Below are 112943 nucleotides of genomic sequence, written 5' to 3' on the forward strand. Positions count from 1 at the left end.
CGACACTCGGGCCCACGGCCTGCCCGGCATCAGCCACCGAAAGCGAAACGGCCCACCGACTCCGTCGGCGGACCGTCAAGAAAGATCGAGGCTAGCGGAGAAGCCCGCGCCGCACGAGCTCCGAGCGCTCGCGCAGGCACCGGTGGGCTACGGCGATGCCGATGGCTGCAGCGACAGCGAGCAGGGCGAGGAGAGCTCGCTTCTTGGGGTCCGGGACGCGTGGAGGCCGCCGGGGGGTCGCCGTGTCCTGGGTGAGGTCCCCGCTGATCCGCTGCCAGACGCGTTCCGGGGGCGCCGTCGGCAGGTCCACGAGGTGCGCGGTGCGGGCCGCCGTGACCACGCGGGTCAGCGTGCGGAGCTCGTCGCGGCAGCGGTCGCACCGTTCGACGTGGCGCAGGGCCTCGGCGTCGGCATCGGTCGGGGTGGCGTTGCGCAGCGCCAGTTCCACCAGGTGCGCGGACTCCACGTGGGTCACTTCGCCCTCCCGTTCCCCGCTGGGCGGGACTCGACGGGCTCCGCCGTGACGACGAGGTTGGACACGTAGCCGCCTCGCTCGGGGACGTACGGAGGCGCACAGGTGATGAGGGTGAGGACGGGGGCGCCGCTCCGGCGGAACGCCGAGGGCGGCAGGTCGTCCTTGGGCACGGTGACCCGTGAGACGACCCGGTAGTGCACCGGCCCGCCCTCCGCCCGGCGCACCTCGACGAGGTCCCCGCGCCGCACGTCGTACAGCGCCAGGAACTCACCCAGGTCACCGGATTCGGAGTCGACGTGCCCCACGAGCACGGCCGAGCCCCGGTCGCTGCCCGGCGCGGGGCCGTGGCGGTACCACCCGGCCACGGACGGGTCGTCCGGGACGGCCATGTCCCCCCGGCCCGTCACGCCCACCGGACCGACCTCGGCGTCGAGGCCGGTCCGGTGGGCGAGCACGCGCCGGGGCGGTGGATCCTGCGCCGTGCCGGGCGCTGCCTCCAGGGCCGCCGCGTTCCCGCGTTCGGGCGGCGCTGCCGCCACGTCGGGCGCCGCCACGTCGGGCGAGGGCGCGGTCGGCTGCGACGGTACGGCCGGCTGCGACGGCGCGGCCGGCACCGACGGCGCGGCCGGCTGCGACGGTACGGCCGTCTGCGCGGGCGTGGCCGGCTGCGACGGCGTGGCCGGAAGACCGAGGGCGGCTGCCAGAGCGGCAGCCGCCATCATCGGTCCTGTCAGCCGTCGCCTGCCCTCAGCCACGCCGGCGGGCGACCCGGCGGGCCGTCAGCGGGCCCGCCACCGCGACCGCTCCGGCCCCGGCGGCCCAGGCCGGCCCCAGGTCGGAGGAGTTCGGCGCGACGGCGGCACCGCTGCCGCTCGCGGGGACGCCCTTGGGCGAGGACGCCATGCCGCTGAACGTCTGGGTCGCCAGGGCAAGGTTCTTGTCCTCGGCGCTGCCCCAGGCGTAGACGACGCTGGCGGTACCTTCGCCCAGTTCCAGATCGGCCGGGCCTATGGCCACGGTGTCCGTACCGGCGAGCACCACATCCGCGTTGATCGTGCCCGCGTCGACCTCGGCGCTGTCCTCCTTCGGGTTGGTCAGGTCGCTGAACACCGGCTGTCCGCCGGCCCGGACGTCGACGGCCGGTGCTGCCGCGACATGGCGGACCGTCAGCCGGGACTTTCCGGCGTCGACCTGGGAGACGTCGTCGGTGAAGGCCGTCAGCTCGGGATCGCCGCCGGCGGAGAGGTGGGCGGCGACCGTGGCGTTCGCGCCCTCCGGCACCTCGATCTTCTTCTCCAGGGCGGGAGTTCCGCCGGGCCCCTGGCCCGCTTCGAAGATCTGGATGTCGTAACTCCCCGCGTCGAGGGACAGCGGGTCCGTCACGGTGCCGGGCTTGAAGTCGCCGATCAGTTCGTCGCCGTTGGCGTACACGTCCACGGTCATACCGGGGATGCCGTGGAAGACGGACACCATGGCCTTGTCCTGCTGCTGGGCGGCCAGAGCGGGCGCGGAGACGCCGAGGGCCAGGGCGCAGGCACCGGTCGAGGCGGCGATGGCGAGGCGGGTGCGTGAAATCATGGGGATCATCCCTTCGAACGGAGGCTCCGTACGGTGCGGAGTCTCGGTCCTGTTTCCGGGGTGGGGGCCGCCGCGGATGCGTACGAACGGCCCTGGAGGCCAGCGCCGTGGACCGGGGGCTGCTCGATCGCCTGGCGGAGCCGGTGCAGGCCGCGGCGGGCGTGGCTCTTGACGGTGCCCAGGGGCAGGCCGGTCCGCTCCGCGATCTGGGCCTGGGTCAGGTCCTCGTAGAAGGCCATGCACAGCACCTCCCGTTGGTGGCGCGGCAGCTGTGCCAGGGCGTCGATGAGCAGGACCCGGTCCAGGACGCGGTCCGGTGCCGCCTCGTCGGGCCCGGTGGCGTCCGCGGCGCGGCCGGCCGAGTCGATGAGCGTCAGACGCCTCGTCCTGGCCGCCAGCGCGTCGACGATCTTGCGGCGTGTGATGCCGACCAGCCAGGCGCCGAGCGGGCCCCGTTCGGGGCGGAAACCGGCCCGGCCGTGCCAGGCGCCGAGGAAGACCTGCTGGGTCACGTCCTCCGCCTCGTAGGTGTCGCCGAGCAGTCGGGTGGCCATGGTGTGGACGAGCGAGCCCCATCGCCGGTAGATCGCGGCGAACGCCTCCTCGTCGGCGGCGACGAGGCCACGGGCCAGTTCCTCCTCGTACCGGGTCTCCTCCGCGGGTACGGCGGGGGCGGTCGGTCGCGTGTTCGTGATCATGGCCTGGTTCCTCCTGCAAGTGCGTCGTGCGGGGACGGAAGGCCGTCTGCCGAACCGCACCGGTCGCGCTGTGCACAAGCCGCGACCATGGGCTCGAAGCCAGTGTTCGGCGCACAAACGACGCATCTCAACATGCGTCGTTTGTGCGTCGTACAGTCGGAGGTATGGGTGTACACGAACGGGACAGCCAGGACCGCGGACGGGAGAACGCGCCGGTCGGTGTCGGACTGACCACCGGGGAGGTGGCCCGGCGGCTGGGGGTCGCGCCCACCACGGTCCGCACCTGGGACCGGCGCTACGGCCTCGGGCCCGCCGCGCACACGGGGGGCCGGCACCGGCGGTGGACCCCTGTGGACGTGGCCCGGCTGGAGCGGATGTGCGCCCTGACGGCGACCGGGATACCGCCCGCCGAGGCGGCGCGCACGGTGCTCGGCGAAGCGACGCAGGAGCCGGCCCCGGCCGCCCCGGTAACCCCGGCACCCCCGGAGGCGCCGGGGGAGGAGACCCCGGCCCGGAGGGACGAGGGAGTGGCGCCGCGACCGTCCGCCCGCGCCCGCAGCCGGGCGGGCAGCGGACTGCGCCTCGGTGATGTGCGTCAGGAGTGCAAGGGCATCGCCCGTGCCGCGCTGCGCCTCGACGCCTCCGCACTCGACGAGCTGCTGGAGAGCGCGATCGCCGAGCACGGGCTGGTCGCCGCCTGGACCGAGGTGATCATGCCGACCCTCCAGGCGGTCGGCCGCAAGTGGGAGAGCTCCGGCGAGAAGTACGTCGAGGTCGAGCACTTCCTGTCCTGGCACGTCTCCGGCGCGCTGCGGCGTGGCGCCCCGCCCACGGCCGCCGACCGCCCGGGCGCGACCGTCGTGCTCGCCTGCGTGCCGGGGGAGAACCACACGCTGCCCCTGGAGGTGCTGGCCGCCGCGCTGGCCGAACACGGTCTGCCGGTGCGCATGTTCGGCGGGGCCCTGCCCGTGGAGTCCCTCGTCACGGCCGTCCGCCGGACCGGGCCGGCGGCGGTGGCGCTGTGGGCGCAGTCCCGGACGACCGCCAGCCGCCCGCTGGCCCAGCACGTGGCCGCGATGGAGTGGGGCGTGCGGGGCGCCCGCCGCAAGCCGGTCGTCCTGACGATCGGGCCCGGCTGGACCGGCCGGACCGTCACCGGCCTGCCGCGTCCCACGGGGCTGGCCGAGGCCGTCGCGGTTCTGGAGAGGGTCGTGTCGCGCTAGGGGGCTTCTGGTGTGCCGCCACGCCCCAGCCGTGGCCGCAGCGGTGAGCCGGGCGCTCGCGGTAGGTCCGGACAGCACCCCCGGGGGGCTGCTGCATCCGAACACGGGCACCCGCCAGAAGCGGTGTACGGACCGAACAGAACGGACACGGCGCAGTCGACCGGATGGCCGGGAGCGGAGTGCGGAGATGAGCGGCGCGTGGTGGGCCCGGTGAGCCGGGGGCCTGACGGCACGTCGGACGTGGTGATCGTCGGGGGCGGTGCCGCCGGCCTCAGCCTCGCGTACCGGCTGGTCGAGACCGGAGCCGTGACCGTGACCGTGGTGGAACCACCTGACGGTCCCGCGCGCCCGGCGGAGCGGACCTGGTGCTACTGGGACCAGGGCGACGGCGACTTCGGCGAAGCGGTCACCGCCACCTGGCCCCTGCTGCGGGTGCACGGCCCCGACGGCGGCCCGCTCACCGTCGATCCGGCCCCCTCGCGCTACCGCATGGTGCGCTCCGCGGCCTTCGAACGACTCGTGCACGCCCGTCTGGCGCGCGCGCCCGGCGGACGGCTGCTGCGCGCCACGGCCGATACGGCGCGCGACGTCCCCGGAGGCGCGGAGGTCCGCTGCACGGCACCCGGCGGCCGGACCCTGACACTGCGCTCCCGCTACGTGTTCGACTCCCGGCCCCTGCGCGCCCTCCCTCCGGCCCGGACGCAGCTGCTCCAGCACTTCCGCGGCTGGTTCGTGCGCACCCGCGGCGACCGCTTCGACCCGGCGGTCGCCGACCTCATGGACTTCCGGGTGCCCCAGCCGCGGCACGGGCTCGCCTTCGGCTACGTCCTGCCGCTCGCCCCGGACCGGGCGCTCGTCGAGTACACGGAGTTCTCCCGGGCGCCGCTGACCACCGAGGCCTACGAGGTGGCGCTCGGCCACTACGCCCGCGAGGTGCTGCGCCTGGGCGAGTTCAGCGTGGAGAGCGCCGAGCAGGGCGTCATCCCCATGACCGACGCCCGCTTCCCCCGGCGGGCCGGGGCGGCCGTCTTCCGCATCGGGACGGCGGGCGGCGCGACCCGCCCCGCCACCGGCTACACCTTCGCGGCGGTACAGCGGCACAGCCGGGCCATCGCCGCCGCCCTGCACGACGGCCGGGCCGCCGTGCCCGCACCGCACGGGAGGCGGGCCCTCGCCATGGACGCGGTGCTGCTGCGGGCCCTGGACACCGGGCGGATCGACGGCCCCGCGTTCTTCACCGGCCTGTTCCGCCGGACGCCGGCGCAGCGCCTGCTGCGCTTCCTCGACGGCGCCACCTCGCTCCGGGAGGAGTGGGGCATCGGACTGCGCACCCCGGTGGGCCCGATGCTCCGCACCGCGCTCGAAGTGCCCTTCCTCCCCCGCCGCACCCACCCCGTCCCAGGAACCGGAGAGAACCACCGATGACCCTGCTGCGCGACCACGACCTGGCACGCGCCTTCGACCACGCGTCCGGCACCTACGACCGCCTCACCGGCCTCAACCCGGGATACCGCGCCGACCTGCTGCGCTCGGCCCGTCGGCTGAAGCTCCCCGGGGACGGGGCCGGCCTGCACCTGCTCGATCTCGGCTGCGGCACCGGCGCCTCCACCCGGGCCCTGCTGCGGGCCGCTCCCCGGGCGCGGATCACCGCGGTGGACGCCTCGGCGGGCATGCTGCGCCGGGCGCTGGCCAAGCCGTGGCCCGACGGCGTGCGCTTCCTGCACCTGAGCGCCGAGGAACTCGACGCGGCCGGCGAAGACGGCGTCGAGGGGCCCTTCGACGCCGTCTTCGCCGCCTACCTGTTCCGCAACGTCTCCGACCCGGACAGCGTCCTCGCCACGGTGCGCCGGCTGCTGCGGCCGGGCGGGAGGCTCGCCGTCCACGAGTACAGCCTCGGTGGCTCGCCCGCGCACCGGGCGCTGTGGACGGCGGTGTGCCAGGGGGTGATCATCCCCGCGGGCACGCTCACCGGAGACCGGGCCCTGTACCGGCACCTGTGGCACAGCGTCCTCGACTTCGACACCGCTTGCGACTTCACCGGGCGGCTGACGCGCGCCGGATTCACGGGCGCGCGCGCCCTGCCCCTCGCCGGATGGCAGACCGGCATCACCCACACGTTCGTCGCCGCGGCCGGGGAGACCCCCCGATGAGCGCCCCTCCGGTCGCCCGCCGCGGCCGGGACCGCAAGGCCGAGGTCCTGATGCCCGTACCCGGCCGGGACCGGTTCGCGCGCGGGGACGAGCCGTCCGTCGCCGTGGTGGGTGGTGGGATCGCCGGTCTCGCCGCCGCCACCGGACTGGCCGAACGCGGCGTCGGAGTGACGCTCTACGAACGGGAGGAAGCCCTGGGCGGCCGGCTCGCCGGTCACCGCACCCGGCTGGCCGACGGCTCCGAGGTGACCATGAGCCGCGGCTTCCACGCCTTCTTCCGCCAGTACTACAACCTGCGCGGCCTGCTGCGGCGCACCGACCCCGCCCTGGCCCGCCTCACCCCGCTGCCCGACTACCCCCTGCGGCACAGCGGCGGGCTGACCGACAGCTTCGCCCGCGTCCCGCGCACTCCGCCCCTCAGCGCTCTCGGCTTCGTCGCCCTCAGCCCCACCTTCGGCCTGCGCGACCTCGCCGCCCTGGACGCCCGGGCGGCGCTGCCGCTGATGGACGTGCGCGTGCCCGAGGTGTACGCACGCTTCGACCGGATCGGCGCGACCGCCTTCCTCGAAAGCGTCCGCTTCCCCGAGGCCGCGCACCACCTGGCGTTCGAGGTGTTCTCCCGCAGCTTCTTCGCCGACCCGCGCGAACTGTCCGCCGCCGAGCTGATGCTGATGTTCCACATCTACTTCCTCGGCTCCGCGGAGGGGCTGCTCTTCGACGTGCCCGACGAGCCCTTCCCACAGGCCCTGTGGGAGCCGCTCGCCGACCACCTCCAGCGCCTCGGCGCGGCCGTCCGCACCGGCACCCCCGTCCACGGCGTGGAGCCCGGCCCCGCAGGGGGAGCCGAGGTGCGCACCGGCACCGGCACCGACCGGCACGACGCGGTGGTGCTCGCCCTCGACACCGCGGGACTGCGCCAGGTCGTCGCCGGCTCGCCCCGCCTCGGCACCGCCCCCTGGCGCGCGGACATCGCCGCCCTGCGCACCGCCCCGCCGTTCCTCGTCTCGCGGCTCTGGCTCGACCGGCCGGTCCGCGCCGACCGCCCCGGCTTCCTCGGCACCAGCGGCTACGACGGCCTCGACAACATCAGCGTCCTGGAACGCTACGAGGGCGAGGCCGCCCGCTGGGCCGCGCGGCACGGGGGTTCCGTGGTCGAACTGCACGCCTACGCCGTCGACCCCGGCGCGGACCGGGAGACCGTGCAGGGCGAGCTGCTCGGGCAGTTGCGGCGGGTGTACCCGGAGACGCGTCATGCGCGTGTCGTGGACGCCCGGCACGAGTGGCGCTCGGACTGCCCGCTCTTTCCGGTCGGCACCCACCACCGGCGCCCCACCGTACGGACCCCGCATCCGTGGCTGACGCTGGCCGGCGACGGACTCCGCTGCGACCTGCCCGTGGCCCTGATGGAACGGGCCGCCACCACCGGCTTCCTGGCCTCCAACGCCCTGCTCGCCGGATGGGGCGTCCGCGGCCAGGTGCTGTGGACCGTGCCACGGGCGGGCCGCTCCCCGCTGCTGCGGGCACTCGGCGCGCTCGCGAAACTGCCCGCGCGCCGGTGACGCCCGGCCGCCGGGCGGGCCCGGGGAGACCCGCGTCCGGCGGGCGGGCCTAGGACGTCCCAGTCGTCGGACGGATCCGGGGCGACCTCCGGCCGTCGGAAGGACGCGGGGCGACCCCGGGCCGTCGGGCGGATCTGGGGCGACCCTGGGCTGTCGGAAGGACGCGGGGCGGCCTCCGGCCGTCGGAAGGACGCGGGGCGACCTCCGGCCGTCGGGCGGATCCGGGTCGCCCCCGGGCCGTCGGGCGGATCTGGGGCGACCCCGGGCTGTCGGAAGGACGCGGGGCGACCCCGGGCCGTCGGGTGGATCCGGGTCGCCCCCGGGCCGCCGGAAGGACCCGGGTCGCCCCCCGGCCGCCGGACAGACCCAGCACGGCCCCGGCCGCCGGACGGCCAGGGGCGACCCGTACAGGCGACCCGTACAGGCGACCCGCACAGGGGCCCCTCACAGGCCCGTCCGGAGGGGTCGCCTCACCCCGGGAACCGCCCCGTGCTGCGCAGTTCCCAGCGCCTCTCGGCGTAGGCGAGGTCGTCGCGCCACAGGCGCCCGGCCGTGCCCCGCATCAGGGGGCGCAGCACGGGGGCGGCGGCCCGGGCCAGGGCGAAGCCGCGCCGGTCCGAAGCGGCGACGACCGCCTCGATCACGGCCGTCCGCGGCCGGTCCGCGTCAGCCGCGGTCAGCGGCGTGGCATGGGTCTCCACCACGGATGTGGCGCCCTCGCCGCCGGTGATGCGCATGACGACGGTGCGCGGCTCCGGCGCGGTGAACTCGGCCCGTACGGGCACCACCAGACGGCCCGCCACCCGGAAGGAGACGTCGACCACGAAGGCGTCGCCCTCGTCGCTGATCTCGCAGATCTCACCGACCTCGCCGCCCAGTGGTTCCCTCACGACCGTCAGATCGACGAAGGAGTACGGGTGGAACCAGGACCCGTGCCACGGGTCGAGCCGGTTGGCGACCACGTCCTGCGGCTCGCACCGCCCGGCCGCCGTGAACACCGCGTCCACCCCGGTGCCCGGCGCGGGACGGGCCGGAACCACGGGCCGCTCCGACGGCTCCTCACCCCCGACGGCGTCCAGCCGCACCCACACCAGCACCCCGTCGTCGTGGACGGGGTACGGCTGCCAGCCGGCGAACGCGGCACCGTCCAGGGCCAGTCCGTGCCAGTGGCACATCAGCGTGCCGCACGCCACCCGGCCGTCCCGCAGCGGAGCACCGAGGTGCGGACAGACGCCGTGGCCCGCCCGCAGCTCGCCCGAGTCCGAGCGCCACAGCACCACCTCGACGCCGCCGACGGTCCTGCCGTAGGGGCGGCCGGGGCGCACGTCCCGGGAGGCGCCGACCACGAACCAGTTGCCGGAGGGCCGGGCGGAGGCCCGTTCGAGCGTGTCGGCGATCAGCGCCGGGCGGGCCGCGCGCCAGGTCGGCGTCTGCTCCGCCCAGCCGGGGCCGCGGCGTCGCCGCAGCGGTGAGGTCCAGCGTGCCTTGTCCGCTCGGTCAGTCACGACCCGGTCCTTTCCGTTGCAGCGCGGCGTGCTGCGCCACGGGCCCCGCGTGCCACCGCGCGCGGGCCAGCTTCCAGACACCGGCCGCGGCGGTGGCCGCCCGCCGCCGTCGGGACACCACCGCCCGGCGGTGCAGCACGGTGTAGTCGTGCCGCGCGATCGCGTCGAGGATGCCGCCGTACAGAGTGAACGCGGTGCGGATGCACGGGCGTACCCGCGGGTCGAGCATCGCGATGCCCGGTTCCGCCGTCCGGTACACGTCCCTGGTCAGGGCCTCGGCCGCGACGAGCGCCGCCCGGACGCGCGGGTCGCACCTGCCGCTTCGCCGGCTCCACTCCAGCAGCGGCCGGTCCACGCCGTGGGCGGCGAGCAGGTCCGCCGGCAGGTAGACGCGGCCACGGTCCAGGTCCTCGCCCACGTCCCGCAGGAAGTTGGTCAGCTGGAACGCCATCCCGAGGGCCGCCGCGTGCGGTGCCGCCTCCTCGCGTGGGACGACCGTGCCGAGCACGGGCAGCATCTGCAGGCCGATCACCGCGGCCGAGCCGTGCATGTAGGCCCGCAGATCGGCGTAGGTCGGGTAGTCCGTGACGGTCAGGTCGGCGCGCATCGACGCGAGGAAGTCGGAGAACAGGGCCGCCTCGATGCCGTAGCGGTCGGCGGTGTCGGCCACGGCCCGCACCACCGGCTCGCTGCCGCCGCCGTTGCGCAGCCCGTGCGCGAGATCGCCCTCCAGCCGCTTCAGCAGCAGGTCCCGCTCGTCGGGGGTCAGGCGCCGGTCCAGGTCGTCGACGATGTCGTCGGCCCAGCGGGCGAAGCCGTACAGCGCGTGCACCGCGGAACGGCGCTCCAGCGGCAGCAGGCGCGTGGCCAGGAAGTAGGTCCGGCCGTGCCGGGCGTTGAGCTGCCGGCACCGGCCGTAGGCGCTGCGCAGACCGGGGTCGGTGATACCGGCGGCGTCCAGTTCACGACGGGTCATGGGCACCTGCTCCGGTCGGGGCGGACGGGCGGTGTTCGGGGGACCGGCCCGCCCGGGTCACCCGGGTGCGGCCCCCGGTGACGCGGGCGGCGGCGAGTTTCCCGCTGATGAGCACGGTCGGCACGCCGACACCGGGTGTGGTCCCGCAGCCGGCGAGCACCACGTTGTCCAGCCCGCGTACGAGGTTGCGCGGCCGGAAGGGCCCGGTCTGGGCGAAGGTGTGGGAGACGGAGAAGGGACTGCCCGCAGCGTGGCCATGGGCCGTCCAGTCGAGCGGGGTCACCAGCAGTTCCTTCTCGACGCTGGCCGCGAACCCGTCCAGGCCGCGGCGTTCCAGCTCGGCGACCAGGCTGTCGCGGTACCGCGGGCCCAGGTCCCGCCAGGCGGCGGCGGAGGGGCCGACGGAGGTGTTGGGGCAGGGCGCCAGAACGTAGTGGAGGTGGCGGCCCGGCGGCGCCAGCGAGGCGTCGTGCGTGGTCGGACGGGTGATCAGCAGCGACGGGTCGCTCATCAGCGTTCCCGAGCGGGTCAGTTCGTCGAAGGTGCGCTCCCACGCGGCGCCGAAGGACAGCGTGTGGTGGGCGAGATGGGGCCAGGTGCGGTCGGTCCCCGCGTGCAGGACCACCGCGGACGGCGAGTGCCGCAGCGGCACCGGGCGCCGGGGCGCCCGGCCCAGCAGCCGGTGTGCGGCGGGCAGTTCGCAGGTCAGCACCACCGCGTCGCAGGGGATGCGCTCGCCCGAGGCGAGCCGGACGGCCCGTACCCGGCCCGCGGAGCGTTCCAGCGCGCTCACCTCGGCCGACCACCGCAGCTCGGCACCGGCACCGGCCGCCACGTCCGCCATCGCGCGGGGCAGCGCGTGCATGCCGCCCTTCGGGAACCAGACACCGGCCACCGTGTCCATGTAGGCGATCACCGCGTAGGCCGCCAGCGCCCGGGCCGGTGCCACCCCGGCGTACAGGGCCTGGAAGGAGAAGACCCGGCGCAGGCGGGCGTCGGAGAGGAAACGGCCGATCCGGCCGTCGAGACGCCCGAAGCCGCCGAGCGCCGCAAGCCGGGCCAGATCCGGGTGCGCCAGCTGGAACGGCGAGTCGAAGTTGGTGTCGATGAAACGGCGCATCTGCGCCCGGTACAGCCGCTCCAGCCACTCCCGCAGCCCGCGGTAGCCCGCCGCGTCCGCCGGTCCGGCGAAGCGCCGCACCTCCGCCTCCATGGCGTCGGCGTCGGTGTGCACGTCGAGCGAGGTCCCGTCCGCGAAGCCGGCCCGGTAGGCGGGGTGCAGGGGCATCAGCTCGACGTGCCGGCCGAGGCTCTCACCGACGGCGGCGAACGCCTCGTCGGCCAGGTGCGGCATCGTCAGCACGGTCGGCCCGGTGTCCACCAGATACTCGCCGAGCCGTGCCCGCCCGGCTCTCCCGCCCGGGCCGGCGTCCCGTTCGACGAGCGTCACCCGGCGGCCGGCGCCCAGCAGATGCAGGGCGCACGCCAGCCCGGACAGGCCGGCGCCCACCACGACGACGTGATCCGTCGGTCCCGTCACCGTCCTCATACGAGCTCCTCCGCGTGGCGTGGGGCGAGGCCCGAGGCCCGTTCGACCAGGGCGGCGAACTCCCGCCGCACGCCCGTGGCGGCGCCGGTCGCCTCGAAATGCCGCAGACCGGAGGCCGCCAGGTCCGCGATCCTCGCCTCCACCTCGGCCCGGGCGCCCGTCCGCTCCAGCGCCGCCCGCATCCGGTCGACGGTGTGCCCCGGCCTGGTCTCCGCGTCCGGGGCGAGCGCGGCGGCGGCGTCCCGGTCGCCGGTGGCCTCCGCGAGCCGGACGGCGGCGGCGAGGAGGGGGGTGAGCTTGCGCGTACGCAGATCCTCGTCGGCCGGTTTGCCGGTCTGCTCCGGGTCGCCGAAGGCCCCGAGGAGGTCGTCGCGCAGCTGGAAGGCCAGCCCGGCGCACCGGCCCGCGGCCCGCAGCGCGCCCAGGGTGCGGGCGTCCGCGCCGGCCAGCGCCGCGCCCAGCGCCAGGGGCCGCGCGACCGTGTACCGGGCGCTCTTCAGGACGGCGATGGTCTGTGCCTCCTCGGCGCCGGACGAGCCGCTCGCCTGCGCGCGCAGGTCGCGGTACTGCCCGGCGACCATTTCGGTGCGCATGGCCCGCCACTCCTCGTGCAGGCGCGGGCCGTGCGGCGAGGCGAGAGCCGTCTCCGTCAGCAGGTCGTCCGCCCACGCCAGCGCCAGGTCGCCCGCGAGCACGGCGGCCGACGTCCCGAACGTCCCGGCGGACCCGCCCGCCGGTCCGGCCGGGTGTTCCCGGGCGAATTCCACGTGCAGGGCGGGGGCGCCCCGGCGCAGCGGTGAACCGTCCATCACGTCGTCGTGGATGAGGGCACAGGCCTGGAGCAGTTCGAGGGCCGCTCCCGTGCGCAGGACCGCGCCCGCGTCGCCCGAGCCGCCCGCGGCCCGCCAGCCGCACCACACGAACGCCGTACGCAGCCGCTTGCCGCCCCGCCGGACGAACGCGGCGACGCGATCGGCCGTCTCGCGGGCGAACACCGCGTCGGTGGCGCGGGCGTGCCGCAGCCGGTCCTCCAGCACCCGTTCGAGGACCGCCTCCATGGCGCGTGTGGCCCCGGGAGCGGTGAGCGGGGCGGGGTTCGTCTCCGCCGGTCCGGCCACCGTCGGCCGCGGTCCAAGCATGCCCAACCCCTTCTCGCTTCCCGTCGTTCGCATCTGAGTGCTTCCGCCGGGAGTGGTGTTCCGGATGTGTCGGGTGCCCAACTCTCAGCCGTGGCCACGGGCCTGCCGGAAGCGGGCCGGGCCTTCGCCGAGGTCGATGAGCGGCGCCGGACAGCGCTGCCGGGGTTCGTCCGCCGGCAGCCGCCAGGGCTCGTGCACCGCGGCGCCGCCGACGTCCGCCGGTTCGGGCACCCGACGGCGTACGTACGTGCCGTCCGGGTCGTAGCGCCTGCCCTGGAGGACGGGGTTGAGGACGCGGTGGGGACGGGTGCCGGTGCCGGCGACCCGGGCGACCGGCCCCGTGCGCACGACCAGCCGTCCGCCGCGCCGGCGCAGCGACGCGTCCAGGCCGGCGAGGAAGGCGGCGCGGTCGGTCACGTCCGACCCGGTGGCGTCGCGGACGAACGGGGGCACGGCCTCGTCCGCCGGGTTCAGCGCGGCGCGCAGGGGCGGATGGTCGTGCAGGCGCAGGTCCGAGGTGAACAGGACGACCGCGACGGTCATGGTGTCACTCCTCGTGCGGTGGTGCGGGTTGCGTGCGGTGCTCCCGGGCACTTCGCCGCTCGTGGGCCCGACGGATGCGTGAGGCGCTGCGGCGCCGGCCGGTGCCCTCGGACGCGGCCCGCGCGATGTTGCGCGCCATGCCGCCGAACACGACGGAGTGGAACGGGGCGACGCTCCACCAGTAGGCGTGGCCCAGCAGCCCCCGCGGATGGAACAGGGCCCGCTGCCGGTAGCGGGTGTGGCCCCGCTCGTCGGTCTCGGCGTACATCTCCAGCCAGGCGAGCCCGGGCAGCCGCATCTCGGCGCGCAGCCGCAGCAGATGCCCGGGTTCGATCTCCTCGACCCGCCAGAAGTCCAGCGAGTCGCCGACCCTCAGCCGCTCGGTGTCCCGCCGTCCGCGGCGCAGTCCGACCCCGCCCGCGAACCGGTCCAGCCGGCCTCGTACGGCCCAGGCCAGAGGGGAGGAGTACCAGCCGTTGTCGCCGCCGATGCCCTCGACGACCCGCCACAGCGCCGCCCGGGACGCCTCGACCGGCCGCTGCCGCTCGTCCTGGTAGAGGCTGCCGCCCGCCCAGTCCGGGTCCGTGGGCAGCGGGTCACTGGGCGCCCCGGGCACCGAGGCCGAGGACCAGCGCGTGGAGACCTGCGCCTCGCGCACCCGGCGCAGCGCCAGGGCCAGAGCCTCGTCGAACGGCAGCGGCCGGCCCGGGCCGTCCGGCACGTACCGGGCGATGTCGTGTTCGCGGCAGACGACCTCGTGCCGCAGCGACTCGGTCAGCGGCCGGGCGAGGGAGGCGGGCACGGGGGTGACGAGTCCCACCCAGTGGCTGGACAGCCGCGGGGTGAGGACCGGGACCGGCACGATGAACCGCCGCGGCAGTCCGGCGACGGCGGCGTAGCGCAGCATCATGTCCCGGTAGGTGAGGATGTCCGGCCCGCCGATGTCGAAGGCCCGGTCGACGTCGTCCGGCATGGTGGCCGCCCCGACGAGGTAGCGCAGCACGTCCCGCACCCCGATGGGCTGGGTGCGGGTGTGCACCCAGCTCGGGGTGACCATGACGGGCAGCCGTTCGGTGAGGTAGCGCAGCATCTCGAACGACGCCGAGCCCGAGCCGATGACGACGGCGGCCCGCAGCACGGTCGCGGGCACGGGCGAGTCGAGGAAGATCTTCCCCACCTCGGCCCGGGACCGCAGATGCGGGGAGAGCGACGCTTCGGGGACGTCGCGCGGCGTGAGCCCGCCCAGGTAGACGATCCGGCGTACGCCTGCGGCCCGGGCCTGCTCGGCGAAGATCCGGGCGGCGACGCGGTCGGTGTCCTCGAACCGGGAGCCGGAGCCGAGGGCGTGCACCAGGTAGTAGGCGACGTCGACCCCGCGCATCGCCGAGGCGAGCGACTCCGGGTCGGTGACATCCCCCCGGGCCGTCTCGGCGTGCGCCGCCCAGGGGTGGTCGCGGAGTTTGCCGGGGGAGCGGGCCAGACACCGGACGCGGTGGCCCTCCTGCAGCAGTTCCGGCACCAGGCGCCCCCCGATGTAGCCGGACGCCCCGGTGACGAGGCAGTGCAGCCGCCGCCCGTCCGTCGCCATGGTCGTGCCTCCGTCCTCCGGAACCGTCACCGTGCCGCCGGAGCGCGGCCGGTCCCGACGCGAACCTTTCCCGCCCGGGGCGCTCGGCGGATGCACGACACGGGAGACGCCGACGGTTCAGCCGGAGGGAGTACCGTCGCCGGACCCCGCCGGACCCCGCCGGACCCCGCCGGACCCCGCCGGACCCCGCCGGACCCCGCCGGACCCCGCCGGACCCCGCCGGCCTGTCGTGGGCGAGGGCGCTCGGCCACCATGCCCGGGGTCCGATGCCGATCATCGGCGCGGGCAACGGCAGCGAGCGCACCACGGGCCTGTCCAGGGGCGCCCCGAAGGCGACGATGAGCGCGATCCGCACCAGGAAGCCAGCGGGATCACCATCAGTGCCGCGAACGTCGCGGCGAGCACCACACCCGCCGAGGTGATCACACGCCGGTGGTGGTGAGTCCGCACAACACCACCCGCCGGTTGCCATGCACGAGCGCCTCTCCCGGACCCGGGACATCAGGAAGATGGTGTAGTCGACACCGAGTGCCGCCAGGAAACGGTCTCCTCGGCCGCGTCGCTGTCCGCGGCTGCCTTCAGGGTGGCGTGGATGCGCACCCGCCCGCCCGGGGCCTGTACCTGGCCGCCGAGCGCGGCTGTGTCGACGCCGTCGTCGCGCCGCGCGAGCCGTCCGGAGGCGGAGACGGCGCCGGCGGAGGGCACGCCCGCGGTGGCCCCCCGCGGGGCAGCTCGATCTCACGTCCGGCGCCCCGGCGGAGGCCAGGCCCGCGGTGGCCCGCGCGGGGCACCGCCATCTCACGTCCGGCGCTGTGACGGCGTACCTCGACCGGCTGGAGCGGGGGCCGGGCACATCCGCCGGGTCCGGGACGCCGGAGACCGCCGCGTGGTGCACCTGCAGTACGCCGACGTGGCCAGGGGCCTGGCCCGGGACTGCTTCCGCCCTCTGGCGCGGAGCACCGACGCGGCCCGGGGCCGCTTCAGCCCCGGGGAACTGGAGTTGGTCGGCCGGTTCCTCAGCGAGATGAACCCCGAACTGGCCCTGCCGCGCCGGATCCCGGCTGAGGATCCGTCACGTGCCGGTCGGGACGGGACCGGGCTCGCGCGAGCCCGGCCCCCGCGCTCGGGTCGCTCAGGTCAGAACTGGAGCGCCCAGGCGTCGATCCGCCCGGTGTCGAAGCGGGCGTTGTCGCTCACCCGCAGCTTCCACGTGCCGTTCGCGGCCTCCGAGGAGGCGTTCACGGTGTACGTGGTGTCGATGTTGTCCGCACTGCCGCCGGTGCCGTACGACTTCAGCGTGTACGCCGTGCCGTCGGGGGCGATCAGCTGGACCTGGAGGTCACCGATGTAGGTGTGGACGATGTGCACCTCGACGGCCAGGGCCGAGGGGGCGTTGCCGGAGACGCCGGAGACCGTCACCGGTGACTCGACGGTGGCGTTGTCGGCGATGGTCTGGTCAGCGGTGTTCTCGAAGCGCGGGCCGGGCGGGGTGGTCGTACCGCCGCCGACGTTGAGGAGCCGGTTGGGCGAGCCGCTGCCGGGGCTGGTGACGACTCCGGTGGTCGCGGCGGAGGTCAGCGCGGCGGAGACCTGCGCCGGCGTGGCCGTGGGGTTGTCGGCCAGGTGGAGGGCGGCGGCGCCGGCGACGTGCGGGCTCGCCATCGACGTGCCGGAGATGGTGTTGGTCGCCGAGTCGCTCGTGCGCCAGGCCGAGGTGATGGACGAGCCCGGCGCGAACAGGTCCAGGACGGTGCCGTAGTTGGAGTAGCTCGCCTTCGCGTCGCTCGATGTCGTCGCGCCGACCGTGACGGCCTCGGTGACGCGGGCCGGGGACCGGGTGGAGGCGTTGGTGGACTCGTTGCCGGCCGCGACCACGAAGGAGACGCCGGAGGTGATGGCGTTGCGGACGGCCGTGTCGATGGCCGTGTCGCCGGGGCCGCCGAGGGACATGTTGGCGACGGCGGGCTTGGCCGCGTTCCGGGCGACCCAGTCGATGCCGGCGACGACCTGGGCGGTGGTGCCCTGGCCGGAGTTGTTCAGCACCCGGACGCCGACGACCTTGGCCTTCTTGGCGACGCCGTAGGCGCTTCCGGCGACCGTGCCGGCGACGTGCGTGCCGTGGCCGTGGCCGTCCTGGGCGGTGTTGTCGTTGTCGACGGCGTCGTAGCCGTAGGAGGCGCGACCGCCGAAGTCGCCGTGTGTGATGCGGACGCCGGTGTCGATGACGTACGCGGTGACGCCCTCACCCGCCGAGTCCGGGTAGGTGTACGAGCTGTTCAGCGGCAGGCTCTTCTGGTCGATGCGGTCCAGGCCCCAGGATGGCGGGCTGGGCTGCGTCCCGGTGATGGAGAACGTCCGGTTCTGCACGACGGAGGCGACGGCCGGGTCGGCGGCGAGACGTTTCGCCTCGGACTCGGACGCCTCGACCTCGTAGCCGTTCAGGGCCTTGGTGTACGTCCGCTCGATGTCGGCGCCGTACTTGCGCGCGAGCGCGCGGCCTTCGGTGGAAGCGGCCTTCTCGGTCTTCAGGGTGACGACGTAGCTGCCGGCGACGGCGTTCGCGGCGCCCGCGTACTGGATGCGCCCTTCGGCCGCGACCGGGGCCGCGCCGGCGGGAAGGGCGGAGACGAGGCTCGCGACGAGCGCCGCGGTGGCCGTCGCGCCGAGCGCGGCCAGTCTTCGCCGGGAGGATCTGTGGGGAGTACGCATCACTGCCATCTGAGGGGTCCTCCTCAATCGGTGGTGCGCTGTGGGGTGTGGTGCACGCCCGTCGGTCGCCGCCGATGAGGCCAGTGGGTCATGACCATGTCAAGCCAGCGGCTACTCCTGTGCGTCAGCGAAAGATTGAGGCCTCCACAGGAATTGCACAAGGGCCCTGCACGGACCGGCATAAACCGTGTGACGACCAGTCAGCAACGGAGACGCTCCGCGGCAGGCGGCAGGCGGCAGGCGGCAGGCGGCAGGCGGCAGGCGGCAGGCGGCAGGCGGGGCGTCGCCCGTGAGCGGGCTGTCGGCTGGGTGGGGACCGGGCTGTGTTGCGCGGCCCGCTCCACGAGGGCAGCCGGGCGGCAGAGCCGCCGTCGGTGGCAATCCGGGCGGTCGGTCTGATGGTGACGGAGCGTCGCTGCTCCCTGCTCCGCGGCCAGCCGACAAGCCGGCCAGCCGGAAGGCAGAGGCGGAGCCCCCCGTCAGCGGCACCTGGCCGGTCGCCCGGATCGTGACGGTCGTGGGCTTTGGCGCCACACCGGTCCCCGCCGGAGGCAGCCGGCCCCGGTAGGCCGGACGGGCGGCGCCCGGCCGGGCGCCCCAGCGTGTCAGCCTGCGGAGGACTGCTTCAGTACCTCCGCAGGCAGTGCGCCGCCCGCACCGATCACCTCGATGCCGAGCAGCCGCCCCGACGCGTCCACGTCGAGGAACACCTCCGCGTCCGCCCCGACCCCGTCGACGGGGATCTGCCGGACGGCGGCGCCGTCCGCGATGTGCGCGACAAGGGAGACATACGCGGTGTCGTTCTCGCGGTCGTACTCGATGTGCATGCTTCGCCTCTCGGGAACGGGCTCAGTTGCGGCCGACGGACACGACGTTGCCGGCCTTGTTGATCACGACCCAGATCTTGCCGGTGGTGTACTTCCACGTCCCCGGCGACTTGCCCTTGGTCTTCTTGCCGGTCTTCACCGTACGCGCGACCATCTCCTGGCTGATGCCGCGCTGGGCCATGCGCTGGGCCGCGTGCTTGGAGATGCTCTTGACGCCCTGGGAGAGCAGCAGCCGCCCGGCGACGATCGCGATCGGGATGAACCACGCCGGGTCCGCCACCACCGGGAAGGCTGTGCCCGGCCCCGGCCGCACGGTCTGCACGAGGGCGCCGCCCTCGACGCGGTACTCGGTCGGCACGGCCTCGCCGCGCGCGTCCTTCGCCCACGGCGCGTCGAACGTGCCGAGGTACTCCTCGCCGCGGGTGACCAGGACGGAACCGTCCTCAAGGGTCTCGGTGGCCGCGTCCGCCGGCAGGCCGAGCGGGAACCGGAACTCGGTCGGGGCGTCCGCGTCCTTGAGCGTGATCAGGGCGCGCACACCGTCCCGGTTGGGCTGCACGGCCAGGTCGACGTCCTCGCCCGCGCCCGGGTAGACGACCGTGCCGCTGGCGCTGGTCGTGGCCTGCGCGTCGGCGCTGCCTGGCAGGGTCAGGCGCAGCACGTCGGAGCCGTAGGCGAACTCCACGGCGCCGTCGGCGGTGGCCGGCGCGGTGATGCGGGCGGCGGATGCCTCGGTGCCGACCTCCGCGCGGGTGGCTCCGCCGGCGACGGGCGTGCCGGGTACGAGGTCGGACGTCCCGGTGACGCGCTCGACCGTCTCGGCCGCCTGGACGGCCAGGGACGGGCGGGAACCGTCGTCGCCGGTCCCGGCGTGCGCCCCCGCGGCGGTCAGCAGCACCGCTCCGGCGGTGCAGCACGCCACCAGGATGCGGGCGTGGGTGCGTCGGCGTCGGGCGGGGCGGTCCTGAGTGTGGTGCATGTACGTCCTTGCATGGTGCTGACGGCCCGTTCGACGGGCCCGTGATGATCGGCGTCCCGACGGATCGTGGCAGCGCGGCACCGGCCGGCGGCATCCGCCCGGGGGCGGGAACCGACCCCGCCGACCGGCGGGGTCAGGGCCGCCGTGTGGCAGGTGGCACACGGCGCCGGTGCAACGCCGGACGGGGGAGAGCCGTCGTAACGAGCGGTGATCGCGCTGCGTGGGGGGACGGAAGTGATACGAGTCGCGGTGGTGGACGACGAGCCACTGGTACGCACCGGACTACGCGTGATCCTCGGTTCGGCGCAGGACATCACCGTCGTCGCCGACTGCGCAGGCGTGGGCGCGGTGGAGGCCGTGCGTGACGGGCGGGTGGACGTCCTGCTGCTCGACATCCGGATGCCGGTCGTGGACGGCCCGGCCGTGCTGCGGCAGGTCGCCGCCCTCCCGCGGCCCCCGGCGGTGGCGATGCTGACCACCTTCGACGCCCGTGAGCACGTGGACGAGGCGCTGCGACTGGGGGCCGCCGGATTCCTGATGAAGAACACCGCGCCGGAGCAACTGGTCGACGCCGTACGGGTACTGGCAGCAGGCCGTCGGGTGCTGGCACCCGAGGCGGTGGGGCAGGTGATCGACGGTTACCTGCTCTCCGGTCGTGACGAGGACGCCGTACGGCGGGTGCGGGCGCTCACCGACCGCGAGCGGCAGGTGCTCGCCCTGGTGGGAGCCGGGCTCAGCAACCGGGCCATCGCGGGCCGGCTGCACCTGGCGCACGGCACGGTCAAGGACCATGTGAGCGCCGTGCTGGCGAAGCTGGGCGGGCTCAACCGGGTGCAGGCGGCGGTGGTCGCGGACCGCGCGAACCTGGTCGGCACCGGACCGGGGCGGCGATGAGCGGGGTGCCGGTGCCCGGGGCGCCTTCAGCCGGAGAACGGGACGGCGGTCCCCCGGCCCCCGGTGCCGTACGGCGCATCGCCTCCGGGGCACTTCCGGTGCTGGTCGCCCTGGTCGACGGACTGGTGGTCAACGGCCTCACCTCCGGGCACGGGACGTGGCTGGCGCTGGTCGCCGCCGGCGCGCTTCTGCTGCGGCGCCGGGCCCCCGAGGCGGCCGTGCTCGCCGGCCTGCCGGGGCTGTACCTCGGGCACATCGCCTTCGCCCCGCTGATCGCGCTCTACTGCGTCGCCGTCCGCCGCGGGCACGTCCTCGTCGGCGTGGCGGGCGCGGCGGCGGTCGCGGTGGCGTGGTTCCTGCCCCACCCGGCGGCCGGCGTCTCCTCCCTCGCCCTCGACCGGGAGACCGCGCTGCTGGCCCTGGACTGCTGCGGGGTGGCGGCGGGCGTAGTCGTCCTCGGCCGGTCGGTCCGGTCGCGCCAGGAGCGCCTGCGGGCGGCCACGGCCCGGCGGGCCTGGGAGAACCAGGTCCTGACCGAGCGGGTGCTGGCCACCGAACGCAACCGGCTGGCCCGGGAGATGCACGACGTCGTCGCCCACAAGGTGAGCCTGATCAGCCTCCAGGCCGGTGCGCTTCAGGTGGGCCGGCCCGGGGACGCGGACGTGCGGGCGACGGCCCGCACGATCCACGAACTGTCGGCCCAGACCCTCACCGAACTGCGCCACCTCGTGGGGGTGTTGCGCACGGCGGGAGACCCCGGCGCGCAGGGCGCCCCGGGGGCCGGACTCGCCGGCCTCACGGACCTGGTCCGCGACAGCGGCCTCACGGTGGACCTCGACGTGTCGATCCCCCCGGTCCCGGTGCCCGAGGCGGTCGAACGCGCCGCGTACCGCACGGTGCAGGAGGCGCTGACCAACATCCGCAAGCACGCCCCGGGTGCGCGGGCGCGGGTACGGGTGCGCTGCGCGGCCGGTCTGCACGTGGAGGTGCACAACACCGCCCCCGGCCCCGTCGCCGCCCGGCCGCCCCTCCCCGGCGGCGGTCACGGCCTGGTGGGCCTGCGCGAACGGGCCCACCTGCTGGGCGGCGACTTCCACGCGGCCCCGTCGCCCGACGGCGGCTTCATGGTGAAGGCGGTCTTCCCGGTGGGGTGGACGGGCACGCGTCAGTCCGCCGACGTGTCCGGTACGTGACCGCCCCTGTCCTGCGTAAACGGCGTGGGGTCGGTGACCCACCCGGCCGCGAGAACCAGCCCGCTCTCACGGTGGACCGTCAGGAACCCGAAGGGACGGTCGAAACAGGCCATCGCCCGGGTCGTCTCGTACGGCGGCTCCTGTGACGAACGGCCGCGGTAGATCGCGGCGAACGCCGTCACCGCCGCCGCCCTGAAACCCTCGGCGCTGAACGTGGCCGTCATGGTCTGCCGCGCGCGTTCCAGGACGAGTGGCGTCCGGCTCACGCCGGGAAAGGGAACGGCGCCCGGGGAGTCGCGGGCGGCCGTGGTCAGGCCGAAGAGGTCGCGCGAGGCCAGCAGGTCGTGCTCGGTCCGCAGGGTGAACTCCACGGTGAACAGCGACAGCGACGGCGGTTCGGGAGTGTGGGTGCGCCGCTTGACGACGTGCAGCCCCGGGCCGGGCCCGCCCTCCGGCAGCCGGCTTCCCGGCACCGCGTCCAGTGCGCCGGACAGCAGGCCCGTCCCCGCGCCCAGCACCTCGCCCGGCCTCATCCGCTCCGTGCCCAGCAGCAGATGGACGTCGACCCCCGTCACGCCGCGCACGACCACCCGCGTGACGGCACCCGCTGCGGTCCGGGCCACGGCGACGCCGTCGAGGTCCGGAACCTCCCGCACGAGCCCCGCCCGGTCGTGGCGGCCGTGCCAGCCGCCGAAGTGCCCCTCGAACGGCACCTCCCAGTCCGCCCCCAGAACCAGCGCACTCGCCATCACCAGGGACGTCTCCGGCACGAGCTCCACCCGCACCCGCTCGATCACCCCGCCGGTCCGCTCGGCGGCCCACGCGTCCAGCTCCCGCCCGTCCGCCGCCGCGTCCCCCGTGAGCACCCCGTGCGCCCCCACCGGCAGCCCTGCCGCCCACTCCTCGCGCAGCGCCACGAACCGTGCGGTCCACAACCCCGCGGCGGACGACAGGCCGTCGATCCCGGTCAGCATCGCCAGAAACTCCCGCGCCGCCGCACCCGCCTGACCGGCCGGCAGGCCCAGCGCCTCCTCCAACTCCTCGCGGGCGGCGCCCGCCGCCCCGTCCGCGAGGAGCGCCAGCAGCGGCCAGACGCCCGCCGCCGAGAACACCGTGCCCGCGCGGACCTCCGACGCCCAGCGGGCCGTCAACCGGTTCGCCGCCCGTACCGCCGTGTCCGTCGACCGCATTCCGCCCCCGTCACCCCGCCGCCCACGATGCGCCCAGCCGTACGACGGACCCGCCCACCGCCTCGGCCGAGGCAGCACCGTACCCGTGGCATCACCGTTCCAGAAGACTGAGCGGGGGTGAGCCCTGGTGCCGCCAGGACTCAACGCCGCCCACCGGGCCTGGGCGGCCCCGGTCCCCGACGTGCTCGGCGAGCAGATCGGGGCGCGACAAGGCGTACGGCTTCGCGGACGGACCGGCGACCGTCACGGCGTGCAAGGGCCCTCGAACCTGCGGCGGCCGCGCCCGTCCCGGGCGAGGGCGAGAGCCGCGAATGCGTAGCGCAGGTGTGACGGCGGCCATAGCGGGGAGAAACCGCCTGCGTAAAGCCCTCGGGGCCACCATGTCATCACATCGAGTGATTCTCTGGCCTTTGCTTGCACCGCGGAACGTACGGTTGCGACGCTGTTGCTGTCTGTACAACCTGATGGGAGCGGCCAGTGACATTCGGTGAGCAGCCGGCGTACCTGCGCGTCGCGGGTGATCTCCGCCAGAAGATCGTCGACGGTCAGCTGCCACCGCACACCCGCCTTCCCTCCCAGGCCAGAATCCGCCAGGAGTACGGGGTCTCGGACACCGTCGCCCTGGAGGCCCGCAAGGTGCTCATGGCGGAAGGCCTGGTCGAGGGCCGCTCCGGCTCGGGGACGTATGTGCGTGAGCGGCCCGTGCCCCGGCGCATCTCCCGCTCCGGCTACCGCCCGACGGGCGGGGCCACCCCGTTCCGCCAGGAGCAGGCCGACGGCGAGGGCCGCGGCACCTGGGAGTCCAGCAGCGAGCAGTCCGAGGTGAGCGTCGCGGTCGCCGAGCGGCTGGACATCGAGCCGGGTGAGCGGGTCATGTGCACGCGGTACCTCTACCGCGAGGGCGGTGAGGCGATGATGCTCTCCACGTCCTGGGAGCCCCTCGCCGTGACGGGGCGGACGCCCGTGATGCTGCCGGAGGAGGGACCGGTCGGCGGCATGGGCGTCGTCGAGCGCATGCGCGCCATCGACGTGATCGTGGACAACGTCACGGAGGAGGTCGGCGCCCGGCCCGGCCTCGCCGAGGAACTGCTCGTCCTGGGTGGCGTTCCAGGGCATGTGGTCCTGGTCGTCCAGCGCACCTTCTACGCCTCCGGCCGCCCGGTCGAGACGGCCGACGTGGTCATCCCGGCCGACCGGTACCGGGTCGCCTACCACCTTCCGGTCAAGTAGCCGGCGCTCACATCCGCCCCGCGGTGCGCTCCTCACGCGCCCCGCTCACACCGCCGCCGTGCGGACCGTCGCAGGGCGGGCCGGTGCCTGCCCGGGGGCCCGTCGTCATGTGCGCAGGTCGACGGGCCTGTATGCGGTATGCCCCCGGTGGGGCGTGCCGAGGTGCACGGACGGCGCGTTCATCGCTGCGCGCCCCCTGGGTTCTGGCCGGTTGCGTACCTCTTTGTGAAAAGCCGTATTCGCTCCGTGAAGGTTAGGCGTAGGGTCGGGCATATGCGTATTGCGGTTTCCTTAGCGGGTGGGGCACGGCACAGGCCGCGGGCGGGAAGTGGAGGGGCGCGATGAACGACAGCACGATCACTCTGCCCTGGCTCGTGATACGAGAAGACGACAGCGGCAACCGCTACCGAGTGGGCCGGTACGCGACCCGGGCCGAGGCCCAGAAGATCGCGGACAGCCTCGACGGCCGCGGCCACAAGCAGCTGTACTGGGTCGAGCGGCTCGGTCAGAACGGGTCGGCCGTCGCGCACGACTGACCACCACCGGGGTACCGCCCGGGCAGGCCCCCGGAGATCGGCGCTCCCGTAGGCTCCCCGCATGAGTGAGCGGATCGTCGTAGGGGCCGCGCTGGTCGACGCCGGGCGGCTGCTGGCCGCCCGGCGCAGCGCGCCCGCCGAGCTGGCCGGGCGTTGGGAGCTGCCCGGCGGCAAGGTCGAGCCCGGGGAGACGGCCGACGCGGCGCTCGTCCGCGAGCTGCGCGAGGAACTCGGCGTCGACGCCGAGATCGACGGCCGCGTCCCGGGGGAGTGGCCCCTCAGGGCGCCCTACGTCCTGCAGGTGTGGACCGCCCGGCTGCGACCCGGCTCCGCACCCCCCGAGCCCCTGCAGGACCACGACGAACTGCGCTGGCTCGGCCCCGGCGAGATCTGGGACGTGCACTGGCTCGATCAGGACGTCCCGGCCGTACGGCGGACGCTCGCGCACCTGGAAGCCGTTGAGGGTCTCATCTCCGGCCCGAGCGGGCGGGAAGAGCCCGGCGCCTGAAGCCGGACGAGGGCGCGCGGCCCCGTCGCGCGTCAGGGGAGCGCCCTCTACGCCTTTCGTGCCACTGTGCGCCGCCCCGCGCGGTACTCCGCCCTGGATATCGGGTATGTGCCCATCAACCCCATGATTTCGGACATGGGTAGGGCTCCTGCCTGGGGAGTGATCGGCGTGATCGACACCGAAGGTGGCTGCGCCGAGTGGGCTTTTCCCGCCGAGCCGGGCGTGGTGCGCACCGCCCGCCGGGCCGTGCGCGGCCAACTCCGCGACTGGGGCCTCGACAGCCTCGCGGACCTCGCGGCACTACTGGTCAGCGAGTTGGTCACCAACGCCCTCCGGCACGCCACGGGCCCCATCGGGGTCCGCCTGGTCCGGCCCTCGGGCCTGGGTACCGTCCTCCTGGTCGAGGTCTCCGACCCGCTGCCGGACCCGCCCCGCGAGCGGGCCGCCCGGCTCGAGGACGAAAGCGGCCGCGGACTGCACCTGGTGGCCTCCTCCTCCCGCCGGTGGGGCACCCGGCCCGGCGTCTCGGGCAAGACGGTGTGGTTCGAACTCGCGGTGCCGGAGTGAAAATCCGGTGTACGTACGTCTTACCGCTGTAGAGCGATTGGTTCAGGCCAGTGGCGGTTGCCGACGGACGGGATTCGACGACGTGTCCCCTGGTTAGAAGACTGGAAGTGTTGTCACGGTCCGGACCGAAAACCATCGGGACCGTGCTGTGATCGTGAACACCGTGTTGTGCGGCACCGTAGTGCTGGATACTGCGGGCAGCCGCCCCCGGTGACCGGTGCCGGACGCGGTGAGCTGGAGGGGACGGTTCGCGTGAGCGAGATACCAGCGAGGGCCACGGAGTCCGAGGACCCGTCGGACGGCGCGAGGGCGAGGGCCGCCGACGGCCTGGCCTCCGCGGTGGGAGGTGCGCTCGCGGCCGACGGGGTCCCGCAGGGGGACGCCATGTGGCAGAGCAGTCCCCCCGGCTCCATCTACGACTACATCAAGGTCGCGTCCTTCTCCATCGGCCCCGACGGGCTGGTCGAGCAGTGGAGCCTGCGCGCCGAGCACCTCTTCGGCATCCCCGCCGACCGCGCCGTCGGCATGGACCCCATCGAGGCGTTCATCGACCCGCGCCACCGCGAGCGCGGCATGCGCAAGATGGCCGAGATCCTCGACGGCCGCGAGTGGACCGGCGTGGTGCCCTTCCGGATGCCGAGGGGCTTCGAGGGGGAGTGCGGCAACGAGGGCCTCGCCGAGGTGTACGTCATGCCGACGCGCACCGAGGAGGGCGACAAGGCGGCCGTCTGCATCGTCGTCGACGTGCGCACGCTGCGCAGCATCGAGACCGACCTCGCCGCCTCGCAGGCTATTTTCAGTCAATCCCCGTTCGGTTTCCTGCTGATCGACCCCGACCTGCGGGTCCGCCGCGTCAACCAGCGGTTCGCGTCGATCTTCGGCGGTGACGTCGACGACCACCGCGGCAAGGGCGTCCACGACTACCTCCAGCGCGGCGAGGCCGAGCGGGTCGCGGCCACGCTGCGCCGGGTGCTGGAAACCGGCAGCTCCATCACCGACATGCACGTCACGGGCTTCGTGCCGGGCTCCGACGAGCGCCGCCACTGGTCCGTCAACCTCTACCGCGTGCACAGCGGTTCGGGCCGCCCCATCGGGATCGCCTGGCTCGGCATCGACATCACCGCCCGGCGCGCCGCCGCCCGCGAGGCCGCCGCCGCCCGGCGCAACCTCGCCCTGCTGAACGAGGCGGGCGCCCGTATCGGCAACTCCCTCGACCTGGAGACCACGGCCCGCCAACTCCTCGACGTCGTCGTCCCCGGCTTCTGCGACCTGGCCACGGTCGACCTCTACCAGGGCCTGCTGGCCGGCGACGAGACCCCGCCCGGGCTCGCCGACGGCAGTGCCGAGCTGCGCCGGGTGGCCTTCGCCAGCGCCGTCTCCGACGCGCCCTTCGCCGGCACCGGCGTGCCCGTCGCGGTGGGCGCCGTCCACCACTACCCGTTCAACTCGCCCTGCGCGGACGCCCTGCGCACGGCCCGCCCGCAGACCGTCCCGGGCGAGGACGGCGGGCTGGTGCAGTCCACGATCGCCGTGCCGATGGTCGCCCACGACACCGTCGTCGGGCTCGTGCAGTTCGCCCGGACGAAGGGCAGCGAGCCGTTCGGCGACCGGGACCGCGACCTGGCCGTGGAACTGGCCGCGAGGGCCGCCGTCTGCATCGACAACGCCCGCCTCTACCGCCGCGAGCACGAACGGGCGTTGATACTGCAACGGTCCCTGCTCCCGCCCGGCGACCCGGAGGCCTCCGGCCTCGACATCGCCTGCCGCTACCTGCCCGGCAACGTCAACACCGGCCGGCCCAGCGAGGTCGGCGGCGACTGGTTCGACGTCATCGAACTGCCCGGGCACCGCACCGCGCTGGTCGTCGGCGACGTCATGGGCCGCGGGCTGCGCGCCGCCGTCGCCATGGGCGAACTCCGCACGGCGGTCCGCACCCTGGCCCAGCTCGACCTGGAACCGGCCGAGGTCCTCGCCCAGTTGGACGAGATCGCCCGTGGCCTCGGTGCCCCCGGAGGCCCCTCCCAGGCCTTCGGCACGGGGGGAGGTGTGCAGCAGGCGACCCGGGCGGCCCGCCGCCCCCGCGAGGCGGACCTGTCGGAGGTGTACCTCGCCACCTGCGTCTACGCCGTCTACGACTCCGTCACCCGGCGCTGCACCTTCGCCAACGCCGGCCATCTGCCGCCCGTGCTGGTCGAGCCGGGCGAGGCGGCGCTGATGCTCGACGTGCCGCCCGGCCTGCCGCTCGGCGTCGGCGGGGAGCCCTTCGAGGAGGTCGAGGTCGAGCTGCCCGAAGGCGCCCTGCTCGCGCTCTACACGGATGGACTGGTCGAAAGCCGCGACCACCCCCTGGACGAAGGCCTGCAGGCATTCGTCAGAACGCTCTCCGACCCGAGCCAGCCGCTGGAGGACGTCTGCGACCACGTCCTCAACACCCTCGACACCCATCACGGCGAGGACGACATCGCGCTGCTGATGGCACGTGTACAGGGACTGCCCACGGACTCCGTCGGCGACTGGACCCTGCCCCGCGAGCCGCGCAGCGTGGGCCGGGCGCGCGAATACGCCCGTGCCCAGCTGCTCGCCTGGGACATGGAACCCCTGGTCGACACCACGGAACTGCTGGTCAGCGAGCTGGTCACCAACGCCCTGCGCTACGGCGAGGGCGACATCCGCCTGCGCCTGCTGCTCGACCGCACCCTGGTCTGCGAGGTCTGGGACTCCGGCCTGGTCCAGCCCCGCCGGCGCCGCGCCCGCGACACCGACGAGGGTGGCCGCGGCCTCCAGCTCGTCGGACTCCTCAGCGCCGCGTGGGGCTCCCGACGCACGCCCCGGGGCAAGACGGTGTGGTTCGAACTGCCCCTGCCCGGAGGCGACACGAGCCTGACGGATCCGGCGGAGGCCCTGCTGAGCCTGTTCTGACAGCAACCGAACGTCCGTACTGATCGTCATCCCCGGCAACACCATCCGCATCACCGGGGAGACGGCATGGACAGCACGGAAGGCACCACCACGACCGAGGCGCCCGCCGAAGGCACCACGCAGGACGCCCCCGCACCCGAGGGAGAGGGAAGACGGCGCCGACGCCTGCTCAGACGCACGGCACTCGCCGTGGTCCTGGTCCTGCTGGTGCCGCTCCTGGCCGTTCTGACAGCCCTGCGCATCAACTACACGGGCGACCCGGCCGACGGCACCCGCACCCGCGACCGCGACGCCCTCTGGCTCGGGCACGCCTGGGTCGACGGCCGCAAGAAGGACGCCGACGTCACCGCCCTGGCCCGCCGCCTGCGGGACACCGGCATCCGCGACCTGTACGTCCACTCGGGTCCACTGGAGCACGACGGCACCCTCCCGAAGTCGGTCTATCCGAGGGCCCGCTGGTTCATCGACGCCGTGCACGAGAAACTGCCCGGCGTCCGCGTCCAGGCCTTCCTCGGTGACGTCCTGGCGACCGAAGGCCCCGACGGCATGCGGCTCGACGACCCGGACACCCGCGCCGCGGTCGTCCGCTCCGCCCGCCAGGTCCTGGACACCGGCTACGAGGGCGTTCACCTCGACCTGGAACCCATGCCGTCCGGCAACCGCGACTTCCTCACCCTCCTCGACTCCCTGCGCCGCGAGACGCGCTCCCGGGACGCCCAGCTCTCCGTCGCCGCCCACCAGATCGACCCGCTCCCAGCCCTGCACACCGTGTTCGGCCTCTTCACCGACCACCCCAAGTGGTGGTCGCAGGAGTTCTTCGGCCAGGTCGCCCGCCGCGTCGACCAGATCGCCGTGATGTCGTACGACACCGCGCAGCCACTGGAGGGCACCTACGGCGGCTACGTGGCCCAGCAGACCTCCCTGGCCCTGGAGGTCACCCCGCCCTCCACCGACCTGCTGATGGGCCTGCCCTTCTACTACGAGAGCAACTTCGACCACTGGGGCCACGCCGAGACCGTGCCCGCGGCGGTCCGGGGCGTCCGCCTCGGCCTGTCCCGCACGGACGCTGACCGGGCCCGTTTCGGCGTCGCGCTGTACATCGATTTCGCCGCCACCGAGGCGGACTGGCGCGCCTACGAGGAAGACTGGGTGCGGTGACCCCCATCCGACGCCCCCTCACCACCACCGACCTGGCCCCCCTCGCCCGCGCCGCCCTCGGCCCGGGCCGCACCCTCACCGGCGTGGAACGCCTGCGCGGCGGCACCAAGAAGGGCGTCTACCGGCTGATCCTCGACGACGACTCCACCGCCGTCGCCTACGTCTGGTCCGCCGACGAGGACTACTGGGACCAGCCGGACCCCGACCCCCGGGACGTCTTCTCCCACGGCACGGGCGTCGGCCTGTTCACGGCGGCCCACGACCGCCTGGCCGCAGCCGGCGTCCGCACACCCCGCCTCCGCTCGCAGCCGGCGTCCGCACACCCCGCCTCCGCTTCGCCGACTCCACGCACACGCACCTGCCCGCGGACGCGGCCGTCGTGGAGGACCTGACCGGCGGCAGCCTGGAGGACGCCCTGGCCCGCGACCCCGAAGGGGCTCCGCAGGCCATGGAGCGGATGGCGGAGCTGCTCGCCACCCTGCACGCCCGGACCGGGCCCCGATTCGGGAAGGCCGCCGTCATCGACGGCGGCGGCTCCTCCCATGGCGTCTCGTGCGAGCAGCGTGTCACCGAGGGCGCGCTGCGCTGCATCGCCGAAGCCGCCGCCCGCGACCCGCGCATGGCCGCCGCACGCCGGGGGCTGGAGGAGGAGGTCCTCGCCCTGGCCGCCGAGGTCCGGCCCCGCGACCGCCACACCCTCGTCCACGGCGAACTCGGGGCGGACCACGTCCTGCTCACGCCCGGCGGGCAGCCCGCGCTCATCGACATCGAAGGCCTGATGTACTTCGACGTGGAGCACGAGCACGTCTTCCTCCGGCTCCGCTTCGGCCCCCACTACGACGCCCTGCGCGCCCCCGACCTCGACGAGGCGCGCCTGCGCCTGTACCGGCTGTCGATGCACATCGGCCTCGTCTCGGGTCCGCTGACCCTCGTCGAGGGCGACTTCCCGGACCCGGGACGCATGCGGGAGATCGCGGAGCACAACCTCCACCAGGCGCTCAGCCTGCTGAAGAGCGCCTCCTGATCTTCGAGCCCAGCCACACCAGCGGGTCGTACTTGCGGTCCACCGCCCGCTCCTTCAATGGGATCAGCGCGTTGTCCGTGATCTTGATGCCTTCGGGGCAGACCTCGGTGCAGCACTTGGTGATGTTGCAGTAGCCGAGGCCGTGTTCGTCCTGGGCGGTGGTCTTGCGGTCCAGGCCCGACTCCGCCGCCGCGTCCAGCGGGTGCATGTCCAGCTCCGCCACGCGCATCAGGAATCGGGGCCCGGCGAACGCCTGCTTGTTCTCCTCGTGGTCGCGGACCACATGACAGGTGTCCTGGCACAGGAAGCACTCGATGCACTTGCGGAACTCCTGCGAGCGGTCCACGTCCTCCTGCATCATCCGGTACTCGCCCGGAGCGACACCGGCCGGCGGCACGAAGGCCGGGACCTCCCTGGCCTTGGTGTAGTTGAAGCCGACGTCGGTGACCAGGTCGCGGACGACCGGGAACGCCCGCAGGGGCGTCACCGTGATCGTCTCGTCCCGGTCGAAGACCGACATGCGCGTCATGCACAACAGCCGCGGCCGGCCGTTGATCTCCGCCGAGCAGGAACCGCACTTGCCCGCCTTGCAGTTCCAGCGCACGGCGAGGTCGGGCGTCCGGGTGGCCTGGAGGCGGTGGATGATGTCGAGCACCACCTCACCCTCGTTGACCTCGACCTCGAAGTCCTCCAGGCCGCCGCCGCTCGCGTCCCCGCGCCACACCTTGAAGTGGGCCGTATAGCCGCTCATTCGTAGAGCTCCTCTTCGGCGAGGTACTTGACCAGCTCCTCCTTGTCGAACAGGGCGAGCAGGTCGGCACGGACGGGTTCGGTGGTCTCACGGGTGAGGGCGATCTGGCCGCGGGCCGGATCCGTCGCCGCCAGGCCGCCCGTCGGGTCGGTGAGCGCGCACAGCAGATTGATCCGCCGCCAGGCGCGGTCCATCCCCGGATGGTCCTCACGTGTGTGGCCGCCGCGCGACTCGGTGCGCTCCAGCGCGGCCCGGGCCACGCACTCGCTGACCAGCAGCATGTTCCTGAGGTCCAGGGCCAGGTGCCAGCCCGGGTTGAACTGCCGGTGTCCCTCGACCCCGGCCCGGCGCGCCCGGCCCCGCAGCTCGGCCAGCTTCTGGAGGGCCTGCTCCATCTCCGGCTCCCGGCGGATGATGCCGACCAGGTCGTTCATCGTCTGCTGGAGTTCCTGGTGCAGGGTGTACGGGTTCTCCGGTGGGCCGCCCGCCGGTTCCTCGGTCTCCGCCTCGGCCGAGAAGGGCCGCAGTGCCTCGGCGGCGGCCGCGTCGATCTGGACGTCGTCCACGGCGGGCCGCGCCCCGGACAGCCCCGCCGCGTACTCGGCCGCGTGCCGGCCCGCCCGGCGGCCGAACACCAGCAGATCGGACAGGGAGTTGCCGCCGAGCCGGTTGGAGCCGTGCATGCCGCCGGCCACCTCACCGGCCGCGTACAGCCCGGGCACCCCGCGCGCCGCCGCCGTGTCGGACTCGACCGCGACCCCGCCCATCACGTAGTGGCAGGTGGGCCCGACCTCCATCGCCTCCGCGGTGATGTCGACGTCCGCCAGCTCCTTGAACTGGTGGTACATCGACGGCAGCCGGCGCCTGATGACCTCGGCGGGCATCCGTGTCGACACGTCGAGGAACACGCCCCCGTGCGGCGAGCCGCGTCCCTCCTTCACCTCGGAGTTGATCGCCCGCGCGACCTCGTCGCGGGGGAGCAGCTCGGGCGGGCGCCGGTTGTGGTCCGGGTCGTCGTACCAGCGGTCGCCCTCCTCCTCCGTCTCGGCGTACTTGTCCTTGAAGACGTCCGGGATGTAGTCGAACATGAACCGCTTGCCGTCGGAGTTGCGCAGCACCCCGCCGTCGCCGCGCACCGACTCGGTGACGAGGATGCCCTTCACCGACGGCGGCCAGACCATGCCGGTCGGGTGGAACTGCACGAACTCCATGTTCAGCAGGGGTGCGCCGGCGAGGAGCGCCAGCGCGTGGCCGTCGCCGGTGTACTCCCACGAGTTCGACGTCACCTTGAAGGACTTGCCGATGCCGCCCGTGGCGATGACGACAGCCGGTGCCTCCAGCACGAAGAAGCGGCCGGACTCGCGCTCGTAGCCGAAGACGCCGGAGACGCGCCCGTCCTCCTTCAGGACGCGGGTGACCGTGCACTCCTGGAAGACCTTCAGCCGGGACTCGTAGTCGCCGGTCTCCTCGAAGTCCTCCTGCTGGAGGGAGACGATCTTCTGCTGGAGGGTGCGGATCAGCTCCAGGCCCGTGCGGTCGCCGACGTGGGCGAGGCGCGGGTACTCGTGGCCGCCGAAGTTACGCTGGGAGATCTTGCCGTCCCGGGTGCGGTCGAACAGCGCCCCCCAGGTCTCCAGCTCCCACACCCGCTGCGGCGCCTCCTGGGCGTGCAGCTCGGCCATCCGCCACTGGTTGAGGAACTTGCCGCCGCGCATGGTGTCGCGGAAGTGCACCTGCCAGTTGTCACCGCTGTTGACGTTGGCCATCGCCGCGGCGATGCCGCCCTCGGCCATCACCGTGTGCGCCTTGCCGAACAGCGACTTGCAGATCACGGCCGTACGGGCGCCCCGCTCGCGGGCCTCGATGGCGGCGCGCAGCCCGGCACCGCCCGCGCCCACCACCACGACGTCCCACTCCTGCCGGTCGACCACGGACATCAGAACGCACCCCTCATCAGAAGAACCGCGGATCGTCGAAGGCACCCGACGCGACCAGGTAGACGTAGAAGTCGGCGAGCGCCACGCTCACCAGCGACGCCCAGGCGAGCTGCATGTGCCGGGCGTTGAGCTTGCCGACCCACTGCCACATCCGGTAGCGCACGGGATGCCTGGAGAAGTGCTTGAGCTTGCCGCCGACGATGTGCCGGCAGGAGTGGCAGGAGATCGTGTACGCCCAGATCAGCACGATGTTGACCAGGAACACGAGGGTGCCGAGACCCATGTGGCCCCACGCGTAGGTCTCGTCGCGGAAGGCGAGCACGGTGTCGTAGGTCAGGATCCCGGCGACCGCGATCGCCGCGTAGAAGAAGTACCGGTGGATGTTCTGGAGCACCAGCGGGAAGCGGGTCTCACCCGTGTACTTCCCGTGCGGCTCGGCCACCGCGCAGGCCGGCGGGGACGCCCAGAAGCCGCGGTAGTAGGCCTTGCGGTAGTAGTAGCAGGTCAGGCGGAAGCCGAGCGGGAAGATCAGGATGATGATCGCCGGCGAGATGCCCCACCAGCTCCCGAAGATCTCCCAGTTCGGGCCGGCGTTCATCGGCTCGCAGTTCTCCGCCAGGCACGGGGAGTAGAAGGGCGAGACGTACGGCGCCGCGTAGTAGTCGGCGTTCGCGAAGGCCCGCCAGGTCGAGTACACGATGAACGCGAGCAGACCGGCCGCGGTGCCGGCCGGGGCCAGCCACCAGCGGTCGGTCCGCAGATGCGGGGCGGCGATCGCGGCCCGCGCAGCGCCCCGCACACCGCCGCTCTCAGGTCTGGGTTCGGTGGCAGGGGGTTCCGTACCAGTGGTCACGTGACGACTCCGGTCGGGTTCGGGGGAGGTGCCGGTCGCGCTCGACTCCTCCCCGGGTCAGGGAGCGCGCCGGTCCCGGGCGCCGAGCCCCTCGTCGTCCGAGTCGCTCCACAGGGCGGAGTCGTACGGCGTGTCCGAGATGGTGACCAGCTCGGGGCGTTTCGGTGCGGCCGGTGACGCGGCGGCGGCGTCGCGCAGCAGGGCGACGCTCTCGCGCAGGTGGTTGGCGTCGGCACGGACGCGGCGCATCTCCAGGCCGCCGGTGCCGAGCTGCTTCTCCAGACGCCCCAGCGACCGGAACAGGTCGTCGAGGGTGCGCTGGACTGACGTCAGTTCGTCGTGAACGGACATGACTTGCCCTCACTTCCACGGGTCCTTCGCGGCCCAAGGCGGCAACGTTCATGCGCCTGCGAGTGTTGCGCGTCACACCTTGTGCTGTGAAGGGATGTGCATCGATTGGCCGAGGCGTGCGGGTGCATCGTGCGGTGTGTTGGGCCGCACGGGTGGCTTCCCGCCCGTGACCGCCGTGTCGCCCTGTGTTGCCGAACCCTTTCCTCTTCAGTGGCCGCATACATCAGATGAACTCCAAATACCGCCAAAAGTGATCATAACGCCCGCGGCTTCCCGGAGGTAGCACAGATGTCCCAGCACGGCGTCGGCCCGCGCGCTGTCACGCGTTCGGTCGCCTTCCTCACCGCGGGAGTGCTCGTGGTGCCCGCGCTCGCCGGATGCGGTTCGGACGACCCGTCCGGCAAGCCGCTCGCCGGGCAGGACATCCAGCCCGCCCCACGCGACCGGATCGCCGACGGCGGCACCCTGCGCTGGGCCGTCGACTCCGTGCCCGACACGCTGAACACCTTCCAGTCGGACGCCGACACCACCACCACCCGGGTCGCCCAGGCCGTCCTGCCGTCGATGTTCCGCATGGACGCCTCCGGCCGCCCGGAGCGCAACCCCGACTACCTGGAGTCCGCCGAGGTCGTCGACACCGAGCCCAAGCAGGTCGTCCTGTACAAGCTCAACCAGGAGGCGGTCTGGAGCGACGGCCGCGAGATCGGCGCCGCCGACTTCGCCGCCCAGTGGCGCGCCCTGTCCGGCAAGGACACCGCCTACTGGACCGCGCGCAACGCCGGCTACGACCGCATCCAGAAGATCGAGCGCGGCGACAGCGCCCTGGAGGTCCGGGTCACCTTCAGCCGCCCCTACGCCGACTGGCGCTCGCTGTTCTCGCCGCTGTACCCCAAGGACGTCATGGGCACCCCGGACTCCTTCAACGACGGGGCCCGCAAGAAGCTCAAGGTCACCGCCGGTCCCTTCACGGTCAGGAAGGCCGACAGCGAGGACGGGGAGATCACCCTCACCCGCAACCCGCGCTGGTGGGGCGAGCCGGCCAGGCTCTCCGAGATCGTGCTGCGCACCGTCCCGCGCGACAAGCGGGCCGCGGAGCTGGCCGCCGGCACCCTCGACCTGGCCGAGATCGACCCCGCCGCGGCCCGCCGCATCACCGTCGCCGCCCGCCCCCACAGCTCCAGCAGCCCTCTGATGGGCCCGGGCGCCGACCGGTCCGCCGCGGACGCCCTGCAGTCCTGGGCCGTCGCCAACGGCACCGACGAGGACGCCGCCGACGAGGAGACCGTCGCCCGCAAGAAGCTGCGCAAGGCTGCCGTCAAGTACGCCCGGCAGCAGCGGGCCCTCAGCGGCTTCGAGGTCCGCAAGTCCCTGGAGCCCGCCTACACCCAGCTCGCCCTGAACGGCGCCGAGGGCCCGCTCACCGACGAACGCGTCCGCAGGGCCGTCGCCCGCGCCCTGGACCGCAAGGAAATCGCCCAGGCCGTTCTCAAGCCCCTCGGCCTGCCCGCCGTCCCGGTCGGCAGCCACCTCGCCCTGTCCGGACAGGCCCACTACGCCGACAACAGCGGCGCCCTCGGCGGCCAGGACACCAAGGAGGCCCAGGCGCTGCTCGCGGACGCCGGATGGGTACGCGGCGGCCCGGTCAAGGAGCAGAAGAAGGAGAAGGCGGCCGGCCCCGAGGGCGACAAGGCCGACGACACCGAGGGCCACAAGGCCGACGACACCGGCGAGGACGGCAAGGCGCAGCACGGGCCGGACCCGGCCGGTCACCTCGCCCAGGACGGCAAGCAGTACAAGCCCCCGCACCAGGGCGGCGCCCCCGGCGCGTACGCCCCCCGGGGCACAGCCGCCCCGGCGAACCGGGAGGCCGCCCCGCTCGCCAAGAACGGCAAGCCGCTCACGCTCCGCTTCGTGCTCCCCTCCGGGCCCGGCTCCAAGACCCTGCGCACCGTTGCGGACCGCATCTCCCGCATGCTGGAGCGCGTCGGCATCGGCACGGAGATCTCCAAGGTCTCCGACGAGTCCTACTTCAAGGACCACATCGCCTCCGGCCAGTACGACCTCGCCCTGTACTCCTGGCCCGCCACGGCCTACCCGGCCACCGACGCCCGCCCCGTCTTCGCCAAGCCCGTCCCGGCCGCCGACGGCTCGCTGAACGTCGAGCAGAACTACACCCGCGTCGGCACCGACCAGGTCGACCAGCTCTTCGACGAGGCCGTGGCCACCCTCGACGAGGGCGAGTCCCGCTCCCTGATCCGCAAGGCCGACTCCCGTATCTGGGCGGCGGCCGGCTCGATCCCCCTCTTCCAGCGTCCCCAGCTCCTCGCGGCCCGCAAGAACCTGGTCAACGCCGGCGCCTTCGGCTTCGGCACGCCGGTCTACGAGGACATGGGCTTCCTGAAGAAGGGCGCCAAGCCGGCGTCCGGGCCCTCGGCGAAGGGCTCGGCCGCCCGGTAGCTCTGGGAACGCTCAAACGCCTTGCCGTCCCCGCCCGGCGCCCGCACCATGGGATCAGCAGTGATCATGGTGCGGGCGCCGGGCGTCCGATCTCGGGGGACGGGAGCCGGCGGATGCGCGGCATGGTGGGGCGGGCCTGCACGGCCGGACTGGTCATCGGGGTGCTGGTGACAGGGCTGACGGGCTGCACGGGGGACGCGGGCGGAGACACGGCCGGCAAGGGCCGCACAACCGGCAAGGCCGTGGCGAAGACCTGCGCGGACGGCACGTTCACCTGGTCCCACGTCACGAAGCGGGACCGGCTGACCGGCATCTCCGACCCCGAGCGGCTCGGCGAGGGTGGCGGCAGCCTGCGCAACCGGATCCGGCGGGTGTACACCCCCAGCCCCTCGGTCCGCGTCGACGACGGACCGGCCCCGTCCCCCGCGGAGATCCTCTTCTCGCTCGGCAAGAAGATCGGCGAGATCGACTCCGACGCGCGCACCCTCGCGGAGGTGGACGGCGACACCTGGGCGTTCACCGACGTCCGGCTCCCGGCCCCCGACCTCGACGACGGCCGCGTCACGCCCCACGCGGCGGGAGAGTTCTTCCAGTACGCGGGGGTGAGAGAAGTGGAGGCGGACTTCCGCTACACCTGCCCCGAGGGCAGGACCGTCTCGGGCCACGCCCGGAACTGGACGGTCGACTTCGCCGGCCTGACCGACTGCGACGAGCGCCCCGACTCGGCCCTCGGCCGGGAGGCCGCCCGGCGCTCCTGCGCCTGAACGGCTCCTGCGCTCCCGGCGGCGGAGATCGAAACAAGGCCTGACCTGCGCCGATGTATCCCGGCTAAACCCTGCGGCCGCAGCCCCGTACCATGGGGTGAGGCCGTGGCACGTTCAGCCCGGCAGGGCCCGCGCACCGCAGACGTCCGCGCAGGGCATTCCTCACACTCCGGGAGAACGCCGCAATATGGCCACGCGCCACGACATCCGCAACGTCGCTATCGTCGCTCACGTCGACCACGGCAAGACCACCATTGTCGACGGCATGCTGAAGCAGGCCGGCGCGTTCGCCGCGCACCAGCTCGAAGGCGTCGACGACCGCATGATGGACTCGAACGACCTGGAGCGTGAGAAGGGCATCACGATCCTGGCCAAGAACACGGCGGTGAAGTACCACCCGAAGGACGGGGGGGACGTCATCACCATCAACATCATCGACACCCCCGGCCACGCCGACTTCGGTGGCGAGGTGGAGCGCGGTCTGTCGATGGTGGACGGTGTCGTCCTGCTCGTGGACGCCTCCGAGGGCCCGCTCCCGCAGACCCGCTTCGTGCTGCGCAAGGCGCTCCAGCAGCGGCTGCCCGTCATCCTGTGCATCAACAAGACGGACCGCCCGGACTCCCGGATCGACGAGGTCGTCAACGAGACCTACGACCTCTTCCTCGACCTGGACGCCGACGAGGAGCAGATCGAGTTCCCGATCGTCTACGCCTGCGGCCGCGACGGCATCGCCTCGCTGACCAAGCCGGACAACGGCACGGTCCCGCCCGACTCCACCAGCCTGGAGCCGTTCTTCTCCACGATCCTGGAGCACATCCCGGCCCCGACCTATGACGAGGCCGGCCCGCTCCAGGCCCACGTCACCAACCTGGACGCCGACAACTTCCTCGGCCGTATCGCGCTGCTGCGCGTCGAGCAGGGCGAGCTGCGCAAGGGCCAGACGGTCGCGTGGATGAAGCGCGACGGGTCCGTCAGCAGCGTCCGCATCACCGAGCTGATGATGACCGAGGCGCTCACCCGCAAGCCGGCCGAGATGGCCGGCCCGGGTGACATCTGCGCGGTCGCCGGTATCCCGGACATCATGATCGGCGAGACCCTGGCCGACCCGGAGAACCCGGTCGCGCTGCCGCTGATCACGGTCGACCAGCCCGCGATCTCCATGGTCATCGGCACCAACACCTCCCCGCTGGTCGGCCGTGGCGCCACCGGCAAGGGCGCCGACGCCAAGGCGGCGGTCAAGGACCGCAAGGTCACCGCCCGCCAGGTCAAGGACCGCCTCGACCGCGAGCTGATCGGTAACGTCAGCCTCCGGGTGCTGGACACCGAGCGGCCGGACGCCTGGGAGGTGCAGGGCCGCGGTGAGCTGGCGCTGGCCATCCTGGTCGAGACGATGCGCCGGGAGGGCTTCGAGCTGACCATCGGCAAGCCGCAGGTCGTCACCAAGGAGGTCGACGGCAAGGTCCACGAGCCGGTCGAGCGCATGACGATCGACGTGCCCGAGGAGCACATGGGCGCCGTCACGCAGCTCATGGGTGTCCGCAAGGGCCGCATGGACAACATGTCCAACCACGGCTCCGGCTGGGTCCGCATGGAGTTCGTCGTGCCCTCGCGCGGCCTCATCGGCTTCCGGACCGAGTTCCTGACCCAGACCCGCGGCACGGGCATCGGCCACTCCATCCACGAGGGCTTCGAGCCCTGGTTCGGCACGCTCCAGACCCGTAACAACGGCTCCCTGGTCGCCGACCGCTCCGGTGCGGTCACCGCGTTCGCGATGACCAACCTCCAGGAGCGCGGCGTGCTCTTCGTCGAGCCGGGCACCGAGGTGTACGAGGGCATGATCGTCGGTGAGAACTCCCGCGCCGATGACATGGACGTCAACATCACCAAGGAGAAGAAGCTCACCAACATGCGGTCGTCCTCGGCCGACTCGTTCGAGGCGATCGTCCCGCCGCGCAAGCTGTCGCTGGAGCAGTCCCTGGAGTTCTGCCGGGACGACGAGTGCGTCGAGGTCACCCCGGAGGCCGTGCGCATCCGCAAGGTGAACCTGGACGCCCGCGAGCGCGCCCGCGCCGCTAGCCGCGCCAAGCACGGCTGACGCCTGCCGCACGTACGACGGCACCGGGCACTCCGCGTGAGCGGGGTGCCCGGTGCCGTTGTCTGAAGGGGAGGTAACACACGGGCAAGGGGTAGGGAAAACCCTCGACTTGCCGGTGAGAGCCGTCAGGGGCGGTCTTCTGCCACTACCCTGCTGCGGAAGTGCCCTGCCTCCCCGGCTTCGGGGAACGCACAACGGCCTTGCCGCACACGCCCTTTGAGCGCGCGACAGACTCCGGTGGCACCCTTCACGGGACCCACGGTATGTCGCAAGCGGTTTTTCTCACTCTCGCGTCCGGAATGCGGACGGTCTTTACCGATAGATGTGTAACAAGTCCGTTTCGCAGGGATCTTTCACCAAACCCTTTGTCCGGATTTTGGAAGATGTATACGTGAGCTGTGATCGAACCGAGACCTCGAGAGTGTGGTTCGGTCTTGGTGTTTGGCAGATAGTTAGGCGCGTAGAGCTCGGATGTACGGGTCAGTAGCCGACAGCGGCGCGACTCGCGAGCGCGGGGGCACTCGACGAATTCCGGCACCGGCGACGGGCGGGGGCCGTGATGTGTCGTGTGCTCCCTTCGCGGTGAACCAATGACTTCATAGGAGGAACCCATGCGCGGTGCCAAGAGCGCCAAGTGGGTCGCGGGGGCGATTGTCGTCGCCCTGGCCGCCACCGCCTGCGGCGGCAACGGTGATGGTGAGGGTGAGAGCAAGGGTTCCGGACCTGCCGGCTACGTCTCGATCGACGTCGGCGAGCCGCAGAAGCCGCTGATCCCGGCGGACACCAACGAGACCAACGGCTCGTACGTCATCCAGTCCCTCTTCACCCAGCTGCTGGACTTCGACTCCAAGGGCGACATCGTCTACACGAACGCGGAGTCGGTCACCACCGACGACTCCAAGACGTGGACGGTCAAGCTCAAGAAGGGCTGGAAGTTCCACAACGGTGAGGACGTCACCTCCAAGTCGTACATCGACGCTTGGAACTGGTACGCCAACATCAAGAACAACCAGCAGAACTCGTTCTGGTTCCAGGACATCAAGGGCTACGACGATGTCCACCCGGAGAAGGGTGACCCGAAGGCCGAGGCCATGTCCGGTCTGAAGGCCGTGGACGACCACACCTTCACCATCGAGTTGAAGAACACCATGCCGTACTTCAACTACAAGCTGGGCTACAGCACGTGGGCCCCGCTGCCCAAGGTCTTCTACGACGACCCGAAGGCCTTCGGCCAGAAGCCGGTCGGCAACGGTCCCTACACCTTCGAGAAGTGGGACCACAAGAAGCTCATCCAGGTCAAGGCCTGGGATGACTACCAGGGCCCGAACAAGGCGAAGAACAAGGGCGTCCAGTTCAAGGCCTACACGACGCTCGAGGCCGCCTACAAGGACGTCGTCTCCGGCAACCTGGACATGATCCGCCAGGTCGGCCCGACGGACCTGCCGAAGTACAAGCAGGACCTGGGCGACGGCGCCATCGAGCAGCCGTACGCGGCCATCCAGACGCTGACCCCGGCGTTCTACTCCAAGACCTTCAAGGACATCGACCCGAAGGTCCTGCAGGGTCTGTCGATGGCGATCGACCGTGACACGATCACCAAGACGGTTCTGAACAACACCCGCACGCCGGCGAAGTCCTTCACGCCGCCCGGTGTCAAGGGCAACCAGAACCTGGACACGGACGTGTTCACGTACAACCCGGAGAAGGCCAAGAAGCTCGTCCAGGAGGGCGGCGGCGTTCCGGGCAACAAGTTCACCGTCCAGTACAACACCGACGGTGGCCACAAGGAGTGGGTGACCGCGGTCTGCGAGTCCATCCGCAAGGCCACCGGTGTCGACTGCGTCGGCGACCCCAAGCCGGACTTCGCCACGGACCTCGAGGCCCGTGACAACGACCAGGTGAAGGGCATGTACCGCGGTGGCTGGGTCGCCGACTACCCGGTCAACGCCAACTTCATGAAGGAGCTGTACCACACCACCGCCGAGGCCAACAACGGTCGCTTCTCCAACAAGGAGATCGACGGCCTGATGAACAAGGCCGACAACGCCAAGTCCCTCGACGAGTCGGTGAAGGCCTTCCAGGAGGTCGAGAAGAAGCTGGTCGACCACATGCCGGCCATCCCGCTCTGGTACTACCGCATCAACGGCGGCCACGGTAAGAACGTCGACAACGTCACGGTCGACTTCCACGGTGACCTCGAGGTGTGGGGCGTCACCACCAAGTAAGAGGAGCCCTCCGGGCTTTTCCCACTCGGCCGTAAGCCCACCGTCGATTCAGGCGGCGGTGGGAGGTGCGTGGGGCCGTCTCGTCACCAGGGGACGGCCCCCGCACCTGCGTTAACCCCTCACGGAGGCACCTATGGGGCGCTATGTCGCACGACGACTGCTCCAGATGATCCCGGTGTTCATCGGGTCAACTCTGCTCATCTTCTGCATGATGTACGCCCTGCCCGGCGATCCCGTCCGGGCGATGATGGGGGATCAGGCGTACGACCCGACGGTGGTCGCGAGCATCAAGAAGGACCTCGGCCTCGATCAGCCGCTCCTTCAGCAGTACGTCAACTACATGACCGGGCTGGTCCAGGGAGACTTCGGTACCCAGATCGCCAGCCAGCGGCCCATCGCGGACGTCATCGCCGACGCGTTCCCGGTGACGATCAGGCTGACGCTCTTCGCCTTCACCTTCGTCACGCTCGTGGGCATCGGCCTCGGTGTGATCGCCGGCCTGCGCCCCGACACGCTCCAGGACCGCGGGCTGCTGACGCTGACGCTGATCCTCGTCTCGATGCCGTCCTTCGTGCTGGGCTTCCTGCTGCAGTACCAGTTCGCGTTCAAGTGGCAGGTCACCACGCCCACGGTGACCGACTCGACGGACTTCTCCCAGCTCGCGCTTCCCGCCATCGTGCTGGCGTCCCTCTCACTCGCCTACGTCGCCCGGCTGACCCGCACGTCGATCGCGGAGAACCTGCGGTCCGACTACATGCGCACCGCCGTGGCCAAGGGGCTGCCGCGCCGCCGCGTCATCGGTGTCCACCTGATGCGCAACTCGCTGATCCCCGTGGTCACCTTCCTCGGTATCGAGATCGGCAGCCTGATGACCGGTGCCATCGTGACCGAGGGCATCTTCAACGTGCGGGGTATCGGCCTCGAGATCTACGAAGCGCTCACCCGGCGTGAGGGTGCCACGGTCGTCGGAATCGCCTCGCTGATGGTGCTCATCTACCTCGCCGCCAGCCTGATCGTCGACCTGCTTTACGCGGTCCTGGACCCGAGGATCCGGTATGCCTGACAAGACCGTCGAGAAGGTCGAAGCCCTTCCCGGTGACACCGCGAGCACCGCGGGCGTCATCGTGACCGACGCCGGCCCGGCCGCCGAGAAGGCGCGCAGCCTGTGGTCCGACGCCTGGCACGACCTGCGCCGCAACCCGCTGTTCCTGGTGTCGGCCGTGCTGATCGTGTTCCTGCTGGTGATGTCGCTCTGGCCGGGACTGTTCACCAGCGCCTCGCCGCGCGACGCCGACCTGGCCAACCACTACCTGGGGAAGCCGAACTGGGGCCACTTCTTCGCCCCGGACTGGCTCGGCTACGACGTCCAGGGCCGCTCGATCTACGCCCGTGTCGTCTACGGTGCCCGCGCCTCGATCACCGTCGGTGTGGGTGTCACCCTCGCCGTCAGCGTGCTCGGCACGGTCATCGGCATGATCGCCGGCTACTTCGGCGGCTGGACCGACACCCTGCTCTCACGGACGACCGACATCTTCCTCGGCATCCCGTTCCTGCTGGGCGCCCTGGTGGTGCTCAACTCCTTCGAGGAGCGCACGGTCTGGGTCGTCATCATGGCCCTCGCCTTCCTCGGCTGGACCCAGATCGCCCGAGTCGCCCGCGGTGCCGTGATCACCATCAAGCAGGCGGACTACGTGGTGGCCGCCAAGGCACTCGGCGCCTCGACGTCCCGGATCCTGTTCCGGCACATCCTGCCCAACGCACTCGCGCCGATCATCGTCGTGGCGACCATCGCGCTCGGCGGTTACATCGCGGCCGAGGCCACCCTGTCCTTCCTGGGCGTGGGCCTCGGTGACACGGCCGTCTCCTGGGGCGGCGACGTGGCACGAGGACGCGAGCAGCTCCGTATCGCCCCCCACACCCTGATCATCCCCTCGGTGATGGTCTCGATCACGGTGCTCTCGTTCCTGATGTTCGGCGATGCTGTACGCAACGCCCTCGACCCCAAGCTGCGCTGAGGGAGGCGTACGTGACCATCATCGATGAAACGGCCGAGAACCCCTCGGCGGACGGCTCGCACGACGCGAGCCGCCCACTGCTCGAAGTCCGCGACCTGCACGTGGAGTTCCGCACCCGCGACGGTGTCGCCAAGGCCGTCAACGGCGTCAACTACTCCGTCGCTGCGGGCGAGACGCTCGCCGTGCTCGGCGAGTCGGGCTCCGGCAAGTCCGTCACCGCCCAGGCCATCATGGGCATCCTCGACATGCCGCCCGGCAGCATCCCCAAGGGAGAGATCCTCTTCCGCGGCCAGGACATGCTGAAGATGTCCGGCGAGGAGCGCCGGAAGATCCGCGGCAACAAGATCGCGATGATCTTCCAGGACGCGCTCTCCTCGCTGAACCCGGTGCTGTCGGTGGGCTACCAGCTCGGCGAGATGTTCCGCGTGCACCAGGGCATGTCCAAGAAGGAAGCCAAGGCCAAGGCGATCGAGCTGATGGACCGGGTGAAGATCCCGGCCGCGAAGGAGCGCGTCGGGGACTACCCCCACCAGTTCTCCGGCGGTATGCGCCAGCGCATCATGATCGCCATGGCGCTCGCGCTGGAGCCGGACCTGATCATCGCCGACGAGCCGACCACGGCCCTCGACGTGACGGTCCAGGCCCAGGTGATGGACCTGCTCGCGGACCTGCAACGCGAGTACAACATGGGTCTGATCCTGATCACCCACGACCTCGGCGTGGTCGCCGACGTCGCGGACAAGATCGCGGTGATGTACGCCGGCCGGATCGTGGAGACCGCTCCGGTGCACGAGCTGTACAAGCGGCCCGCGCACCCCTACACCAAGGGTCTGCTGGAGTCGATCCCGCGCCTGGACCAGAAGGGCCAGGAGCTGTACGCGATCAAGGGCCTGCCGCCCAACCTGACGCGTATCCCGTCCGGCTGCGCCTTCAACCCGCGGTGCCCGAAGGCGCAGGACATCTGCCGTACGGACATCCCGCCGCTGCACCCCGTCACCGAGCGGGACGGCGGCGAGCTGACCGGCCGCGGCAGCGCGTGCCACTTCTGGAAGGAGACGATCCATGGCTGAGCTGGGCAAGAAGGACGAGCCCATGGACGCCACCCCCAACGTCACCGAGGTCGAGACGGTCGACGCCGTGACCGAGGAGGCGGCGGTGGCCGCGCTCGACGCGCCCGTGGAGCGCGGTGAGCCGATCCTCCAGGTGCGCGATCTGGTCAAGCACTTCCCGCTGACCCAGGGCATCCTGTTCAAGCGTCAGGTCGGCGCGGTCAAGGCCGTCGACGGCATCTCCTTCGACCTCTACCAGGGCGAGACGCTCGGCATAGTGGGCGAGTCCGGCTGTGGCAAGTCCACGGTCGCCAAGCTGCTGATGATGCTGGAGAAGGCGACCGCGGGCGAGATCTTCTACAAGGGCCAGGACATCACCAAGCTGTCCGGGCGTGCGCTGAAGGCGGTCCGCCGGAACATCCAGATGGTGTTCCAGGACCCGTACACCTCGCTCAACCCCCGTATGACGGTGGGCGACATCATCGGGGAGACCTTCGAGATCCACCCCGAGGTGGCGCCGAAGGGCGACCGCCGCCGCAAGGTCCAGGAGCTCCTGGACGTGGTCGGCCTCAACCCCGAGTACATCAACCGCTACCCGCACCAGTTCTCGGGCGGTCAGCGCCAGCGCATCGGCATCGCCCGCGGCCTGGCCCTGAACCCCGAGATCATCATCTGCGACGAGCCGGTCTCCGCGCTGGACGTGTCCGTCCAGGCCCAGGTCATCAACCTGATGGAGAAGCTTCAGGACGAGTTCAACCTCTCGTACCTCTTCATCGCGCACGACCTGTCGATCGTCCGGCACATCTCGGACCGCGTGGGTGTGATGTACCTCGGCAAGATGGCCGAGATCGGCACGGACACGGCGATCTACGACCACCCGACGCACCCCTACACCCAGGCGCTGCTGTCGGCCGTCCCGGTCCCCGACCCGGAGTCCCGTGAGGGCCGCGAGCGGATCATCCTCACCGGCGACGTCCCGTCCCCGGCCAACCCGCCCTCGGGCTGCCGCTTCCGCACCCGCTGCTGGAAGGCCGAGGACAAGTGCGCCCAGGAGGTCCCGCTGCTGGCGGTCCCCGAGCGCTTCAAGGGCGAGGACACCCCGGCGGCCCACGAGTCCGCCTGCCACTTCGCGGAGGAGAAGAACGTGGTCCACGCGGCCTGACCGACCGCTCCCGGTTCCCGGCACCCCCACGGGGGTGCCGGGAACCGGCGTCTTTTCCCGCACATGCCCGCCAACTGCGTTAACACGCAGGCAACTTCACTGACCCGGTTCCGATATACGGACACGTCAGGCTGGTCAGCGTACGGCCGTGCGGGTGCCGTAGGCGGGCCGGGCGCCGACAGGCGTCCCGGCCCGTCGCCGTGTTCAGGCGGTCGTCATGCCCAGGGAGCGCTTCAGGAAGTCGACCTGGAGGAGAAGCAGGTTCTCGGCGACCTGCTCCTGGGGGGTGATGTGGGTGACGCCGGACAGCGGCAGCACCTCGTGGGGACGGCCGGCGGCCAGCAGGGCCGAGGACAGGCGCAGGGCGTGGGCCACCACCACGTTGTCGTCGGCGAGGCCGTGCACGATCATCAGGGGGCGGTGCGGCTCGGCGGGTGAGGACAACCCGTCGGCGGTCACCAGGGAGCTCTTCGCGTACGACGCCGGATCCTTCGCCGGTGTGCCCAGGTAGCGCTCCGTGTAGTGGGTGTCGTACAGGGCCCAGTCCGTCACCGGCGCGCCCGCGATGCCCGCGTGGAAGACGTCCGGGCGGCGCAGCACCGCCAGGCCGGCCAGCCAGCCGCCGTACGACCAGCCGCGGATCGCGACCCGGGACAGGTCCAGGGGGTGGCGCTTCGCGAGGTCCTGCAGTGCCTCCACCTGGTCGTCCAGCGACAGTGTGAAGTCGTGGTGGACCGCCTTCTCCCAGGCGGGGGAGCGGCCCGGTGTGCCGCGGCCGTCCGCGACCACGACCGCGAAGCCCTGGTCCGCGAACCACTGCGACGTGAGGTGGGCGTTGTGCGCGGCGAGCACCCGCTGCCCGTGGGGTCCTCCGTACGGGTCCATGAGCACCGGCAGGGGGGTGTCACCGTCGTAGTCCCGAGGCATAAGCACGGCGCACGGGACGCGGCGTGCGCCCCCCTCGGTGAGTGTCACGCGGGGGGACATACCAGGATCTTCCGCGTACGAAGGGACAGTCCTGGTCGGTTTTCCGTCGCGCAGTACCTGCGCGAGCGAACCTGGCCGGTTCAGTGTCGCCGAGACCAGAACCGTCACCTCCCCGGCCCGCACCGCCGCGTGCACGCCCGGCTCCTGCGACACCCGCTCGACGCCCAGTTCGTTCACCCGGTACACGTGCACCTGGCCCGTCTCCGCCTCGCCGGCGGCCTCCGCACCCGTCGACGCCGAGATCAGCACGTCGTGCTCGGAGACGTCCAGCACGGCCCTGACGTGCAACTGTGCGCCCGTCAGCGGCCGGTCCCCGACCGCCAGCACTCGCGCACCGCCCTCGTCGGCGATCCGCACCAGCTGCCCGGACGGGCTCCAGCAGGGCACACCGGGGAAAAGATCAAGCCATGTTGGATCTTCGTCGGCGTGCACCATCCGCGTCGCCCCGGAATCCGGATCCACGGCCAGGATCAGCTGACTGCGCTGGTCGCGCGCCTGTACGAGCAGCAGGGGCGCGCCCGCCGCTGACCAGTGGACATGTGCCAGGTACGGATAGCGCGCCCGGTCCCAGGCGACCTCCGTGCGCAGCCCGTCCAGGCCGGTCACGAACAGCCGCACCTCCGCGTTGCCGGTGCCCGCCGCCGGGTACGCCACCCGCTGCGGCTCCCGCTCCGGATGGGCCGGGTCGGCGATCCACCACCGCCCCACCGGCGTGTCGTCCACCCGCGCCATGAGCAGCCGGTCCGACTCCGGAGCCCACCAGAAGCCCCGCGAACGCCCCATCTCCTCGGCCGCGATGAACTCGGCCAGCCCGTACGAGACGTTCTCCGACTCCGGCTCGGCGAGCGCCCGGTCACCCTCCCCCTCGGAGCCCACGACCCGCAGGGCATCCCCCGCGACATAGGCGACATGCCGCCCGTCGGGCGACGGACGCGGGTCGATCACGGGCCCCGGCGCGGGCAGCTCACGTGCGGTCCCAGCCCGCAGCTCGGCCGCGAAAAGCCGCCCTGACAAGGCGAAAGAGGCCAACTCCACGGCCGAGTCGGTGGCGTACCCGACGATGCCGGCACCGCCCTCGCGGCTGCGTTCACGCCGAGCCCGTTCCTCGGGCGAGAGGTTCTCCGAAGCGCCGCCCAGCAGGGCGTGCGGGTCGGCGGCCACGCGCTCCCCGCCCTCCTCCATGTCGAGGACCCAGAGCGAATTCGCCCGGTCCGTACCGGAACCGGAGCGCAGGAACACGACACGCGAACCGTCGGGCGCCACGGTGAACGAACGCGGCGCGCCGAGCGTGAAGCGCTGGGTACGGGCGTGCCGTCGGGGGAAGGAGTGAGGCTCGGTCGTCATGCCCTGACCATATTGGCCATGCGCCCCCTTGTGCGGCCGTGCGCCGATCGATGCGCACGGAGGGATAGTTATGATCAATGTCGCATAGTGGGTATGAACCTGCTGGCTGCTGTACGGATTTACTGCCCCCATAGTCCGACCCCCCGCGTCCTCGTGGATCTTTGGAGGTGAACCGCCGTGGCACTCTCGATTTCGGCGGTGGTGCTGCTGGCGATCATCGTCTTCTTGCTGATCAAGAAGTCGGGACTGAAGGCGGGGCATGCGATCGTCTGCATGCTGCTCGGCTTCTACCTCGCCTCCTCGACCGTGGCTCCCACGATCAGCGAGCTGACGACGAACATCGCGGGGATGATCGGCAGCATCAAGTTCTGAGCGTCGTGCGTCCAGGCCCGGACCGAGGGGCGATCCGGGCCTGAGCGGAGGCGTCGCCGGATCAGCTCCCGACCGCGTACGGCACGAAGCCGGCCCACGCGGCGGGGGCGAAGGCCAGCCGGGGGCCCTCGACGTCCTTCGAGTCACGGACGTGGACGGTGCCGGGTTCTGTGGCGACCTCGACGCAGGAGTCGGTCTCCGCCCCGCTGCTGTGACTGCTCTTGAACCACGCCAGGTCGGAGGCGTCCCCGGACAAGGCCTTGCGGATCATGTCTCCCCCAGCAGTTGTTCGATGACAGCGGCTGTTTCACGCGGTGTGAGGGCCTGCGCCCGGATGATGCCATACCGCAGTTCCAGGATACGGAGCTGCCTTGGATCGGTGACCGGCCGGCCGTTGGCTACTCCCGGCGAACGGCCCACCGCCGTTCCGTCGTCGAACTTCAGCACTTCGATGCTCCCGTCCACGCCGGCGTGCTCTTCGCGGTCCATCGGCATCACCTGGATCTCGACGTTCGGCAACTGAGCGACCGTGAGCAGATGTTCGAGTTGCTGACGCATCACCGTTGCTCCTCCGAGTCGCCGCCGGAGGGTCCACTCGTCCTGGACGAAGCTGAGTTCAGGCGCCGAATCGCGTTCGAACACGCTCTTGCGGGCCATGCGAGCGGCGACACCTCTCTCGACCTCGTCGTCGGCATACCGAGGTCGTCGCATACGAAACCGGGCCTGCGTGTACTCCTCCGTCTGCAAGAGCCCGTGGACGTTCAGCGGATCGTAGAGCTGAAGCTCCACCGCCCGCGCCTCCATCTGCGCCAGATCCCGGACCTTCTTCGGGTACCGGACCCTCTTCACGTCCTCCTTCATCGCCGCGATGAGCCCACCGGCGTCCAGCACCTCGTCCGCCGTGTCCAGATACTCGGGCCGGGGGATCCGCTTGCCGCTCTCCATCTTGTAGACGAGGTCCTCGCCGTACCCGACCGCCACCGCGAACTCGCCGGCCCGCAACCCCGCCGCCTCCCGGCGGAGCCTCAACTGCCGCCCCACCGTGGCCACCACCGCGAGCGCCCATTCGTCGTCCGGGTCCACCTCCCAGCCCGGCTCGTCGGCCTGTTCCGCCTCGGTCCTGACCCGCACCGCCTCACCGTTCACCGACATGCGCGCTCCTCCGTAGTGCCGCGTCGTACCGTCGCGCCCCGTCCGCGGGAGCCGCGTCGACAGTCCGGGCAGCACCGGACACCCCATGGACCGTAGCTCTGCGTATTGAGGCAAACACGCATCACGGTAGGTTCGGTCGACCACGCTGAGTGACGCGAATCAGGAAACCACCCAGACCAGGCCTCAACACTGGGCTTCACGTCACCGGAACCCGCACCCTCGCGCTCCGGTGCCGTCGGCGGCTGAAAGACAAAGAACTCCGGGGGAAAGCACCCCGCCAAGCCCCACCCCTCCCGCCCGTGGCCCACGCTCACTCGGGCGGGTGAACATCCCCGAACCGGCTGGATCTCGCGGCCCCCGAGGCCTGAGGCTCAGCGCAACGCACCACCACAACCGCAGACATGAAACGGCCCCCGCCGGGACGGCAATCCCAGGGCGAGGGCCTGACCACCCAGGAAGAGAGAGCTTCCCGATGGGTACTCAGAACCCTAGCGTGCACCCGCACGCCCAAGCCCGTGTTGCGGGCGACAAACACCCGAACCGGCGGCCCGGCGCGGCCCACCGCACCGGCGGGCTCCAGCACGACAACACCCGCCACACCACCCGCTTCACGGTGGTCGGCAACCACCTGGCCCAGCACGAGGAGCTCTCGCTCCTCGCCATCGGGCTCGGCACGCACCTTCAGTCACTGCCGCAGGGCGCCCCGGCCGACATCAAGACCCTCGCCGCCCGGTTCCCCGAGGGGGCCAACCGGATCAGCGCCGCCCTGCGCGAACTGGAGACCCACGGCTACCTGCGCCGCGAACGCGTCCGCACCCCCACCGGCCGCATCGTCACGCGCACGATCTCCTGCAACCAGCCGTCGGCGGCCCACGACCGCACCGAGGCCCGGACCACGGCGGCACCGCAGCGGCGTGAGGCGTACGAGGACAGGGAGACACACCACGCCCCGGCGGCGCGTGAAAAGCGAGCGTCCCGCAAGCCCCTCCCGGCCGTACCGGCCCCGGCGTACCCCGCCCCCGCCCTCCTCCAAGCCGCCACCGACCTCCTCGCGGACCTCCACCGCCACGACCCCCGGCTGCTCCTCTCCACCTGCGACACCGCACACCTGGCCCCCGGCGTGGCCGCCTGGCTGGAGCGGGACGCGGCCCCCGCCGCCGTACGCCACGCGCTGACCGCCGACCTGCCGCCCGAGGGCGTACGCCGCCCCGCCGCGCTTCTCGCCCACCGCCTCGCCGCCCAGCTCCCGCCTCCGCCCCCGTTCCGGGTGCCGGCCGCCCCGCAGCCGCCCCGGTACCCCATGCAGAACTGCGACGGCTGCGACCGCGGGTTCCGCGCTGTCCGTCCCGGCCGCTGCCGCGACTGCCGCTCCGACCTTGAGGAGGCCGCCTAGCATGAACGTGACGATCCTTGCCCCTGGGCACAGACGACGAGGAGCGAGCGCCATGACCATCGCACCCGGCAACGCGCGGCGGGACGGCTCCCATCTGTACCGGGCCATGAGGGATGTCGTGCAGTCGATGGGCGACACCCTCCCCGGGAAGTTCGAAGTCACCAAGGAAGGGATCGTTCACGACATGATGTCGCCGGGGGGCCCGCACGAGGTCACGGCCGCGCACGTCAGCCGCCGTCTGGAGAAGGTCATGCCGGACGAGTTGCTGGCCCACAACGGCACGCCCGACGTGGAAGACGTGCCCGAGGGCATCATGAGGCACCCGGACGTGATGGTGATCGCCTGGGCCGATCTCGACGTCGAAGGCTCCATCGACCCCCGTACGGTCGTCGCAGCCATCGAGATCGTCTCCCGGTCCAACCCGGAGAACGACTGGGTGGGCAAGATGCGTGACTATCCGCTGCTGGGCATTCCGATCTATGTGATCTTTGATCCCCGTACCGGCAGCGGTGCCGTCTTCACCGATATCCACTCCACTCCGGAGGGCCCTCGCTACGCGGTGCGGAAGAACTTCGTCTACGGCGAGGACGTCACCATCGGTGAGTGGACCATCTCCACGAGCGGCCTGCCGCGCTACCAGGATGACGGTGCGGAAGAGGCCGAGTCCTGAGAGCGGGCCGGGGCACGACGAACAGCCGTCCGGCGCCTCGTAGGCTGGCCCCATGACGGAACTGCCCGACCGGCGTCTGCTGCTGGTGCACGCGCACCCGGACGACGAGTCGATCAACAACGGCGCGACCATGGCCAGGTACGCGGCCGAGGGTGTCCACGTCACCCTGGTCACGTGCACCCTCGGCGAACGCGGTGAGGTCATCCCGCCCGAGCTCGCGCACCTGACGGGTGCCGCCCTGGGCCGGCACCGCCGCCGCGAGCTCACCGCCGCCATGGCCGAGCTCGGCGTCCGGGACGTCCGCCTGCTCGGCGGCGCCGGGCGCTACAGCGACTCCGGGATGATGGGCCTGCCCGACAACGACGACCCCGCCTGCTTCTGGCAGGCCGACCTCGACGAGGCCACCGCGCACCTCGTCGAGGTGATCCGCGAGGTACGCCCCCAGGTCCTCGTCACCTACGACGAGAACGGCGGCTACGGCCACCCCGACCACATCCAGGCCCACCGCGTCGCGATGCGCGCCGTGGAACGGGCCGCCGACGCCGGCCTGCCCGTCCCGAAGGTCTACTGGAACCGGGTTCCCCGGCCGGTTGTGGAGGAGTCCTTCGCACGGCTCCGGAAGGACCTGCCCGGCACGCCCTTCACCAAGGCCGCCGAGGTCGACGACGTCCCGGGTGTCGTGCCCGCGGAGCGGATCACCACCGAGATCGACGGCACCGCCCACGCCGGAGCCAAGGCCGCCGCGATGCGTGCCCACGCCACCCAGATCACCGTGGCGGGGCCGTACTTCGTGCTCTCCAACGAACTCGCCCAGCCCATCCTCACCACCGAGTACTACGAGCTGGTCCGAGGCGAGCGGGTCCCCGGCCCGCGGGAGACGGACCTGTTCGCCGGTGTCGAGGAGGCCTCATGAGCGACCGTACGTCGATGCTCACCCAACCGATGCGGCCGCCCACCGCCGGACGCGCCGCCGCCTGCCTCGGCTTCTTCGTGCTCGGCGCCGTGGCCGGTGTGGCCGGGGCGCTGGTACAGCCCGGGTGGTTCCCGGGCGGGCTGCTGCTCGCCCTGGCCGGTGAAGCCGGAGCCGTCCTGGGCGCCACCCGTGTCCTCGGCAGCCGGGCCGGAGGCGTCGCGGCCGCCGGGGGCTGGATGCTCGCCGTCGTGCTGCTGACCGCCAGCCGCACCGAGGGAGACTTCCTCTTCGCCGCCGGGAGCGGCTCCTATCTCTATCTGCTCGGGGGCATCGCCGTAGCTGTGATCTGTGCCACCCTCGCCCCGGGGCGGCAACCGGACGGCGATCCCGTCCGACTTGCCAAGTGACGTACCACTTCGCCAGGACGTGGCCGTGGGGGTCCGGTGTGGGATTCCCGGCAGTCACGGGATACGGGTGAGAAGTGGCCAGTATGGTGGTGCGCGCCGCCGAGCTGCCCGCGTGAGGTTGTGTCGGGCGGCGGAGCCAACCGGGAGAACCTGCCTTGAGTCGTGAAACTGACACTCCGTCCTCCGGGCCCAACGGGCGCGGCGGAGCCGCCTACCCGTCGGGTACGCCGCCGTACGGGACCCCCACGGTCTCCGACGCCGGTGCGGACGCGGGCCGTTCCGCCACGCGGCCGGAGGAACGCAAGACCGAGACCACGCTGACGACCCGGATCCGGATCAACATCCCCGGGTCGCGGCCGATTCCGCCCGTGGTGGTGCGCAAGCCCGTCGCGGATGCGGAGAGCCCGGCCGACACCGACACGCGCGGTGCGGAGCCGACGGCGCCGGGCGCCGCCTCGTCCACGGGCACGTCCGCGGGCACGGTCGAGTCTCCCGCCGACCCCGCGCAGCCGGGCGACGACAAGCCGGCCAGCGACTGGTTCGCGCCGCGCAAGTCCGGTGGAGGCAAGGGCGGTCCGGGCAGCGGCTCCACCAACGGGGCCGGGCTGCCGGGCGGTTCGGGTCCGGCGGCGGGCGGCTCCGGTGCGGGCGGTCCCGCTGCCGGGACGCCGGGTGCCGGTGCGTCCGGTGCGTCCGGTGGGGCCCGGCCGGGTGCCGGGCGGCCCGGAGGCGTGGTCGGCTCCATGGGCGCGCCGGGCGGCTCCCGGTCCGGCGGCACGAACGGTGCCGGACTCCCGGGCGGCGCGACCGGCGGCCCCGTCGCGCCCGGGCACGGCGGTGGCACCGGCTCCTTCGACGTCACCGAGGCCTTGGCGGCGGGCCCTCTGGGCAACGGCTCGCGTCCCGCCCCGGGCGGCGGCGAACCGCGCCGCGACGACCTGCCGTACTTCTCCGAGAACGGCCGTGACGAGCAGAACGGGCAGAACGGACAGGCCGGCTACGGCGGTCAGCCTGGTGGCCCGAGCGCCGCAGACGGCTTCGGCCCGCCCGACGGTCCCGGCTCCCGGGGCCCGGCGGGCCCGACCGGCGGACCGGTCACCGGCGACGGCCCGATGGTGCCGCCGGGCGGAGCGGGCTTCGACGAGCGGGGCGGTCCCGGGAGGCCGGGCGGCTTCACCGCGCCCGGAGGCCCCGGCGGCTTCGGCAACGAGCCGGGCGGCCCGGCCGGACCTGGTGCCTTCAACGCCCCCGGCGGCCCCGCCGGCCCTGACAACTTCGGCGACCCGGCCAGGCCCGGCGCCCCCGAAGCCTTCACCGACCCCGGCCGCTCCGGCGCCCCCGGTGGACCTGGCGCCCCCGGTGGACCTGGCGGCCCCGGTGGACCTGGCGGCCCCGGTGGACCTGGCGGCTTCGACGACCCGGCTCGGCACGGCGCCCCCGGCAGCTCCGGCGGCTTCGGCGACCCGGGCCGCCCCGGCGCTCCCGAGGCCTTCACCACCCCCGGCCGGCCGGGAGGCCCCGGCGCACCCGCCGGGCACGGAGCCATAGGCGGCGGCCCCGGAGCCCACGGCGGCCCCGCGGGTCCGGGCGCCCCGGGCGGCACGACCGCTCCCGGCGCCGCAGGCCCAGGCCCCGGCGGTGGCATGAGCGACGACACCGCCATCCTCACCCCGCAGAAGCCGGCCCCCGAACAGCCGGACGGCCCGGGCTACGGCCCCCGGCACGACAACGTCTCCGGGCACACGGTCACCAGCGGCATCCCGGTCGTGCCGTCCGGCGCCGCCTCGCCGTTCGGCCCGGGCGCGCCCGGCGAGGGCCCGGCGCCCCACACGGCCCCGAAGCTGCCGGAGCCGGTCACTCCGCCCCCGGCGGCCTCCTCGAAGGCGCCGAAGAAGAAGGGCCGCAACAAGCTCGTGCTGCTCGCGGTCGGCGTGGTCGTGGCCGCCGGTGGCGTCTACGGCGCCGGTCTGCTGATGAACCGCACCGACGTGCCCAAGGGCACCACCGTGCTCGGCGTCGACATCGGCGGCACCACCCGCGACGGCGCGGTCAGGAAGCTCGACGAGGCCTTCGACAAGAACGTCGGCAAGGAGCTGAAGCTGTCGGTGGGCGGCAAGACCGTCGCCCTCGACCCGGACAACGCGGGCCTGCAGTTCGACATGGACGCCACGGCCGACGCGGCGGCGAAGAGCGACTACAACCCGGTCTCCGTGATCGCCTCGCTCTTCGGCAACCACCGCACCGTGACGCCGGTCATGCCCGTCGACGAGGAGAAGCTGCACGCCTCCCTGGAAGCCGCCGCGGGCGGCTCCGGCGCGTCGACCGACGGCACGATCGAGTTCAAGGGCGGCAAGGCCGTCCCCGTGTACGGCAAGGTGGGCAAGGGCATCGACCTCGCCAAGGCGACGACCACGGTGGAGGAGGCGTACCGCACCCAGGTGGAGACCGGCACGGGCGGCACGGTGAACCTCCCGACCACCACCCGGCAGCCGACGGTCTCGAACGCCGAGGTCGACCGGATGCTCAAGGAGTTCGCGCAGCCCGCGATGTCCGACCTCGTCACCATCCGTACCGACGCGGCCCACAGCATCGACTTCGGCAAGGTCTCGCTGCCGAAGATCCTGAGCTTCAAGGCCGTCGACGGCAAGCTCGTGGACACCTACAACCTCAAGGCGCTCCAAGAGGCGTACGGACAGACCTTCGAGGGCGTGCAGATCGAGGGCGCGAGCGGCAAGCGGGACGTCCTCCCGCAGGACGTCGTCACCGCGCTGCGCGAGGCACTGCGCGGCAAGACGCCCGCGGAGCGCGTCGGAGTCATCGACACCACGCCGAACTGACCTCCGGCCACCCGCCGCACGAGAGCCTCCGCCCGATGAGGGCGGAGGCTCTCGTCGTCACCCCGTACACATGACAACCGTCATGCGGCACTCCGGACGACCGGCACTGCCCCCGTCCGCACCCGCACAGCCACGATGGCCGTATGACAACGACAGCCCCGGTGGTCGCGTTCGACCAGGTGAGCAAGGCATACGACGCCGTCCGGGCCGTGGACGGACTGACCCTCGACCTCAGGCCGGGGGAGACCGTGGCGCTGCTCGGCCCCAACGGCGCCGGCAAGTCCACCGCCCTCGATCTGCTGCTCGGCCTCAAGAGGCCCGACAGCGGCACGGTCCGGCTCTTCGGCAGCAGCCCCCGGGACGCCATCGTCGCCGGGCGCGTGGGCGCCATGCTGCAGAGCGGCGGGCTCATGGACGAGGTCACGGTCGCCGAACTCGTGCGGCTCGCCTGCGACCTGCACCCGAAGCCGTACCGGCCCTCCGAGGTCCTGGCGCGCGCGGGCATCACGCAGATCGCCGACCGCAAGGTCGACAAGCTCTCCGGCGGCCAGGCCCAACGCGTCCGTTTCGCCCTGGCCATCGCGGGCGACAGCGACCTCATCGTCCTGGACGAGCCCACCACCGGCATGGACGTCACCACCCGCCAGGCCTTCTGGGCCACCCTGCGCGAACAGGCCGGCCAGGGCCGGACCGTGCTCTTCGCCACCCACTACCTCGAAGAGGCCGACGCCGTCGCCGACCGGGTCCTCGTCCTGCACCGCGGCCGGCTCCTCGCCGACGGCACGGCCGCCGAGATCAAGGCCAAGGCGGGCGCCCGCCGGATCTCCTTCGACGTGGAGGGCGCCCTCGACGAACCCGCCCTGCGCGCCCTGCCGTTCATCACCGGGATCGACATCTCCGGCCGGACCGTGCGCATCCGGTCCGCCGACGCCGACGCGACCGTCCACGCCCTGTACGGCCTCGGCGTCCACCCCCGCAACCTCGAAGTCGCCGGGCTCGGCCTGGAGCAGGCCTTCGTCGCCATCACCACCGCCGAGGAGGCGAAGTCCCGGTGAACACGCTGATCAGGCTGGAACTCACCCGCGCCCTGCGCAACCGCAAGTTCCTCTTCTTCTCCGTGATCTACCCGTCGGTGCTGTTCCTGCTCATCGCGGGCAACGCCGACAGCACCGCGAAGATCCCCGGCACCGGCCTGACCCTCCCGACCTACATGATGGTCTCCATGGCGTCCTTCGGCGCCCTCACGGCCGTGCTCATGGGAAACAGCGAGCGCATCGCCAAGGAGCGCGAGGGCGGCTGGGTACGGCAACTGCGCCTGACGACGCTGCCGGGCCGCGGCTACGTCCTCGCCAAGACCGCGAGCGCCGCCGTCGTCAGCCTGCCGTCCATCGTCATCGTCTTCGCCGTCGCCGCGGCCGTGAAGGACGTGACCTTGGACGCCTGGCAGTGGCTCGCCCTCACGGGCGCGATCTGGGCCGGCAGCTTCGTCTTCGCGGCGCTCGGCGTCGCCCTCGGCTACCTGGCCGGCGGGGACGCGGTCCGCCCGATCACGATGATCACCTACTTCGGCCTGTCCATGCTGGGCGGCCTGTGGATGCCCACGACGAGCTTCCCCGGCTGGCTCCAGGACATCGCGAAGTGGCTGCCCACGCACGCGTACGCTGCCCTCGGACGGGCCATCGAGCAGAACCGCGCCCCGCACGTCCAGGACCTCGCCGTCCTCGTGGTGTCGTTCGTCCTGTTCGCGGGCGGCGCGGCCTGGCTGTACCGGAAGGACACCCTGAAGGCGTGAGCGGCGTCGGGTTCGGTATCGGGCAGCGCCCGGTGAACCGCCGGCAGCGGGCGGTGAAGTCGCTGTGGACCGGCATCTGGCTGGTCTACCTGAGCGCACCCGTCACGGACCTGCTGCACGGCGGCCACGGCACGGGCGTGACGATCCTCGGCTGGCTCGGCCTGGCCGCGTTCGTCACCTGGTACATGCTGCTGGTCTTCCGCACCGGCCGTGGCGAGCGCAACACCCTGGTGTTCGGCTCGCTCGGGGTGCTCGCGGCCCAGTCCACGCTCCTCGCCCTCACCCTGGGCCGCGAGTGGCTGGTGCTGTTCGTGTACGTCTCGATCGCGTCCGGCGCGGCCCTGCCGCTGCGCATGGCCCGCTGGACGATCCCGGCCGCGTGCGCGCTGCTGACCGCCGTGGCGCTGGCGACGCACGACGGGATGTCCTTCCTGGCGGGCCTCCTCATCCCGGCCCTGCTGGGCGGCTTCGCGATGACCGGCGTACGGGAACTCGTGCGGACGGCCGTCGCGCTGCGCGAGGCCCGCGCCACCGTCGCCCAGCTCGCCGCCAACGAGGAGCGCCTGCGCCTGGCCAGGGACCTGCACGACCTGCTCGGCCACTCCCTCTCCCTGATCACGCTCAAGAGCGAGCTGGCCGGGCGGATGCTGCCCGGCCGGCCCGACGAGGCGGCCCAGCAGGTCGCCGACATCGAGCAGGTCAGCCGCCAGGCCCTCGTCGACGTACGCGAGGCCGTCACCGGCTACCGCCGGCCCCGCCTGAACGCCGAGCTCGCCGGTGCCCGGGTCGCACTGACCGCGGCCGGCGTCACCCCCGCACTGCCCGCCGAGCCCGGCCTCGACGGCGTGCCCGGGGAGAGCGAGTCCGCCCTCGCCTGGGCGCTGCGCGAGGCGGTCACCAACGTCGTACGGCACAGCGGCGCCCGCCGCTGCACGGTCGAGCTGCTGCACCGCCGGACCCTCGACGGCCCGGTGCTGGAACTCACCGTCGAGGACGACGGCTCGGGCGGCCCGGGCACCGGCCACGGAAACGGCCTCGCGGGCCTCACCGAACGCCTCACCAAGGCGGGCGGCACCCTGGAGGCGGGCCCGCTCGGCCACGGCTTCCGCCTGGTCGCCCGGGTGCCGACGGCCGGACCGGCGGACATAGGATCCCCGGCATGAGCCGCACGATCAAGGTCCTGCTCGCCGAGGACCAGTCGATGGTCCGCGAGGCTCTGGCCGCCCTGCTCGGCCTGGAGGAGGACATCGAGGTCGTCGCCCAGGTGGCCCGCGGCGACGAGGTCCTCCGGGCGGCCCGGGCACACGCCGTGGACGTGGCCCTCCTGGACATCGAGATGCCCGGCCTGACGGGCATCGAGGCGGCGGCCCGGCTGCACGCGGAACTCCCGGCCGTGAAGCTGGTCATCCTCACCACCTTCGGCCGGCCCGGCTACCTGCGCAGCGCCATGGAGTCGGGCGCCGACGCCTTCCTCGTCAAGGACGCCCCGGCCGCCCAGCTCGCCGAGGCCATTCGCAAGGTCCTCACGGGTGAACGCGTCATCGACCCCACCCTCGCGGCAGCGGCCCTGGCGGACGGAGCCAACCCGCTGACGGACCGGGAGCGCGAGGTCCTCCGGGCCGCCGCCGACGGCTCCACCAACGCCGAACTGGCAGCGTCCCTGCACCTCTCCCAGGGCACGGTCCGCAACTACCTCTCCACGGCGATCCAGAAACTGGCGGTGAGGAACCGCGCGGAGGCGGTCCGGGCGGCACGTGAAAAGGGCTGGCTGTAGAGCTCTCAGGGGCGCGGGGAACTGCGCGAAGCAGTCCCACGCACCCGCACACGCGAGGCCACACGAGCCCCCCATGGCGAGAAGGCGTCAGTTGAGCATCGCCCTGGCCGCGAAAGCCTCCCCCCGCACCCGCTCGGCCGCGGCCTCATCCACGGCCTCAACCACCTCCGCGTAGGCCTCCAGCTCTGAGGCCCCACCCAGGAACTCCCCCCGCCGCACGAGCAACTGCGCCCGCTCGTACCGCAACCGGGCCGGATGCGACGGCAGCAGCAACGACAACTCGACCGCCCACAACGCCACGTCCGACCGCTCGGGACGGGCCGCGGCCCACGCCCGCACGTTGTTCAGGATCCGCAGCACCACATCCAGCGGATCGGCCGGCCGCAGCATCGACGGATCGACCCCCGTCCCCGTGGCCCCGACGACCAGCAACTCGGCGTCCGCTCCCGACAGCACCCGCCCCCCGTCGAACGGATCCGCCAGCACCTGCCCCTCGTCCGGCCCGAACCCGACGACGAAATGCCCCGGCAGAGCCACCCCGTAGACCGGCGCCCCCGCCCGCCGCGCCACCTCCATCCACACCACGGACAGCAGGATCGGCAGCCCCCTGCGCCGCACCAGCACCTCGTGCAGCAGCGAGGACTCCAGGCGCTGGTAGTCGCCGGGGGTGCCGTGGAACCCCATCCGCTCACCGAGCAGCTCCCGCAGGGCGAGGGCCCAGGCCCGGGGCCCCGGAGGCCGGAACGGCAGCAGCCCGGCCAGCCGGTCCAGCTCGACCTGCGCGGCGTCCAGGCCCGCCTCGTCCAGCTCCCCGTCCGCCTCCGCGCCCACCAGCAGGCACAGCGTCGACAGATCGGGCCGCTCGGACCGGGCCTCTTCGGCGAACCGCCGCCGCAGCTCGGCGGACCGTTCGGGGGGCGGGGGGTACGGGGGACGCATATCTGGCTCGTGCCCTCTCACGACGATCGGTTACCGGCCGGTGCCGCGGGCGTCCGGCGCCCGGTAGTGGTGGTAGGCGTGGTGCGCGGCGAAGCCCATACCGGCGTACAGCGCCCGCGCTCCCGCGTTGTCGGCCTCGACCTGGAGCCACGCGGCCGACGCGCCCTCGTCGAGCGCCTGCCGGGCGAGCGCGGCCATCACGGCCGTGCCGAGCCCCTGCCGTCGCAGCGCCGGATCGACCTCGACGGCGGCGAACCCGGCCCACCGCCCGTCGACGACACACCGCCCGATGGCGGCCGGAGGAGCCCCCTCCGCCGCTCCGGGGACGGTCGCGAACCACACCGACGGCCCGCTCCGGAGCACCCGCAGCGCCACCTCGCTCACGCCCTTGCGCTGGTACCGGGCCAGCCACCCCTCACCGGCTTCCCGGGACAGCGCGACCCCCGCCGGGTCACCCCGGTCGGCGATCGGTGCCAGCGGCCCGGTCCACAGCTCGGCGGTCACCTCCCGCACCCAGCCGCGCTTCTCCAGCTCGGCACAGAGCAGCTCCTGCGTGCCCTCGGCGCCGGTCGCGGTCTGGACGTAGGCGGGCAGTCCGCGCTCGCTGTACCACCGCCGCACGGCCTCCAGGGCCTCGTCCAGCGGGAGGTCCGGCGTGCCCAGCGGCAGCACCGAGTTGGCCCGCCGCGTGAACCCGGACGCGGCCCGCAGCTCCCACGCGCCGAGCCGCTCGCTCTCGACGGGCCGCCAGGCCCGCGCGGCGACCCGGGCCAGCTCCTCGTAGGAGGCGGCCGGACCGCGGCGACGCGCCGGTGCGGGGGGTACGGTCTTGCCCGCGACCAGCGCGGATTCCGCGATACGGACGCTCTCGCCACTCTTGCGTGTGATCAGCAGCACACCGTTGTCCCATGATGTGAGAACACCGACCGTGTCGGTGAACTTCTCACCCGGAGCCTCATGTTCGGTCAAGCTCCGCACTGAGACCCGTTTGCCCACGTCAGCAGCGGTGATACGGACCTCGAGTCGCCCAGCGGCAGAGATTTCCACAGGTCAGTTCACCCCTCCTGTTCGGATCATGCCCAGGAACGGAGATACTAGGGGCGGGCATCGACGACGCCGCGCTCCCGCGCGCCAGGCGGCGGAGCCTGAGGAGGCCCGCCAGCGCCCTATCGAGGAGGAACGACAGCGTGACCTACGTCATCGCGCAGCCTTGTGTCGACGTCAAGGACAAGGCGTGCATCGAGGAGTGCCCGGTCGACTGCATCTACGAGGGCCAGCGGTCCTTGTACATCCACCCGGACGAATGCGTCGACTGTGGTGCCTGTGAGCCGGTCTGCCCGGTCGAGGCGATCTTCTACGAGGACGACACTCCGGAGGAGTGGAAGGACTACTACAAGGCGAACGTCGAGTTCTTCGACGAGCTCGGTTCGCCCGGCGGAGCCAGCAAGCTGGGGCTGATCGAGCGCGACCACCCCTTCATCGCCGCGCTGCCGCCGCAGAACCAGTAAGAGCGGCCCGCACTCCGTGCCGCCTCGGTCCCGTACGGCCTGATCACCCCGCTGATCGCCGTACGGGGCCGAGGCGTTTGCCGAACCGGCTCGTGCGTGCCAGAAAGTGAGCCAGAACCCGTGTCCGCAGTCTCCGACCGCCTCCCCACCTTCCCCTGGGACAAGCTGACCCCGTACAAGGCCACGGCCGCCGCCCATCCGGACGGCATCGTCGACCTGTCCGTCGGCACCCCGGTCGACCCGGTACCCGAGCTGATCCAGAAAGCGCTGGTGGCCGCGGCCGACTCGCCGGGCTATCCGACCGTCTGGGGCACGCCCGAGCTGCGCGACGCGATCACCGGCTGGGTCGAGCGCCGCCTCGGCGCCCGGGAGGTCACCCACCGCCACGTGCTGCCGATCGTCGGCTCCAAGGAACTCGTCGCCTGGCTCCCGACCCAGCTGGGCCTCGGCCCCGGCGACCGGGTGGCCTACCCGCGCCTGGCCTACCCGACGTACGAGGTCGGCGCGCGGCTGGCCCGCGCCGGGTACGAGGCCTACGACGACCCGACGGAGCTGGACCCCGAGGGCCTGAAGCTGCTCTGGCTGAACTCCCCGTCGAACCCCACGGGCAAGGTGCTGTCCAAGGAGGAGCTGACCCGGATCGTCGCCTGGGCCCGCTCGCACGACATCCTGCTCTTCTCGGACGAGTGCTACCTGGAGCTGGGCTGGGAGGCCGACCCCGTCTCGGTCCTGCACCCGGACGTCAACGGCGGCTCGTACGACGGCATCGTCTCCGTCCACTCGCTCTCCAAGCGCTCGAACCTCGCCGGCTACCGCGCGGCCTTCCTGGCCGGTGACCCGGCGGTCCTCGCCCCGCTGCTGGAGATCCGCAAGCACGGCGGCATGATGACGTCGGCTCCGACGCAGGCGGCGGTGGTGACGGCCCTCGGCGACGACGACCACGTCCGCGTCCAGCGCGAGCGTTACGCGTCCCGCCGCGAGCTGCTGCGTGAGGCCCTGGTCACCCACGGCTTCCGCATCGAGCACAGTGAGGCCAGCCTCTACCTGTGGGCCAGCAGGGGCGAATCCTGCTGGGACACGGTCGACCACCTCGCCAAACGCGGCATCCTCGTGGCCCCCGGCGACTTCTACGGTCCGGCGGGCGCGGAGTTCGTCCGCGTGGCGCTGACGGCGACGGACGAGCGGGTCGCGGCGGCCGTACGGCGTCTGTGACCGCAGCCGAGCACACGGCGAAGGGGTCCGGGGGAAGTTCCCCGGACCCCTTCGTGGTCACAACGCCGGAGCGTCAGCCGACCGGCAGGCTCTTCACCGGCAGGGAGTCCGCGGACGGCACGCCACCCTTGGTCAGGGAGTCGGTGGGCAGGCCGCCCTTGGCCGAACCGGCCGTGTCGCCGACGAGCTGACCGGCGGAGCCGGCCGCGTCACCGGCCGCCTTCTGTGCCACGGGGGTGGTCTTCTTGACCGCCTTGCCGCCGGTCTTGCCCGCGGCCGGCACCGCCTTCTTGACGGTCTTGCCGCCGGTGTCACCCGCGGATCCGGTGACGTTCTGAGCCGCGCCGTCGACGGTGTTGCCGACGTTGGCCCCGTCCAGGGCGGTGAGGCCACCGAGGTTCGGGGTGGCGGGCAGCTCGGGGGCCGCGCTGGCGGAGCCGGCCGCACCGACCCCGGCAGCCGCTCCCGCAGCGACGATCAGCGCGGCACGGGCGATCCGGCGGGTCAGGGGGAGGGACATGGTGCTCCTTCGACGGGAGAGAACAGTGAGCTTCGTGAAGTGTCCGACCAGGTCCGGCAGTTGATCGACTGGCTGTGGATCACCCCGGCTCGGACGCAGTGACTACCGCTCGAAGCCCGCGAAGGTTGCGGCGGCGCAACGTAAAGAGTTGGTAATGCGTCGCATTATCGGCTGCGGATAAAACCGGTCAAACAGGCCTCTGCCGAAAACCCCGCGGAATCCTTCCAGCCCTGTGTTCCCAAGGGTCTCGGGGTGGCCCGGCTGAGGGTGCGAAATGCTGCGCGCACCCTCGCCGCCGGGCCGTACGGGTAACCCTTCGGAGTGAGTCCCCGCACCCCTGCGCGAGCTAGCGCATCGTGACGATACGGACCGCGTCCGCGTCCCGTTCCGCGCCCGCGGTGCCCTTCGCCGAGGGCTCCCGCCACTGGCTCGCGGTGTTCCCGGCCACCCACTCCCGCCCCGCGTACGTGACCCGGGCGATGTGCAGCCCGGAGGCGTTGGCCACGGCCCAGTGCGCCAGCTGCCAGCCGCGCTGGTCCAGGCTCCGCCCTCCCGCGGAGGACGTGTCGTCGCTCACCGGGAGCGTGACGGTGCGCCCGCCGGAGTTGTCCGCCGTGCTCGCGGAGGGCGTCGGCGTGGCCGCCGAGGATTCGCCCACCGCGGCACCGGCCGGCTCCAGCACATCCCGTCCGAAGTCCCGCACGAGCGCGGCACGCACCCCGTCGGGGCCCGAGGCCCTGGTCGCGGCCGGGCGGCCCTCGCAGGTCAGCGTGGCCGCGGACTGTCCGGTGAGGGCCGCGGCGAGCAGCGCGGCGTCCGGCTCGTGCTTGGCGTAGGCCTGCGGGAAGCCGCTGCGCTGCACGCGCTGCGCGGCGACGGTGAGCGGCAGCCGGGTGTAGCCGGGCACCTTGACCAGGTGGTCGTAGAACTCACCGGCCGAGTACGTCGGATCCATGATCTCCTTCGGCGTGCCCCAGCCCTGCGAGGGCCGCTGCTGGAACAGGCCGAGGGAGTCCCGGTCGCCGTGGGTGATGTTGCGCAGGGCGGACTCCTGGAGCGCGGTCGCCAGCGCGATGGTCACGGCCCGCTCGGGAAGACCGCGCGCGGTCCCCACGGCGGTGATCGTGGCGGCGTTCACGGCCTGCTCGGGCGTGAACTCGTACGACGCCCCGTCGCCCTTGCCGGAGACGACCTTGCAGCCCGGTCCGCCCGAGCCCCCGGTGACGTACTGCACGACGAGGTACCCGGCGACCGCGAGCAGGGCCACGAGGGCGGCTCCGCATCGAAAGAGGCGGCCACGGCGTTTGGGAGAGGACTGCTCTGGCACGCGGTACAAGGTACTGGAGAGTACGCAGTGGTATGAGCCAGGTGGGGACAGTGAGGCCGGGGTCTGGCGCGTTAGGGTCGACGGCATGGCCGACACCTCGCTTGACCTCACGCTGGACGCCGCGGAGCTCACCGCCCGGCTCGTCGACTTCCGTTCCGAGAGCGGCACCGAGAAGCCCCTCGCCGACGCGATCGAGACCGCGCTGCGCGCCCTGCCCCACCTGACGGTCGACCGGTACGGCAACAACGTCGTCGCCCGCACGAACCTCGGCCGCCCGGAGCGGGTGATCCTGGCCGGGCACATCGACACCGTCCCGATCGCGGACAACGTCCCCTCCCGGCTCGACGAGGACGGCGTCCTGTGGGGGTGCGGCACCTGCGACATGAAGTCGGGCGTCGCCGTGCAGCTGCGCATCGCGGCCACGGTCCCGGCCCCCAACCGCGACCTGACCTTCGTCTTCTACGACAACGAAGAGGTCGCCGCCGAGCTGAACGGCCTCAAGCACGTCTCCGAGACACATCCCGATTGGCTTCAGGGCGACTTCGCGGTGCTCCTGGAACCGTCGGACGGCCAGGTCGAGGGCGGCTGCCAGGGCACGCTGCGGGTGCTGTTGAAGACCACGGGCGAGCGGGCCCACTCGGCGCGCGGCTGGATGGGCTCCAACGCGATCCACGCCGCGGCCCCGATCCTGGCCCGTCTGGCCTCCTACGAACCCCGTCGGCCGGTCATCGACGGCCTGGAGTACCGCGAGGGCCTGAACGCGGTCGGCATCGGCGGGGGAGTGGCCGGCAACGTCATCCCCGACGAGTGCGTCGTCACCGTCAACTTCCGCTACGCGCCCGACCGCACGCCCGAGGACGCCGTCGCCCACGTCCGCGAGGTCTTCGCGGACTGCGGGGTGGAGGAGTTCGAGGTCGTCGACCACAGCGGCGCGGCGATGCCCGGCCTGTCCCATCCGGCGGCGAAGGCGTTCATCGAGGCGGTCGGCGGCACCCCGATGCCGAAGTACGGCTGGACGGACGTCTCCCGCTTCTCGGCGCTCGGTGTCCCGGCGGTCAACTACGGCCCCGGCAACCCCCACTTGGCGCACAAGCGGGACGAGCGCGTGGAGATCGCCAAGATCCTCACGGGCGAGGAGCGTCTGCGGAACTGGCTGACCGCCTGACCCCGTCGGGACGCCATCGGGTTTACGGCGCTTCATCGCGGACATGCTCACGTCCCTCGTTCGTAACCCGCGTAGATCTACGCTGAGGTGGAAAGACAGGCACGACGGAGGGAGCGCACATGGCGACCGGCAACCCCGAGGGGAAGAAGCAGCCGCCGGATGAGAAGCGCCTGGGCCCGGTCCTCCAACGGCGGGACCAGGTGCAGGCCAGCACCACCGACCAGCGGCTGCTGGACGAGCGGGCCCCCTCCGACTGGGTCCACACCGACCCCTGGCGCGTGCTGCGCATCCAGTCGGAGTTCATCGAGGGCTTCGGCACGCTCGCCGAACTCCCGCCCGCGATCAGCGTCTTCGGCTCGGCCCGGACCCCGGCGGACTCACCCGAGTACGAGGCGGGCGTGCGACTGGGGCAGGGCCTGGTCGACGCGGGCTTCGCCGTCATCACGGGCGGCGGCCCGGGCGCGATGGAGGCGGCCAACAAGGGCGCCCTGGAGGCGAAGGGCATGTCCGTCGGCCTCGGCATCGAGCTGCCGTTCGAGCAGGGGCTGAACCCGTACGTCGATGTCGGCCTGAACTTCCGCTACTTCTTCGTCCGGAAGATGATGTTCGTCAAGTACGCCCAGGGCTTCGTCGTCCTGCCCGGCGGCCTCGGCACCCTCGACGAACTCTTCGAGGCCCTCACCCTCGTCCAGACCCAGAAGGTCACGCGCTTCCCGATCGTCCTCTTCGGCAGCGACTACTGGGGCGGTCTGGTCGACTGGCTCCGCGACACGGTGATCGCCCAGGGCAAGGCGGCGGAGAAGGACCTGCTGCTGTTCCACGTGACGGACGACGTGGACGAGGCGGTGGCGTTGGTGTCGAAGGAAGCGGGCAGGTAGAAGGCGGTTCCAGCCGGGCTTGTCGGGTGGGCACAGGCCGGGGGTGCCAGGGGGCGGAGACTCCTGGCACCCGGGCTAGGCCAGCCCCCGCCGCGCCACGGCAGGGGCCCGACGCCCCGCGATCGCCGAGACCATGTCCAGCACCTGCCGCGTCTCCGCGACCTCATGCACCCGGTACACCTGCGCCCCCAGCCACGCGGACACCGCCGTGGTCGCCAAGGTACCGATCACCCGCTCCTTCACCGGCCGGTCCAGCGTCTCCCCGACGAAGTCCTTGTTGGACAAAGACACCAGCACCGGCCACCCCGTGGCGACCATCTCGTCCAGCCGGCGCGTCGCCTCCAGGCTGTGCCGGGTGTTCTTGCCGAAGTCGTGGCCGGGGTCGATCATGATCGACTCCCGCGGTACCCCCAGTGCGAGCGCCCGCTCCGCCAGCCCGACCGTCACGTCCAGGATGTCCGCCATGACATCGTCGTACTCGATCCGGTGCGGCCGGGTCCGCGGTTCCGCCCCGCCCGCGTGCGTGCACACCAGGCCCACCTGATACCGCGCGGCGACCTCCGCCAGCCCCGGATCGACCCCGCCCCACGCGTCGTTCAGCAGATCGGCCCCGGCCTCGCACACGGCCTCGCCGACCTCGGCCCGCCACGTGTCCACGCTGATGACCACGTCCGGGAAACGCCGCCGCACCTCCGCCACGAACCCGACCGTCCGCCGGGCCTCCTCCTCGGCCGTGACCTCTTCGCCCGGCCCGGCCTTGACCCCGCCGATGTCGATGATCGCGGCGCCCTCGGCGACCGCCTGCTCCACGCGCGCGAGGGCCGGCTCGTCGCGGAAGGTGGCGCCCCGGTCGTAGAAGGAGTCGGGGGTGCGGTTCACGATCGCCATGATGACCGGCTCGTGCGTCCCGAATTCCCGCCTGCCCAGCCTGAGCATCCCCTGTGACCTTTCCTGGTACGTCCCGTCTTCCGCCGCCTGCGACCCTAACCGTCAGACTCGCATGGCACGATCGGAGCCTGACAACATCCGACTCGGAGGACTTCCGAAGAGTCCGATCCGTCCGACCGTGGGGGCCCCGCGATGGTTATGTTCCTGTTCCTGGTCGTCGCGCTCGCCGTCGTGGTCGCCGCGGTGACGCTCGCCGTGGTGGGCGGCGGCGAGAACGGCCCGCTGCCCGAGGCCGCCCCCGAACGGCTGCGGGACCCGCTGCCCCCGGACCGCCCGGTCGACCGCGCGGACGTGGAGGGCCTGCGCTTCCCGCTCGCCGCCCGCGGTTACCGGATGGCGGACGTGGACGACGCCCTCAGCCGTCTGGGCGCCGAGCTCGCCGAGCGCGACGCCCGCATCGCCGACCTGGAGTCGGCCCTGGCCGGAGCCCGGTCGGGCTCCGCCCACGCACCGGTGCACGCGTCCGGGGAGAACCACGTGTCCATGGAGAAGCCCGCCCCCAGGAAGGAGGACCGGCCGTGAGCGACGGCGCCGCCCTGGCCGGCCCGGACGGCGCGCTGCGCTGCCCCTGGGCCCTGTCCGCCCCGGAGTACGTGGCGTACCACGACGAGGAGTGGGGCCGTCCGGTCCACGGCGACGACGCGCTCTTCGAGCGCCTCAGCCTGGAGGCCTTCCAGTCCGGGCTGTCCTGGATCACGATCCTGCGCCGCCGCCCCGGCTTCCGCGCCGCCTTCGCCGGCTTCGAGATCGCCTCGGTCGCCGCCTTCACCGACGACGACCGCGAGCGCCTCCTGGCCGACGCCGGCATCATCCGCAACCGCGCCAAGATCGACGCGACCCTCGCCAACGCGCGTGCGCTGACTCAGTGGTCCCCGGGCGAACTCGACGCGCTGATCTGGTCCCACGCCCCCGACCCGGCCGGACGCCCGGCCCCGAAGACCCTCTCCGACGTCCCTCCCGTCACCCCCGAGTCGACGGCCCTGTCCAAGGCCCTGAAGAAGCGGGGCCTGCGCTTCGTGGGCCCGACGACGGCGTACGCGCTGATGCAGGCGTGCGGCCTGGTGGACGATCACCTGGAGACCTGCGTCGCCAGAAGCACCCCGTCAAAGGCGCGGGGCGGCGCTACCGCCCCAAGTACTTCGGCCTCTCCTTGTTGACGAAGGCCTGCACCGCGATCGCGTGATCCTCGGAGGAGCCGGCCCGGGTCTGGAGCTCGTCCTCCTTCTCCAAGGCCTCCTCCAAGGAGTGCGTCAGGCCGAACGCCACCGACTCCTTCAGCGCCGCGTACGCCACCGTCGGGCCCTCGGCCAGCGCCCGCGCGACCTTCTCGGCCTCCGCCCGCAGGTCACCGGCCGGCACCAGCCGGTTCGCGATGCCCAGTTCGTACGCCTCCTGCGCGCTGATGCTCCGCGGGAAGAGCAGCAGGTCAGCGGCCCGGCCCGGCCCGATCACGCGCGGCAGCGTCCAGGAGATCCCCGAGTCGGCGGTCAGCGCGACCCCGGCGAACGAGGTGTTGAACGCCGCCGTGTCCGCCACGATCCGGTAGTCCGCGGCGAGCGCGAAGCCGAAGCCCGCCCCGGCCGCCACTCCGTTCACCGCGGCGACGACCGGCTTGGCCGCCCCGGCCAGCGCCCGCACGATCGGGTTGTAGTGGTCCCGGACCGTGTTCATGGTCTGCCCCGAACCGGTCTCCCGGTCCCGGACCAGCAGCCCGATGTGCTCCTTGAGGTCCTGTCCGACGCAGAACGCCCGGTCACCGGCGGCGGTCAGCAGTACCGCCCGTACGGCGCCGTCGCCCGCCGCCGACTCGACCGCCTCCCGCAGGGCGACCTTGGTCGCCACGTTCAGCGCGTTCATCGCCTCCGGGCGGTTCAGCGTGATCGTCGCGAGTCCGTCGCTCACCTCGTAGAGCACGGTGTCGGTCATGCGTATCCCCTCCGAGTCGCGGATCGAGGACGTACCGGCCGGTACGTCCCGGGTCTGCAGGACAGCATGACGGAGATCGCGGACGGGGAACCGGACCGTACGTGTGACCTGCGTCAAAGAATTCTCGTGCGAATCGGTTCGGCGGATGCGTGCGCGGCGGCGGAGTATCGCAGTCTCATCGCCGAATTGAGTGGTTTTGCTCGCGTGCGTTGCCCAAGCGATGCCTACTGATGTTGGTCATCGGGTCCTGAGATGCGGGATAATGGCTTGGAAGCAATGTGTTCGATGCCGGTGTCGCGTGTCCTGCCACAAGGAACCACACGTGTGCCCTTCTCAGGGGCCGTCGGCTTTGACGATGAGCTGGGTTTCAGGAAGGGGAACGAGCATGGCGGCCATGAAGCCGCGAACGGGTGATGGCCCGCTCGAGGTGACCAAGGAGGGGCGGGGCATCGTCATGCGCGTTCCGCTCGAAGGCGGCGGTCGGCTCGTCGTCGAGCTGACCCCGGACGAGGCCGACGCGCTGGGCGATGCCCTCAAGAAGGTCGTCGGCTGACGCGCAAGCGACCATACCCTTTCAGTTGCCCCGGCATCACCCGTGATGCCGGGGCGGCTGTTTTCTCACCGATGACACTCGCCTGCCCCGGCTCCGGCCGCGCTAACGTGCCGACCCGGTCAGCGTTTGACCGCGCACAGCAGCCCGTCGCCCACCGGCAGCAGTGACGGAACCAGCTCCTGGCTCTCGCGCACCGCACGCAGCAGCTCGCGCAGCCGCAGCACCTCCGTGGGCTGCGGGCCGGAGTCCACCGTCCGGCCGTTCGCGAAGGCGCCCTCGAAGACGACCAGCCCGCCGGTGCGCAGCAGACGCAACGATTCAGCGAGGTAGTCCATGACCTCCAGGCGATCACCGTCGCAGAAGACCAGGTCGTAACCGGCGTCCGCGAGGCGGGGCAGCACGTCCAGGGCGCGGCCCGGGATGAAGCGGGCGCGGTTGCTGGCGAAGCCGCAGGCGCGGAAGGCCTGGCGGGCGAACTGCTGGTGCTCCGGCTCGGGGTCCACGGTCGTCAGCACACCGTCGGGCCGCATACCGTGCAGGAGGTGGATCCCGGAGACACCGCAGCCGGTCCCGATCTCCGCGACGGCTTTGGCGTCGACGGACGCGGCCAGCAACCGCAGCGCGGCGCCCGTGCCGGGCGTCACCGAGCGCAGCCCTGCCTCACGGGCCCGGTCCCGGGCCCAGTGCAGCGCTTCGTCCTCGGCGACATAGGCGTCGGCGAACGCCCAGCTCGTCTGCCGGTTGCCGGTAATGACCCTCTCCTGTCCCCGTGAATGCCTGGGCGTGACTGTATCCGTTGGGCACGGGAACCCGCAGATGGGACCGGTCGTTTAAAGGGATGAGCAAGTGGCGTCGGTCGGGACGGGGGGCGGGCGGTGCAAGAGGTCGCCGAGCAAGTGCCAACGCAGCAGTACGAGGGGTATCAGCCCAGATCAAATTCTCGTAAAACCGCTTATCCGGTCCTAACGGGCGAGGTGGCTATGGTAGGGGCTCCACTGGACACCACCAGAGCTGACAGGGGAGGTGCGGCTGCGTCTGTGGATCGCGGAGGAGTGCTGCGGCGCTTCCTCGGATCGGCGGGCAGGCCGACATCCGTGAACGACACCGCTGCTGACCACAGTCACGCCGCTGACATCGCCCAGACCGCGACCTTCACCACCGACGCGGACGGGCAGGCGTGGACTCCGCCCACGTGGGAGGAGATCGTCAGCACGCACAGCGGCCGGGTCTACCGGCTCGCCTACCGCCTGACCGGCAACCAGCACGACGCGGAGGACCTCACGCAGGAGGTCTTCGTCCGCGTCTTCCGCTCCCTGTCGACCTACACGCCGGGCACCTTCGAGGGCTGGCTGCACCGCATCACCACGAACCTGTTCCTGGACATGGTCCGCCGCAAGCAGCGCATCCGTTTCGACGCGCTCGGCGAGGACGCGGCAGAGCGGCTGCCCAGCAAGGAGCCCACGCCGCAGCAGGTCTTCAACGACGCGCATTTCGACGCGGACGTCCAGCAGGCCCTCGACACCCTCGCCCCCGAGTTCCGCGCCGCGGTCGTCCTGTGCGACATCGAAGGACTGTCGTACGAGGAGATCGCCGCGACCCTCGGCGTCAAGCTCGGCACGGTCCGCTCGCGGATCCACCGTGGCCGCTCCCAGCTGCGCAAGGCCCTTGCGCACCGTTCCCCGGAGGCGCGTGCCGAGCGCCGCTCCTTCGTGCCCCGTGTTCCCGCCTTGGGAGGAGGGGGCGCGAGCGCGTGAGCGGATCTCGGCCGAAGGCTTCCGAGGGTCACCTCGCAGAGCAGCATCTGGGAGACCGACTCTCCGCCCTGGTGGACGGAGAGCTCGGTCATGACGCGCGTGAGCGCGTACTGGCGCACGTGGCCACCTGCCCGAAGTGCAAGGCGGAGGTGGACGCCCAGCGCCGGCTGAAGAACGTCTTCGCGGAGGCGGCCCCGCCGCCCCCCTCCGAGAGCTTCCTGGCCCGCCTGCAGGGACTACCCGCGGGCGGCGGCCCGGACGGTGATCTCACACCGCCGGGCGGAGGAGCGCTGCCCGGAGGGATGTCCGGACGGTTCGGATCTTCCGGGGTGTTCGGAGTGAAGCGCGACGAGCGGTTCGAGTTCGGCTACGCCCCCGCCCGGCCGCACCTGCCCGTGCTGCCCGCCTCCCCGGGAGGCCCGAGCCTGCCGTCCGACACCGGTGATCTGCCGTCGGACCACCGGGGCCTGCCCCCGGGGAGGGGCTTCCGTATCCACGACGTCGGCCGGCACGACACCGACCGCTCCTCATCGCGGCTGCGGTTCGCGTTCGTCGCCGCCGGGGCCGTGTCGCTGGCCGCGATCGCGCTGGGCGGTGTCACCACCGTCACCCCGGCCGACACGGAGGCCCGAGGAGGCCAGGGCTCGGGGAGCAATGTGACGCCGATGCGCACCCAGGGCACCGGCCCCGCGGCACCGCCCGAATCCCAGCGGCGCCGGACGGCTCCGCTGCTCGGGCAGGTGCACGGCCAGAACACGCTCGGCCGCGGCCCGGTCGCCCCGACCGAGGTGTCGGCGCCTCTGCTGCCCGGGGTGCCCCCCGCCGCCCGGCAGCACGCGCTGCATGCGCTGACCGCCCCGGTGGTGGCCGGCGCGGCCGTCATGTCCCCGTTGATACGTCCGCTCGAAGCGGCCACGCCGGCCGCCCTGACCTCTTGGGCCGAGGTCCCCGAGATCACGGCCCCCCTGTTCGCCGAGCCCCTCCTGGACCCGGCCTCGTCCCCCTCTTCCTCCGCCTCCTCCCGTACGGCTCGCTGACCGACTCTGCGCACCGGCCCGCGAACCTGATTGAATCCGGGGGTTGTCGCCCGCGGCCGAGGTGTGGCCGGGCGCCGATTCGACGAACCGCGGCCACCGCGACGAGCCGTGCCGCGGCTGTGGGGAGAGCATGAACGAGGGGAAGCCCACGAAGGCGAAGTGGTGGAGCCGACCACGGCCGCAGGAACTCGCGGAAGAGCCGGAGGGCATGGAGGGGGCCGTGGCGGAGGGCCCGGGCACGCACGGGGCACACGGGCCGGTGACGGCCCCGGCGGAGCCGACCGGCACCGACGGGGACTTCGAGCTGGCGCGTCCGGCGGCTCGGCCTGCCGAGGACGGCGACTACGAGTTGAGGCGTCCCGAGGCGGTTCCGGCAGGGGGCCCGGCGGAGCCCGCCGCATCGGCAGGCGGCGACGCCGTCGCCACGACCGTCCCCGGCCAGGCCGCCGCCGAGGCCGCTGCTGCGGTCCCCGCCGCCCGGGAGCCCGGGAGCCAGGACGCCCCCGTCGCCTCTGCTGCCTCCGTCGCACCAGCCGGGCCGCCCGAGGGCGCTCCCCGGCCGCTGCACGACCCCGACCCCTACAGCACCCCGCCCTACGGTGAACCCGGCCCCTGGGCGCCCGCGCCGCCCGTACAGCACCCGGCGACGACTCCCGCCCAGGGTGTGGCGATACCGGGGCAGCAGCCCACCGTGCCGGGCACCCCGGCCGCGCCGTCGGGGCCCGGCACCACCCCGCCCGCCCCGGTCTCCGGCGCCCCCGCGCCGGGCCCGGCTGGGATGCCGGCTCCTTCCGGCGATCACGGGCCTAGGGTTCACGCGTCGGCCGAGATGCCGACGGCCCCCGGTGTGCCGGCGCCAGGCGCGCCGTCGGGGCCCGGCACCACCCCGCCCGCCCCGGTCTCCGGCGGTCCCGCGCCGGCCGCACCGGCGTCGGCCGGGATGCCGATGCCCTCCGGCGATCACATGCCGACGCCCCCCGGTGTTCCCGCGCCGGCCGCGCACGTCCCCGCTCCTGCGGCCTTGCCCGGGCTGCCGGCCCACGGCGCACCGGCGCCCCCGCAGGCCGCGCCGGTCCACGCCGAGGGGCCGGGACCTGCCCCCGCCCCCGGCCCGTGGCAGCGCTACGACCCCTGGGCGGCTCCCGCGGGCCACGGGGGACACGGGCCTCTCCAGCAGAACGGCGCCGCCGTGCCGAGCACGCAGCAGCGGCGCAAGCGGGGCAGGAAGGCCCTGGTGCTCGGTGCCGTGCTGCTCGCGCTCGTGTCCGGCGGCGTCGGCGGCGTCGTAGGGACGTACCTGGAGCGGAACGGCGGCGTCGGGACCGTCGAGCTGCCGCAGGCCTCGGAAGAGGCCACCGCGCGGGACGCGGACAGTGTGGCCGGGATCGCCGGGCGGGCCCTGCCCAGCGTGGTCACACTGCATGTCGGCGGCGCGGGCGAGCAGGGCACGGGCACCGGCTTCGTGCTCGACATCCGGGGGCACATCCTCACCAACAACCACGTCGTGCAGCCCGCCGGATCGGGCGGCGAGATCACCGTGACCTTCAACGGCGGGCAGACGGCCCAGGCCGAGGTCGTGGGCCGGGACAGCGGCTACGACCTCGCCGTCGTGAAGGTGAAGGGCGTCAGCGGACTCACACCCCTGCCCCTCGGCAACTCGGACAACGTGCAGGTCGGCGACCCGGTCGTAGCCATCGGCGCCCCCTTCGACCTGGCCGGCACGGTCACCTCCGGCATCATCAGCGCCAAGCAGCGGCCCATCACGGCCGGCGGCGAGAAGGGTGACGGCAGCGACGTGTCGTACGTCGACGCGCTGCAGACCGACGCGCCCATCAACCCCGGCAACTCCGGCGGGCCCCTGCTCGACGCCCGGGCCCGGGTCATCGGCATCAACTCGGCCATCCGGTCGGCGGACAGCGGCTCCACGCAGGACAGCGGCCGGTCCGGTTCGATAGGCCTCGGCTTCGCCATCCCCATCAACCAGGGCAAACGCGTCGCCGAAGAGCTGATCAACACAGGGAAGGCGACCCACCCGGTCATCGGCATCACCCTGGACATGGACTACACGGGCGACGGCGCCCGCGTAGCCACCGAAGGCAGCGAGGGCGGAGCACCGGTCACCGCGGGCGGCCCGGGTGCCGAGGCCGGGATCAAGTCGGGTGACGTCATCACGCAGGTCGACGGCCGGCGGGTGCACTCCGGCGAGGAACTGATCGTCAAGACCCGGGCACACCGCCCCGGCGACCGCCTGGAGCTGACCGTCGAACGCGGCGGCAAGGAGCGGAAGATCTCACTCGTCCTCGGATCGTCCGGTGGCTGAGACATGAGGTCCGGGGCCCGCGAAGACGTCTCATCAGGCCCTACAAGGGACCAACAGGGCAAACAATCGGGAAAGCGCCCCCACCTCCCGCACTCGGAGGTCCCGGGACAGTACCGGTCGGACAGGATCGCCGGGTACCGTGGATCCGGCCCGGACCACGGCAAGACCCGCACCGACCACGAGGGCCGAGGACCGAGGACATCGCAAGGAGCTTCAGGTGTTCAATGACATAGGACCACTCGAGCTGGTGACGCTCATCGTCCTCGCCGTGCTCGTCTTCGGTCCGGACAAGCTCCCCAAGGTCATCCAGGACGTGACACGCACGATCCGGAAGATCCGTGAGTTCTCGGAGAGCGCCAAGAACGACATCCGGGAGGAACTGGGCCCGGAATTCAAGGACTTCGAGTTCGAGGACCTCAACCCCAAGACGTTCATCCGCAAGCAGCTGGACAACGAGGACCTGGGGCTCAAGGAGATCCGTAACGGCTTCGACCTGAAGAAGGAGATGGCCGAGGTCACCGACGCCGTCCACAGCCGTGAATCCGACACCTCCTCAGCGTCGCCCGCAGGAGCCGCCGGGTCGTCCGGTGGCCGCATCGACATGACGAAGAAGCCGGAAACGCCCGAACCGGACGACCGGCCGCCCTTCGACGCGGACGCCACCTGAGCGACACGCCCAGGGGCGCACGCCCCCGCGCGTGACGCGTTTCATACTCCGGTCGGGCTGTCTACGGCCTGAACCGGGCGCCCGTGCGGCCCACGCGCCGGGCGGTTTCCCTGCTGCTCCCAGCGGTGTGGCTATGCTGCCGAGTTGTTGTGCGGACCGTGACGAGTACGCCCGAAGGGGGGCTGGCCGTTCCGGTCCGACTAGAGCGAGGAGGCGTCCGGGCTTATGGAGACGACGAGTCGGGCAGTCGCGCAGACGCCGGCCGGGGAGGGTGGACAACAGGTCCGCTCCGCCCGGCGTGCGGTCGACGGCTACCTGCGTGCGCCCTTCCCGTGGTACGGCCTCGACGAGGCCTTCACGGGACCGCGCTGGCTGATGCAGGTCGGTACGACGGCCGACGGGGCCGTGGAACACGGGTCGATCGGGCACGGGGACGAACCCACGGTGCGCAACGAGCACGCCGCCGGGGCCGATCAGGATGCCAAGGAGAAGTTCGCGGTCGTCGTGACCGTGGCGGCGAACCCCTCACGGCGCACGGCGGACGGAACGGGGCTGCTGGAGGCCACGTCGGTCTCCTCCGCGGCGTGGCTGGCGGGTGTGGGGCTGCTGTCCTTCACCTGGCCCGGGCAGATGGACCACGCCCTGCGGGACGACTGGCTGGAGCAGCAGACCGAGACGGCGTGGGTGCTGGCGGACGACCTGGACGGAGACGACTGGTCGACGCTGTCGCTGCCGGTGGACGGGGTGCCCACGGCGTTCCACTACCGGGAGTCCGAGTTCGGGTGGGTGCTTGCCGGGTCGACCTCGGCGGGCGTCCACGTCGGGGCGTACGGCAGGGGCTTGAGTGCGTATGGGCTCGGCTTCGCCGCGGTCAAGGACATCGCCGCCTACGCGTGACGCCGGGGGCGCCGCCTGCTGTCGGCGTCCATCGCCGCAGGGGTCCTGTCAGCGGGCGGCTGCGGGCACGTCGTGGCTGGTCGCGTAGTTCCCCGCACCCCTGGGGGGCGTTGCCCCCCAGGGCGTTTCGATCAGAACTTGTTCCGCGGGGTGATCCCCAGGGACAGGCCCGACAGGCCCCGCTGCCGTCCTCCCAGCTTGCCCGCGATCGCCCGCAGCGCCGAGCCTGCCGGGGAGTCCGGGTCCGTCAGGACGACCGGCCTGCCGTCGTCGCCGCCCTCGCGGAGACGGACGTCGATGGGGATGCTGCCGAGGACCGGGATGTTCGTGCCGGTCGTGCGCGTCAGGCCGTCGGCGACCGACTGGCCGCCGCCCGTGCCGAAGACGTCGACCATCTCGTCGCAGTGCGGGCAGGGCAGGCCGGACATGTTCTCGACCACGCCGACGATCTTCTGGTGGGTCTGGACGGCGATGGAGCCCGCGCGCTCGGCGACCTCGGCCGCTGCCTGCTGCGGGGTCGTCACGACCAGGATCTCCGCGTTCGGGACCAGCTGGGCGACGGAGATCGCGATGTCGCCGGTGCCGGGCGGCAGGTCCAGGAGCAGGACGTCCAGGTCGCCCCAGTACACGTCCGCCAGGAACTGCTGGAGGGCGCGGTGGAGCATCGGGCCGCGCCAGACGACCGGGGCGTTGCCCGGGGTGAACATGCCGATGGAGATGACCTTCACGCCGTTCGCCGACGGCGGCATGATCATGTTTTCGACCTGGGTGGGACTGCCGTCGGCGCCCAGCATGCGCGGCACGGAGTGGCCGTAGATGTCGGCGTCGACGACGCCGACCTTGAGGCCGTCGGCCGCCATCGCCGCCGCCAGGTTGACCGTCACCGAGGACTTGCCGACGCCACCCTTGCCGGAGGCGACCGCGTAGACGCGGGTCAGGCTGCCCGGCTTGGCGAAGGGGACCTCGCGCTCGGTCTGGCCGCCGCGCAGGGCGGACGCCAGTTCCTTGCGCTGCTCGTCGCTCATCACGTCGAGCGTGACGTCGACGCGGGTGACGCCCTCGACCGCGGACACCGCGTCGGTCACGCGCTGCGTGATCGTGTCCCGCATCGGGCAGCCCGAGACCGTGAGGTACACGGTGACCGCGACGGCCCCGTCCGCGCCGATCTCCACCGACTTGACCATCCCGAGTTCGGTGATGGGCTTGTGGATCTCGGGGTCGTTCACCGTCGCCAGTGCCTCGCGCACCGCGTCTTCCATAGCCATAGGACGATGGTACGGCTCTGTACCGGTGCGTAGGGAAGCGTCTCAGTGGTCGTCTGCGTCACGTCCCCGTGAGCGTTCCGCCGGGAACACGACGGGGTCGTGACGGTGGCCGTTGTGCCGTTCCTCCAATTCCTTGATCGTGTCCTGCAACTCCGAGCGGATCCAGTCGCGGGTGGCGACCTCGCCCAGGCCGATGCGCAGGGCGGCGATCTCGCGGGTCAGGTACTCGGTGTCCGCGATCGACCGCTCGTTCTGCTTGCGGTCCTGCTCCAGGTTGACCCGGTCCCGGTCGTCCTGCCGGTTCTGCGCGAGCAGGATCAGCGGGGCGGCGTAGGAGGCCTGGAGGGACAGCATCAGGGTCAGGAAGATGAACGGGTACTCGTCGAAGCGCAGGTCGCGCGGCGCGAAGATGTTCCAGACCACCCACAGGATGATGGCGACCGTCATCCAGACGATGAACCGCCCGGTGCCCAGGAAGCGCGCGATGCGCTCCGACAGCCGCCCGAAGGCCTCCGGGTCGTACTCGGGCAGGAACCGTCGCCGGCGCGGCAGCGGCTGGTCGAGTCGGGTGGTGCGGGGCCGGGAGGCGGCCGTGGCACCCGCCGGCGTGCGGTCGCGCAGGCTCTCGCGCTCAGGCACCATCGGTGGCCACCTCCTCGTCCAGGTGGAACTCCGTCTCCCGCCAGTCCTCCGGGAGCATGTGGTCGAGCACGTCGTCCACGGTCACCGCGCCCAGCAGCGCGCCGGCCTCGTCGACGACCGGCGCCGCGACCATGTCGTAGGTGGCGAAGAACCCCGCGATGGCGGGCAGCGCCGCCTCGGGGTCGAGCGGCTGCAGATCGCTGTCCAGGATCGAGCTGACCAGGGAGGGCGGTGGTTCGCGCAGCAGACGCTGGAAGTGGACCGTGCCCAGGTACTTGCCGGTCGGCGTCTCGTCCGGGGGCCGGCACACGTAGATCTGGGCGGCGAGCGCCGGGGAGAGGTCGCGGTTGCGGACCCGGGCCAGGGCGTCGGCGACGGTGGCGTCCGGGCGCAGCACGATCGGCTCGGTGGTCATCAGACCACCCGCCGTGCGGTCCTCGTACGACATCAGGCGCCGCATGTCGGCCGCGTCGCCGGGCTGCATCAGGCGCAGCAGCCGCTCCTGATCGTCCGTCGGCAGCTCGCCCAGCAGGTCGGCCGCGTCGTCCGGGTCCATGGCCTCCAGGACGTCGGCGGCGCGCTCCTCCTTGAGCTTGCCGAGGATCTCGATCTGGTCGTCCTCGGGGAGCTCCTCCAGCACATCGGCGAGCCGGTCGTCGTCGAGGGCGGCGGCGACCTCGGCCCGGCGCTTGGGGGAGAGGTGGTGCAGGACGTTGGCCAGGTCGGCGGGGCGCAGCTGCTCGAACGTGGCGAGGAGGCTCTCCGCGCCCTGCCCCTGCTCCTCCAGGGAGAAGCCGCTCACGGCGGTCCACTCGACGGTCAGTGCCTCGCCCTTGGCCCGGCGGAAGGCAGTTCCCTTCCGGCCCTTGCGGACGAAGACCCGGTCGATCTCCCACTCCCGGCGGGCCGGCAGCTGATGCACCGACAGGTCGAGCACGGAGACCTCCTCGCCGCTCTCGGTGAGCGTCACGCGCCGGTCCAGCAGCTCCCCGAAGACCAGCCGCTCGGTGGGCCGCTGCTCGAAGCGCCGGACGTTGAGCACGCCGGTGGTGATGATCTGGCCGGACTGGATGGCGGTGACCCGGGTCATCGGCAGGAAGATACGGCGGCGGGTGGCGAGTTCGACGACGAGGCCGAGCAGTCTCGGCGGCCGCTGCCCCACCCGCAGCATGACGACCAGATCGCGCACGCGCCCCACCTGGTCGCCGGCTGGGTCGAAGACGGCGACACCTTGAAGGTGCGATACGAAGATCCTGGGGGCGCCCGCTGCCATGGCCGCGGCTCCTTTTCGTGCGGGGTGGTTCGTGGTGGCTGTCGGTGTGGCTTTCTTTGTGCCTGTGTCTTCCGAATTGCCCGCTCGGGTGGGCTTCAGGCTAGCCCGTCCCGATCGGCGACGCGTCGGCGGCCGGTCCGGACGGACTGGCTCCGATCCGCCCGCACGACCCCGGTACCCTGCGGTACGCCGTTCAGGTCTCCCGTCAGAGAGGCAGCCCCACCTGTGACCCCGATTCGCCAGAGCCGCGGCCGAGGTGCCGCACTCGCGAGCGCGACGTGCGCACTGCTCGTGACGGGAACGGTGCTCACCGGCTGCGCGGAGGATCCGAACGAGGGCACCAACGGGGTCGGCAGACTCCCCGCCGCCAAGATCCAGGGCAAGACCCGGTCGGCCGCGGAGTCCGCCGGGGCGGTCCGGGTGCACGGCAACGTCGTCAGCGGCGGTCGGACGTACGCGCTCGACATGCGGGTGAACGACGACGGCGGTGACGGCTCGGTCACCTCCGAAAGCGCGACCTTCAAGCTGTTGCGCATCGGCGAGCAGCTCTACGTCAAGGCGGACGCCGAGTTCTGGACTCACGGCAGCGGCCAGGGCGGGGGCGGCAAGGCGGACGCGGCGGCGGCCTCCAAGCTCGGCGGCAAGTTCGTGAAGGTGCCGAAGGGCGACCCTTCGTACAAGAAGTTCAGCGGTTTCACGGACAAGGGTCTCCTCCTCGACGGTCTGCTGACCCTGCACGGGACGCTCGCGACGGGCGGCCACGACGAGGAGGCGGGCGTCCGTACCATCCGCGTCACCGGTGACAAGGGCTCCGGTGGCACCCTGGAGGTGTCTTTGGAGGGCAAGCCGTACCCGCTGCGCCTGGAACGGGCGGGCGGGGCGGGCACGCTCACGTTCTCCGGCTGGGGTGAGGACTTCTCCCTCAGGAGGCCGGAGAGGAACGAGACGGTGGACTACGGCCGGCAGCTGCCGACGTCGTAGACCGTCACGTCCGTTTGCGCTTCTTCAGCAGCAGGCGGGGCAGGCCCGCGGGGACGGGCCGGCGGGTGAGCGCCGGGGACGGCAGGGGCGGCTCGGACAGGGAGCCGTCGGGCAGTGGCACCGTCGCCCCGGTCGGTTCCAGGCGCAGCACCCGGCACTCGCGGGCCCAGCGCTCGGGCATGGCCTCGCCGTCGGGCGCGTTCAGCCGTTTGCCCTTCAGCTCGGCGACCGCCGCGTCCCACGCCTCGGAGCCCGGCGCGAGCTGGGTGATCCGCGCCGTCCAGGTGACCAGCCGGCCGCCCTTGTCCTTGCTGCGTACCGTCACCTTCGCCTCGGCGCCGTCGGTCAGCCCCGGCAGCGGCTGCTCGCCGGGCCCGTCGCCGACCAGGCACGCGGCGCCCTCGTGCCACACGTGCCAGAGCGCACGCGCCGGGCCGTCGGGGCCCTGGACCCAGACGAGGCCGGACTTCTTGGTGGCCTCCTCGACGAGGGCCTGGTCGAGCAGCTCGCTTGTCATGGGGCCCAGCCTAACCAGGCTGCTCACAGCCATCCGTTCCGCTTCAGCGTGCGGTGGATGCCCAGACAGACGGCCACCGTGAAGCTCAGGATCACCGGGTAGCCGTACTTCCAGTGCAACTCCGGCATGTACTTGAAGTTCATGCCGTACACGCCGCACACCATCGTCGGCACGGCGATGATCGCGGCCCAGGAGGTGATCTTCCGCATGTCCTCGTTCTGGGCGACGGACGCCTGCGCGAGATTGGCCTGGAGGATGGAGTTGAGGAGCTCGTCGAAGCCGAGGACCTGCTCCTGGACGCGGGCCAGGTGGTCGGCGACGTCCCGGAAGTACTTCTGGATGTCGGGGTCGATCAGCCGCATCGGCCGCTCGCTCAGCAGCTGCATGGGCCGCAGCAGCGGCGACACGGCCCGCTTGAACTCCAGTACCTCGCGCTTGAGTTGGTAGATCCGGCCGGCGTCCGAACCCCGCGGTGCGCCCTTGCGCCCCGGGGAGAACACCTCGGTCTCGACCTCGTCGATGTCGTCCTGCACCGCGTCGGCGACGGCGATGTACCCGTCGACGACGTGGTCGGCGATGGCGTGCAGCACCGCCGAGGGGCCCTTGGCGAGCAGCTCGGGGTCGTCCTGCAGGCGGTGCCTGAGGGCCCGGAGGGATCCCTGCCCGCCGTGCCGGACGGTGATGAAGAAGTCCCGTCCGGTGAAGCACATGACCTCGCCGGACTCGACGACCTCGCTGTTGGCGTCGAACTGGTCGTGCTCGACGTAGTGGATGGTCTTGAAGACCGTGAAGAGGGAGTCGTCGTAACGCTCCAGCTTGGGCCGCTGGTGGGCCTGGACGGCGTCCTCCACGGCGAGCGGGTGCAGTCCGAACTCGCTGGCGATGCCGGAGAATTCGGCCTCCGTCGGCTCGTGCAGGCCGATCCACACGAAGCCCCCGTCGCGGCGCACCAGGCGCACCGCCTCGTGCGGGGTCAGGGCGGTCTCGGTCTCGATGCGGCGGCCGTCGCGGTAGACGGCGCAGTCGACGACGGCCGTGGCCGCGCAGGGGCTGCGGGTGGCGTCGTACGTCCCGCCGTCCTTGCGCAGCGACACACGGGACGGACGGACGACTGCGCGCAGGTCGCGGATCATCGACATGGCGGGCTCCTTCGCGGGCGGGCGACGAACACCGGCCGGCGACGGGTGGAACTACCCGGAATGAGGACGTAGGGCCTACGGATGTTTGGCACGTCCACAAAGCGGGGAGCACCGCACCGTCGCGGTGGTCGGTTTCGTCACTGATTCAGCTACTGAGGCAGATCAGGCAAAGCGAAACGAAGCGCTCTTCCGCGGTGAAGCGAGTGCGAGAGGTGGCAGCCGGAGACAGAAGCAGCTACATCGACGGCGCGAAGAGCGTGGTGCTACTGCACGGTCGACTTCGATCCATTGCAGCCCCACCTCCTCCGGCCGGTCCCTCGTGAGGGAGTTCCTTCGGCGTCGGGGCTTGATCGCGACGCTTCTGCGTGCTGCCCCGAACCACCGGGCCAGAGTAGCAGCCGACACAACTGTCAAGGTGCTGCTTTGCCCGCTACTGGCGAGTTCTATGCTCGCCGCATGGCAGATGTTCTTCCTCTGGTCGAAGCCCGGTTGCGTACCGCGCTGGGCGAACCGGACGCGCGCGCGGCGGTCACCTTCCTGGGCACGGACCGCATCGAGGTGCTCCGCTTCCAGGAGGCCGGCATCGTCCGCTACGCCTCGCTCGGCATGTCCGCGCACCCCATGACGGACCCGACGGCGGTGGTCGCCGACCCGGTCAAGGGGCCGCGCGCCGAGCTGGTCCTCTCCCTCCGCGCCGGGCTCGCCGAGACCGACAAGGTGCTCCGGCCGCTCGCCGTGCTCGCGGCGTCTCCCCAGGTGGAGGGCCTGGTCGTGGCTCCTGGCGCATCCCTGGACGTCGGTGAGGCGCTGTGGCCCGGCGCCCCGTTCACCTCCGTCCTGGTCGCCGAGCCGGGCGGCCTGGTGGAGGACCTGGAGCTCGACGAGCCCCTCGACCCCGTGCGGTTCCTGCCGCTGCTGCCGATGACCCCGAACGAGGCCGCCTGGAAGCGCGTGCAGGGCGCGCAGGCGCTCCAGGAGAGGTGGCTCAGCTCGGGGACGGACCTCCGGGACCCGTCCCGGAAGTCCGTCCCGCTGGAGTGAGGAAGCTCACCAACCCTCCGTTGCGCGGCCTCAGTTGGCGAAGACGGCGACACCGTCCTCGGTCGCGTGCTTCGGCTCCAGCTCCTCGGCTCGGTAGGTGAGGGCCTTGCGCCGGACGACCACCACGACCGCGCCCGCGACCGCGGTGACCGCCGCCACCACGAAGGGGATGTCGATGTCGGTCCACTCCTCGATCTTCGGCGCGAAGAACGGGGCGGCCGCCGCCGCGAACCAGCGCACGAAGTTGTAGCCCGCGCTCGCCACCGGCCGGGGCGCGTCCGAGACGCCGAGGGCCAGCTCGGTGTAGACGGTGTTGTTCACGCCGATGAAGGCGCCGGACAGGATCGTGCAGACGACGGCCGTGGTGTGGGAGCCGTAACCGAGCACCAGCACGTCGGCCGCGAGCAGTACCAGCGAACCGCCCAGCACCTGCAGCGAGCCGAACCGCTTCTGCAGCCGCGGCGCCACGATCACCGAGAAGACGGCGAGCAGCACGCCCCAGGCGAAGAACACCGCCCCCGACCGGTACGGGCTCATGTTCAGCACGAACGGCGTGAAGGCCAGCACGGTGAAGAACGTGTAGTTGTAGAAGAACGCCGAGACCGCGGCGGAGGCCAGGCCGCCGTGGCCGAGGGCCTTGAGCGGGTCCAGCAGCGAGGTCCTGCGGGCCGGCTTGGGCTGCTCCTTCAGGAACACCGTGATGCACAGGAAGCCGACGGCCATCAGGAACGCCGTGCCGAAGAAGGGGTAGCGCCAGCTGGCGTCGCCGAGCAGGGCGCCCAGCAGCGGGCCGCAGGCCATGCCGAGGCCGAGGGCCGACTCGTACAGCAGGATCGCCGCGGCGCTGCCTCCGGCCGCCGCGCCGACGATGACCGCGAGGGCCGTCGAGACGAACAGCGCGTTGCCGAGGCCCCACCCGGCCCGGTATCCGACCAGTTCACCGACGGATCCGGAGGTGCCCGCGAGCCCGGCGAACACCACGACGAACGCGAGGCCGAGCAGCAGGGTCCTGCGGCCGCCGATCCGGCTGGAGACGAAGCCGGTCACCAGCATCGCGACGGCGGTGATGAGGAAGTACGAGGTGAAGAGCAGGGAGACCTGGCTCGCCGTGGCGTCGAGGCCCTGGGCGATGGACGGCAGGATCGGGTCGACGAGCCCGATGCCCATGAAGGCGACGACCGACGCCCCGGCGGTCGCCCACACGGACTTGGGCTGCTTCAGGAGGCCGCCCGCTCCGGAGTCGAAGGGGTCCATTGCGTGCTCCCTTTCCGAGACTGAAGTAGTTGGTATATGCACATACTAAGTTAGCAAGGCTAATTAATGCAACGTACATCTAGTGTGGGCGGTGAAGGGTTCCGTCCGGATGGGTGATCGTCCTTGACGCGGCGGGGCCGGGGTAGGACCGTGGGGCCCTATGAGGGGCGAACCCAGTTGCCCGAAGTGCGGTGGCCGGGTCAGGGCTCCCGGCCTCTTCTCCGACTCGTGGCAGTGCGATGCGCACGGCACCGTCCATCCGGTGCAGCCCGTGATACCGCCCAGCGTCGACGCCCTCGACGTCGTGGTGCATCGCACCCAGGTGCCGCTGTGGATGCCGTGGCCGTTGCCGGTGGGGTGGCTGTTCACGGGGGTGGCCTGCGCGGGGGACGACCGCACGGGCGGCCGGGCGACCGCCGTCGCCTGCACGGGGCCCGGCCCGCTCGGCGGCATGGGTGAGCTGATCCTGGTGGCCGAGGAGCTCGGCGTCGGGCTCGGCGCGCGGTACGCCGGCATGGACGGGCCCGACCCCGGGCCGCACATGAACGTCGAGAAGCCCCCTCAGGCGAAGGTGCTGGCCGCCGGGCGCCCCACACCGTTGTGGCATGTGGCCGGGGCGCCGGACGACCGGGCGGTGTTCGCGGGGGAGGCGCTCGGAATGTGGCTGTGGGCGGTGGTGTGGCCCGAGCAGTCCGGATTGCTGATGTACGACGAGCTGGTGCTCACGGATCTGCGGGATGCCGGCGCCGAGGTCGAGCTGGTGCCGTGCGGCGCCCTGTCGCCGCGCTTGCTGGGACCCTGAGGGGTGTAGGGGGTGCTTGCGGGGTTCGGGTGTGACATGGGGCGTCGAAAAGCTGGTTATCCTTGAGCAGTCCTGTCGTCCCGCCCGTGTCTGGAGTCCGTGTCGTGCGTATCGATCTGCACACCCACTCCACCGCTTCCGACGGGACGGACTCGCCGGCCGAGCTGGTGCGGAAGGCCGCTGTCGCCGGGCTGGACGTCGTCGCGCTCACCGATCACGACACCACCCGCGGGCATGCCCAGGCGATCGCCGCGCTGCCCGAGGGAGTCACGCTGGTCACCGGGGCCGAGCTCTCCTGCCGGATCGACGGCATCAGCATGCACATGCTGGCCTACCTCTTCGATGCCGAGGAGCCGGCGTTGCTCGCCGAGCGGGAGCTGGTCCGGGACGACCGGGTTCCGCGCGCCCAGGGCATGATCGCCAAGCTTCAGGAGCTGGGCGTCCCCGTGACGTGGGAGCAGGTGGCCCGGATCGCCGGTGACGGATCCGTCGGGCGCCCGCACGTGGCGAGCGCGCTCGTCGAGCTCGGTGTCGTGCCGACCGTGAACGACGCCTTCACACCGGACTGGCTGGCCGACGGCGGCCGGGTGTTCGTGGAGAAGCACGAGACCGACCCCTTCGAAGCGATCCGGCTGATCAAGGGCGCGGGCGGGGTCGCGGTGTTCGCGCATCCCGGAGCGACCAAGCGTGGGCTCACGGTGCCGGAGGCCGCCATCGCCGAGATGGCCGCAGCCGGGCTGGACGGCGTCGAGGTGGACCACATGGACCACGACGCGGACACCCGTGCGCGACTGCGGGGGCTGGCCAAGGAGCTCGGCCTGCTCGTGACCGGATCGTCGGACTACCACGGCAGCCGGAAGACCTGTGTACTCGGCGAGTACACGACGGATCCAGAGGTGTACGGGGAGATCACCCGGCGGGCCTTCGGGGCGTTTCCCGTGCCGGGGGCCGGCGGAACTCTCTGAGGTCTCACTCCCGCAGGTCCGTCTCTTCTCTTCCTCCTCTTCTCACCCGGCGCTGCCCGCTGCGCCCAGGCGTTCTGCCCTGCGCACCGCCTGCCCGCGGCGGCAGCCCCCTGCGCAAGGCTCACTCATGTTCGACGTCGCCGTCTTCGGCTCCCTGTTCCTGACCCTCTTCGTCATCATGGATCCCCCGGGGATCACACCGATCTTCCTCGCGCTCACCGCCGGCCGGCCCGGCAAGGTGCAGAAGCGGATGGCCTTCCAGGCCGTCTGCGTCGCCGGCGGTGTGATCACCGTGTTCGGTCTTCTCGGGCACCAGATCCTGAACTACCTGCACGTGTCCGTGCCCGCGCTGATGATCGCGGGTGGGCTGCTGCTCCTGTTGATCGCGCTGGACCTGCTCACCGGCAAGACCGACGAGCCGAAGCAGACCAAGGACGTCAACGTCGCCCTCGTACCGCTGGGCATGCCGTTGCTGGCCGGGCCCGGCGCGATCGTGTCGGTCATCCTCGCCGTGCAGAAGGCCCACAGCGTCGCCACCCAGGTGTCGGTCTGGGCGGCGATCGTCGCCATCCACATCGTGCTGTGGCTGGTGATGCGCTACTCGCTGGTGATCATCCGGATCATCAAGGACGGCGGTGTGGTCCTGGTGACCCGCCTCGCCGGCATGATGCTCTCCGCGATCGCCGTGCAGCAGATCATCAACGGCGTCACGCAGGTGATCCAGGGGAGCTGACGATCCCCGTCAGGCCCGCAGGACGCCGCGGATCTCCCGGGCCGCCTTGGGGTGACCGAGATACTCCTCCATCTTGTGCGCGCGGTCGCGGCCGTTGGAGACGGCCAGCTGGGTGAGCTTCCCCCACCGTTCGTCCTCCAGGGGGCAGCCGATGGCCACCGCGTCGGTGGGGCACCAGACGTTCACCCAGTCACGCACCCGGGGCGGCTGGTGCGGCCCTCGGGTGAGGAGCCGTTCGTTGACACCGTCCAGGCCGAGCGGGCTGCCCGCGGTGACCAGCAGCACGGGGTCGACACCGTCGGGCAGCCGGGTCAGGAGGTCCATGCCCACGACCGTGCCCAGGCTGTGCGTGACCAGCACCAGCTCGCCGCTCGTCGGCATCGTCTCCATGACGCTGTCCAGCACCGCCTGCCGCACGGCGCTGTCTCCGAGGTACAGGTCGACGTCCCGCAGGAACGTGGCGATGGTCCACTCGTCCAGGTCGGACCGGGCGGCCAGCCAGCTCAGCGGCCGGTGCAGCACCCCGACCAGGCCCGAACCGAACCCCTCCGTGGTCGCCGGCCCGTTCTGGGGCATGCCGGCCCGGGCGGCCGCCTCGTGGAGCAGTCGCTCGTAGGAGCCAGTGGGCGACTCCGCCGCGAACACCTCGGCGGCAGCGGCGGCGCTCACCTGGTCGAGGCCGATGGGCCCCGCAGTGCTCTCCCGGCCGCTCACGATGTCCTGCAGTCTCGTGCCGTAGTACGGGAACCACACGTCCTCGGGGTCGAGCGGGGGCATGGACGCGAGGGTGAGCCCGCGGTTCAGTCCGGCCGTCCAGCTGCGGCGGAGATCGTCGGGGTAGTTCTCCTGCTGGTCCCGGCCGTGCAGGAAGACCAGGTGCTGACGGCCGTCGAAGGCGGTACCGCGGGCCCGGAGCCCGACCCGGAGTCTTTGGCCGGCGGCCTCGCTCCCGGCCGTGGAAAGCGTCACACGGGCCGACGGGGATGTGACGCCCGGTACCACCGCCGTCGCCCTCTCGGGCTGCGCCCCGGGGGCCGGCGTGGGAAGGGCCGGCGCAGTGGCCATGGCCCGGTCCAGGCCGGTGTCCGGGCCCATCTCGGCCAGCAGGGCACGCCGCCCCGGGTCGAGCTCCAGCCCGGCCAGGTGCTTGAGGACCGAGCTGATCCGGACGCCCTCGTTGGCGACCCAGTCGATGGCGTCGTCGCCGTCGCCCTGCTGCCAGGGCCGGCCGTCCTTGCGCAGGACGCGGCCCTGGCCGTCCTTCCTGGGCACGCCGCTGTGGTGCAGCGCCACGACCTCCCACTGGTCGTTGAAGACGGGGGAGCCGGAGTTCCCCGGTTCGGTGTCGGTCGTGTAGTGCACGAAGTCGTCGAGCCGGACCAGCACCGCGTTGTCGCGCAGCGCGATCTCCTTCAGCCGCCCCGAGGGATGGCCGATGATGTTGACCTTCTCGCCCAGTACCAGCTTGCCGATCTGCACGCTCAGCCGGTTCCAGCCGAAGACCTCGCCCGGAGGCGGACCGTCCAGGGTGGGCGCGACCGCCACGAGGGCGAAGTCGAGCCGCCGGTCCGCCGCGAAGAAGGTCCCTGGGTCGAGCTCCATCCGGACGACGGTGTCGGGCAGGTTGTCAGCCGTGACCTGGGCGTTGAACTCCGCGAAGCAGCGGCGCGCGAAGCTCTCGTCGGGCAGGACGTGGTGGTTGGTCATCATCAGCCGCGGCGAGACCAGGAAGCCGGTGCCGTGCGGCAGCTCGCGGCCGTCGCGCCGCAGGGTGATCCGGGCGACCGTGGCCCCGGCCCTGACCCCGCGCGGCAGGAAGCTCCAGGCCTGGAGCTCGTTGGACAGGTCGATGATCCGCTCGTTGGCGTCGGGCAGGTCCATGGCCTCGCGGTGGATGTCCGCCACCACCGCCGAGGGCGACAGACCGCCCCGGTCGAGGATCCGGTCGGCGCGCACGGCGAGCGCGTCCGGGGAGTCGGGGAACCGCACCCCGGCCGCCAGTCGGCCCTCCACCCGCTCGCGCTCCGCGGCGGAGTCCTCGTAGCGCCCTGCGGCCTCGGCGGCGGCCTGCTCTTGCAGTCCCTTGTGCGACCGGTCCGTCACCGACATGCTCCACCGTCCTGTTCTGGTTCGCGCTGGGCCCCTCAGCCAGTACGCCCCCGACCACGGAGGTCCGCAACAGCGGAGCCCCCGCACGGCCGATGCCGGGCGGGGGCTGCGAAGTGTGGGAGAGCTGCGCGCGTTATGAGGCCGTGGTCTCGGCCGGGCGGATCCAGAGGCGCTGCCCTATGGCGGCTGCCTGCTGAACGATGCGATTGACGGAGGCGGCGTCCACAACGGTCGAGTCCACAGCGGTGCCGTCGACGTCGTCGAGTCGCATGATTTCGAAGCGCAAGGGCTTCTCCCTTCGTCTGGTCATCCTCCTGAGGAGAACTACTCGGTGTGCGGCCCACCGGGCGTTGGCGCTCGGTGTTCCGTATGGGTCAACAGGGATGCACGTGTCAAACATTCCCTACGCTAAGGAAATTTTTCGAACGGCTAATTACCGAGCCGTAAGAGTGTCGTTACGGGACCGACCGGGACCGGTTGTGTTCGCAGCGTGACCGCCGGGACAATGGAGGCGATGAACGACGACCTCGCGGCCCTCAGCGCCCGCATCGACCGCACCAACGAGCTGCTCCAGCGCATGCTCGCCGAGGTGGCGAAGACGCCCTCCACCCACGCGATCTTCGTCGATGCCGGGTACCTGTACGCGGCGGCGGGACGCCTCGTCGCCGGCACGGAGGACCGCCGCGCCTTCGACCTGGACGCCGAGGGCCTGATCGACGCGCTCATCGACAAGGCCCGCACGATCTTCGCCGACAGCCGGCTGCTGCGGGTCTACTGGTACGACGGCGCCCGCCGCCGCATCCACACCGCGGAGCAGCAGACCATCGCGGAACTGCCCGACGTCAAGGTGAGGCTGGGCAACCTCAACGCCAACAACCAGCAGAAGGGCGTCGATTCGCTCATCCGCTCCGACCTGGAGTCCCTCGCCCGGCACCGCGCCATCAGTGACGCGGCCCTGCTCGGCGGCGACGAGGACCTGGTGTCGGCGGTGGAGGCGGCCCAGGGGTACGGCGCCCGGGTCCACCTCTGGGGCATCGAGGCCCCGGAGGGCCGCAACCAGGCGGAGCCCCTCCTGTGGGAGGTCGACAGCCAGCGCACCTTCGACCTCGACTTCTTCAAGCCGTACGTGTCCCGCCGCACGGCCCCCGCCTACGAGACGGGCGCCAGCAGGCCCACCCGCGATGACGTGCGGTTCGTGGGCGCGCAGATCGCGGCGAAGTGGCTGGCGGCACGCGGCCGGGACACGCTGGTCGAGTTGCTGCCCGGCCACCCGTACCTGCCCGGCTCCGTGGACCAGGACCTGCTCGTGGAGGCGGAGGGTCTCCTGCAGTACTCACTGCGCGGCCAGGCGGACCTGCGGCGGGCGCTGCGGGACGGCTTCTGGGATCATCTGCGGACGCAGTACTAGGCCGCCCCGGGAGCCGCCGGGGCCTGGGGCCGGTCGTCGTCCCGGACCCGTCCGATGCCGTCCCAGAAGTCGGCGAGGGCACGGGCCGTCGGCAGCGGGCGGTCGGTGTTGGGGGAGTGCTCCGCTCCCGTGACGACCGTGCGGCGCGCGTTCAGGCGCAGGGCCATGTCGTCGAGGACCGCCACCGGCCAGGTGTCGTCGTGCGCGCCCGACAGGACGTGGAACGGCAGCGGAAGCGCGGCGAGTTCGGCCACGCGGTCCGGCTCGGTGCACAACTGACCTCCCGTCGCCAGCAGTTGGGCGGGACTGTGGCCGAGCCAGCGGCGGCGCAACTGGTCCTGGTCACCGAGGCCGCGGGCGGGCCCGCCGACTTCCTCCGGCGGCCCCATGGCCTGGATGGCCTCCCACACCTCCTCCATCGACAGCACGGCGAGCGCGTCCCGCAGCAGCTTCACGCGCTGCTGCTGGGAGACGGAGATCTCCGCAGGCCCGGACGAGACCAGGGTGAAGGAGACGAAGGGGGAGTGGTCGAGCAGCACGGCGGCACGGGCGATCTGCCCGCCCAGCGAGTGCCCGACGAGGTGGACGGTCCCGCCCAGCGCCTCGGCCTGCGCGAGCACGTCCCGTGCCAGTTCCCGCTGGGAGTAGGCGGATTCGTCGTCCCGGGGGCCGCCCGACTCGTGCTGCCCCCGCCCGTCCACGGCGACGACCCGGTACCCCCGCTGTGCGAGGGGCTCGTGGAGCAGCCGGAAGTCCTCCTTGCTCCCGGTGAACCCCGGCAGCATCAGGACGACCCCCCGGCCCTCCACACCCGCCGCCGGCGACGAGTCGACGACGGCGAACTCGCCGCGCGCGGTGCTCAGGGCGTAGGCGCGGGCGCCCGGGGGCGGGGGGAAGGCGGGGAGGCTGGTCACGGGGCGAGGGTAGCGGGTGGGGACCGCCCCTGTGCCCGGCGCGAATGCCGACGGCCCGGCTCCCCGTGAGGGGGCCGGGCCGTCGGAGAGGGGTGGATCAGCCCTCGGTGGGCTCCGCGGCGGCCGTGGCCTTGCGGGTGCGGCGGGCCTTGGGCTTCGCCTCCGCCACGTCCTCCGAGGTGGTGGCCGTGGTCGCCTTGCGGGTCCGGCGCGGCTTGGCGGCCTCGGGCTCCTGATCCGCCTGTGCGGGGATCTCGGCGACGGCCGCGACGGGCTCGGTGGCCTTGCGGGTGCGGCGGCGCGGCTTGGCCTCCGTGCCTTCGGCCGTGTCCACGGCGGCCTCAGCCGCTGCGGCGGTCTTCCGCGTGCGGCGCGGCTTGGCCTCGACGGCCTCCCCGTCCTGCGCGGCGGCGGCCGTCTTCCGGGTGCGGCGAGGCTTGACCTCGACGGTCTCCGTGTCCGGGGCGGCGGCGGCCGTCTTCCGGGTGCGGCGCGGCTTGGCCTCGGCGGTCTCCGGCTCCTGGGCCGTCTGGGCCGGGATCTCGGCGACGGGCTCGGTGGCCTTGCGGGTGCGGCGGCGCGGCTTGGCCTCCGCACCTTCGGCCGTGTCGACCGCGTCCTCCGCCGGGGCGGCGGCTTTGCGGGTGCGGCGCGGCTTGGTCTCCGAGGCCTCGGGAGCCGCGGCCTCGACCGTGGTCTCGGGGGCCTCGGCGGTCTTACGGGTGCGGCGGCGCGGCTTGGCCTCCGTGCCTTCGGCCGTGTCGACGGCGGCCTCGGCCGCCGCTGCCGTCGCCTTGCGCGTACGCCTGGGCTTCGCCTCGGCCGTCTCGGCGGTGTCGACGATCGCCTCAGCCTCCGCGGCCGTCTTGCGGGTGCGGCGACGCGGCTTCGTCTCCACCGGCTCCGCAGCGGACTCGGTGGTCCCCTCGGCCGTGTCGACCGCCGACTCGGCCGCGGACGCCGCCGTGGCCTTGCGGGTGCGGCGGCGCGGCCTGGCGGCGGCCTCGGGCAGCGCGGCTTCCGCGGCGGCCGGTGCCTCGGCGACGATCACCGGCTCCGGGGCCGACGGCGTCACCGCGGCCTCGGTCTCCACCGCGGCCGTCTCCGGGCGGCGCGTACGACGTCGGCGCGACTTCGCGGCCGTCTCCGGGGCCTCGGCAGCCGTGCCCTCCGCCGTCGCGACGGCGGTCTCCGCCTGCTCGGACCCGGGGGACTCGACCGCCGTGACGGGGGCCGCCTCGGACTGGGCCCCGCCGCGGGTGCGGCGACGCCGGCGCGGGGTGCGCGGAGCCGTGACGGAGTCCGCCTCGGCGGCGCCGCCGGGGGACGTGATGTCCGGCGCGGTGGTGCCGGCGGACTCGGGCGCCCCGTCCACCGTGCTACCGCCGCGCGTACGGCGACGGCGACGCGGCGTACGCGACGAGCGCTCGCGGTCGGCCGAGCGGGACTCGTCCCGGTCGCCGCCACCGCGGCCGCCGCGGCCGCGTGGCCCGCGGCCGCCCGTCTCGCCCAGGTCCTCCAGCTCCTCCGCGTCCAGCCCGGCGCGCGTACGCTCCGAGCGCGGCAGGACGCCCTTCGTGCCCTCGGGGATGCCGAGGTCGGTGTAGAAGTGCGGGGAAGTGGAGTACGTCTCCGGCGGGTCGCTGAAGCCCAGGTCCAGCGCCTTGTTGATCAGCTGCCAGCGCGGGATGTCGTCCCAGTCGACGAGCGTGATGGCCGTACCCTTCGCACCCGCGCGGCCGGTTCGGCCGATGCGGTGCAGGTACGTCTTCTCCTCTTCCGGCGACTGGTAGTTGATGACGTGCGTCACGCCCTCGACGTCGATGCCGCGGGCGGCGACGTCGGTGCAGACGAGCACGTCCACCTTGCCGTTGCGGAAGGCGCGCAGTGCCTGCTCGCGGGCGCCCTGGCCGAGGTCGCCGTGGACCGCGCCGGAGGCGAAGCCGCGCTGCTTGAGCTGGTCGGCCAGGTCGGCCGCGGTGCGCTTGGTGCGGCAGAAGACCATGACCAGCCCACGGCCCTCGGCCTGGAGGATGCGCGAGACCATCTCGGGCTTGTCCATGTTGTGCGCGCGGTAGATGAACTGCTTCGTGTTCGCGACCGTGGCGCCCGCGTCGTCCGGGGAGGTGGCGCTGATGTGCGTGGGCTGCGACATGTAGCGGCGGGCCAGGCCGATGACCGCGCCCGGCATGGTGGCCGAGAACAGCATCGTCTGGCGCCGCACCGGCAGCATGTTGATGATCTTCTCGACGTCCGGCAGGAAGCCCAGGTCGAGCATCTCGTCGGCCTCGTCGAGGACCAGGCTCTTGACGTGCTTCAGGTTCAGCTTCTTCTGCCCGGCGAGGTCGAGGAGCCGGCCCGGGGTGCCGACGACCACGTCGATGCCCTTCTTCAGGGCCTCGACCTGGGGCTCGTAGGCCCGGCCGCCGTAGATGGCGAGGACGCGTACGTTACGCACCTTGCCCGCGGTCAGCAGGTCGTTGGTGACCTGCGTGCACAGCTCGCGCGTGGGGACGACGACGAGCGCCTGCGGGGCCTCGGTGAGGTCTTCGGGCTCGGCGCGTCCGGCCTCGACGTCGGCGGGGACGGTGACGCGCTCGAGGAGCGGGAGGCCGAAGCCCAGCGTCTTGCCGGTGCCGGTCTTGGCCTGGCCGATGACGTCCTTGCCCGTCAGGGCGACGGGGAGCGTCATCTCCTGGATGGGGAAGGGAGTGATGATGCCGACGGCTTCAAGGGCCTCGGCGGTCTCGGGGAGAATTCCGAGCTCTCGGAACGTAGTCAGGGTGCTGCCTCTTCTGTGTGGGCGGCGCGAGGCGAGCGCGGGGTCGTGTCAGACCGTGCCGGGGACGTCGGCTGCCTACGGGCGGGCCGTAGAGCACGGGACCGCGCCGACGCTCTAGCGCTCATGCCGCTGAGGGTGTCCCCCTCCGGGTCTCGTACGCACTGTGGCGGACGGCCGGGGAGGGCTGTCGGGTCGGAGCCGATCGGGCCACCGACCGGGCATCCTCATACGTGCGGCCTGTCGAGGTACGTCGACGTACCAGCAGGCGCATTACCACCATACCCCGGAATCGCGCACATGCGATGGCCGATTCGGTCACGTAGTCGTCATCACAGTGATTGACCAGGGCCTTACGCCCCCGGCGAGCGGGCTATTGTGCGCTTTATGACGAGCTCTGACAAGCCTGAGAACGCCTCGGACACCGCCGCCGCCGAACCGACCTCAGTCGCCGCCCGGGACTGGGCGACGGCCTCCGCCGACCCGCAGTACCGCGCCGCGGTCGTGGACCTGCTCGGTGCGCTCGCGTACGGGGAGCTGGCGGCGTTCGAGCGGCTCGCGGAGGACGCCAAGCTGGCGCCGACACTGGCGGACAAGGCGGAGCTGGCGAAGATGGCGTCGGCGGAGTTCCACCACTTCGAGAGGCTGCGCGACCGGCTTGCCGAGATCGGCGAGGAGCCGACGCGGGCGATGGAGCCGTTCGTCGCCGCGTACGACGGGTTCCACAAGCAGACGGCCCCCTCGGACTGGCTGGAGGGCCTCGTCAAGGCCTACGTCGGCGACTCCATCGCCAGCGACTTCTACCGGGAGGTCGCCGCCCGGCTGGACTCCGACTCCCGCGGCCTGGTGCTGGCCGTTCTCGACGACACGGGCCACGGCGGCTTCGCCGTGGAGAAGGTACGGGCCGCGATCGACGCCGACCCGCGCGTGGGCGGGCGGCTCGCCCTGTGGGCCCGGCGGCTGATGGGCGAGGCACTGTCGCAGTCCCAGCGGGTGGTCGCCGACCGGGACGCGCTGTCGACCATGCTCGTGGGCGGGGTCGCGGACGGCTTCGACCTCGCCGAGGTCGGCAAGATGTTCTCCCGGATCACCGAGGCCCACACCAAGCGGATGGCCGCGTTGGGGCTGGCCGCCTAGCTAGTTCCTCGCCTGACGGTCACGTCGTCGGCGCCGCCACCGTCGGCGACCCCTCAGGCGGTCGCCGACCGGCGGCGCAGTCTTCCCGCGGGGCGCAGGAGCAGCGACAGCGATGCCACGGAGACGATCACCGCACCGAGCAGGACGAGCAGCACGTGCCCGGCGTCCAGCGCGCTGTGCATGACGAATGCCCCGAAGAGAGCACCGGCGACACCGGTCGACAGCACCATGGGGCGTGCCGGGAGCCGGTGCGACAGGCGGTGTGCGGCCGCCCACGCCAGAGCCAGGCCGAGGATCGTGGAGCTCAGCGCTTCCAGGAGCATGTCGGGGTCCCTCCCACACGGCCGGCTGCCCAAATCGGTCGTAGCCCGTCATACCCCTGACCTGCGGAATCCAATCCCCTCCTGTGGGCGACTTGTGCTCCATCCGAGGAGGAAGCGGTGCGCCGCAAGGGGACCGGGAACGCCACGGGACGCCAGGGGACGCCAGGGAGGACCGTCAACGCCAGAGCCCTTAGCGCCAGAGTCGTCACGTCAAGGGGCCGACCGGGAACGCCGAGGGGGCGGGACGGCTGTCGGCCATCCCGCCCCTCGGCGTATGCGCCTACAGCGCGCCGAAGCCCACCTTGCGCGGGGCCGGCTCACCGATCTCGACGTACGCGAGACGGTCGGCCGGGACGAGGAGCTTGCGGCCGTGCTCGTCCACCAGGCTCAGCAGCTGCGACTTGCCTGCCAGGGCCTCGGCGACCACGCGCTCGACCTCCTCGGCAGTCTGACCGCTCTCCAGAACGATCTCGCGGGGCGCGTGCTGCACGCCGATCTTGACCTCCACGGCTATGTCCCTCCGACGGTCAGTGATGTGCGCGACCTTCCGCGCCGTACGCAGCACACATTAGCCCGGTGAGGGGACGTACATGCTCCGCCCGAGAACGCCACGAGCGAACACCGGGCGGGAACAAGGCACCCGTCAGTTGTGGGGCTGGTCCATGCCGTGAAGCGGGAAGCCGGCGATACCCCGCCACGCCAGCGAGGTGAGCAGCTGTACGGCCTGGTCGCGCGGCACACTGCGGTCGCTGTGCAGCCAGGACCGCGCGACCACCTGGGCCAGGCCGCCCAGGCCCGAGGCGAGCAGCATCGACTCCGCGCGCGACAGGCCGGTGTCCTCGGCGATGACGTCGCAGATCGCCTCCGCGCACTCGTTCGTGACCTTGTCGACGCGCTCGCGCACGGCGGGCTCGTTCGTCAGGTCCGACTCGAAGACCAGGCGGAAGGCGCCGCCGTCGTCCTCGACATAGGCGAAGTAGGCGTCCATCGTCGCCCGGACGCGCTGCTTGTTGTCGGTCGTCGACGCGAGCGCGTTCCGTACGGACTGGATGAGCGATTCGCAGTGCTGGTCCAGCAGCGCGAGATAGAGGTCGAGCTTGCCCGGGAAGTGCTGGTAGAGCACCGGCTTGCTGACGCCTGCGCGCTCCGCGATGTCGTCCATCGCGGCCGCGTGGTAGCCCTGGGCCACGAAGACCTCCTGGGCGGCGCCCAGGAGCTGGTTGCGTCGGGCACGGCGCGGCAGGCGTGTGCCCCGCGGGCGAACCGCCTCTGTCTGCTCGATGGCTGTCACGCCGCCTCCCATGTTCGTCCATGTGCGGATCTGGCCGCGTCGCCATCGTACTTTTCGGTAACCCCGGTGTGCGCGGTGAGAGCGCAGGATTTCACGGACCGGACGGTTGCGAAAGCGGTTGCGAAGGTTTCAAACAGGGTCAGAGCGGGCAAAATGCGGCCTCTTTCCTGTTCTGAGGAACTGCTCGTCGCCCGTCGGCGGCGAGCGTCACCGGTAGTCGTCCTCGTCGAGCGAGACGATCCGGGCCTGCTCCACCAGGTCGGCCTCGTTGGCCCGGTCCGGGTCGACGCCGGTCAGCGGGTCGTCGCGGTCCGGCGCGATGTCGGCCTGCTGCTCGGCCGCGTCGACCTCGGGGGCCTCGACGTCCAGCTCCTGCGCCTCCGGCGCGTCCTCGGCCTCGAACGTCTCGGGGTCGGTGGGATCTACGGCCATGCTGGGCTCCCTTCCTACGAACGTCCCTGGGAATGCAGGGGCCACACGCGGGTGCCCTCTGTACGAGCCTAGGAGACACCCGATCCGGACGCTATGCGATCCGCGTCCGGGACGTGACGCAGTGCTCATCCCGTTGACTGCTACCCACGTGTGCTCGGGTGCCTCCTCTTCCGCCCCTCCAACGGGCCGAATCCTGTGACGGCGAACACAGGCGAACACATGAGTCACTGCGTGATCGTCTCGTAACATTGCCGCATGTCTTCGACCGAGCTGCCGTTCGTGCCGCCCGCCAATGTGCTGCCGAAGGTGGGGACCGTCCGGGTCGCGGAGGGTGAGCGCCTGCGGTCGGTCGAGCTGCCCGGCGTCACGCTGACGGTCCGGTCGAGGCCTCCCGCGCGCGAGGGGCTGCCGCCCGCGCTGTACGTGCACGGGCTCGGCGGATCCTCGCAGAACTGGTCGGCGCTGATGGCGCTGCTGGACGGCGTCGTCGACGGCGAGGCCCTCGACCTGCCGGGCTTCGGCGACTCCCCGCCACCGGACGACGGCAACTACTCCGTCACGGGCCACGCGCGCGCGGTCATCCGTTACCTCGACGCCTCCGGGCGCGGCCCCGTGCACCTGTTCGGGAACTCGCTCGGCGGCGCCATCACCACACGTGTCGCCGCGGTCCGGCCCGATCTGGTCCGTACGCTCACGCTTGTGTCGCCCGCTCTGCCAGAGATCCGAGTGCAGCGCTCCGCCGTGCCCACGGGGCTGCTGGCGGTGCCCGGCGTCGCCCTGCTCTTCACCCGGCTCACCCGGGAGTGGACGGCGGAGCAGCGGGTCCGTGGCGTGATGGCGCTGTGTTACGGGGACCCCGGCCGTGTGACGCCGGAAGGATTCCGCAATGCCGTGCAGGAGATGGAACGGCGGCTGCGGCTGCCGTACTTCTGGGACGCGATGGCGCGCTCCGCACGCGGGATCGTCAACGCGTACACCCTGGGCGGCCAGCAGGGGCTGTGGCGCCAGGCCGAACGGGTTCTCGCGCCGACCCTCCTCGTCTACGGCGGCCGCGACCAGCTCGTCGGCTTCCGCATGGCACAGAAGGCGGCCCGGGCATTCCGCGACTCCCGGCTGGTGACGTTGCCCGAAGCGGGTCACGTGGCGATGATGGAGTACCCGGAGACGGTGGCTCTGGCGTTTCGTGAACTACTCGAAGACGCGGGAGAGTTGGGCGCGCAGCGAGCGAAGCGGGCCGCCCGGGCGGATACCGGGAGCGACGCCGCCGACGAAGCAGGTACCGACGAGAGCATGGGGGGCTGAGGCGCGACGTGGGACGCCACAGCCGCCGCGGACCGGTCGCCAAGGGCGACAGCGCGGACACAACCGCAGTACGGGACGGCCGGACCGGGGCCGCGCAGGGGCAGAGGCCGGGCCAGGCGTCCGACGCCGGCCGTGGAGCCCGGAGCGCACCGCCCGGTGCCCCGCAGGGCGGCTGGCCGTCGCAGGGCCCGCGCAGGGTGCCGGGGCCGCGGCCCGCGCCGACGGAGGGGGCGCCGCCGCAGGGCATGCCGCGCCTCCCCGACGGCTGGCACCCGGACGGCACACCGCCCCAGGGCCTCCCCCGACTGCCGGACGGCACGCCGGTGCGCGGGGTGCCGCGCCTTGCTGAGGGGACTCCCTCGCACGGAGTTCCCCGGGTGGCCGGAGGCACGCCGCCGCGCGGGGTGCCGCGACTGCCCGACGGGACGCCCGCGCACGGCTTTCCTCAGGCCCGTGGCGGGCATCCCGAGCAGCGCGAAGCCGGGGGCGGCTGGGGTGAGTTGAGTGGCAGTGGCGGGGCACCCGCCGAAGTCGGTGCTCCGATACCGCGGCAGCGCCGGGCATCCGTGCCCGGGCCGCGGCAGGACTATCTCGATGCCTTCGTCGACGAGGAGGACGACGTCTTCGCGCCCCGTACGCCCGCCTCCGCGCACGCCGCGGACGCCTACGCCTCCGTCACGGACTGGAGCGCCGGCACCGCTGCCGACTCCGGGTCCGGCGGCCATGACGACGCGAGGCCCACCGGCGCGCCCGTGCGGGACAAGGGCGGCAAGGGCGGCAAGGGCGGCAAGGGCCGTGCCTTCACCGGCATCGCGGCCGCGGCCGTCACCACCGTGCTGGCCGTCGTCGTCGCCGGCCAGGTCGCCGACGGCGGCGGCGCCGGCGTGCAGTCGCAGTCCGCCCCCGACCAGGGCCGCGACGTCCGGGACTCCGCGTCCCGCGCGGACGGCCGGGCACCCGCCCCCGAGGTCAAGCCGCTGACGTACGACGAAAAGATGGGCAGGACCTATCCGCTCGGCACCGAACTCAAGGGCTCCGGCAGGTTCGACGCCGTCCCCGGTATCGCCGAGGCGCCGGGTGCCGGGCAGAAGCTCACCTACCGCGTCGACGTGGAGCAGGGACTCGGGCTGGACGGCGCGCTGTTCGCCGAGGCCGTGCAGCAGACGCTCAACGACCCGCGCAGCTGGGCCCACAACGGCGCGCGCACCTTCGAGCGCATCTACTCCGGCAAGCCCGACTTCGTGATCACTCTCGCCAGCCCCGGAACGACCGCCGACTGGTGCGCCAAGTCAGGCCTGGACACCACCGAGGACAACGTCTCCTGCGACTCGGCCGCGACCGAGCGCGTGATGATCAACGCCTACCGGTGGGCCCAGGGCTCACCGACCTACGGCGACAGCAAGATCCACGCCTACCGGCAGATGCTGATCAACCACGAGATCGGCCACCGTCTCGGTTACAACCACGTCACCTGCGACAAGAACGGCGACCTCGCGCCGGTCATGCAGCAGCAGACCAAGTTCCTCGACCACGACGGCATCCGCTGCCGCGCCAACCCCTGGCCCTACCCCGGGAACTGACAGGCGTCACGCGCGTCACGGGCGTCACAGGCGTCCCGGGGGGTCCTGATCGTCACCTGCGTCACCTGCGTCACCTGCGTCACCTGCGTCACCTGCGTCACAGGCTGCACGACGCGATGCCAGGCGCGGTGACGGGAGTCGGCCGCGGAATGACGGTCAGTATCCGCTTGAATCCCTAGCGCGACAGAACGCGACCCGCACGGGAAAGTTACGACCGTTCACCCCTTTTGGTGGGGGGGGGGGGCCCCCCCCCCACCCCCCCCCCCCGCCCCCCCCCCCCCCCCCCCCCCCCCCCCCCCGCCCCCCCCGCCCCCCCCGGGGGGGGGCCGCGCCCCCCCCCCCCCCCCCCCCCCCCCCACCGCCTTGTCCGCATACGTTCGTCCCGCTGCGAGCCGCCGGGCAACGGCGGCTCCCCATACGGGAGATCGGGGGTGCACTCGTGCGCATCGGACTGCTTACGGAAGGTGGCTATCCGTATGTGAGCGGTGACGCCAGGCTCTGGTGCGACCGGCTGGTGCGCGGGCTCGCCCAGCACGAGTTCGACGTCTACGCGCTCAGCTGCAGCCAGGACCAAGAGGACGAGGGCTGGATCCCGCTGCCCCGCAACGTCCGCAGGGTGCGCACCGCACCGCTGTGGATGGCGGAGGACGACGAGGTGGTGCTCGGCCGCCGCGCACGCCGGCGGTTCACCGAGTGCTTCGGAGAACTGGCTGCCGTGCTGTGCGGGGTGCCGGGGGCTCCCTCGAGTGGTGCTTCCGGCGTGGCCGGGGGGATCTCCAAGAGTGCCTCCAGTACTGCCGGAGAGATTTCCGCAGGTGCGCCGACCTCGGAGGCGGACCGTTTCGCCAACGCTCTGTACGGGCTCGCCGAACTCGCCCGCGAGGAGGGCGGGCTGAGGGGAGCCCTCCGATCGGAGGCTGCCGTACGCACCCTGGAACGCGCCTGTCGCGCGCCCGGCGCCCATCGCACGGCGCGTGAGGCGCGCGTCCCGGATCTGCTCACCGTCGCCGCGCACCTGGAACGCGCCCTGCGCCCCCTCTCCCTCGACTGGTACGAGGACGACGGACTGGGAGCGGTCGACCTCTGCCACGCGGCGTCCGGCGGCCCGGCCGCCCTGCCCGGCCTGCTGGCCAGGCACTTCACCGGCGTGCCCCTGATGGTGACCGAGTACGGCGTGCGACTGCGGACGCATTACCTCACCGCTCCGGACGCCCCACCCCCCGTACGGTCCCTGCTGGCGGCCTTCCAGGGCCGGCTCGCGGCCGAGACCTACAGGCGGGCCGAGGTCGTCACCGCCGGCAACACACACGCCCGCCGCTGGCAGGAGCGCTGTGGTGCCGAGCGCGAGAAGCTCCGCACGGTCTACCCCGGCATGGACGCCCGGCCCTTCGCCGAGGTGGGCGAGTCCCCGGACTGCGCGGACCCGGACACGCTCGTCTGGGTCGGCCGCGTCGAGCCCGCCAAGGACCTGGTCTCCCTGCTGCACGCCTTCGCGGAGGTCCGCAAGCAGTCGCCGCGGAGCCGTCTGCGCATCGTCGGCGCTCCCGCCGGCCCCGAGGGCACGGCCTACCTCGGCCACTGCAGGACGCTGGCCGCCCAGCTCTTCCCCGACGAGGCCGAGGGCCCGCACGCCGCCGGAGACAACCCGGTGTCCTTCGAGGAGACCGGCGGCCCGGAACTCCCGGCCGCCGTCGACGCCTACGCCTCGGGCGCCGTGACCGTCCTCTCCAGCGTCGTCGAGGGATTCCCCGTCGGCCTCGTGGAGGCCATGCTCTGCGGGCGCGCGACGGTGTCGACCGATGTCGGCGCGGTCGTGGAGGTCATCGGCGGCACGGGGCTCGTCGTACCGCCGCGCAATCCGCGGGCGCTCGCCGAGGCTTGCGTGGCGCTGCTGCGCGACCCCGAGCGGCGTGCGCGCCTGGGAGCCGCCGCTCGCGCCCGAGCCCTCGAACTGTTCACGGTCGAGCAGAACATCGAGGCATTTCACAGCATTTACCTGGAGATCGTCTCGCGGGCGCCCGTACGCCGTGCCCTCCTCGACGGAGCGGGAGAACCGCTGCCGTTCGCGGTTCCCGCCGAAGCCCATGTGCCCGTCCACTGGACCGCCGCGTCCCCCAGCCTCGCCGCCCGCAGCGGCCCCGGCTGGGCCCCGAGCAGGCCCGTACGCGCGACCACGCCCCTCCCCGCCCCGGAGGGCGCGCGATGAGCGACTTGACTGAACTGGACCGCCGCCCGGGAACCCCGACCACCCCCGGGCCGTTGGATGCCCGCCCGGAGCGAGATCCGGACCCGACCACGACGGACCCGGGCGCGACGGACCCGAGCAGGACGGACCCGGGCGCGACGGGCCCGAGCGCGACGGGCCCGGCCGCGACCGACCTGGCCATCACGCACCCGTCAGCCCCGGAGGCGGTCGCCGATCGCACGGAGCCCGAGAACCGGAAGCCGGCCGCCGACCCCAAGGTGCCCGGGGCGCGGGAGCCGGCCGTCGACCGCAAGGCGTCCACCCCGCGTCGGGGCGCTGCCGACCCGGTGAAGGCGCTGATGCACCGTCACCGGGGGCTGTGCGAGCGTGCGGTGGACTCTCTCGAGATCGCCGCGGGACTGGAAGCGCACGGCATCACCGACCGGACCGCTGCCCGCTTCCGCCACCGGGACGTCTTCTCCCTCGCCGAGGAGATGTACGCGCGCGTCTCCCGTGACGGAGACACACCCCTGTCCGCCCCACCCGTCACGCCCCGGGTGCGCGCGGGCTGGGCCCTTCTGACGCTGCTGCCCGGCGGGCTGTGCGCCGTCGCCGTGACCGCCGTGCACCTGACCCAGGGGCAGTTCCGCCTGCTCGCGGCCGCAGCCGGTGCCCTCGCCGTGGCCCTGGCACTCCGCGCGGCCCTGCGCCGGGGCCCCCTCAGCAGGACCGATGCGGACCGGCCCGGACCGCGACCCCGCGCGGCCTGCGGCAGGACCACCCCCTGGACGGCGTGGCTCGTCGCCTACTCCCTCCTGGGCAACGGCCTGCTCGACAACGCCCTCGCCGGAGGCCCCGACGCCCTGCCCACCGGCACAGCCGACGGCCCCTGGCCCCTCACCGCCGCTCCGGTGCTGGCCCTCGCCCTGGCCTGCGCGCCCGCCGCCTGGACCGCACACCTCTTCACCGTGCGCACCCGTCGCAGACTCGGTGGCAGCCGTGGCCTGGAGGACTTCGCCGCCGCCGTACGCCCCCTCCTGCTCGGCACGTTCGCCCTGTTCCTGGGCGCCCTGGCGGGTCTGCTCACCCTCTGCACGGCAGTCCTCGACGAGCCCCCGGCCCTCGCACAGGGCCTGGCCCTGGGCTCCCTGCTCTTCCTGGCCCGCCTCCTCACCACGCACGGCTTCACCTACGCCCCCGCCGTGGTCCTCACCGCGGCGGCCACGGTCGAGGCGGCCGCCCTCGCCACGGTCTTCGCCTCCCGCCTCCCCGGTCTGGGGTTCCTCGCGACCCCCGTCGAAACCCTGATCGCGACCTGGGGTGCCGGCAGCGTTCCATCGCTCGCCTGCGGAGCGGCGGCCCTGACCCTCCTGGTCCACGCGACCCGCAAGCTGACCCGGGCCTCGGCCCACGCACCTCCGGAGCCCGCGCCGTGACCGCCCCGGACACCGGCCCCACCGCCGCGGGCGGCACCCGCCCCGTCCCTTCCTTTCCGCTCCCTTCCTTTCCGCCTCGAGGAGAAACCGCATGACCACCCACCCAGGAGCCCCGGCGACATGGGGAGCCGCGCGATGAGAGTCCTGCTGATCGGAGCCAACGGCTACATCGGGCGCTTCGTCGCCGACCGTCTGCTCGCCGACCCGGCCGTGCAGCTCACCGCCCTCGGCCGGGGTGACGACGCCGACGTCCGCTTCGACCTCGCCTCCGGCAGTCCCGGCGCCCTCACCCGCTTCCTCGACGCGGTCCACCCCGGTGTCGTCGTCAACTGCGCCGGCGCCACCCGCGGCGGGGCCCGCGAACTCACCCGCCACAACACCGTCGCCGTGGCCACCGTCTGCGAGGCCCTGCGCCGCAGCGGCTGCGGCGCCCGGCTGGTGCAGATCGGCTGCAGCGCGGAGTACGGCCCGAGCCAGCCCGGTTCCTCCACCGCCGAGGACGCCGTGCCGCGGCCCGGCGGTCCGTACGGGGTCAGCAAACTCGCCGCCACGGAGCTGGTCCTCGGCTCCGGCCTGGACGCCGTCGTCCTGCGCGTCTTCTCACCGGCCGGACCCGGCACCCCCGCCGGCTCCCCGCTGGGCCGTCTCGCCGAGGCCATGCGCCGCGCCATGCAGTCCGGCGACGGCGAACTGAAACTCGGCGGCCTCGGCGCACAGCGCGACTTCGTCGACGTGCGCGACGTGGCCCGTGCCGTCCACGCCGCCTCACTCTCCGCCGCGCAGGGCGTCATCAACATCGGCTCCGGCCGCGCCGTGCGCCTGCGCGACGCCGCCGCGGTCCTCGCCCGGGTCGCCGGATACGGCGGCGCCCTCCATGAACTCGACGGCCCGCCCGGCGCCCTGCGCACGGCCATCGGCCACCCCCGCCCCGACCCGGACCACGTGCCCCCCGCCGCGTACCCGTACCCCGACGGCTGCGGCAGCTGGCAGCAGGCCGACGTGCGTACCGCTCGCGACCGGCTCGGATGGCGCCCCCGGATCGGCCTGGAGGAGTCCCTCGCCGACATCTGGATGGAGGCGGCATGCCGCATCTGACCAGGTCCCGGCGGCACACCTCGGGCACGGAACTCCGCCCCGGCGTCGGAGTCCCCGGCTACGCGCACCCCCTCCTCGCCCCCACCGAGTGGGGCGAGCTGACCCGCCCCGGCACCCCGCTGCACTGGGTGGTCCTCAACGTGTCCGACGGTCCCGGCGCCCGCCCCGACCCGCACTGCCTGGAGGCGGCCGGCCGCCTGCGCAACGCGGGCGTCCGCGTCCTCGGCCGCCTCGACACCCGGTACGGCACCCGCAACTTCGGCGAGCTGATCTCGGACGCCCACCGGTTCGTCGACTGGTACCAGGTCGACGGCTTCCTCCTGGAGCGCTGCCCGGCGGACCACGCCCGGCTGCCCGAGGTCCGCCGCACGGTCGCCACGCTCCGCGTGATCCGTGACGCTGCCCACATCGTCCTCGGTCACGGCATCCACCCGCACCCCGGCTATGTCGAACTCGCCGACCAGCTGGTCACCTTCTCCGGGCCCTGGAGCGACTACAGGTGGTCGCAGGTGGCCGAGTGGACCGCAGACCATTCGCCCGAGCGTTTCTGCCACTTCGTCCACGGCGTGCCCCGCCCCCACCTGACCGAGGCATTGGGGATCGCGCGCTGGCAGGGAGCCGCGACGGTCTGGATCACGGACCACACGGACGGCGACGGGGGCGCCGACCCCTGGGAGGCCATGCCCGGCTACTGGGACGAATTCGTCTCGCGTGTCGGAACAGGTGTCTCGGAATGAAAAAGGGCATGGCACTGTTACGGGGAGAACAACCGTAGTGATTGACCGACCAACGGAGTCCCCGTGTCGCTGCCACCCCTGGTCGAGCCGGCTTCCGAGCTCACCGTAGACGAGGTCCGCAGGTACTCCCGCCACCTGATCATCCCCGACGTCGGGATGGACGGGCAGAAGCGGCTGAAGAACGCCAAGGTGCTGTGTGTGGGCGCCGGCGGCCTGGGCTCGCCGGCGCTGATGTACCTGGCCGCCGCGGGCGTCGGCACCCTCGGCATCGTGGAGTTCGACGAGGTCGACGAGTCGAACCTGCAGCGCCAGATCATCCACAGCCAGGCCGACATCGGCCGCTCCAAGGCGGAGTCCGCCCGCGACAGCGTCAAGGGCATCAACCCGTACGTGGACGTGATCCTTCACGAGGAGCGGCTCGAGGCCGACAACGTGATGGAGATCTTCAGCCAGTACGACCTGATCGTCGACGGCACGGACAACTTCGCGACCCGCTACCTGGTCAACGATGCCTGCGTGCTGCTGAACAAGCCGTACGTCTGGGGCTCGATCTACCGCTTCGACGGACAGGCGTCCGTCTTCTGGTCCGAGCACGGCCCCTGCTACCGCTGCCTGTACCCGGAGCCCCCGCCCCCCGGCATGGTCCCCTCCTGCGCTGAGGGCGGCGTCCTGGGCGTGCTGTGCGCGTCCATCGGCTCCATCCAGGTCAACGAGGCCATCAAGCTCCTCGCCGGCATCGGTGACCCGCTGGTCGGCCGACTGATGATCTACGACGCCCTGGAGATGCAGTACCGCCAGGTCAAGGTCCGCAAGGACCCGAACTGCGCGGTCTGCGGCGAGAACCCGACCGTCACCGAGCTCATCGACTACGAGGCCTTCTGCGGCGTCGTCTCCGAGGAGGCCCAGGCGGCGGCCGCCGACTCCACGATCACTCCCAAGCAGCTCAAGGAGTGGATCGACGACGGCGAGAGCATCGACATCATCGACGTCCGCGAGCCGAACGAGTACGAGATCGTCGCCATCCCTGGCGCCCGGCTGATCCCGAAGAACGAGTTCCTCATGGGCACCGCCCTGGAGAGCCTCCCGCAGGACAAGAAGATCGTCCTGCATTGCAAGACGGGTGTCCGCAGTGCGGAAGTCCTCGCGGTCCTCAAGTCCGCGGGCTTCTCGGACGCGGTGCACGTCGGCGGTGGCGTGATCGGCTGGGTCAACCAGATCGAGCCGTCCAAGCCGGTGTACTGAGCCGCACCGGTCCCCCCTCTCCGAGCGGCGGGGGCTTCGCGCACCACGGGTGCGTGGAGCCCCCGCCGCCGTCATGAGCAGACCTTGCCGTCCTTCGGCACCGCGCCGTCCAGCAGGTACGCGTTCACCGTGGAGTCGACGCAGTCGCTCCCACTGCCGTACGCGCCATGCCCCTCGCCCCGCCAGGTGAGCATCACTCCGACGCCCTTGCCCAGCTCGTCGGCCATCCTCCGCGCGCCCTCGTACGGAGTGGCCGGGTCGCCGGTGTTGCCGACCACCAGGACCGGTGCCGCGCCGGGGGCGTTCACTTCCGGAGTGTCGTGCTGCCCGGGCTCCGGCCAGTCGTGGCACCAGCCGGCCGTGTCCCAGCCGAGGAACGTCCCGAAGACCGGGGAGATCTTCTCGAACCGGGGCAGCAGCCGCTTCGTCTCGGCCACCGTCGGCCGCTGCCTGTCGTCCAGGCACGATATGACCCGTTGGGAGTGGGTCGTCGTGCCGTAGCGGCCCGACGGATCGCGTTCGTTGTAGCGGTCGGCGAGGGCCAGGAGTTCCGAGCCGTCGCCCTGCTCGGCCGCTTCGAGGGCGCTGGTCAGCGTCGGCCAGCTGTCCTTGCTGTACAGCGGCAGGATGATGCCCGTGACCGCGAGGGTCTGGGTGAGCTTCCGCCCGGGCGTGCCCGCCGTCAGAGGCCGGGCGTCGATCCGCCGCAGCAGGCCCGCGATCTTGCGTGTGCCCTCCTCGGGGTCCTGGCCCGTCGACTTCAGGTAGCCGTTCAGCGCGCGCTGGAAGCCCCTGGCCTGGTTCTCGGCGTGGCCCACGGTGTCGGCGCCGGGGTCGACGACCGCGTCCAGCGTCATGCGGCCGACCTTCTTCGGGAAGAGGTGGGCATAGGTGCCGCCCAGTTCGGTGCCGTAGGAGATGCCGAAGTAGTTCATCCTGGCGTCGCCGAGGACCTCCCGGATGCGGTCCATGTCGCGGGCCGAGTCGGCGGTCGAGACGTGCGCCATCAGCTTCCCGGCGTTCTTCCGGCAGCCCTCGCCGAAGTCGGCGGCGTCCTCGAAGTACGCCTTCTCCTCGGCGGGGGTGTCGGGGGAGACGTCCACCGACTCGGCTGCCTGGATCTCCTTGTCGCCCCGGCACCGCACGCCTTCGCTGGCGCCCACGCCGCGCGGGTCCCAGCTCACCAGGTCGTAGCGCTCGCGGAGCGAGGAGGCGGTCGGGGCGTACGACGGCATCATGGACACGCCCGAGGCGCCCGGGCCGCCGAAGTTGAACAACAGCGACCCGACACGCTTGTCTCCGCGAGCCTTGGCACGGATCAGCCCCAGGCCGATCGTCTCACCGTCCGGCTTCGACCAGTCCAGCGGCACCTTCAGCGTCGCGCACTGCCAGTCGCTGCTCGGCGCGGGGCCTTCGGCAGTGGCCTCGCAACGGCCCCAGGAGAGCCCGCTCCTGCCGTCGTCGGACGAACCGCCGCTGCAGCCTGCGGCCAGCAGGGCCGAGACGGCCGCCAGAGCCGTCCATCGAACGAAGCGCGTCATTGCCCATCCCCCCTCGCAGGCCGTCCGCTCTTCGCCGCGGATGGCGGTCAGGCCATGGTAGGCAGATCCCGCGTCGGCCGTTTCGGCCTGTGGATAACCTTTTGACCTGGGAATATCCCGGATCGCTGGGGTGTCAGGTGCATACGGTCCCCGTCGGCGGCACCTTCCCGTCCAGCAGATAGCCGTTCACCGCGCCCTGCACGCACTTGTTCTTGCTGTCGTACGCGCCGTGCCCCTGCCCCCGGTACGTCAGCTCGACCCCGACGCCCTTGCCCAGCGCGTTCGCCATCGCCCGGGCGCCCTCGTACGGCGTTGCCGGGTCACCTGTGTTGCCGACGACCAGAATGGGCGCCGCGCCCGGAGCGCTCACGTCCGGGTGGTCTGCGGCGCCTTCCACGGCCCAGTCCGTACAGCTGAGCATGGACCACGCCATGTAGTCGCCGAACAGGTCGGAGGCGGCCCGGAACCCGGGCAGCTTCCGCTCCACGTAGGCGGCGTCGTAACGGGGTTTGTCGTCGGCGCAGTTGATGGCGATATTGGCGGGGGTGATGTTGCTGTACTCGCCGTTCTCGCTGCGCCCGTTCATCGAGTCGGACAGCAGCAGCAGGATCCTGCCGTCGCCGTCGTAGGCCTCTTCGAGACCCTGGGTGAGGAACTCCCAGAAATCTTGCGAGTACAGGGCCTGCGCGATGCCGCTGGTCGCCGCTGTCTGGGTCAGCTGGCGCGGGAAGACGCCCTGGATCGGCTTGCGGTCGAGGTCGTCCAGCAGTCTGGCGATGCGGTCCTTGACGTCCTGCGCGCTGTCGCCGATCGGGCACTCCTCGGTCTTGGACACACAGTCCTCGGCGAAGTTGTCGAGCGCGAGCTGGAAGCCCTTGGCCTGCCCCAGCGATCCCTGCTCGGAGTCCTGCGTGGGGTCGACGACGGCGTCGAACACCGCCCGGCCGACCCGCTTGGGGAACAGGTGGGCGTAGACGCCGCCCAGTTCGGTGCCGTAGGAGATGCCGAAGTAGTGCAGCCTGTCGTCGCCGAGGACCTGGCGCATCAGGTCCAGGTCGCGCGCCGCGTCGGTGGTGCGCACGTGCGGCAGGATCTGCTCCGAGTTCTGCTCGCAGGCGTCGTTGAACTCCTTGGTGTTCTCCACGAGCTCGGTGCGTTCGGCGGCGTCGTCGGGGGTGGCGTCCTGCTGGAAGTAGGCGTCGAGCTGCTGGTCGTTCGCGCAGATCACGGGGTCGCTGCGACCGACCCCGCGCGGGTCGAAGCTGACCAGGTCGTAGCGGGTGCGCAAGGTGGCGTAGCCCTCCGCGAAGGCGGGCAGCGAGGTGACGCCGGAGCCGCCGGGGCCGCCGAAGTTGAAGATGAGCGAGCCGATGCGTTCGTTCTCGGTGCCGGTCGTCCTGACCCGGATCAGTTCGAGGCCGATCGTGTCGCCCTCAGGGTCGCCCCAGTCGAGCGGGGCCCTCATGGTGGCGCACTGCCACTCGCCGTCGTCCGGCAGGGGAGAGGGCGGGGCGCCTCCGCCCTGGGCCTCGTCCGGGGCCGGGCAGGCCTTCCAGCTCAGTTCCTGGCGTGTGAGGTCCTCGTCCTGGGCGTCGTTGCCGCACCCCGCCAGCAGGGTGGACAGCAGCACGGCGGAGACGGTCAGGGCGGCGGCCCGCGGCGGGAGGACGGATGGCATGTTTCCATCCTGCGGCGGTACCGAACGGGGCGCGCGGGACGCGTGCCGTACGAGGTAAGAGGGGCAGGAGGGTCGGTCAGGGCCAAAGGGCCTGCTTGCCGGGCCGACCATGTGGAGGGCGTGCCTCCGGCCAGGCCGGTCAGAGGGCCTGCCGGCCCGGTCGGGTCAGAGGGCCTGCTTGCGGGTGAGGTGGTTGAAGGCCAGCCAACCGGGCAGCACGGGCAGCCACAGCGTCAGCAGGCGGAACAGCAGGACCGCCGGTGCCGCGACCTCCTTCGGGAGCCCGACGGCGATCAGACCGACCGTCAGTGTCGCCTCGACCGCCCCCACACCGCCCGGCGTCGGCGCCGCCGACCCCAGGGCGTTGCCCGCGAGGAAGACGACGGCGACGCTGGCGAGGCTGATCGACGTGGACTCGTCTCCGAACGCGCGGATCGACGCGTCCAGGCACATCACGAAGCAGGCGGTCAGCAGCAGCATGCCGCCGATGCCGGTGACCAGCTTCTGCGGCCGCTGCAGCACGTCCAGCATGCGCGGCACGACACCCGCGAACAGCGACCGCACGCGCGTGGCGACGAACTTGCGCAGGAACGGCACCGACGTCACCACGAGCACGAGCACCGCCACCGTCAGCAGGCCGGCGATGACCGTCCGGGAGGGCGACAGCGACGGCGTCTTCTCGGTGCCGGTCAGGTAGCCGAAGGACAGCAGCATCAGGATGTGACAGCCGAGTCCGAACAGCTGCGACGCGCCGACACTCGCCACCGCGAGCCCCGGCCGCACTCCCGCGCGCTGGAGGAAGCGCGTGTTGAGGGCGACACCGCCCACCGCCGCCGGGGCGACGATCTTCACGAACGAACCGGCGACCTGCGCCGCCACGGTCCGTACGAACGGCACCCGCTCGGGCACGAACCCCAGCAGCGCCATCGCCGCCGCCACATAGCTGCACATCGAGAACAGCACGGCCGCGGCGACCCAGCCCCACTCGGCGTTCGCGATGAGTGGCCCGAACTCGATGTGCGTCAGCTGCGTCAGCAGGAAGTAGGCGCCGATCGCGCCGGCCATGAAACTCATCAGCGTGCGTGGACGCACCCGCTCCAGCCGGGCCGGCTCGACGGGTGCTTGTGGCCTGATCCGCAGCACCGCGTGCCGGATCTGCGTGAGCAGGTCCTCCTCGCGCGCCTCCTCCAGGGCCTCGTCGATCGCCCGCTTCTCGGCGCGCTGCTCCGCCCGTACGGCCTTCTTGTCGGGCTTCTCCAGGACGGGCACGGATTCCTCCGTGTCCCCTTCCACACGGGCCAGCTTGGCCTGCCGGGACGCCTCCAGGACCGCGTCGCGCTCGCGCTGTGCCCGCTCCCGGGCCAGTCTGCGCAGCGTCGCGCGCGTGGAGCGGCTGAGCGCGATGGGCTGGAGCATCGGCAGGCAGTCGGCCACCGCGTCCGGACCGAGCACGCCCACCGCCGAGGCGACCGCC

104 protein-coding genes and 2 pseudogenes (1 of these 106 running past the window's edge) are annotated in these 112943 nt (G+C 72.3%); 59 read left to right on the forward strand and 47 right to left on the reverse strand.

Annotated elements, in window-relative coordinates; all coding sequences use genetic code 11:
* Nucleotides 1-91: 91 nt before the first annotated feature.
* Genes ACFY9S_RS20445 through ACFY9S_RS20460 form a run of 4 tightly spaced genes read right to left on the reverse strand, consistent with a single transcriptional unit; the run spans nt 92 to nt 2751 of the window.
* Nucleotides 92-475, reverse strand: coding sequence for a hypothetical protein (locus ACFY9S_RS20445; protein ID WP_391130438.1), 384 nt, complete (start codon nt 473-475; stop codon nt 92-94).
* Nucleotides 472-1194, reverse strand: coding sequence for a sortase domain-bontaining protein (locus ACFY9S_RS20450; protein ID WP_391130440.1), 723 nt, complete (start codon nt 1192-1194; stop codon nt 472-474). Before ACFY9S_RS20450 ends, ACFY9S_RS20445 begins: the two co-directional genes overlap by 4 nt.
* 28 nt (nt 1195-1222) lie before the next feature.
* Nucleotides 1223-2053 carry a DUF4397 domain-containing protein gene (locus ACFY9S_RS20455; protein WP_391130443.1) on the reverse strand — a complete coding sequence of 277 codons (831 nt, stop codon included), beginning with the start codon at nt 2051-2053 and terminating at the stop codon, nt 1223-1225.
* 5 nt (nt 2054-2058) lie between these two features.
* On the reverse strand, nt 2059-2751 hold the full coding sequence (locus tag ACFY9S_RS20460; protein ID WP_391130445.1) for a sigma-70 family RNA polymerase sigma factor: 693 nt from the start codon (nt 2749-2751) through the stop codon (nt 2059-2061).
* A gap of 164 nt (nt 2752-2915) precedes the next feature.
* Here ACFY9S_RS20460 and ACFY9S_RS20465 point away from each other — a divergent pair, with 164 nt between their 5' ends.
* The 4 genes from ACFY9S_RS20465 to ACFY9S_RS20480 all read left to right on the forward strand — a co-directional run bounded on the left by ACFY9S_RS20465 (nt 2916) and on the right by ACFY9S_RS20480 (nt 7683).
* Complete coding sequence (locus ACFY9S_RS20465; protein ID WP_391130448.1) at nt 2916-3974, forward strand: MerR family transcriptional regulator; 1059 nt, start codon at nt 2916-2918, stop codon at nt 3972-3974.
* 201 nt (nt 3975-4175) lie between these two features.
* Nucleotides 4176-5399: an FAD-dependent oxidoreductase gene (locus tag ACFY9S_RS20470; protein ID WP_391131171.1), complete on the forward strand. Its 1224-nt coding sequence runs from the start codon at nt 4176-4178 to the stop codon at nt 5397-5399.
* Nucleotides 5396-6124 (forward strand): class I SAM-dependent methyltransferase, encoded by a 729-nt coding sequence (locus tag ACFY9S_RS20475; protein WP_391130451.1) that lies wholly within the window; start codon nt 5396-5398, stop codon nt 6122-6124. Before ACFY9S_RS20470 ends, ACFY9S_RS20475 begins: the two co-directional genes overlap by 4 nt.
* On the forward strand, nt 6121-7683 hold the full coding sequence (locus ACFY9S_RS20480; RefSeq protein ID WP_391130454.1) for an FAD-dependent oxidoreductase: 1563 nt from the start codon (nt 6121-6123) through the stop codon (nt 7681-7683). Before ACFY9S_RS20475 ends, ACFY9S_RS20480 begins: the two co-directional genes overlap by 4 nt.
* A 470-nt stretch (nt 7684-8153) precedes the next feature.
* Here ACFY9S_RS20480 and ACFY9S_RS20485 read toward each other — a convergent pair whose 3' ends face one another.
* The 8 genes and pseudogenes from ACFY9S_RS20485 to ACFY9S_RS20520 form a co-directional block, all read right to left on the reverse strand.
* The gene (locus ACFY9S_RS20485; protein ID WP_391130457.1) at nt 8154-9188 is read right to left on the reverse strand and encodes a DUF5914 domain-containing protein; all 1035 of its coding nucleotides are present in this window, start codon (nt 9186-9188) and stop codon (nt 8154-8156) included.
* Nucleotides 9181-10164: a squalene/phytoene synthase family protein gene (locus ACFY9S_RS20490; protein ID WP_391130458.1), complete on the reverse strand. Its 984-nt coding sequence runs from the start codon at nt 10162-10164 to the stop codon at nt 9181-9183. The genes ACFY9S_RS20485 and ACFY9S_RS20490 overlap by 8 nt, the downstream gene beginning before the upstream one ends.
* Nucleotides 10151-11713 carry a phytoene desaturase family protein gene (locus ACFY9S_RS20495; protein ID WP_391130461.1) on the reverse strand — a complete coding sequence of 521 codons (1563 nt, stop codon included), beginning with the start codon at nt 11711-11713 and terminating at the stop codon, nt 10151-10153. The genes ACFY9S_RS20490 and ACFY9S_RS20495 overlap by 14 nt, the downstream gene beginning before the upstream one ends.
* Nucleotides 11710-12852, reverse strand: a complete 1143-nt coding sequence (locus ACFY9S_RS20500; RefSeq protein WP_391130463.1) for a polyprenyl synthetase family protein — start codon at nt 12850-12852, stop codon at nt 11710-11712. Before ACFY9S_RS20500 ends, ACFY9S_RS20495 begins: the two co-directional genes overlap by 4 nt.
* Before the next feature lie 84 nt (nt 12853-12936).
* Nucleotides 12937-13395: a deoxyribodipyrimidine photo-lyase gene (locus ACFY9S_RS20505; RefSeq protein WP_391130465.1), complete on the reverse strand. Its 459-nt coding sequence runs from the start codon at nt 13393-13395 to the stop codon at nt 12937-12939.
* Nucleotides 13396-13399: 4 nt separating this feature from the next.
* The gene (locus ACFY9S_RS20510; RefSeq protein ID WP_391130468.1) at nt 13400-14983 is read right to left on the reverse strand and encodes a DUF2867 domain-containing protein; all 1584 of its coding nucleotides are present in this window, start codon (nt 14981-14983) and stop codon (nt 13400-13402) included.
* Between the two features lie 223 nt (nt 14984-15206).
* Nucleotides 15207-15524 (reverse strand): annotated as a pseudogene (locus ACFY9S_RS20515) (MMPL family transporter); the annotation flags it as partial.
* Complete coding sequence (locus ACFY9S_RS20520; RefSeq protein WP_391130471.1) at nt 15485-15688, reverse strand: hypothetical protein; 204 nt, start codon at nt 15686-15688, stop codon at nt 15485-15487. The gene ACFY9S_RS20520 and the pseudogene ACFY9S_RS20515, both read right to left, overlap by 40 nt.
* 89 nt (nt 15689-15777) lie before the next feature.
* Between ACFY9S_RS20520 and ACFY9S_RS20525 the strand changes: the two are divergent.
* Nucleotides 15778-16037, forward strand: a pseudogene (locus ACFY9S_RS20525) (MarR family winged helix-turn-helix transcriptional regulator); the annotation flags it as partial.
* An 83-nt stretch (nt 16038-16120) separates the two neighbouring features.
* On the opposite strand, the gene ACFY9S_RS20530 reads toward ACFY9S_RS20525, so the two are convergent.
* The 3 genes from ACFY9S_RS20530 to ACFY9S_RS20540 form a co-directional block, all read right to left on the reverse strand.
* Nucleotides 16121-17701 (reverse strand): S8 family serine peptidase, encoded by a 1581-nt coding sequence (locus ACFY9S_RS20530; protein ID WP_391130473.1) that lies wholly within the window; start codon nt 17699-17701, stop codon nt 16121-16123.
* A 596-nt stretch (nt 17702-18297) separates the two neighbouring features.
* Nucleotides 18298-18519: a DUF2283 domain-containing protein gene (locus tag ACFY9S_RS20535; RefSeq protein ID WP_102913851.1), complete on the reverse strand. Its 222-nt coding sequence runs from the start codon at nt 18517-18519 to the stop codon at nt 18298-18300.
* 22 nt (nt 18520-18541) lie between these two features.
* Nucleotides 18542-19498 (reverse strand): DUF4258 domain-containing protein, encoded by a 957-nt coding sequence (locus ACFY9S_RS20540; protein WP_391130476.1) that lies wholly within the window; start codon nt 19496-19498, stop codon nt 18542-18544.
* A 234-nt stretch (nt 19499-19732) separates the two neighbouring features.
* Between ACFY9S_RS20540 and ACFY9S_RS20545 the strand changes: the two genes are divergently transcribed.
* Both ACFY9S_RS20545 and ACFY9S_RS20550 read left to right on the forward strand, forming a co-directional pair.
* Entirely contained in the window at nt 19733-20392 is a 660-nt protein-coding gene (locus ACFY9S_RS20545; RefSeq protein ID WP_391130478.1) for a response regulator, read from the forward strand.
* A complete protein-coding gene (locus ACFY9S_RS20550) occupies nt 20389-21585 on the forward strand; it encodes a histidine kinase (RefSeq protein ID WP_391130481.1) in 1197 nt (398 codons plus the stop codon). The genes ACFY9S_RS20545 and ACFY9S_RS20550 overlap by 4 nt, the downstream gene beginning before the upstream one ends.
* Here the strand turns inward: ACFY9S_RS20550 and ACFY9S_RS20555 are convergent.
* On the reverse strand, nt 21558-22775 hold the full coding sequence (locus tag ACFY9S_RS20555; protein ID WP_391130484.1) for a serpin family protein: 1218 nt from the start codon (nt 22773-22775) through the stop codon (nt 21558-21560). The two genes, ACFY9S_RS20550 and ACFY9S_RS20555, sit on opposite strands and share 28 nt — an antisense overlap.
* A 477-nt stretch (nt 22776-23252) precedes the next feature.
* Between ACFY9S_RS20555 and ACFY9S_RS20560 the strand changes: the two genes are divergently transcribed.
* The 8 genes from ACFY9S_RS20560 to ACFY9S_RS20595 all read left to right on the forward strand — a co-directional run bounded on the left by ACFY9S_RS20560 (nt 23253) and on the right by ACFY9S_RS20595 (nt 30717).
* On the forward strand, nt 23253-24005 hold the full coding sequence (locus tag ACFY9S_RS20560) for a GntR family transcriptional regulator (protein WP_391130487.1): 753 nt from the start codon (nt 23253-23255) through the stop codon (nt 24003-24005).
* Nucleotides 24006-24346: 341 nt separating this feature from the next.
* Complete coding sequence (locus ACFY9S_RS20565) at nt 24347-24541, forward strand: SPOR domain-containing protein (protein ID WP_391130490.1); 195 nt, start codon at nt 24347-24349, stop codon at nt 24539-24541.
* Nucleotides 24542-24602: 61 nt separating this feature from the next.
* A complete protein-coding gene (locus tag ACFY9S_RS20570; protein WP_391130493.1) occupies nt 24603-25049 on the forward strand; it encodes an NUDIX domain-containing protein in 447 nt (148 codons plus the stop codon).
* Nucleotides 25050-25184: 135 nt separating this feature from the next.
* Nucleotides 25185-25616: an ATP-binding protein gene (locus tag ACFY9S_RS20575; RefSeq protein ID WP_391130496.1), complete on the forward strand. Its 432-nt coding sequence runs from the start codon at nt 25185-25187 to the stop codon at nt 25614-25616.
* Nucleotides 25617-25868: 252 nt separating this feature from the next.
* Nucleotides 25869-28535, forward strand: a complete 2667-nt coding sequence (locus ACFY9S_RS20580; protein WP_391130499.1) for a SpoIIE family protein phosphatase — start codon at nt 25869-25871, stop codon at nt 28533-28535.
* 66 nt (nt 28536-28601) lie between these two features.
* Complete coding sequence (locus ACFY9S_RS20585; RefSeq protein WP_391130502.1) at nt 28602-29693, forward strand: hypothetical protein; 1092 nt, start codon at nt 28602-28604, stop codon at nt 29691-29693.
* Nucleotides 29690-30085: a hypothetical protein gene (locus ACFY9S_RS20590; protein ID WP_391130505.1), complete on the forward strand. Its 396-nt coding sequence runs from the start codon at nt 29690-29692 to the stop codon at nt 30083-30085. The genes ACFY9S_RS20585 and ACFY9S_RS20590 overlap by 4 nt, the downstream gene beginning before the upstream one ends.
* A complete protein-coding gene (locus ACFY9S_RS20595; protein ID WP_391131173.1) occupies nt 30052-30717 on the forward strand; it encodes a phosphotransferase in 666 nt (221 codons plus the stop codon). The genes ACFY9S_RS20590 and ACFY9S_RS20595 overlap by 34 nt, the downstream gene beginning before the upstream one ends.
* Here ACFY9S_RS20595 and ACFY9S_RS20600 read toward each other — a convergent pair.
* From ACFY9S_RS20600 to ACFY9S_RS20615, 4 genes are read right to left on the reverse strand one after another with little or no spacing between them, the layout of a single operon-like run.
* Complete coding sequence (locus ACFY9S_RS20600) at nt 30692-31468, reverse strand: succinate dehydrogenase/fumarate reductase iron-sulfur subunit (protein WP_391130508.1); 777 nt, start codon at nt 31466-31468, stop codon at nt 30692-30694. The two genes, ACFY9S_RS20595 and ACFY9S_RS20600, sit on opposite strands and share 26 nt — an antisense overlap.
* Entirely contained in the window at nt 31465-33405 is a 1941-nt protein-coding gene (locus tag ACFY9S_RS20605) for a fumarate reductase/succinate dehydrogenase flavoprotein subunit (RefSeq protein WP_391130511.1), read from the reverse strand. The genes ACFY9S_RS20600 and ACFY9S_RS20605 overlap by 4 nt, the downstream gene beginning before the upstream one ends.
* Nucleotides 33406-33421: 16 nt before the next feature.
* Entirely contained in the window at nt 33422-34258 is an 837-nt protein-coding gene (locus tag ACFY9S_RS20610) for a hypothetical protein (protein ID WP_391130514.1), read from the reverse strand.
* A 57-nt stretch (nt 34259-34315) separates the two neighbouring features.
* Entirely contained in the window at nt 34316-34609 is a 294-nt protein-coding gene (locus ACFY9S_RS20615; RefSeq protein ID WP_391130517.1) for a hypothetical protein, read from the reverse strand.
* Between the two features lie 288 nt (nt 34610-34897).
* Between ACFY9S_RS20615 and ACFY9S_RS20620 the strand changes: the two genes are divergently transcribed.
* The 8 genes from ACFY9S_RS20620 (at nt 34898) to ACFY9S_RS20655 (ending at nt 46376) form a co-directional block, all read left to right on the forward strand.
* The gene (locus ACFY9S_RS20620; protein WP_391130519.1) at nt 34898-37066 is read left to right on the forward strand and encodes an ABC transporter substrate-binding protein; all 2169 of its coding nucleotides are present in this window, start codon (nt 34898-34900) and stop codon (nt 37064-37066) included.
* A 113-nt stretch (nt 37067-37179) separates the two neighbouring features.
* Complete coding sequence (locus ACFY9S_RS20625; RefSeq protein WP_391130522.1) at nt 37180-37830, forward strand: hypothetical protein; 651 nt, start codon at nt 37180-37182, stop codon at nt 37828-37830.
* Nucleotides 37831-38017: 187 nt separating this feature from the next.
* Nucleotides 38018-39925 (forward strand): translational GTPase TypA, encoded by a 1908-nt coding sequence (gene typA / locus ACFY9S_RS20630; protein ID WP_102911742.1) that lies wholly within the window; start codon nt 38018-38020, stop codon nt 39923-39925.
* A 611-nt stretch (nt 39926-40536) separates the two neighbouring features.
* Nucleotides 40537-42150 carry an ABC transporter substrate-binding protein gene (locus ACFY9S_RS20635; RefSeq protein ID WP_391130525.1) on the forward strand — a complete coding sequence of 538 codons (1614 nt, stop codon included), beginning with the start codon at nt 40537-40539 and terminating at the stop codon, nt 42148-42150.
* A 133-nt stretch (nt 42151-42283) separates the two neighbouring features.
* Complete coding sequence (locus tag ACFY9S_RS20640; protein WP_391130528.1) at nt 42284-43213, forward strand: ABC transporter permease subunit; 930 nt, start codon at nt 42284-42286, stop codon at nt 43211-43213.
* Nucleotides 43206-44165 (forward strand): ABC transporter permease subunit, encoded by a 960-nt coding sequence (locus ACFY9S_RS20645; RefSeq protein ID WP_391130531.1) that lies wholly within the window; start codon nt 43206-43208, stop codon nt 44163-44165. Before ACFY9S_RS20640 ends, ACFY9S_RS20645 begins: the two co-directional genes overlap by 8 nt.
* 11 nt (nt 44166-44176) lie before the next feature.
* Entirely contained in the window at nt 44177-45235 is a 1059-nt protein-coding gene (locus ACFY9S_RS20650; RefSeq protein WP_102911746.1) for an ABC transporter ATP-binding protein, read from the forward strand.
* Complete coding sequence (locus ACFY9S_RS20655; protein ID WP_391130534.1) at nt 45228-46376, forward strand: dipeptide ABC transporter ATP-binding protein; 1149 nt, start codon at nt 45228-45230, stop codon at nt 46374-46376. The genes ACFY9S_RS20650 and ACFY9S_RS20655 overlap by 8 nt, the downstream gene beginning before the upstream one ends.
* A gap of 204 nt (nt 46377-46580) precedes the next feature.
* Here ACFY9S_RS20655 and ACFY9S_RS20660 read toward each other — a convergent pair whose 3' ends face one another.
* Nucleotides 46581-48707: a prolyl oligopeptidase family serine peptidase gene (locus tag ACFY9S_RS20660; RefSeq protein WP_391130537.1), complete on the reverse strand. Its 2127-nt coding sequence runs from the start codon at nt 48705-48707 to the stop codon at nt 46581-46583.
* 177 nt (nt 48708-48884) lie between these two features.
* Here ACFY9S_RS20660 and ACFY9S_RS20665 point away from each other — a divergent pair, with 177 nt between their 5' ends.
* The gene (locus ACFY9S_RS20665; RefSeq protein ID WP_003992731.1) at nt 48885-49079 is read left to right on the forward strand and encodes a hypothetical protein; all 195 of its coding nucleotides are present in this window, start codon (nt 48885-48887) and stop codon (nt 49077-49079) included.
* 61 nt (nt 49080-49140) lie between these two features.
* Here the strand turns inward: ACFY9S_RS20665 and ACFY9S_RS20670 are convergent, their stop codons facing one another.
* Both ACFY9S_RS20670 and ACFY9S_RS20675 read right to left on the reverse strand, forming a co-directional pair.
* Nucleotides 49141-49350: a DUF397 domain-containing protein gene (locus ACFY9S_RS20670; RefSeq protein ID WP_391130540.1), complete on the reverse strand. Its 210-nt coding sequence runs from the start codon at nt 49348-49350 to the stop codon at nt 49141-49143.
* Nucleotides 49347-50231, reverse strand: a complete 885-nt coding sequence (locus ACFY9S_RS20675) for a Scr1 family TA system antitoxin-like transcriptional regulator (RefSeq protein WP_391130543.1) — start codon at nt 50229-50231, stop codon at nt 49347-49349. Before ACFY9S_RS20675 ends, ACFY9S_RS20670 begins: the two co-directional genes overlap by 4 nt.
* Before the next feature lie 472 nt (nt 50232-50703).
* Here ACFY9S_RS20675 and ACFY9S_RS20680 point away from each other — a divergent pair, with 472 nt between their 5' ends.
* The 9 genes from ACFY9S_RS20680 to ACFY9S_RS20720 all read left to right on the forward strand — a co-directional run bounded on the left by ACFY9S_RS20680 (nt 50704) and on the right by ACFY9S_RS20720 (nt 60017).
* A complete protein-coding gene (locus ACFY9S_RS20680) occupies nt 50704-51624 on the forward strand; it encodes a helix-turn-helix domain-containing protein (RefSeq protein WP_391130546.1) in 921 nt (306 codons plus the stop codon).
* 52 nt (nt 51625-51676) lie between these two features.
* Nucleotides 51677-52294, forward strand: coding sequence for a Uma2 family endonuclease (locus tag ACFY9S_RS20685; protein ID WP_391130549.1), 618 nt, complete (start codon nt 51677-51679; stop codon nt 52292-52294).
* Between the two features lie 52 nt (nt 52295-52346).
* Nucleotides 52347-53207, forward strand: a complete 861-nt coding sequence (gene mshB / locus ACFY9S_RS20690; protein WP_391130551.1) for an N-acetyl-1-D-myo-inositol-2-amino-2-deoxy-alpha-D-glucopyranoside deacetylase — start codon at nt 52347-52349, stop codon at nt 53205-53207.
* Complete coding sequence (locus ACFY9S_RS20695) at nt 53204-53614, forward strand: DUF6113 family protein (protein ID WP_391130554.1); 411 nt, start codon at nt 53204-53206, stop codon at nt 53612-53614. The genes mshB and ACFY9S_RS20695 overlap by 4 nt, the downstream gene beginning before the upstream one ends.
* 155 nt (nt 53615-53769) lie before the next feature.
* Complete coding sequence (locus ACFY9S_RS20700; protein WP_391130557.1) at nt 53770-56451, forward strand: hypothetical protein; 2682 nt, start codon at nt 53770-53772, stop codon at nt 56449-56451.
* Nucleotides 56452-56594: 143 nt separating this feature from the next.
* Nucleotides 56595-57506, forward strand: coding sequence for an ATP-binding cassette domain-containing protein (locus tag ACFY9S_RS20705; protein WP_391130559.1), 912 nt, complete (start codon nt 56595-56597; stop codon nt 57504-57506).
* On the forward strand, nt 57503-58243 hold the full coding sequence (locus ACFY9S_RS20710) for an ABC transporter permease (RefSeq protein ID WP_391130562.1): 741 nt from the start codon (nt 57503-57505) through the stop codon (nt 58241-58243). The genes ACFY9S_RS20705 and ACFY9S_RS20710 overlap by 4 nt, the downstream gene beginning before the upstream one ends.
* Complete coding sequence (locus ACFY9S_RS20715) at nt 58240-59406, forward strand: histidine kinase (protein WP_391130565.1); 1167 nt, start codon at nt 58240-58242, stop codon at nt 59404-59406. Before ACFY9S_RS20710 ends, ACFY9S_RS20715 begins: the two co-directional genes overlap by 4 nt.
* Nucleotides 59403-60017 carry a response regulator gene (locus ACFY9S_RS20720; RefSeq protein WP_391130568.1) on the forward strand — a complete coding sequence of 205 codons (615 nt, stop codon included), beginning with the start codon at nt 59403-59405 and terminating at the stop codon, nt 60015-60017. The genes ACFY9S_RS20715 and ACFY9S_RS20720 overlap by 4 nt, the downstream gene beginning before the upstream one ends.
* Nucleotides 60018-60104: 87 nt before the next feature.
* On the opposite strand, the gene ACFY9S_RS20725 is transcribed toward ACFY9S_RS20720, so the two are convergent.
* Both ACFY9S_RS20725 and ACFY9S_RS20730 read right to left on the reverse strand, forming a co-directional pair.
* Nucleotides 60105-60956 (reverse strand): tetratricopeptide repeat protein, encoded by an 852-nt coding sequence (locus ACFY9S_RS20725; protein ID WP_391130571.1) that lies wholly within the window; start codon nt 60954-60956, stop codon nt 60105-60107.
* 30 nt (nt 60957-60986) lie between these two features.
* Entirely contained in the window at nt 60987-62003 is a 1017-nt protein-coding gene (locus tag ACFY9S_RS20730) for a GNAT family N-acetyltransferase (protein WP_391130574.1), read from the reverse strand.
* A gap of 140 nt (nt 62004-62143) precedes the next feature.
* On the opposite strand from ACFY9S_RS20730, the gene fdxA reads away from it, so the two are divergent.
* Together fdxA and ACFY9S_RS20740 are read left to right on the forward strand one after the other, a co-directional pair.
* On the forward strand, nt 62144-62464 hold the full coding sequence (gene fdxA, locus ACFY9S_RS20735; protein ID WP_030669097.1) for a ferredoxin: 321 nt from the start codon (nt 62144-62146) through the stop codon (nt 62462-62464).
* A 120-nt stretch (nt 62465-62584) separates the two neighbouring features.
* Nucleotides 62585-63676 (forward strand): bifunctional succinyldiaminopimelate transaminase/glutamate-prephenate aminotransferase, encoded by a 1092-nt coding sequence (locus ACFY9S_RS20740; RefSeq protein ID WP_391130577.1) that lies wholly within the window; start codon nt 62585-62587, stop codon nt 63674-63676.
* A 73-nt stretch (nt 63677-63749) separates the two neighbouring features.
* Here ACFY9S_RS20740 and ACFY9S_RS20745 read toward each other — a convergent pair whose 3' ends face one another.
* A complete protein-coding gene (locus tag ACFY9S_RS20745) occupies nt 63750-64196 on the reverse strand; it encodes an ATP-binding protein (protein WP_391130580.1) in 447 nt (148 codons plus the stop codon).
* A 346-nt stretch (nt 64197-64542) separates the two neighbouring features.
* Nucleotides 64543-65463: a heavy metal transporter gene (locus ACFY9S_RS20750; protein ID WP_391130583.1), complete on the reverse strand. Its 921-nt coding sequence runs from the start codon at nt 65461-65463 to the stop codon at nt 64543-64545.
* 145 nt (nt 65464-65608) lie between these two features.
* Between ACFY9S_RS20750 and dapE the strand changes: the two genes are divergently transcribed.
* Together dapE and ACFY9S_RS20760 are read left to right on the forward strand one after the other, a co-directional pair.
* A complete protein-coding gene (gene dapE / locus ACFY9S_RS20755) occupies nt 65609-66688 on the forward strand; it encodes a succinyl-diaminopimelate desuccinylase (RefSeq protein ID WP_391130586.1) in 1080 nt (359 codons plus the stop codon).
* Nucleotides 66689-66807: 119 nt separating this feature from the next.
* A complete protein-coding gene (locus ACFY9S_RS20760; protein ID WP_391130589.1) occupies nt 66808-67566 on the forward strand; it encodes a TIGR00730 family Rossman fold protein in 759 nt (252 codons plus the stop codon).
* A gap of 75 nt (nt 67567-67641) precedes the next feature.
* Here the strand turns inward: ACFY9S_RS20760 and folP are convergent, their stop codons facing one another.
* On the reverse strand, nt 67642-68502 hold the full coding sequence (gene folP / locus ACFY9S_RS20765) for a dihydropteroate synthase (protein WP_391130592.1): 861 nt from the start codon (nt 68500-68502) through the stop codon (nt 67642-67644).
* Nucleotides 68503-68646: 144 nt separating this feature from the next.
* On the opposite strand from folP, the gene ACFY9S_RS20770 reads away from it, so the two are divergent.
* Together ACFY9S_RS20770 and ACFY9S_RS20775 are read left to right on the forward strand one after the other, a co-directional pair.
* On the forward strand, nt 68647-69036 hold the full coding sequence (locus ACFY9S_RS20770) for a DivIVA domain-containing protein (protein WP_391130595.1): 390 nt from the start codon (nt 68647-68649) through the stop codon (nt 69034-69036).
* Nucleotides 69033-69671 carry a DNA-3-methyladenine glycosylase I gene (locus tag ACFY9S_RS20775; RefSeq protein WP_102912319.1) on the forward strand — a complete coding sequence of 213 codons (639 nt, stop codon included), beginning with the start codon at nt 69033-69035 and terminating at the stop codon, nt 69669-69671. The genes ACFY9S_RS20770 and ACFY9S_RS20775 overlap by 4 nt, the downstream gene beginning before the upstream one ends.
* Here ACFY9S_RS20775 and ACFY9S_RS20780 read toward each other — a convergent pair.
* A complete protein-coding gene (locus tag ACFY9S_RS20780) occupies nt 69637-70440 on the reverse strand; it encodes an enoyl-CoA hydratase/isomerase family protein (RefSeq protein WP_102912322.1) in 804 nt (267 codons plus the stop codon). The two genes, ACFY9S_RS20775 and ACFY9S_RS20780, sit on opposite strands and share 35 nt — an antisense overlap.
* Nucleotides 70441-70825: 385 nt before the next feature.
* On the opposite strand from ACFY9S_RS20780, the gene ACFY9S_RS20785 reads away from it, so the two are divergent.
* Nucleotides 70826-70993, forward strand: a complete 168-nt coding sequence (locus tag ACFY9S_RS20785; protein ID WP_003966491.1) for a DUF3117 domain-containing protein — start codon at nt 70826-70828, stop codon at nt 70991-70993.
* A 119-nt stretch (nt 70994-71112) separates the two neighbouring features.
* Here the strand turns inward: ACFY9S_RS20785 and ACFY9S_RS20790 are convergent, their stop codons facing one another.
* Nucleotides 71113-71811 carry an O-methyltransferase gene (locus ACFY9S_RS20790; protein WP_269465895.1) on the reverse strand — a complete coding sequence of 233 codons (699 nt, stop codon included), beginning with the start codon at nt 71809-71811 and terminating at the stop codon, nt 71113-71115.
* 234 nt (nt 71812-72045) lie between these two features.
* Here ACFY9S_RS20790 and sigE point away from each other — a divergent pair, with 234 nt between their 5' ends.
* From sigE to ACFY9S_RS20815, 5 genes are all read left to right on the forward strand, one after another.
* Complete coding sequence (gene sigE / locus ACFY9S_RS20795; RefSeq protein WP_102912321.1) at nt 72046-72747, forward strand: RNA polymerase sigma factor SigE; 702 nt, start codon at nt 72046-72048, stop codon at nt 72745-72747.
* Entirely contained in the window at nt 72744-73784 is a 1041-nt protein-coding gene (locus tag ACFY9S_RS20800; RefSeq protein ID WP_391130597.1) for a zf-HC2 domain-containing protein, read from the forward strand. Before sigE ends, ACFY9S_RS20800 begins: the two co-directional genes overlap by 4 nt.
* Before the next feature lie 130 nt (nt 73785-73914).
* Complete coding sequence (locus ACFY9S_RS20805; protein ID WP_391130600.1) at nt 73915-76104, forward strand: trypsin-like peptidase domain-containing protein; 2190 nt, start codon at nt 73915-73917, stop codon at nt 76102-76104.
* Nucleotides 76105-76321: 217 nt separating this feature from the next.
* The gene (locus ACFY9S_RS20810) at nt 76322-76771 is read left to right on the forward strand and encodes a sec-independent translocase (protein ID WP_102912988.1); all 450 of its coding nucleotides are present in this window, start codon (nt 76322-76324) and stop codon (nt 76769-76771) included.
* Between the two features lie 225 nt (nt 76772-76996).
* Nucleotides 76997-77668, forward strand: a complete 672-nt coding sequence (locus ACFY9S_RS20815) for a hypothetical protein (RefSeq protein WP_391130603.1) — start codon at nt 76997-76999, stop codon at nt 77666-77668.
* Between the two features lie 131 nt (nt 77669-77799).
* Here the strand turns inward: ACFY9S_RS20815 and ACFY9S_RS20820 are convergent, their stop codons facing one another.
* Genes ACFY9S_RS20820 through ACFY9S_RS20830 form a run of 3 tightly spaced genes read right to left on the reverse strand, consistent with a single transcriptional unit; the run spans nt 77800 to nt 80848 of the window.
* Entirely contained in the window at nt 77800-78933 is a 1134-nt protein-coding gene (locus tag ACFY9S_RS20820) for a P-loop NTPase (RefSeq protein ID WP_391130606.1), read from the reverse strand.
* 42 nt (nt 78934-78975) lie between these two features.
* Entirely contained in the window at nt 78976-79575 is a 600-nt protein-coding gene (locus tag ACFY9S_RS20825; protein WP_391130609.1) for a DUF1003 domain-containing protein, read from the reverse strand.
* Nucleotides 79565-80848, reverse strand: coding sequence for a magnesium transporter MgtE N-terminal domain-containing protein (locus ACFY9S_RS20830; protein ID WP_391130612.1), 1284 nt, complete (start codon nt 80846-80848; stop codon nt 79565-79567). The genes ACFY9S_RS20825 and ACFY9S_RS20830 overlap by 11 nt, the downstream gene beginning before the upstream one ends.
* Before the next feature lie 225 nt (nt 80849-81073).
* Between ACFY9S_RS20830 and ACFY9S_RS20835 the strand changes: the two genes are divergently transcribed.
* A complete protein-coding gene (locus ACFY9S_RS20835) occupies nt 81074-81829 on the forward strand; it encodes a hypothetical protein (protein ID WP_391130615.1) in 756 nt (251 codons plus the stop codon).
* A gap of 4 nt (nt 81830-81833) precedes the next feature.
* On the opposite strand, the gene ACFY9S_RS20840 is transcribed toward ACFY9S_RS20835, so the two are convergent.
* Both ACFY9S_RS20840 and ACFY9S_RS20845 read right to left on the reverse strand, forming a co-directional pair.
* Nucleotides 81834-82346 (reverse strand): hypothetical protein, encoded by a 513-nt coding sequence (locus tag ACFY9S_RS20840; protein WP_391130618.1) that lies wholly within the window; start codon nt 82344-82346, stop codon nt 81834-81836.
* A gap of 23 nt (nt 82347-82369) precedes the next feature.
* Nucleotides 82370-83485, reverse strand: a complete 1116-nt coding sequence (locus ACFY9S_RS20845; protein ID WP_391130621.1) for a CorA family divalent cation transporter — start codon at nt 83483-83485, stop codon at nt 82370-82372.
* A 456-nt stretch (nt 83486-83941) separates the two neighbouring features.
* Here ACFY9S_RS20845 and ACFY9S_RS20850 point away from each other — a divergent pair, with 456 nt between their 5' ends.
* A complete protein-coding gene (locus ACFY9S_RS20850; protein ID WP_391130624.1) occupies nt 83942-84526 on the forward strand; it encodes a suppressor of fused domain protein in 585 nt (194 codons plus the stop codon).
* 30 nt (nt 84527-84556) lie between these two features.
* Here ACFY9S_RS20850 and ACFY9S_RS20855 read toward each other — a convergent pair whose 3' ends face one another.
* On the reverse strand, nt 84557-85780 hold the full coding sequence (locus tag ACFY9S_RS20855; RefSeq protein WP_391130627.1) for an MFS transporter: 1224 nt from the start codon (nt 85778-85780) through the stop codon (nt 84557-84559).
* A 160-nt stretch (nt 85781-85940) separates the two neighbouring features.
* Here ACFY9S_RS20855 and ACFY9S_RS20860 point away from each other — a divergent pair, with 160 nt between their 5' ends.
* From ACFY9S_RS20860 to ACFY9S_RS20870, 3 genes are all read left to right on the forward strand, one after another.
* A complete protein-coding gene (locus ACFY9S_RS20860; RefSeq protein WP_391130630.1) occupies nt 85941-86582 on the forward strand; it encodes a DUF6758 family protein in 642 nt (213 codons plus the stop codon).
* Between the two features lie 104 nt (nt 86583-86686).
* The gene (locus tag ACFY9S_RS20865; protein WP_391130633.1) at nt 86687-87547 is read left to right on the forward strand and encodes a PHP domain-containing protein; all 861 of its coding nucleotides are present in this window, start codon (nt 86687-86689) and stop codon (nt 87545-87547) included.
* Between the two features lie 127 nt (nt 87548-87674).
* The gene (locus tag ACFY9S_RS20870; RefSeq protein ID WP_391130636.1) at nt 87675-88280 is read left to right on the forward strand and encodes a MarC family protein; all 606 of its coding nucleotides are present in this window, start codon (nt 87675-87677) and stop codon (nt 88278-88280) included.
* Nucleotides 88281-88289: 9 nt separating this feature from the next.
* On the opposite strand, the gene ACFY9S_RS20875 is transcribed toward ACFY9S_RS20870, so the two are convergent.
* Both ACFY9S_RS20875 and ACFY9S_RS20880 read right to left on the reverse strand, forming a co-directional pair.
* Complete coding sequence (locus ACFY9S_RS20875) at nt 88290-90389, reverse strand: trypsin-like peptidase domain-containing protein (protein ID WP_391130637.1); 2100 nt, start codon at nt 90387-90389, stop codon at nt 88290-88292.
* Between the two features lie 133 nt (nt 90390-90522).
* Nucleotides 90523-90699, reverse strand: coding sequence for a hypothetical protein (locus ACFY9S_RS20880; RefSeq protein ID WP_221342551.1), 177 nt, complete (start codon nt 90697-90699; stop codon nt 90523-90525).
* Nucleotides 90700-90903: 204 nt separating this feature from the next.
* On the opposite strand from ACFY9S_RS20880, the gene ACFY9S_RS20885 reads away from it, so the two are divergent.
* The gene (locus ACFY9S_RS20885) at nt 90904-91797 is read left to right on the forward strand and encodes an NYN domain-containing protein (protein ID WP_391130640.1); all 894 of its coding nucleotides are present in this window, start codon (nt 90904-90906) and stop codon (nt 91795-91797) included.
* On the opposite strand, the gene ACFY9S_RS20890 is transcribed toward ACFY9S_RS20885, so the two are convergent.
* Both ACFY9S_RS20890 and ACFY9S_RS20895 read right to left on the reverse strand, forming a co-directional pair.
* Nucleotides 91794-92711 (reverse strand): alpha/beta fold hydrolase, encoded by a 918-nt coding sequence (locus tag ACFY9S_RS20890; protein WP_391130642.1) that lies wholly within the window; start codon nt 92709-92711, stop codon nt 91794-91796. The genes ACFY9S_RS20885 and ACFY9S_RS20890 overlap by 4 nt on opposite strands.
* Nucleotides 92712-92808: 97 nt before the next feature.
* A complete protein-coding gene (locus tag ACFY9S_RS20895; RefSeq protein ID WP_391130645.1) occupies nt 92809-95403 on the reverse strand; it encodes a DEAD/DEAH box helicase in 2595 nt (864 codons plus the stop codon).
* 474 nt (nt 95404-95877) lie between these two features.
* Between ACFY9S_RS20895 and ACFY9S_RS20900 the strand changes: the two genes are divergently transcribed.
* The gene (locus ACFY9S_RS20900) at nt 95878-96627 is read left to right on the forward strand and encodes a ferritin-like fold-containing protein (RefSeq protein ID WP_030854785.1); all 750 of its coding nucleotides are present in this window, start codon (nt 95878-95880) and stop codon (nt 96625-96627) included.
* A gap of 53 nt (nt 96628-96680) precedes the next feature.
* Here the strand turns inward: ACFY9S_RS20900 and ACFY9S_RS20905 are convergent, their stop codons facing one another.
* The 4 genes from ACFY9S_RS20905 to ACFY9S_RS20920 all read right to left on the reverse strand — a co-directional run bounded on the left by ACFY9S_RS20905 (nt 96681) and on the right by ACFY9S_RS20920 (nt 98673).
* Entirely contained in the window at nt 96681-96950 is a 270-nt protein-coding gene (locus ACFY9S_RS20905; RefSeq protein ID WP_102911985.1) for a hypothetical protein, read from the reverse strand.
* Between the two features lie 280 nt (nt 96951-97230).
* The gene (locus tag ACFY9S_RS20910) at nt 97231-97458 is read right to left on the reverse strand and encodes a DUF3107 domain-containing protein (RefSeq protein WP_030854792.1); all 228 of its coding nucleotides are present in this window, start codon (nt 97456-97458) and stop codon (nt 97231-97233) included.
* A gap of 135 nt (nt 97459-97593) precedes the next feature.
* Nucleotides 97594-98241: a TetR family transcriptional regulator gene (locus ACFY9S_RS20915; RefSeq protein ID WP_391130649.1), complete on the reverse strand. Its 648-nt coding sequence runs from the start codon at nt 98239-98241 to the stop codon at nt 97594-97596.
* A gap of 207 nt (nt 98242-98448) precedes the next feature.
* The gene (locus ACFY9S_RS20920) at nt 98449-98673 is read right to left on the reverse strand and encodes a hypothetical protein (protein WP_102911984.1); all 225 of its coding nucleotides are present in this window, start codon (nt 98671-98673) and stop codon (nt 98449-98451) included.
* A 255-nt stretch (nt 98674-98928) separates the two neighbouring features.
* Between ACFY9S_RS20920 and ACFY9S_RS20925 the strand changes: the two genes are divergently transcribed.
* The 7 genes from ACFY9S_RS20925 to moeZ all read left to right on the forward strand — a co-directional run bounded on the left by ACFY9S_RS20925 (nt 98929) and on the right by moeZ (nt 108250).
* Entirely contained in the window at nt 98929-99975 is a 1047-nt protein-coding gene (locus ACFY9S_RS20925) for an alpha/beta fold hydrolase (RefSeq protein ID WP_391130653.1), read from the forward strand.
* A gap of 8 nt (nt 99976-99983) precedes the next feature.
* Nucleotides 99984-101555 carry a DUF3152 domain-containing protein gene (locus ACFY9S_RS20930; protein ID WP_391130656.1) on the forward strand — a complete coding sequence of 524 codons (1572 nt, stop codon included), beginning with the start codon at nt 99984-99986 and terminating at the stop codon, nt 101553-101555.
* Between the two features lie 439 nt (nt 101556-101994).
* Nucleotides 101995-103761: a DUF3492 domain-containing protein gene (locus ACFY9S_RS20935; protein WP_391130659.1), complete on the forward strand. Its 1767-nt coding sequence runs from the start codon at nt 101995-101997 to the stop codon at nt 103759-103761.
* The gene (locus ACFY9S_RS20940) at nt 103758-105176 is read left to right on the forward strand and encodes a hypothetical protein (RefSeq protein ID WP_391130662.1); all 1419 of its coding nucleotides are present in this window, start codon (nt 103758-103760) and stop codon (nt 105174-105176) included. The genes ACFY9S_RS20935 and ACFY9S_RS20940 overlap by 4 nt, the downstream gene beginning before the upstream one ends.
* A gap of 135 nt (nt 105177-105311) precedes the next feature.
* The gene (locus ACFY9S_RS20945; RefSeq protein ID WP_391130665.1) at nt 105312-106271 is read left to right on the forward strand and encodes an NAD-dependent epimerase/dehydratase family protein; all 960 of its coding nucleotides are present in this window, start codon (nt 105312-105314) and stop codon (nt 106269-106271) included.
* The gene (locus ACFY9S_RS20950) at nt 106259-107008 is read left to right on the forward strand and encodes a spherulation-specific family 4 protein (protein ID WP_391130668.1); all 750 of its coding nucleotides are present in this window, start codon (nt 106259-106261) and stop codon (nt 107006-107008) included. The genes ACFY9S_RS20945 and ACFY9S_RS20950 overlap by 13 nt, the downstream gene beginning before the upstream one ends.
* A 63-nt stretch (nt 107009-107071) precedes the next feature.
* Nucleotides 107072-108250 carry an adenylyltransferase/sulfurtransferase MoeZ gene (gene moeZ / locus ACFY9S_RS20955; RefSeq protein ID WP_102909341.1) on the forward strand — a complete coding sequence of 393 codons (1179 nt, stop codon included), beginning with the start codon at nt 107072-107074 and terminating at the stop codon, nt 108248-108250.
* Nucleotides 108251-108321: 71 nt separating this feature from the next.
* Here the strand turns inward: moeZ and ACFY9S_RS20960 are convergent, their stop codons facing one another.
* The 3 genes from ACFY9S_RS20960 to ACFY9S_RS20970 all read right to left on the reverse strand — a co-directional run.
* Nucleotides 108322-109791, reverse strand: a complete 1470-nt coding sequence (locus tag ACFY9S_RS20960) for an alpha/beta fold hydrolase (RefSeq protein WP_391130671.1) — start codon at nt 109789-109791, stop codon at nt 108322-108324.
* 133 nt (nt 109792-109924) lie between these two features.
* A complete protein-coding gene (locus ACFY9S_RS20965) occupies nt 109925-111469 on the reverse strand; it encodes an alpha/beta fold hydrolase (protein WP_391130674.1) in 1545 nt (514 codons plus the stop codon).
* Nucleotides 111470-111634: 165 nt separating this feature from the next.
* Nucleotides 111635-112943: the final stretch of a lysylphosphatidylglycerol synthase domain-containing protein gene (locus ACFY9S_RS20970; protein ID WP_391130676.1), read on the reverse strand. Its footprint extends 1421 nt past the window's final position; only the last 1309 of its 2730 coding nucleotides appear in the window; its start codon lies beyond the right edge, outside the window; its stop codon occupies nt 111635-111637.

This window comes from Streptomyces sp. NPDC012474 (assembly GCF_042955185.1).
In the GTDB taxonomy this organism is placed as follows: domain Bacteria; phylum Actinomycetota; class Actinomycetes; order Streptomycetales; family Streptomycetaceae; genus Streptomyces; species Streptomyces cahuitamycinicus.

Coding starts and splice junctions, on each gene's coding strand:
- ACFY9S_RS20785 (WP_003966491.1), top strand. CDS start 70,826: ATGGCGGCCATGAAGCCGCGAACGGGTGATGGCCCGCTCGAGGTGACC.
- ACFY9S_RS20805 (WP_391130600.1), top strand. CDS start 73,915: ATGAACGAGGGGAAGCCCACGAAGGCGAAGTGGTGGAGCCGACCACGG.
- ACFY9S_RS20900 (WP_030854785.1), top strand. CDS start 95,878: ATGACGAGCTCTGACAAGCCTGAGAACGCCTCGGACACCGCCGCCGCC.
- mshB (WP_391130551.1), top strand. CDS start 52,347: ATGACGGAACTGCCCGACCGGCGTCTGCTGCTGGTGCACGCGCACCCG.
- ACFY9S_RS20530 (WP_391130473.1), bottom strand. CDS start 17,701: ATGGCAGTGATGCGTACTCCCCACAGATCCTCCCGGCGAAGACTGGCC.
- ACFY9S_RS20720 (WP_391130568.1), top strand. CDS start 59,403: ATGAGCCGCACGATCAAGGTCCTGCTCGCCGAGGACCAGTCGATGGTC.
- ACFY9S_RS20570 (WP_391130493.1), top strand. CDS start 24,603: ATGAGTGAGCGGATCGTCGTAGGGGCCGCGCTGGTCGACGCCGGGCGG.
- ACFY9S_RS20695 (WP_391130554.1), top strand. CDS start 53,204: ATGAGCGACCGTACGTCGATGCTCACCCAACCGATGCGGCCGCCCACC.
- ACFY9S_RS20705 (WP_391130559.1), top strand. CDS start 56,595: ATGACAACGACAGCCCCGGTGGTCGCGTTCGACCAGGTGAGCAAGGCA.
- ACFY9S_RS20670 (WP_391130540.1), bottom strand. CDS start 49,350: ATGATCCGCAAGGCCTTGTCCGGGGACGCCTCCGACCTGGCGTGGTTC.
- ACFY9S_RS20615 (WP_391130517.1), bottom strand. CDS start 34,609: ATGTCCGTTCACGACGAACTGACGTCAGTCCAGCGCACCCTCGACGAC.
- ACFY9S_RS20460 (WP_391130445.1), bottom strand. CDS start 2,751: ATGATCACGAACACGCGACCGACCGCCCCCGCCGTACCCGCGGAGGAG.
- ACFY9S_RS20585 (WP_391130502.1), top strand. CDS start 28,602: ATGGACAGCACGGAAGGCACCACCACGACCGAGGCGCCCGCCGAAGGC.
- ACFY9S_RS20925 (WP_391130653.1), top strand. CDS start 98,929: ATGTCTTCGACCGAGCTGCCGTTCGTGCCGCCCGCCAATGTGCTGCCG.
- ACFY9S_RS20680 (WP_391130546.1), top strand. CDS start 50,704: ATGGGTACTCAGAACCCTAGCGTGCACCCGCACGCCCAAGCCCGTGTT.
- ACFY9S_RS20875 (WP_391130637.1), bottom strand. CDS start 90,389: ATGTCGGTGACGGACCGGTCGCACAAGGGACTGCAAGAGCAGGCCGCC.
- ACFY9S_RS20550 (WP_391130481.1), top strand. CDS start 20,389: ATGAGCGGGGTGCCGGTGCCCGGGGCGCCTTCAGCCGGAGAACGGGAC.
- ACFY9S_RS20825 (WP_391130609.1), bottom strand. CDS start 79,575: ATGGTGCCTGAGCGCGAGAGCCTGCGCGACCGCACGCCGGCGGGTGCC.
- ACFY9S_RS20920 (WP_102911984.1), bottom strand. CDS start 98,673: ATGGCCGTAGATCCCACCGACCCCGAGACGTTCGAGGCCGAGGACGCG.
- ACFY9S_RS20540 (WP_391130476.1), bottom strand. CDS start 19,498: ATGCACCACACTCAGGACCGCCCCGCCCGACGCCGACGCACCCACGCC.
- ACFY9S_RS20905 (WP_102911985.1), bottom strand. CDS start 96,950: ATGCTCCTGGAAGCGCTGAGCTCCACGATCCTCGGCCTGGCTCTGGCG.
- ACFY9S_RS20635 (WP_391130525.1), top strand. CDS start 40,537: ATGCGCGGTGCCAAGAGCGCCAAGTGGGTCGCGGGGGCGATTGTCGTC.
- ACFY9S_RS20880 (WP_221342551.1), bottom strand. CDS start 90,699: ATGACCAGACGAAGGGAGAAGCCCTTGCGCTTCGAAATCATGCGACTC.
- dapE (WP_391130586.1), top strand. CDS start 65,609: ATGGCCGACACCTCGCTTGACCTCACGCTGGACGCCGCGGAGCTCACC.
- ACFY9S_RS20860 (WP_391130630.1), top strand. CDS start 85,941: ATGAGGGGCGAACCCAGTTGCCCGAAGTGCGGTGGCCGGGTCAGGGCT.
- ACFY9S_RS20840 (WP_391130618.1), bottom strand. CDS start 82,346: ATGACAAGCGAGCTGCTCGACCAGGCCCTCGTCGAGGAGGCCACCAAG.
- ACFY9S_RS20655 (WP_391130534.1), top strand. CDS start 45,228: ATGGCTGAGCTGGGCAAGAAGGACGAGCCCATGGACGCCACCCCCAAC.
- ACFY9S_RS20940 (WP_391130662.1), top strand. CDS start 103,758: ATGAGCGACTTGACTGAACTGGACCGCCGCCCGGGAACCCCGACCACC.
- ACFY9S_RS20745 (WP_391130580.1), bottom strand. CDS start 64,196: ATGTCCCTCCCCCTGACCCGCCGGATCGCCCGTGCCGCGCTGATCGTC.
- ACFY9S_RS20455 (WP_391130443.1), bottom strand. CDS start 2,053: ATGATTTCACGCACCCGCCTCGCCATCGCCGCCTCGACCGGTGCCTGC.
- ACFY9S_RS20575 (WP_391130496.1), top strand. CDS start 25,185: ATGGGTAGGGCTCCTGCCTGGGGAGTGATCGGCGTGATCGACACCGAA.
- ACFY9S_RS20870 (WP_391130636.1), top strand. CDS start 87,675: ATGTTCGACGTCGCCGTCTTCGGCTCCCTGTTCCTGACCCTCTTCGTC.
- ACFY9S_RS20620 (WP_391130519.1), top strand. CDS start 34,898: ATGTCCCAGCACGGCGTCGGCCCGCGCGCTGTCACGCGTTCGGTCGCC.
- ACFY9S_RS20685 (WP_391130549.1), top strand. CDS start 51,677: ATGACCATCGCACCCGGCAACGCGCGGCGGGACGGCTCCCATCTGTAC.
- ACFY9S_RS20725 (WP_391130571.1), bottom strand. CDS start 60,956: ATGCGTCCCCCGTACCCCCCGCCCCCCGAACGGTCCGCCGAGCTGCGG.
- ACFY9S_RS20895 (WP_391130645.1), bottom strand. CDS start 95,403: ATGACGCTCCCCGTCGCCCTGACGGGCAAGGACGTCATCGGCCAGGCC.
- ACFY9S_RS20600 (WP_391130508.1), bottom strand. CDS start 31,468: ATGAGCGGCTATACGGCCCACTTCAAGGTGTGGCGCGGGGACGCGAGC.
- ACFY9S_RS20500 (WP_391130463.1), bottom strand. CDS start 12,852: ATGCTTGGACCGCGGCCGACGGTGGCCGGACCGGCGGAGACGAACCCC.
- ACFY9S_RS20815 (WP_391130603.1), top strand. CDS start 76,997: ATGGAGACGACGAGTCGGGCAGTCGCGCAGACGCCGGCCGGGGAGGGT.
- ACFY9S_RS20555 (WP_391130484.1), bottom strand. CDS start 22,775: ATGCGGTCGACGGACACGGCGGTACGGGCGGCGAACCGGTTGACGGCC.
- ACFY9S_RS20490 (WP_391130458.1), bottom strand. CDS start 10,164: ATGACCCGTCGTGAACTGGACGCCGCCGGTATCACCGACCCCGGTCTG.
- ACFY9S_RS20965 (WP_391130674.1), bottom strand. CDS start 111,469: ATGCCATCCGTCCTCCCGCCGCGGGCCGCCGCCCTGACCGTCTCCGCC.
- ACFY9S_RS20480 (WP_391130454.1), top strand. CDS start 6,121: ATGAGCGCCCCTCCGGTCGCCCGCCGCGGCCGGGACCGCAAGGCCGAG.
- ACFY9S_RS20850 (WP_391130624.1), top strand. CDS start 83,942: ATGGCAGATGTTCTTCCTCTGGTCGAAGCCCGGTTGCGTACCGCGCTG.
- ACFY9S_RS20780 (WP_102912322.1), bottom strand. CDS start 70,440: ATGACCGACACCGTGCTCTACGAGGTGAGCGACGGACTCGCGACGATC.
- ACFY9S_RS20950 (WP_391130668.1), top strand. CDS start 106,259: ATGCCGCATCTGACCAGGTCCCGGCGGCACACCTCGGGCACGGAACTC.
- ACFY9S_RS20845 (WP_391130621.1), bottom strand. CDS start 83,485: ATGTCGATGATCCGCGACCTGCGCGCAGTCGTCCGTCCGTCCCGTGTG.
- ACFY9S_RS20640 (WP_391130528.1), top strand. CDS start 42,284: ATGGGGCGCTATGTCGCACGACGACTGCTCCAGATGATCCCGGTGTTC.
- ACFY9S_RS20465 (WP_391130448.1), top strand. CDS start 2,916: ATGGGTGTACACGAACGGGACAGCCAGGACCGCGGACGGGAGAACGCG.
- ACFY9S_RS20855 (WP_391130627.1), bottom strand. CDS start 85,780: ATGGACCCCTTCGACTCCGGAGCGGGCGGCCTCCTGAAGCAGCCCAAG.
- ACFY9S_RS20475 (WP_391130451.1), top strand. CDS start 5,396: ATGACCCTGCTGCGCGACCACGACCTGGCACGCGCCTTCGACCACGCG.
- ACFY9S_RS20960 (WP_391130671.1), bottom strand. CDS start 109,791: ATGACGCGCTTCGTTCGATGGACGGCTCTGGCGGCCGTCTCGGCCCTG.
- ACFY9S_RS20450 (WP_391130440.1), bottom strand. CDS start 1,194: ATGGCGGCTGCCGCTCTGGCAGCCGCCCTCGGTCTTCCGGCCACGCCG.
- ACFY9S_RS20505 (WP_391130465.1), bottom strand. CDS start 13,395: ATGACCGTCGCGGTCGTCCTGTTCACCTCGGACCTGCGCCTGCACGAC.
- ACFY9S_RS20760 (WP_391130589.1), top strand. CDS start 66,808: ATGGCGACCGGCAACCCCGAGGGGAAGAAGCAGCCGCCGGATGAGAAG.
- ACFY9S_RS20675 (WP_391130543.1), bottom strand. CDS start 50,231: ATGTCGGTGAACGGTGAGGCGGTGCGGGTCAGGACCGAGGCGGAACAG.
- ACFY9S_RS20770 (WP_391130595.1), top strand. CDS start 68,647: ATGGTTATGTTCCTGTTCCTGGTCGTCGCGCTCGCCGTCGTGGTCGCC.
- ACFY9S_RS20820 (WP_391130606.1), bottom strand. CDS start 78,933: ATGGCTATGGAAGACGCGGTGCGCGAGGCACTGGCGACGGTGAACGAC.
- ACFY9S_RS20945 (WP_391130665.1), top strand. CDS start 105,312: ATGAGAGTCCTGCTGATCGGAGCCAACGGCTACATCGGGCGCTTCGTC.
- ACFY9S_RS20625 (WP_391130522.1), top strand. CDS start 37,180: ATGCGCGGCATGGTGGGGCGGGCCTGCACGGCCGGACTGGTCATCGGG.
- ACFY9S_RS20660 (WP_391130537.1), bottom strand. CDS start 48,707: ATGACGACCGAGCCTCACTCCTTCCCCCGACGGCACGCCCGTACCCAG.
- ACFY9S_RS20565 (WP_391130490.1), top strand. CDS start 24,347: ATGAACGACAGCACGATCACTCTGCCCTGGCTCGTGATACGAGAAGAC.
- ACFY9S_RS20605 (WP_391130511.1), bottom strand. CDS start 33,405: ATGTCCGTGGTCGACCGGCAGGAGTGGGACGTCGTGGTGGTGGGCGCG.
- typA (WP_102911742.1), top strand. CDS start 38,018: ATGGCCACGCGCCACGACATCCGCAACGTCGCTATCGTCGCTCACGTC.
- ACFY9S_RS20885 (WP_391130640.1), top strand. CDS start 90,904: ATGAACGACGACCTCGCGGCCCTCAGCGCCCGCATCGACCGCACCAAC.
- ACFY9S_RS20495 (WP_391130461.1), bottom strand. CDS start 11,713: ATGAGGACGGTGACGGGACCGACGGATCACGTCGTCGTGGTGGGCGCC.
- ACFY9S_RS20535 (WP_102913851.1), bottom strand. CDS start 18,519: ATGCACATCGAGTACGACCGCGAGAACGACACCGCGTATGTCTCCCTT.
- folP (WP_391130592.1), bottom strand. CDS start 68,502: ATGCTCAGGCTGGGCAGGCGGGAATTCGGGACGCACGAGCCGGTCATC.
- ACFY9S_RS20510 (WP_391130468.1), bottom strand. CDS start 14,983: ATGGCGACGGACGGGCGGCGGCTGCACTGCCTCGTCACCGGGGCGTCC.
- ACFY9S_RS20645 (WP_391130531.1), top strand. CDS start 43,206: ATGCCTGACAAGACCGTCGAGAAGGTCGAAGCCCTTCCCGGTGACACC.
- ACFY9S_RS20830 (WP_391130612.1), bottom strand. CDS start 80,848: ATGGCAGCGGGCGCCCCCAGGATCTTCGTATCGCACCTTCAAGGTGTC.